Source organism: Scandinavium sp., from assembly GCF_036271055.1.
Lineage (GTDB): Bacteria > Pseudomonadota > Gammaproteobacteria > Enterobacterales > Enterobacteriaceae > Scandinavium.
On record NZ_DATBBJ010000006.1, the window covers coordinates 1 to 112,882 of the forward strand.

Genomic DNA, 112,882 nt, shown 5'->3' on the forward strand with positions numbered 1-112,882 from the left:
CCGGATTCCATCACCATGGTTGAACTGTGGGAAACCGTTGCCCATCTCGAAGCCCATTTGCAAACCGCGCATATGAAAGCGTGGAGCGAAGCCGTCAAAGGCGACGTGCTGGAAAGCCATATCCGTATTCTGGAACCGGCGCTGTAATTTTTCTGCTTTAAGTTTGAATCAAGCCCGGTTGCGTGATGGATCGGGCTTTTTTGTTGCGGGAGATCATGGAGGCGCTGGTTTGTGGCATTAGTAATTATTCAAGGTTCATTGATTTTGTCTACTGCGCAGATAAAACAGGCCACTTTGATATATCTCAAAGAGATACAATTATTTTTTCAATGGATAACTTAGTTATGGCAAAATAAAAAACCCTGATATTTATCAAATTTAATTTCTAGGTAACCTGTCAATGAAAACATCCAAATCCCTTGGCGTCATTGTCTTCATTAGCGCATTTTTTGTCTCAATCAACCCCGCTCGTGCCAACATATTTAGTAAACCTATAGATCTGTCCAAGCCGTTTATCTGCAAAGATATATCCCCAACGCCCATGCACATCACAGATAAAGGTTTGATTGTAAGCGGGGTACTTTATCCTTTGTACAATTCTAACTCGTCCTCGACGCCAGTGCTCACTAATACCATATTTCGCAGCCTGGATAACTTGGAGGAAATAGATATTATCCAAAACTCCGATAACGGTAAAGTGAATGTCAGTTACATGAAATTCCGCATCAACCCTGACCAACTTATAAACGATGAATCAATTGAGAATAATAAAGTTTTTGAAAAAGGAAGTTTTGACGCTGTAAATCCTGGACCAACTTATTACTCAAAAAATCAAGGATGCGAACAGTAAGGTATTGTTCAAAAGGCATATATTATGTTCTATAGAGCAATGAACGGTCAGCCCTACTTCTGGTTTAATTACAGATAATGTTACTAGCAAATAAATACCAGCAACCCATTGATCTAACTGATGTAACACCCACTCCAAATTTACATTCCAAAATGAGAACCTGCTTCCGGGAATAGCCCTTGTCGGGGTCGGGTTATCACCGTATTCTTCTTTCGCACCTGCAAAATCAGGTGTCGGGATTGACCTCCTGAAACCACACACTGGCGGCACACGGGCGCATTCGCCCCTTTTTGTGTCGTTCACACGGCTACGCTACAATGGTGGGCCGGGTGGGGGCATCGTAAGATGCGCCGATGTCAGTGTGGTCGGTAAGGTCAACCCCACCCGGTTCCGCCACCCGTGAGATTGACCTCTCCGCTGGCGGTATTTAAATACCACACACTGGAGGCCGCCAACATGGCAATAACCCTCAATACCGACTGCAATTTACTGACTGTCCCCTTTAGCGCCGCAACCGATTTTACCGATCTGGCCGATTGCTGCGATCGCTTTGCTGAAACCCTGATTGACTGTGATGATCCGGTCTGTAAGTTGGCACTATTGGGCCGGATCGGGGCCTGTCTGGCGCTGCTCCGCCCGACGCTTGATGATCCTATTCCGCCGCACCTGATCGAACGTTTCACCGTTGAGACGCTCCCCGATCCGCAACAATTTTTCGAACCGGATGCCGAAGCGCTGTGCGACTACTGCCAGACTCTGACGCAGGTGCTTTGCCAGCAATCGTTGCTGCCTGAAACTGAAAAATCGTTGAAGGGATTGCTGTGCGAGCTGGTGTGGATGTTTGCTGCGGATTTGAAAGCTCCGCGTTGGGTGAAAACAACGCATTAAAAACGCTAAATACAGCGGCGCTCCTGGACTGCACAATAAGTTTGCTGGGCAGGAAAAGAGGGCGCCGTTCAAAGTAGCGGGACACTCAAAACGCCAACGGGTGTCTACAGTTAATCTATCGCCCCCTGGCTAAGACACTCACATTATGACTTTTTCTTTCAGAACCTATTTTCACGGCCGTCTGCGTTTGCTGATTTCTATACTGGCCGGAGTCATCTGCTTTTTAGCCCTCCCCGCCGGGCTGGGCTATCTGCAACGGTTGCTGATAGGCTGGAATGTGCTGGCGTGGCTGTATTTGTTCTTTATGTGGTTTCGTATGCTGCGTACAGATGTGCAGGATATTCCGCGCATTGCCAGAATGCAGGATGAGAGCGCGGGGCTGGTGCTGGGCATAGTGATCATCGGCTGCCTGGTCAGTATCCTGGCGATCCTGATTGAGCTGACTTCGCTTAAGCACCTCACCGGAGCACCACGCGCGTTGCATCTGCTGCTGACCGGTAGCACGCTGGTGGTTTCCTGGGCCTTACTACCCACTTCCTTTGCCATGCACTACGCTCATCACCATTATTTGCACCGCAGTAAAGACGTTACGCCGATGATTTTCCCGGATAAGCCGAAGGAGCCGGGTTACTGGGATTTCCTGTATTTTTCTTTCACCATCGCCGTCGCGTCGCAAACCGCCGATGTGGAAACGGGAACCACCGACATCCGGCAAATTACGCTGCTCCAGTCGGTTATTTCTTTTGTTTTCAATCTGGCAATTTTGGGGCTGTCGGTGAATGTCGGAGCCGGGCTACTGAACTGACTCCGTTCTTTTTGCAGAATAGCATTATTGATGTCGTTTCACCTCGTATTGCAGACACACTACGCCCGACGGGAAAACGTGACTCTTTACCAGCATGAGAGAAGTTTTGTCTTTGATGTTTTTGAACAAGGGAATACCTTGCCCCAGCAGTACCGGATTGACGAATAGCCAATACTCATCGATAAGGTTTTCCGTCATTAGTGCGTGAGTTGCTGAGGGGCTGCCAAACAGTAAGATTTCGCTGCCCGCGCTATGTTTGAGCTTGCTGATTTCGTCGTTCACATTGCCACTGATAATGTGCGTATCAGGGTGATTTTTTTTCAACAGGGTTTTCGACAACACCACTTTGCGGGCAGATTTATACCAACGCGAATGCGCATGGTCATGCGGGCTGGCGTCGGACTTGTCGGCAGCCGTGGGCCAGTACGATTCCATCATCTGCCAGGTGGTGCGCCCATATAAGGCGGTGTCGGTCTGCTGGATCCGCTGCTCTACATATTCAAACAAGTCGGGGCTGAGGCTTATCCAGGCCAGACTCGCCGGCCCCTCAGCGGTAGAAGCGACAAAACCATCCAGCGACACATGGACAAACGAGACTATTTTTCTCATGATTTTCTCTATGATTCAGTTTTGATTACCTGACCTGCGAGGCGCGCCTGGGTCAGGTTCCCGTCTTTAATCGCACTCATTTTCTCCAATGACATCCCTGGAACGTCTGGCATTAAGTATAAAAGCAATACGGTTCCTGAACAGCGCCCATTGCCGGACTTTGACGCAGGTGCTTTGCCAGTCGTCGTTGCTGCCTGAAACTGAAAAATCGTTAACTGAAAAATCGTTGAAGGGATGGCTGAGCGAGAGGGGACAGGAAGTTGAGGAATATCTTGCGAAGCAGTAGGTCGGGCGACAATGTCGGTTATGGTGAGGGCTTTATTCTCCAGTGAAAAAGGGGAGCCGAAGCTCCCCATAACGTTACCCTTCCGATTTCACCACTTTGATTTCCACCATTCCAATCCCCAACTGACGCGGGGAGTGGCCGAGAATATTGCCCTCGTTGGTGGTTTGCGGATCCGGCGGCGCAATCGTCAGCAGATTGCTGTTCGTCGGGTTATCGAAATGCAGCGTGGTGGTGGTGACGTCTTTGCTGAGTGTCAGCATTTGCTCACTGTTACCCACGCGCACCGGAATCGGTTTGTCGGCGTTCGGCCCAAAGGCTTTGGCGGTGATCACCAGATCGAATTTCTGTGGCAGCGGCGTTTTGTACTCAATCTTCACTTCATGACCGAGTTGCGCGTTTGACCAGCGGCCCCAACTCTCCGGACGGGAAATACCGCTGAACTGTTTCACTTCTTCTGGTGCTCCGGCGACGTTGAAGATAAAGCTGTCCGCTTTATAACGGATGTCGTTATCCACGATTTTCAGGGTGTCGACGTTGCCTTTGTAGCGCACCATGTCGATAACCGTGTCTTTGAACGCGGCTTTCCCTTTCCACTGTGCTTTATCAACATGTTGCACGGTTTGCTCGCCGCCAAGCTGGCCCTGAGAAACACACCAGTCAGTTGAAAGCGACAGTTCTGGTGCCCACAGTTGAGCCATTTTGTAGCAGCGGTCAATCCACATGAAGTTATCGCGTGGCGCAAAATCGGCAAGCTGATAGCGCAGCGGCGCGGAGTATTCACTTTCCGGCAGCGGTTCGACTCGGTTGTCGGAGACTCGCAGCAGCAGCGGCAGACGGAAATGCGAACCAGAGAAAGCCATCATGCCTTTCTGTTGATCGACAGTGAAATCTTTGATTGATTTCGGGAAGTTCCACAGGCGGATAATGTCCGGTTTCCACGCCAGCACTTTCTCTTTCATGTTGAGGAACACTTCGGACAGCGACTGGCTGGAAAGGCTGCTGCGTCCGAGGCCGATAAAGTTGTCGCCACCGAGAATATCCAGCACTGTGGCACCGTTATCCATGGTGCTGCGCTTTACGCCCATCACTTCTTGCTGCGGCTTGTCGCCGCGGATGACAAAGAACAGATCGCTGCGATCCTGTTTATTGAGGTATTCCCAGGCGGTGTTTTTCATCGCCAGATGATCGGAAGAAACCACGATCACTGTGTTCTTAAAGTACGGCGAGGCTTTGATCTTCTCGATCAGCGCTGCAACGTGTTCCTGGCTACAGGTGACCGCGCTGAATGACTGGTTCACCTTCCCGTCGATTTCATATTTTTTACGGTTACAGCTGCGGGAGATAAAGCCATCCGGATGATGGGTATCGACAGTCAACGTGAACAGCGAGAAACGCTGGCCGGATTTCGACAGCTCTTCGTATTTTTTCCATACTTCGTCGAGCACGGTGTCATCGTAGAAGCCCCAGTCGTTGCGATAGTTGGGGTCGGCAACGGTGGTTTTCAGTTCTTCCGCACCGTAGAGGTGCTCGAAACCATGGGATTGCAGGAAGACGTCTTTACCGGCAAAGCGCAAGTTTGCGCCCTGCATAAAGTAGTTTTGGTAGCCGGAGTTTTTCAAAATATCGCCAAGGCAGATATTTTGCGGGAAGAAGCTGGATACGGAAGCCGAGGCGTTGCCTTCGAACGGCGCAAAAAGCGGGATGCCGCATTGCGACGCGACCATTCCGGCAATGGTGTAATCCGTGCCTGGCAGTTGCGCGGTGTGGCTGAAATCGATGCTTTCATCTTTCAGTTTACCGAGTTCAGGCGTCAGGTTCGGGAACGCGTCATTATCAAAATAGGTGCGTTCAAGGCTTTCACCGTAGATATAAACCAGGTTGAGTTTTGGGTTCGGAATCGATTTAGACGGCTCTTTGTAATAGGCCGCAAAATCCGGATCGCCATCGCGGGACTGGGATTTCACCAGTTCCGTTATCTGATGAAATGCAGGACTTGCGTCCACGGAGGCAAGGGCAAGCCCTAACGCCAGCACGCTGTAACCAAAATGATGAGGAAGGTGACGACGACGGCGCAGCAGCCAGCCGAGTCCACCAAAGACTAAAATCAGCGCTAGCACGAGGCCCACGCCGGGAAGAATATATTTACTGACGCCTGCACCGGTCAGACTGTTGGTGAGGGTATACAGCACGGCATCGTTGATGCCGTCGCCGGTGAAGTAATCACTGGCGTAAAGCGTCAGGTTCAGGACCACAAAAAGGCCAAGCACCGTCAGGGTGGAAGCAAACCACCAGGTATTACGCCCCGCCTTCCATGCATAAATCACGACGGAAGCGAGAAACAGAGCAATAGAGACAAGCTCGGACACAGCACATCCTCAGTTACATTGGTCATCCACTGACCAGACACTATTTTGGGCCCTACACTTTAATTGCAGTGCAATATTGCTGCAATTGTAGCGTCATCAAAATGTGCATTTATTCAGAATTGGTTGAGATGTGCGTATTTTTTATCCCGCTCACACGCTTTATGAGCGGGATGTTGAGGGGATCAGGAGAGGAAATTCGTGCCTTGTTTAAGCACCAAGTCGCAAGCTTTGGTTTTAACTTGTTTTCCAAGCTCGGAATCACCGAGAGAACTCAGGTTCAGCTGTTGGCCATTCTGAGCGTTAAGCAGACCCTGAATACCGTCCATATAATTGGTATCGGCTTTTTGCTCAGGCGCGGTGTCCAGGCCGAGTTTGCCCAACACCTGATCCTTCACATTGTCGGCATTGGTCACGGAAGTCAGCTTCTGCTGCGCGCAATACCCGAGAATGCCCGCCGCGTTATTCATGTTGTCAGCGCTGAGCGCTTTGCCGCTGCCTGTGAGCAGGCTGGTCAGGGACGAAATGGACGTGCCGCCCTGGGAAGACGTTGAACTTTGGCCACTCAGTTCACTGGCTGCGCTGGAAAGCGTGTCGCTGAGTGAAAGGGCAAAAGCGCTGCTGGAAAGCAGAGCGCTGGTGAGCGCGATAGTGCAAACAAGGCGTTTAGTATTATTCATTTTATTTTACTCAGTTGACTGAAACCTGGTCAGTATAACGCTGCTCAGGATCAGAAATATCTCAATACTCTTTGCCTGTCACACGGCTGCGGTAGCTCTCCCAGTTAAAGATTACCCACAAGCTATTGCCTAAACGCATGCGATCCATGACGCGTTCACCGAGCAATTTGTTCATTTCATCCATGTTGCTGTTGGTGAGCATCCCGGTTGGGCGTTTTGACGATGAACGGCGGTCGACGATCTGATTAATGATCACTTTCTCGTAGCGGGATTCCGTCTGCACGCCGATCTCATCGATCACCAGCAGATCGACATTACTCAGATCGTTCAGCAGTTTCTCTTCGGTGACCTCGCGATTGCTGAACGTGTCTTTCATCGCAGACATGATGTCGGCGACGGTGATGATCAGTACCGATTTCCCGCGCAGCAGCAGTTCGTTGCATATAGCCGCGGCCAGATGGTTTTTTCCGGTGCCAGGCTTGCCCGAAAAGATGAAGCTCGCAATGTTACCGTCGAACTCTTCAACATATTGGCGCGCTTTGGACAGGGCATTCATCTGCCCGTCAGACTCTACGCGGTAGTTATCAAATGAGCAGTTCTGGTGCAGTGGGCGAATGCCGGAGCGGTTGAACGTGCGCTGCATTTTCATGGCACGATTTTCACGTTCCAGCGCTTCTGAACGCTGTTGCCCTTGTTCTTTTTGCCATGCCAGCAGTTCTTCACCCGTTTTGAACGCCGGTTCGATGTGCTTTGGCATCATTTTTTGCAGGCGTTGCATCAGGTCACCAACATTTTTCATTATTAACCTCGAAAACCTGGGGGAATGTGATTATCTGGCTCAGAGAGCGTGTTGAGATCGCGCTTTGGTTGCCCGCCGTTGCTGGCGCGGCCGATTTGCAGACTTCGTGCCAGTTTCTGCTGCCATTGCACGTGATGGAAGACTTTGCCTTCCGCCTGCCAGTAGGCCGTGAACGAAGCCAATTCTTCCGGTGTAGCGGGCTGCGTCAGGGCAATACCCCACAGTGCTGCCATGCGCTGGAAATCCGCATCGGGCTGCCAATCGGCATACATCGCGAATTTGCCCATCGGTACGGCAATGGGGGCGGCTGTCGGCTCATCGAAAAACTGACCGTCCAGCGTGACGTCGCTGCCCGGGCGAGCAAGTTTGGCTTCCAGTTCCAGCAACTGTTCCAGGCGTGCGGGCGCAATGGCATAAAACGCGGGCGCATTATTGGCAAATACCGCAATGGCGCCGTTATCGGCATTGTTCAACACGCCATCAGGATCGCGCAAAAACGCTTCAACCCCGATAACGCTGGACGTCAGAATTCTGGAAGACATAGCAGTTACTCAAACAAAGAAACAACAGGTATAACATGGGCAGATAGTAGCACAGACCCGCGCACGGGAGGAGATTCCAGGACGTGCGCAAATCCGTGTTTCAGACGCGAGGGCGTTTGCGGTACAGCCATAGGCCCGGAATGGATAGTCCAATCGACAGCGCACCCACGATGGAGGTGGCTTTGAGGAAATTTTCCAGCAGCATTACCATCAATGTGTCGCTGTAGCCTAAATGACTGATTTTTACGGCTGAGATCATCGCGGTATACGCTGATATGCCCGGAAACATGGGAATGACCGCCGCGACAGTGAAAATTTTGGGATGCGCCAGATACCAGCGCGACCACTGAATACCAATGCTACCGACTAATATGGAGGCGATGAAGGTCGCCCATTCGATATTCATTCCGGCCAGCATCATAACCATACGCGAACCGTGGCCCACCGCCCCGAGCAGTGCACACCAGCGGAGCGCCCGTTGTGGGACGTTAAAAACCATCGCAAAACCCACGGCAGGGATCGCCGACAGCACCATGTCTTCTGCCAACGCCAGTAAGAAATCGATTATGCCCATCCGCGCAGTCCCCATAACGTCATTGCCATGACTACGCCGACACAGGTTGCTAGCGTCAAAAGACTGGCTATCGTCCAGCGCGCAAGGCCGGTATTGATGTGCCCTTTGAACATATCCGCGACGGCATTAATCAGCGGAAACCCCGGAACCAGCAGCAGGACGCTGGCGGCCATCGCGACCGTAGAGGTTTGCTGAAAAGCAGGTAAGCGCAACATCAGGCCAGACACGGTGGTGGCGACAAACGCCGTGATGCAGAAGTTTATTTGCGGGTGCATTGAATGGTGGGTCAGTACCTGGCGGATATACATGGCAAGCGTACTGGCACACAGTGTGACAAAGGCGCCATCCCAGCCGCCGTTATTGAGCTTGCAGAAGCACGCGCAGGAGAGCCCAACCATAGTGACCACTAACCAACGTGGATAACGCAGCGGTTTAATCTGCGCGAAACGTTTTTCGACATCTTGTGCATCGAGCAATTTATGCTCAACCATGATGACGATGTGCTGCACTTCCGTCACCACATGCATGTTGATACCACGGTCGTTATTTTTACGAGTCGATGTCAGACATTCCCCGTTATGTAGCGTGGTCAGTACGATGGCATTAGAGGAAATGGCACTTTCCACGCTGTCCATGCCCAGCGCTATTCCCAGGCGGGTAGAGAGCTCCTCCACCAAAGCACTTTCCGCGCCGTGCTGTAGCAATAGCAGGGCACATTGAATACATAGCCGCGTGACTTTTCTCTGCTCTGCTCGATCTGTTTCCATACCCACCTGAATTTTGCTCGCCCGTCTTAACACCGATAAACCTGTTTTTACCTGAAACCCCATGGCACATGGCCCCACGAGATCAAACAAAACGAACATGTTTGAAGCAGGGCGTGTGTTTTTTGAACTGAACCACACTTTTGCAAGATCGTTGAAAAGTGCACGTTTTACACGATTTATGCCCTTCTTTTTCTGCGTCTGCTTATCAAAAATGCAACAAGACACTTTATCGATACAAAAAACCAACAAATAATTAACCATGCTGAGGCAGAGCTCATGAAAACGCAGGTCGTTATTATCGGTGCGGGCCCATCAGGGTTGTTGCTTGGACAACTGTTGCACAATGCCGGGATTGCCACGGTTATCCTTGAGCGGCAGACGCCAGAGTATGTATTGGGGCGGATTCGGGCGGGCATTCTGGAGAGCGGCACGGTCGATTTGTTGCGACAGGCAGGCGTGTCGCAGCGAATGGATGCCGAGGGCCTTGTGCATCATGGCGTGGAATTTCTGTTTGATGGCGAGCGAATCCCGGTCCCGCTTAGCGAGTTGACCGAAGGCAAAAGCGTGATGGTTTACGGGCAAACCGAAATGACGCGTGACCTGATGGAGGCCCGGGCCAGTAGCGGAGCGCCAATCATCTATGGCGTCAGCAATGTTGAATTGCACGAGATGAAAACGGACAGACCGTTTGTGACGTTTGAGAAAGAAGGCGAAATCTGTCGAATCGAATGTGACTTTATGGCGGGCTGCGATGGATTCCACGGCGTTTCACGCCAGAGCATTCCGAAATCCCTTCTTCGCGAGTATGAAAGTGTCTGGCCCTTCGGCTGGTTGGGGTTGTTATCCGACACGCCGCCGATTAATCCGGAACTGATTTATGCGCATCATGAACGCGGATTCGTTTTGTGTAGTCAGCGCTCACTAACTAGAAGTCGCTACTATTTGCAGGTACCGCTCAGCGAGAGCGTAGAAGCGTGGAGTGACGAACGCTTCTGGCAGGAGCTGAAATGCCGCTTGCCGTCGGAGCTGGCGAATAAGTTAGTGACTGGTCACTCACTTGAGAAAAGTATCGCCCCGCTGCGCAGTTATGTCGTCGAGCCCATGCAGTTTGGCCGACTTTTTTTGGTCGGCGATGCCGCTCATATCGTTCCGCCAACGGGGGCAAAAGGACTCAATCTGGCGGCCTCGGACGTGAACTATTTATGGCGCGTTCTCTGTCAGTTTTATCATCATGGGCGCGAGGATTTGCTGGCGAGTTATTCATCCTTTGCGCTGAATCGGGTGTGGAAGGGGGAGCGATTCAGTTGGTTTATGACCCATTTATTACATGATTTTAAAGATAAAAGTCCGTTCGATCTGAAAATGCAGGAGGCCGATCGTCGTTACTATTTAGGATCAAGAGCCGGGCTCACGACGATTGCAGAAAACTACGTTGGTTTGCCTTACGAAAGGGTTCGTTAAGTTCAGGCGATGACAGGAGAGTTTATGGCGCATCACAGCACCATCCCGGTATTTAAGCTGTACGGCGAACAGTTTGGCTGGCCCACGCCTGAACTTCTGCATTGTGAGTCTATCCATCAGCGCAGCAGCCTCTATGAATGGCATATCCGCGTGCATCAGCATGCGGAACTGGTGCAGCTATTGTATTTGCACAAAGGGCAGGCTGAGATTGAAATTGAAGGTGAGAGAAGGGTGATAAAAGAGGCCTGTATCCAGGTGGTGCCGTCCTTGTGCGTACACGGGTTCCGATTTTCACCTGGCACCCAAGGCTATGTTCTTTCTTTGGCTTTACCGTTATTGAGCCGTTTTGAAAACCAGTTTGACCGCCAGATAGCCGTGTTGAATCAACCCCGTTGCATTAGCGTTAAACACTCCCGCTCACACATCCGTACACTTTTTTCCACATTGCTTGATGAGTATCAGCGGGAGAATGATGCGCGTGAGTTAATGCTTCACGCCATGCTCAGTGCATTACTGGTGTGGATTAATCGTCAGTGCCAGGGCGTGGTAGCTGTAGAAGACAGGACAGAGCGTCGGCGTAGCGTCATGCAAAAATTTGTGAGGCGCATTGAAAGTCATTATCGCGAACATCTAAAAATGTCCGAATACGCACAGTCTGTCGGGGTGTCAGTGACCCATCTCAATTATTTGTGCAAAGAATTTCATAATTGCAGTGCATTGAATATGTTACATCAACGACTCATGCTGGAGGCAAAGCGTAGCCTGCAGTACACCCGCATGTCGATTGTACAACTCTCTGATTACTTAGGGTTTAGTGATGCAACCTATTTTTCCCGATTCTTCCGACGTTATACCGGAATGCCCCCAAAAGTATTCAGGGAAAAAATGAAAGAGGATTAACATATAGAATAAATTCATTTCGTTATATTTGCTAACAGTTTAACGCTAGGTGTGTTTCATTATAATGTTTATTTTTATTAAGTTTACGTAAGAATATTATTGAGTCCGTTATCAATCATTTGTATATTTTAGACGTGACGCACTGATTTTTTAAAATGAAAGGGATAACATTCAGAGTGATTCATATAGCGAATGTCTAAAGTGCGTTCATTATTTAACTGAATGATTCTGTCGCATGAAATGGAGAAGTTATGCTCGCGGCATGTTTAAACTATGGCGTTATAATCAGTGATGTACCCATCATCCTGAAAGGCCTGTCGACCCTGATAAAAGATAATTTCCCAGAATATGAGGTAAGCTATCATCAGGATATTGACGAACTTACAATAATGCAGTTATGCAGAACGAATTTGATTGTTGTCGATCTTTCCGGTGAGGGATTGCAGGCAAAAGAGTTGTGTGAAAAATATTATTCATTGATGGCTAATTATAAAGATTCTCGTTGGATATTTATGTTGAGCCACAATAACTATCCACTGGCCGTTGAATATTTATTACGTCCGGAAAGTACTCTGCTTTCATATGCAGAACCTGTTTCACATATCATCACTGCTATTCGTGAGCAGAGTAGTCAGACGAACCGAATCAGCGCCTCCCTGACGACCTTTGATGCCCATCAGGCTCATACACTTGCGCCCATAAAATCAGGATTATCCCTCTCAGAACGCCAGGTATTACGCCTTTTTGCCAAAGGTTGGGGTGTGAACCAGATAGCCATGTTGCTGAGGAAAAGCAATAAAACGATAAGTGCGCAGAAAAACAGCGCTATGCGCCGCCTGACGTTACGTGGCAACGCAGAGTTGTATGCCTGGCTCAATAGCGATGTTGGCATGAAGGAGTTAAATCTCCTTCCCGTAGAGGGAGAGCCGAAACAATGGAAAAATACGTCGCAAGTGGACACGTCGCTGTCGTTGAAAACTGTGTAATGACAACCGTCGGGCTATGCGAGATTCTGTCTTGCTGTGCCGGTGCGTCGTATCGCTTACAGACATTTAAAGACAGCTGCGAATGGTTTTCTCAGCGCGAACATCGTCGTTATGACATTGTGATTTATTCCGTTTCCGGCGCCCGTTGTTCACGCCAGCAGAGCATTCATTTTCTTTCCCATCTGAATTGTATGCAGCCAGATGCCGCTCGGATCCTGCTTGCTGAAAATGAAGGGCAGGCGAAATTAATTCATTACTTGTTACCTGTTCCGGTACATGCGGTTTTGTGTAAAACGTCTTCTGTTGAAAAACTCGCACTTCAACTTAGAACCGTAATGAAACAAAGGGAATTTCTGGATAAGCCTTATCAGACGCTCAACTGCAGTTCTGGATACGTGAGTTTGAGCCTGACAGAACGCACGATCCTTCATTATATAAGGAATGGTTTTTCGATATCGGAGATAGCAGTACAGATGGCGCGGAACCCCAAAACCATTCGCACGCATAAATTTAATACCATGAGCAAGCTGGGCGTCAGGAGCGATTGTGGATTGCTTTGTGCGGCAGATATCCTGTGTAATCTGCCGTTGCAATCGGGGAATGCGTGCTGGTGATGCTCGTGGGCTCAAAGACAGACATCAATCCAGGTGGCGTCGGTGAGCTCAGCCAAACGTTCAGGGGAAATACGGACCGCGCTGTGAGTCGCACCAGCGGCGGGTAAGACTTCCTGAAAGGCTTTCAATGACACATCGCAGTAGACGGTCAGTGGGTTTTCAAGCCCAAAGGGACATACCCCACCAACGGGATGTCCGGTCCATGTGACCACTTCATCACAGCTCAGCATTCGGGCTTTCGCGCCAAATGCAGATTTCAGTTTTTTGTTATCAAGACGCGCATCGCCTTTCGCCACTACCAGAATTACTTGATCTTTTACTTTCAGTGACAGCGTTTTGGCTATCTGACCCGGCTCAACATTGTGTGCCGCAGCGGCGAGAGCCACAGTCGCAGTACTCTGATTTAGTTCTATAATTTCAATATCGGGGGCGCGGTCAGCGAAAAATTGCCGCACGGTTTGCAAACTCATAGTTTTCTCCTGATATAAACGAAATCAATCTGTCACAAGCAAATCATGCTGTAAATAAAAGTATGAGTCATCCCGTCATTTCATGGATTTCTCGATCCCCTTCACATTCGCTGCAACCGGTTACAGTAACCGGTTGCAGAAGTGCGTGCGGGCGATTAATACTGAATGCGTAACTTCCTCTGTATCGCAAAAAAATAAGAGCCGTGTATGAAATGTAACTTTATCTGCTGTACATCGGGCCAACCCCCCGGCGTGGTAGTGAACTCACAGTTCGAGATTGCACATCGCGGCACACTAACCGTTGCTGTGCTTACGTCTATAGCCCGTCAGGAGAGCTGCTATGTCTGCTAACCATGCTGCGTTCAATTTGATATTTCGATTTGTAGAAAACTATATTAGTCCTGTCGCCGGGCGTATCTCGTCCCAGCGTCACGTGATGGCGATCCGTGATGGCTTCATCTCTGCGATGCCATTCATGATTGTCGGCTCGTTCCTGTTGGTGTTCGCTTACCCACCATTCTCACCCGATACCACCTGGGGCTTTGCTCGCGCGTGGCTGGATATGGCGAAGCATTTTGAAGGCCGCATCCTGACGCCTTTTGATATGACCATGGGCGTCATGTCCATTTATATCTGTGCGGCCATTGCCTACAACCTCGGTAGGCATTATGAGAAAAGTGCACAGCTTGACCCGTTTATGGGCTCGATGCTCTCTATCATGGCGTTCTTACTGGTTGCCGCACCTAAAACTGACGGCACGTTACCGGTGCACAGTTTAGGCGGCACCGGGATCTTCACGGCTATTCTGGTCGCTGTGTATTGCGTCGAAATGATGCGTTTCCTGAAGGTGCGCAACATCGGTATTCGCTTACCCGATCAAGTCCCGCCGATGATCAAAAACTCCTTTGATCTGCTGATCCCGGTTCTGGTTGTGGTACTCACGCTTTATCCGCTGAGTCTGTTCATTCAGAGCCAGTTCGACATGCTGATCCCGCAGGCGATCATGTCGGTCTTTAAACCCCTGGTTTCAGCAGCGGATTCCCTGCCTGCCATTCTGCTGGCGGTTCTGATTGGCCATCTGCTGTGGTTCGCAGGTATTCACGGCGCGGCGATTGTCTCCGGCATGCTGCAAATGTTCTGGCTCACGAACCTGGGTCTGAACCAGACTGCACTGGCGCAGAGTGCTCCACTGCCACACATCTTCATGGAAGCTTTCTGGACCTTCTTCATCGTTATCGGGGGGTCGGGTGCAACCATGGGGCTGGTGTTCTGTTATCTGCGCAGCCGCTCCGCACACTTGCGCTCGATTGGTCGTCTGGGCGTGGTGCCGAGTATCTTTAACATCAACGAACCGGTGATTTTTGGTACGCCAATCGTGATGAACCCGGTGTTCTTCATTCCGTTCCTGCTGGCACCGATGGTTAATGCCACGATTGCCTGGGGTGCCATGAAACTCGATTTGATTGGCCGTGTGATTTCCGTAGTGCCATGGACCGCTCCTGCACCGATCGGTGCTGCCTGGGCGTTAGGTTGGGATTTCCGTGCTGTGATTCTGGTGGTGTTGCTGGCCTGTGTTTCCGCCATCATTTACTACCCGTTCTTCAAAGTGTACGAGAAGCAACTGCTGGCACAGGAAGCCGAAGAAGCGCAGCGTGCAGCGGAAGAAGCTGAACAAGCGGCGTAAATCGTCTTGGTTCTAAAGCGAAAAAGACCCGTTAGCATCACGCTACCGGGTCTTTTTATATTCAGGGGAGAAGGTTATTTAAGCGTACAGTCACCGCACTGCTGTACATCCGGCAGGCGATAGCGCTGGCAGCAGGTGCGACGTACTAATAAACCGTCGCGCATGACAACGGTACGCCACAGCGGGTTATCCCGCCCGTCAGAGAATTGTTTGGCAAAAAACAGATGCTGGCGAAGTTCATTTACCTGCTCATCGCCCAGTAGCGTCTTCATCTCGCCCAGATACCAATTAATGAGATACCCGGTGTTGCTCCAGATGAGCTTGCCGTTGATCTCGCCGGTCGTTTCAAGTGCGCTCACTACTGGCATCAGCGTTTCCGTGACCAGATGTTCCATTCTTAATCGCGAGGATTTCCGTGTCAGGTCAGGGTCTTCTTGTACATCGACCCAGAAATTGGCCGCACGACCGGTCTCGTGGAACTCAACGTGAAAATGACGAGGAGAAAGGCTCAGCGCCCGCTCTTCTGTCAGCAATGCCAGCATGAGCGATGGCACTTGCAGGCCGATATACCATTGTGCCCAAAGGGACAACAGCGGTTTGTTTTCGCGAGTCTGAGCTGGATTATTGCGATAGATATGATCGGCATAGCGTGCCAGCAGGGTTGTGAAGTCGCTGCTGCGGCTCCACTCTGCGAGCGTCATGGCATGGTGTGGATGCGGTTCGTTAAGACGAATGAAATCCAGCAGATGCGGACGGTGCTCTGTAATTTTATCCCGCAACGTATCCGCAAGCCCCGATTTATGCTCAAAGAGCGGGGTTCGCCAGATAAGACCTTCGATAATCGGTGCAGCGCGATAAGCCATGAAGTTGCCGGGATACAAATCTAAATGATAATGATTGCCAATCCTAGCTATAGAGAAAAGCAATCGCAACTCTTTTTACGCTTTTAGCCCTTTCATTGCGAATTTCATACGCTGGCGAGCGCTTCACTGGTGAGAATATTGTTCCGTCCTAAATGTTTGGCTTCATACAGCGCCTTGTCGGCCTGAGCCAACGCGCCTTCAACATCTTCCCCGATTAATGGCGCAAGCCCGATGCTAACCGTGACATTGGTGGCAACACTCTGATTAAACATATGCGGAATTTTCAAGTCGTACACTTTTTGCCGAATACGCTCTGCCGTCTGTAATGCCGTTTCTGGCGTGGTGGAGGTCAGCAAGACCATAAACTCTTCGCCACCGTAACGGGTCACAATGTCTCTCGAACGCACGGCGTTGCGGATAGCCGCTGAGACCTGAATCAATGCCTGGTCGCCCATCATATGGCCATAGTGATCGTTGTAGGCTTTGAAATAATCGATATCCAGCAGCAAGACAAAGTGTCCGCTGGCATCCAGTGACAGCAGTGTTTCAAGGCGGTTTTGCAGGCCACGGCGATTGTAGAGTCCGGTGAGCGGGTCAAGCATGCTCAGGTCAGTCAGCGTCTGGCGCTCTTCCAGCAGCTTGTACATTAGCCCTTGAGCAAAGTTGTCATTGCGCCGCTGAATCACACTCTGAATGGAAATTCCCGCCACGGGGAGAGCAAAGCAATACACCATCCGCACCCACTGGTCGCCCTCGCTCAGCACCAAACAAGTGATCAGCACTGGCAAAGAATGAAAGGTAAAAGCAATGATATTATTAGAAAAAGCAATTGCCCCGACAAACAGCACGCTTAATAAGGCAATCACCAGATAGTTAAAATTAGCCTGATGCATTAATGGCAATTTTATGGCGATATGCCAGGCCCACAGGCAACCAAACACAATGGAGATGGCTGGAATATTGATTTTCTTCTCAGCCCAGGCCCAGTGACCCGCTAACAAAACTGCACTGCTAAAGGTGATAAGCAGCAGCGGGAGGGTGATCGCCGAAACGTGATACACCGGGCTCAGCATCGAAAATAGCGATGAGGTTAAATTAAGGAACAAAAAAAGGCGTAACGAAAATTGATATTTTTTTATGCGTAATGAACGCCAGGATTGTGATGTCATGTCAGGAAATCATTATTTATTGTGTGATTGCAGAAGGGCTAGCCATCAGGAATGACAAATTCGCGCGGGAACGAATCGCGAGAATATATCAGGAACACTAATCTATTGATTTAATCCGCACAATTTATCACCTTCCTGCAACACTGTCACTCGCGTGAAAGTAAAGAGCGCAACGGCCTCTGGCATTATCTTGCAAATGATAAAAATTATCATATGATATTGGTTATCATTATCGATTTGAGAGTGAAAATCATGTTGCAACGGGCGTTGGGCAGTGGGTGGGGAGTGCTGATTTCTGGAGTACTGTTGGGCGTGTTGGGTTTTGTGGGTTTATCAGCGGAGACCTGGCGAGGTTTGATCGTTCTGGGGTTGCTGCTTTCCTGCATCATGATTTGGCACCGTCAGCTACGTCATTTCGTGCTGCTGCCATCGGCATTTGCCTTGATAGGTGGAATGATACTGGTGATGATGAATGTAAAGCTGATGGGATAAAGCTGAAAACAAGGAGAGAAGAACAGAGAGAGATAAGAAAGCTGGTGCGAGGGGGGGGACTCGAACCCCCACATCCTAAGGACACTAACACCTGAAGCTAGCGCGTCTACCAATTCCGCCACCTTCGCACAGAAATCTTATCTTGATATTGCCCTCTTTGGTGCGAGGGGGGGGACTTGAACCCCCACGTCCGTTAAGACACTAACACCTGAAGCTAGCGCGTCTACCAATTCCGCCACCGTCGCCCAGTGTGAGCAATATCTACGTAGTATATGGTGCGAGGGGGGGGACTTGAACCCCCACGTCCGTTAGGACACTAACACCTGAAGCTAGCGCGTCTACCAATTCCGCCACCGTCGCATACCATCGACTCTTAAAAAGAATCGTTACTACGGAGGCGCATTCTAGTGGTTTTCCGATTTTCGTCAACAGTTAATTGCACCGGACTTTTCCGATCGCTGTAAAAGTGCGCGCTTTATCGACAGGTTGGAGAAGAGGCAGGAAGGACGCCCGCAGATCAGAGCCTGCGGGCGAAGCAAAGCGACTATTTTTTTGCCTGACGCGTCATGACGGTACGGTAAACTTTAAAGCGTCCCGTCTGGGCAAGTACTTCGTGGAAGCCGAAGATTTCGTCCAGCACTTTCGGATACGGCAGGAAGGCGTTTGCCACAATGCGCAGTTCACCGCCAGTACCCAGATGACGAACAGCGCCACGGATCAGCTGCTGTGCTGCCTCGAGGCTGGTTTGCAGTCCGTCATGGAATGGCGGGTTGGAAATGATCATATCAAAGCGTCCTGTCACGTCTGAGAAGACGTTACTGGCGAAGACTTCACCTTCCAGACCATTAGCCGCAAGCGTTGCGCGGCTGGCTTCGATTGCCGGAGCGCTGACATCGCAAAGCGTCAGGCGTACTTTCGGCGAATGGCTCGCCAGTACGGCGGCCAACACGCCAGCGCCACAGCCGACGTCCAAAACTTTGCCTTTGGTGTGCGGCGTCAGGGTGTTAACCAGCAACTGACTGCCGACATCCAGACCATCGCGGCTGAACACGCCCGGCAGCGTTTTGATTGTCAGGTCATTCAGTTTATATTCGCCCCAAGCGCTTTCGGCGTTGAACGCTGGCTGTGTTTCAAGACGACCATGATACAGACCACAGCGACGCGCGCTGTCCACTTTGTTCAGTGGGGCGAATTCTGCCAGCATCTGCTCGGCGCTACGCACGCCGCTACGGTTTTCACCAACCACAAAAATATCAATGCCAACCGGCATCAGCGACAAAATGTTGGTCAACTGATACAGCGCTTCCGGTTTGTTTTTCGGCCAGTAGTAAATCAGCGTGTCGCAATCCGCAACGTCAGCGGCTTCTGCCGTCAGGCTAAAGCGCACGTTTTCGCCCATCTGGCGGCTCAGCACCTGCCAGTGGTGATATTGTTGGGTATGAGCGCGGCTAAACGCGGTCTCCAGACGTGCGGGCAGGTCATCCTGCAGATCACCGGCAAACAGAATGCGGCTTTGTTCGAAATCATCACTGTGGCGCAGCAAGACTTCACTTGCCGGAGATAAAGCAGACATAAAGAGTATTCCTCAATTAACGACCGCAGGATTATACACATTTATAGCCGTCATACTTCAAGTTACATCTGCGTTGGCTGCGCCTTGCCGCAACTCGAATTATTTAGGCTATACCACGAGACTGCCTCCTCGCTTTATTGGCGCAAGTTCGTCGAATTTGCTATATTTCCGCGCCTGACAGACAGGAGAAACCCGCGATGACATCCCGACGAGACTGGCAACTACAGCAACTGGGCATAACCCAGTGGTCTTTGCGTCGCCCCTCGGTTTTGCAGGGCGAAATCGCTATCTCGCTGCCTCAACATATTCGTCTGGTGATGGTGGCCGAAACGCTGCCGCCGCTGACCGACCCGCTGATGAACGATATTCTGCGCGCGCTAGCCGTCACGCCGGACCAGGTGTTGCAGCTCACGCCAGATCGTGTGGCAATGCTGCCGGAAGGGGGGCGCTGCAACAGCTGGCGTCTTGGCGACGGTGAGTCGGTGACGCTGGAAGGTGCTCAGGTCGCCAGCCCGACATTCGAACAATTGCAGTCCAGTGCGGTGGCCCGCGCTGAACTCTGGCGACAAATTTGCGCTCATGAACACGATTTCTTCCCTAAGCCAGACTGATTTACCGCGCGCGTTACAGATTGAACAGCGCGCGCATGCTTTCCCGTGGAGCGAGCAGACGCTTGCCAGCAATCAAGGCGAACGCTACCTCAACCTGCAACTGGCGGTTGACGGTGAAATGGCTGCTTTTGCCATCACCCAAATAGTGCTCGATGAAGCCACGCTGTTTAATATTGCCGTCGATCCGGCGTACCAGCGCAAAGGGCTCGGGCGCGAATTGCTCGAACAGGTTATCGACGAAGTTGAAAAACGCGGCGTAGTCACGTTATGGCTGGAAGTGCGAGCCTCGAACGCTGCCGCCATTGCCCTGTATGAAAGCATGGGCTTCAACGAGGCGACGATTCGCCGCAATTACTATCCGACTGCCGATGGGCGTGAAGACGCTCTCATTATGGCACTGCCAATCAGTATGTAAGACAAGGGTTTACGATGAAGATGTGGGACTGGATTTTCTTTGATGCCGATGAAACGTTATTTACTTTCGATTCATTCAGCGGCTTACAGCGGATGTTTCTTGATTATAGCGTGACCTTCACCGCTGAAGATTTCCAGGACTATCAGGCCGTTAACAAGCCGCTGTGGGTCGATTATCAAAACGGCGCTATCAGCTCGCTTCAATTGCAGCATCAGCGGTTTGAGGGCTGGGCTTCACGTCTTAACGTGAATGCGGGCGACCTCAATGATGCGTTTATGAATGCGATGGCGGAGATTTGCGCGCCGTTGCCGGGGGCGGTGTCACTGCTTAATTCCCTGAAAGGGAAGGTAAAAATGGGCATCATCACCAACGGATTTACCTCGTTGCAACAAATCCGTCTTGAGCGCACAGGCCTGCGTGAACACTTTGATTTATTGATTATTTCCGAAGAAGTGGGTGTGGCAAAACCGGATGCGAGAATTTTTGATTATGCGCTGGAACTGGCGGGCAATCCCGACCGTTCACGGGTGCTGATGGTGGGCGATACCGCCGAGTCAGATATTCGCGGCGGTGTGAACGCCGGACTCTCAACCTGCTGGTTGAACGCACATCAGCAAACGCTGCCTGCGGATCTCAAACCGACCTGGACTGTGACATCACTTGCTGAGCTGGAGCAACTCCTGTGTAAACATTGATTGTCAGTACCCGCCTTACGGGTAAAATAGCCGCATTTTTCGAATTCAACATGCGTGGCGAATGGCCGCGTTTACTTAAGAAGAATTGACTATGACGTTGTCTCCTTATCTGCAAGAGGTGGCGAAACGCCGCACTTTTGCCATCATCTCTCACCCGGATGCCGGTAAAACCACTATCACTGAAAAAGTGTTGTTGTTCGGACAGGCCATCCAGACCGCCGGGACCGTAAAAGGCCGTGGCTCCAGCCAGCATGCGAAATCTGACTGGATGGAGATGGAAAAACAGCGTGGGATTTCGATCACCACTTCTGTCATGCAATTCCCGTATCACGATTGTCTGGTGAACCTGCTGGACACCCCGGGTCACGAAGACTTCTCGGAAGATACCTATCGCACACTGACTGCGGTTGACTGCTGTCTGATGGTTATCGATGCCGCGAAAGGTGTCGAGGACCGGACGCGCAAACTGATGGAAGTAACCCGTCTGCGTGATACGCCGATCCTGACGTTCATGAACAAACTTGACCGTGACATCCGCGATCCAATGGAAGTGCTGGATGAAGTGGAGCGTGAGCTGAAAATTGCTTGTGCGCCAATCACCTGGCCCATCGGTTGCGGCAAGCTGTTCAAAGGGGTTTACCATCTTTATAAAGATGAAACCTATCTGTACCAGACGGGTAAAGGCCACACCATTCAGGACGTGCGTATCGTGAAAGGGTTGAACAACCCGGAACTCGATACAGCGGTTGGCGAAGAGCTGGCAGCACAATTACGTGACGAACTGGAACTGGTGCAGGGCGCTTCGCACGAATTTGATCAGGAACTTTTCCTTGCCGGTGAAATCACCCCGGTGTTCTTCGGGACCGCACTCGGCAACTTCGGCGTAGACCATATGCTCGACGGTCTGGTGGAATGGGCGCCTGCGCCGATGCCACGTAAATCCGATACCCGTGAAGTGGAAGCGAAAGAAGAGAAGTTCTCCGGCTTCGTCTTTAAAATTCAGGCCAACATGGACCCGAAACACCGTGACCGCGTGGCATTCATGCGTGTGGTATCCGGTAAATATGAAAAAGGCATGAAGCTGCGCCAGGTGCGTACCGGTAAAGATGTGGTGATTTCTGACGCGCTGACCTTCATGGCAGGCGACCGTTCCCACGTTGAAGAAGCTTATCCGGGCGACATCATCGGTCTGCATAACCACGGCACGATTCAGATTGGTGATACCTTCACCCAGGGTGAAATGATGAAGTTCACCGGCATTCCGAACTTTGCCCCTGAGCTGTTCCGTCGTATTCGTCTGCGCGATCCGTTGAAGCAGAAACAGCTGCTGAAAGGGCTGGTTCAGCTTTCCGAAGAGGGCGCGGTGCAGGTGTTCCGTCCGATTGCCAACAACGACCTGATCGTGGGCGCGGTCGGTGTGCTGCAGTTCGACGTGGTCGTTGCGCGTCTGAAGAGTGAGTACAACGTTGAAGCGATTTACGAATCGGTGAACGTCGCCACAGCCCGTTGGGTCGAAAGCACTGACGTGAAGAAGTTCGAAGATTTCAAGCGTAAGAACGAAGTGCAACTGGCGCTGGATGGCGGTGACAACCTCACCTACATCGCTCCGACGATGGTTAACCTCAACCTGACGCAGGAACGTTATCCTGACGTTCAGTTCCGCAAAACCCGCGAGCACTAATCCCCTCCAGAGCACGGCCCACGCCGTGCTCTGTCATTTTCCCTCCCTGTTGATTCCCTTGCAGAAAGTTCTTAATTGAGCCCATTCGCACGTCGAAAGGCTACTTTTTAGCCGTTTGGCCGCGCGAGTTGAAAATTGTTGGCTATATTTAACAAAGCGATGACAAACGTGCTGGATTAATCGGCTGTGAAATACATCTTCACAGGCTTGTTAACCTGCTCTGATTGTCCATCCCGATATTAATAACTGTTAATTGTGGTGATGTTCACCTCTACAGCAATGCGATCATGAAGATCGCCTGAGCTCAAATTCTGAGCAAACTACAGGAATCGCAATGATGACAAGCCAAAAGATGTCCAAAACGCTGCTGGCAGTGATGCTGGGTACCGCAGTAATGAGCGGTTCTGCATTGGCAGAAACCACCATGGATAAAACACAATCCGCGGCTGACAGCGCCGGACAGAAAGTCGACAGCTCCATGAACAAAGTCGGCAACTTTATGGATGACAGCAGCATCACGGCAAAAGTGAAAGCGGCGCTGGTCGATCATGATTCAATCAAGAGCACCGATATCTCGGTAAAAACCGATGACAAAGTGGTCACTCTGAGCGGCTTCGTTGAAAGCCAGTCTCAGGCTGAGCAAGCGGTCAGCGTCGCCAAAGGCGTCGAAGGCGTGTCTTCGGTCAGCGATAAGCTCCATGTGCGTGACGGCAAGTCAGACGGCGTGCAGGGTTATGCGGGCGACACCGCGACCACCAGTGAAATAAAAGCCAAACTGCTGGCGGACGACATTGTTCCGTCGCGCAAAGTGAAAGTGGAAACCACCGATGGCGTGGTGCAGCTTTCCGGCACGGTTGATTCATCAGCGCAGAGTGACCGCGCTGAAAGCATCGCCAAAGCAGTTGATGGCGTAAAAAGTGTGAAAAACGACCTCAAAGTTAAATAAATCTGTTCTAAGACATTCTTCCCCGGCGATGGCCGGGGAGACGAGTCTGTCGTTTTGAGTGCCTGAGCGTTCATCAAAGCGGACGACATTCACTATGGTAAGGAGAATCGTATGTTTCGTTGGGGCATAATCTTTCTGGTAATCGCGTTAATTGCCGCCGCTCTTGGTTTTGGTGGTTTGGCCGGTACGGCAGCGGGCGCAGCAAAAATTGTCTTTATCGTCGGTATTATTCTGTTCCTGGTCAGTCTGTTCATGGGACGCCGACGTCCTTAGCGGTCTTAGTGACGTTAAATTTTCGTAACAAAAGCCAGTCTTCGGACTGGCTTTATCAGTTTAAGAGAATCCTTATCTGCGTTATGGTGATGTCATAAAATAATCAAAAAACGGGAAAGCAGTGTGGGACAGCGAATTCCGGTAACGCTTGGCAATATTGCGCCGCTTTCGGTAAAACCCTTTCGACCAGGCCAGCTCGCGCTGGTGTGTGAAGGCGGTGGACAGCGCGGCATCTTCACGGCCGGAGTTCTGGACGAATTTATGCGCGCGCGCTTCAATCCGTTTGATCTCTTCTTAGGCACCTCAGCCGGGGCGCAAAACCTTTCCGCGTATGTGTGCAATCAGCCAGGCTACGCGCGAAAAGTCATCACGCGCTACACCACTTCTCGCGAATTTTTTGATCCGATGCGCTTCGTGCGCGGCGGAAATCTTATCGATCTCGATTGGCTGGTCGAAGCGACGGCGAGCAAAATGCCGCTGGCGATGGATGTGGCTGCGCGCCAGTTCGACGGGGGCAAAGCGTTCTATATGTGCGCTTCCAGAGCAGATGATTACTCTCCCGGTTATTTCTCTCCGACGCGTGAAACCTGGATGGACCAAATCCGTGCGTCCAGCGCTATCCCGGGTTTTTATCGCCCCGGTGTGACGCTGGACGGTATCAACTGGTTGGATGGTGGTGTCAGTGATGCGATCCCGGTTCAGGAAGCGGTGAAGCGCGGCGGTAAAACGATCGTCGTGATCCGCACTGTTCCGTCGCAGATGTACTACACCCCGCAATGGTTCAAGCGCATGGAGCGCTGGCTTGGCGAAAGCAGCCTGCAACCGTTTGTGAATCTGGTTCAGCATCATGAGAAGACTTACCACGCGATTCAGCAATTCATCGATAAACCGCCGGGCAACGTGCGGATCCTTGAAATTTTCCCGCCTAAGCCGCTGAAAAGTATGGCGCTCGGTAGCCGCCTTCCTGCGTTGATGGAAGACTACAATATGGGCCGTCAATGCGGGCGCTACTTCCTTGCGACCATGGGTAAAATGCTGGCCGATCAGCCGCCGCTGCACCGCTTTCGCCCACGAGTGGCAACGCCTGCGCCGCTCGTGGTGCCGCCTGCCGCCGTTGCTAACGATCCTAATAACGCAACGCTCGTCGATGTGCCGCAGGCTAACGACGTGAATTTCGATAACGAGGGCCTGGCGTGAGTTTTCGTTTTACCGACACCCATTGTCATTTCGATTTTCCACCGTTCGTGGATGACGTTGAACATAGCCTGACGCTTGCCGCTCAGGCGGGCGTCACGCAAATCATCATCCCGGCCATTGATGCATCCCGATTTGCAGACGTGTTAACGCTCGCGGCGAACCATGCCCCGTTGTATGCCGCGCTGGGACTGCATCCGATTGTGATTGAAAAGCATACCGATGAAAGCCTGGCACAGCTTGCCGCTCTGCTGGCGCGTAAGCCGGAGAAGCTGGTGGCGGTGGGGGAAATTGGCCTCGATCTTTATCGCGACGATCCGCAATTCGACCGACAGCAGGCGCTGCTGGATGAACAGCTCATTCTCGCAAAACGCTACGACCTGCCGGTGATCCTCCATTCACGTCGAACCCACGACAAACTGGCGATGCATCTCAAACGGCATAATTTGCCGCGAACCGGCGTGGTTCATGGTTTCTCCGGGAGTCTGCAACAGGCGGAGAGATTCATCCAGTTGGGTTATAAGATTGGCGTCGGTGGGACGATCACTTACCCGCGTGCAAGCAAAACACGTGACGTGATGGCGCGCTTGCCTCTTAATTCGCTACTTTTGGAAACTGATGCGCCAGATATGCCGCTGAATGGTTATCAGGGGCAGCCCAATCGCCCTGAACAGGCTGCGCGCGTTTTTGAATCCCTCTGCGAACTACGTTCCGAATCTCCTGCTGAAATTGCCAATACGCTGGCTGATAACACTAAAAAACTATTCGCTACATTATAATTAGCCATCATTTAAGTGATGTAGATCTCATTATTAATCTTTCTTCTCATATTCTTGCCAAAAATGTGTGACTGCGGGCAAGCAGGATAATCACGGATCGTTATAATCGGCCCCCTCGATTGAGATTTTTATCTTTTAAACCTTTTACGTTCAATACACAGGGACTCTGTATGCAAATCCTCATGGGACTGATTGGCATGGTGGTGCTGCTCGCCATTGCCGTACTGCTCTCCAGCAACCGTCGTGCTATCAACCTGCGTACCGTACTTGGCGCGTGGATGATTCAGGTCGGCATCGGTGCGTTGATCCTTTATGTCCCTGTCGGACGTAAAGTGCTGTTGGCGATGTCCGAAGGCGTGGCTAACGTTATCGCTTACGGTAACGAAGGTATCGGCTTCCTGTTTGGTGGTCTGGTCTCCGACAAAATGTTCGAAGTCTTTGGCGGCGGCGGTTTTGTCTTTGCGCTGCGCGTGCTGCCGGTCATTGTCTTCTTCTCCTCGCTGATTGCCGTGCTTTATTACCTCGGCATTATGCAGTTTGTAATTCGCATTCTCGGCGGCGGCATGCGTGCGCTGCTGAAAACGTCCCGTACGGAATCGCTGTCGGCGACGGCTAATATTTTCGTTGGGCAAACCGAAGCGCCATTGGTCGTGCGTCCGTATATCGCGACCATGACCCGCTCTGAGCTGTTCGCGGTGATGTGTGGCGGCCTGGCGTCGGTGGCGGGTTCTGTTCTGGCAGGTTACGCGCAAATGGGCGTGCCGCTGGAATACCTGATTGCCGCCTCCTTCATGGCGGCACCTGGCGGCCTGCTGTTTGCCAAAATCATGCTGCCGGAAACCGAAACGCCAAACGATTCGCCGGATCTGGAAGCGCAAATGCCGGATGTTGATCGTCCGTCAAATGTGCTGGATGCTGCGGCATCAGGTGCGGCTTCCGGGATGCAACTGGCGTTGAACGTCGGCGCAATGCTGCTGGCTTTCGTGGCATTAATCGCGTTGCTGAACGGTATTCTCTCCGGGATTGGCGGCTGGTTTGATTATCCGCAGCTGTCGATGCAGCTGATCCTCGGCTGGGTGTTTGCGCCGCTGGCATGGGTAATCGGTGTGCCGTGGGGCGAAGCGACCGTGGCCGGTTCGTTTATCGGACAAAAGATTATCGTCAATGAATTCGTGGCCTACATTAACTTCGGCGAATACCTGAAGGACGATGCGGTTGTCGCGGCGGCGGGTCTGCAGGTGATTTCTGACCACACCAAAGCGATTATCTCCTTCGCGCTGTGTGGCTTTGCCAACCTGTCGTCGATCGCCATTCTGATTGGTGGTCTCGGCAGCATGGCGCCGAATCGTCGCCATGATATCGCTCAGCTTGGCCTGAAAGCCGTCGCGGCGGGTACACTCTCGAATCTGATGAGCGCCACCATCGCCGGGGTATTCCTCTCGTTATAAGTAGAGCGCCGGGAGAATAATGTTTGTTATTCCCCGGTCATTCAGCGCCTGTGCCAGCGGCTCAACGTCCTGCGCACAGGCGCTGCGCCATTGCCGTGCTTCGCCATACACGCCGTGAGCATGGAAGGCGTTCAGCCTCAGCGGGATTTCTCCCAACGAATGAATAAATTCGCTCAACGCTCCAATGTGGTCTGAATAATCCGTTTGTTCCGGGATAACCAGCAGGCGTAGCTCTGCCAGCATCTTATTTTCTGCAAGCCACTGAATACTCTTTTTAATGCGTTCATTACCGCGTCCGGTTAGCGCCAGATGCACAGTCGTATCCCACGCCTTTAAATCCACCATCACGCCGTCGCAGACAGGCTGTAATTTTTCCCAACCGTTGATCCCCAATTCACCGTTGCTGTCGACCAGACAAGTGAGATGGGCGAGCGCGGGAGTGGCTTTTAGTTGCGAAAACAGCTCGCAAATAAACGGCAGTTGAGTCGTTGCTTCACCCCCGCTGACCGTTATCCCTTCGATAAAGGGCGCTGAACGGGTTATCTGTTTCATTACGTCATCTACTGACAACTTACGTGCCATCGGTGTGGCCTGTTGAGGGCAATTTTTCAGGCAGGTATCGCATTGCTCACAGTTCGCTTCCTGCCAGACGACGCGCCCATTCAGAACGGACAGCGCGCCATGGGGGCAGGGTGCGACGCACTCTCCGCAGTCGTTGCAGCGGCCCATCGTCCACGGGTTATGGCAGTTTTTACAGCGCAAATTACAGCCCTGTAAAAACAGCGTCAGACGGCTGCCGGGGCCGTCGACGCAGGAGAACGGGATAATGTTACTGACTAAAGCGCATCTGCTGTTCATGGCTGACGACTCTTGGCTGACGTTCCAGAATGCGGGTGTTGCGAGCGGCTTCTTCGCCAAGCCAGGTGGTGTTAGTGCGTGAACCTTCCTCGCGGAATTTCTCCAGGTCGGACAATCGCACCATGTAGCCGGTGACGCGAACCAGATCGTTGCCGCTGACGTTAGCCGAAAACTCACGCATTCCGGCGTTAAACGCGCCAAGACAGAGCTGCATCACCGCCTGCGGGTTGCGCTTGATGGTTTCGTCGAGCGTAAGAATGTCGCTGATCCCGGCGTGATAGTACGCGTGATGCGGGGCGACGGTCAGCAGATGGCTCACAGGGTCTGGCTCGCTGCCATAAGGAATGCGCGCGCCAGGAGTGGTGCCGCTGTCGGAGCTGATGCCTGATTGCGCATGCAGCAACGCACGCTGGTTCCAGCCGTATTTAACCGGCGTGTTTTCGACGAATTCCGCCAGCTGTTCACTGATACGCCAGCCGAGCTTGTTCGCTTCCTCATCCTGACCATAACGCGCCGCGCTGCCCGCTTTTTCACACAGTACATTTACCGCTTCTGCGAGGGCGTAAATCCCGAACATCGGGGCAAAGCGCTGCGGGTCAATCAACCCTTCGGCCACCAGGAAGCTATTCTCAAAGAAGTGGGATTGCTGATAGAGGAAAGCGCTGCGGGCATCAATGATGTCGATTTGTTGTTCGCAATAATGCGGCAACACACGGCTGAGGAAATCATCTGGCGATTCACTGCGCAGCGCAATTTCTTTCAGATTCAGGCGTACCAGTGTGCTGCCACCGCCCGCCAGCGGCAGCGAGTTGTAACAACTCACCACGCCATATTTGCCTTTTGTGAAAATTTTATCATTCACCGGGCCGTTGGCGATGTGCGGTTTGCTGCACTCACAGATATTTTTGCTGACTTCCAGCAACAACGAATCTGGGGTGATCTGCGGATCGTAGATAAACGTCAGATTCGGTGCGACCTGCTTTAATTCAGCATCAGCACGTAAAATAGCGCGGGTGATTGGCGTGTCTTCCGGGCCAATGTTCACATGCGTAAAGGCGTCAGGCAGGGTTCTATCGAGATAGCGCCAGAAACGTTTTAGTCGAATATCGATTTCGTCTTGTGTTAGAATTCTAACATAAGGCGATAGGATTTTATCCAGATGCCCCAGGTAAACCGGCATTGAGGTCACGGAAGGCACGTGGTGATAGAGAATGGTCAGCAGCGAAAGTGCGTCATCCAGATCTGTCGCGCCTTCCAGCTCCAGCCATTGTGAGCCGTTCGCCAAAAAGCGCGCGTAATCGGGCAAAACGTAACGCGGTTTGAAGGGCGCATGGCCTTCAAACATGTCGCAAATTACGCCGTCTTCCAGTGCCGCTTGGGCATCCGTTGACAGTGCCGGATAGGGCAACGCGTTTTCCGCTTCGAGCGCCAGGAAGTGGCGTTTTTGCTCAGGGCTTAACGTTTTGCTTGTCACAATATTCTGGCAACGTTGCTCGAAAGATTCAGACATAGAAGTTCCTCAGACGCGTGGGCGATGAGGGCATTGTAGAGAAATGCAACGGCGGGGCTTTTGATCCACATTCCCCCGTTAGCGCTTAAAAGAGTGATTAACCTCTCATTGCAGTGATGCAAATTTGCATATGTGTTTCATTAACTGTGATGAGGATCGAAGTGAAACGCTGGGTCGGTGTTAAAATAGTCACAGACCCGCAAGGTAAAATTAAACACCGGAGATAACATGACCGATTTAACAGCAAGCAGCCTGCGCGCGTTAAAACTGATGGACCTGACCACCCTGAACGATGATGACACCGACGCGAAAGTGATCGCCCTGTGCCATCAGGCGAAAACCCCGGTGGGCAATACCGCGGCTATCTGCATTTATCCGCGCTTTATCCCGATTGCGCGTAAAACTTTGAATGCGCAGGGTACGCCGGACGTGCGTATCGCCACCGTCACTAACTTCCCGCACGGTAACGACGATATCGACATCGCGCTGGCAGAAACTCGTGCGGCTATCGCTTACGGCGCAGATGAAGTTGACGTTGTATTCCCGTATCGCGCGCTGATCGCCGGTAACGAGCAGATTGGTTTCGATCTGGTGAAAGCCTGTAAAGACGCGTGTGCTGCGGCAAACGTACTGCTGAAAGTGATCATCGAAACCGGCGAGCTGAAAGAAGAAGCGCTGATTCGTAAAGCCTCTGAAATTTCTATCAAAGCAGGCGCGGACTTCATCAAAACCTCAACCGGTAAAGTGCCAGTAAACGCCACGCCAGAAAGCGCGCGCATCATGATGGAAGTCATCCGTGATATGGGCGTGGAAAAAACCGTTGGTTTCAAACCGGCTGGTGGCGTGCGTACTGCTGAAGATGCACAGGCCTTCCTGGCGATTGCTGACGGTCTGTTCGGTGCTGATTGGGCCGATGCTCGCCACTATCGCTTTGGTGCTTCCAGCCTGCTCGCCAGCCTGTTGAAAGCGCTGGGTCATGGTGATGGCAAGAGCGGAAGTAGTTATTAATTTGTCTTTTGCCTGATGGCACTAGACGTAGGCCGGGTTAGCGTAGCGCCACCCGGCAAATTGTTAACATGCCGGATGACGGCTACGCCTTATCCGGCCTACTGATGGACTTCTCCATTTTTCCCCTGGGGGGTTACCGTGTTTCTCGCACAAGAAATTATTCGTAAAAAACGCGATGGTCACGCATTGAGTGACGAAGAGATCCGTTTCTTCATCAATGGCATTCGTGATAACACCGTGTCGGAAGGGCAGATTGCCGCTCTGGCAATGACCATTTTCTTCCACGACATGTCGATGCCGGAGCGTGTTTCGCTGACCATGGCGATGCGGGATTCCGGAACCGTGCTTGACTGGAAGAGCCTGAATTTAAACGGCCCGATTGTGGACAAGCATTCCACTGGCGGCGTGGGCGACGTAACGTCACTGATGCTCGGTCCGATGGTCGCGGCGTGTGGCGGCTACATTCCAATGATCTCCGGGCGTGGCCTGGGTCATACGGGCGGTACGCTCGACAAACTGGAAGCGATCCCGGGCTTTGATATCTTCCCGGACGACAACCGCTTCCGCGAAATTATTAAAGATGTTGGCGTGGCGATCATAGGGCAGACCAGCTCCCTGGCGCCTGCGGACAAACGTTTTTACGCGACCCGCGACATTACCGCGACGGTCGATTCTATTCCGTTAATCACCGCCTCCATTCTGGCGAAAAAACTGGCCGAAGGGCTGGATGCTCTGGTGATGGACGTGAAAGTAGGCAGCGGCGCATTCATGCCGACCTATGAGCTTTCTGCTGCGTTAGCCGAAGCGATCGTTGGCGTCTCCAACGGTGCTGGCGTGCGCACCACCGCACTGCTGACCGACATGAACCAGGTGCTGGCATCCAGCGCCGGTAATGCGGTTGAAGTTCGCGAAGCCGTGCAGTTCCTGACGGGTGAATACCGTAATCCGCGTCTGCTCGATGTGACCATGGCGCTGTGCGTGGAAATGCTGATTTCCGGGCGTCTGGCGAAAGACGAAAGTGAAGCGCGTGCGAAATTGCAGGCGGTACTGGATAACGGTAAAGCGGCGGAAATCTTTGGTCGCATGGTGGCAGCACAGAAAGGCCCGACCGATTTCGTCGAAAATTACGCGAAATACCTGCCGACCGCGATGCTGAGCAAAGCGGTGTACGCCGATACCGAGGGCTTTGTTTCCGCGATGGACACCCGTGCGCTGGGCATGGCGGTTGTCGCCATGGGCGGCGGTCGTCGCCAGGCTTCCGACGCGCTGGATTACAGCGTCGGCTTTACCGATATGACTCGTCTGGGTGACAGCGTTGACGGTCAGCGTCCGCTGGCGGTGATCCACGCCAAAGACGAAGCCAGCTGGCAGGAAGCCGCTAAAGCGGTGAAAGCGGCAATTAAACTGGACGATAACGCACCGAAAGAAACACCAACGGTCTATCGTCGCATCACACAATAGCGGTATACTGATCTGATCGCTTTTTTGCAGCGCAAAACGTACGGAGAAAATATGAAACGTGCATTTATTATGGTGCTGGACTCCTTTGGTATCGGCGCCACTGAAGACGCAGAGCGTTTCGGCGATGTCGGTGCCGATACCATGGGCCATATCGCAGAGGCCTGCGCAAAGGGTGAAGCAGACAAAGGCCGTAAAGGCCCGCTGACTTTACCGAACCTGACCCGTCTGGGTCTGGTGAAAGCTCACGAAGGTTCGACCGGCAAAGTCGCCGCAGGTATGGACGGCAATGCAGAAGTCACGGGCGCTTACGCCTGGGCTCACGAACTTTCTTCCGGCAAAGATACCCCGTCAGGCCACTGGGAAATCGCTGGTGTGCCTGTCCTGTTCGCCTGGGGCTACTTCCCGGAACACAACAACAGTTTCCCACAAGAGCTGCTCGACAAGCTGGTGAAGCGCGCCAATTTGCCGGGTTATCTCGGTAACTGCCACTCATCCGGTACTGTGATTCTGGATGAACTGGGCGAAGAGCACATGAAAACCGGCAAGCCGATTTTCTACACCTCTGCTGATTCCGTGTTCCAGATTGCCTGCCACGAAGAAACCTATGGCCTCGATAAGCTGTATGAGCTGTGCGAAATCGCACGCGAAGAGCTGACCGAAGGCGGCTACAACATTGGTCGCGTGATTGCGCGTCCATTCGTGGGTGATAAAGCCGGTAACTTCGAACGCACCGGCAACCGTCACGATCTGGCCGTTGAACCGCCAGCGCCAACCGTGTTGCAGAAACTGGTTGAAGAGAAAAATGGTCACGTGGTTTCCGTCGGTAAAATCGCAGACATCTACGCCAACTGCGGCATCACGAAAAAAGTGAAAGCCACCGGTCTGGATGCGCTGTTCGACGCGACCGTCAAAGAGATGAAAGAAGCGGGTGACAACACCATTGTCTTCACCAACTTTGTTGATTTCGACTCCTCCTGGGGTCACCGTCGCGATGTCGCCGGTTATGCTGCCGGACTGGAACTGTTCGACCGTCGTCTGCCGGAACTGCTGGCGCTGCTGGGCGAAGATGACATCATCATTCTCACCGCTGACCACGGTTGCGACCCAACCTGGACCGGAACAGACCATACCCGTGAACACATTCCGGTACTGGTGTACGGCCCGAAAGTGAAAGCAGGATCGCTTGGCCATCGCGAAACCTTCGCGGATATCGGCCAGACGCTGGCATCGTACTTCGGTACGTCGGCGATGGACTACGGCAAAAACATGTTGTGATGGGATTGCCCGGCGGCGTGAAGCTTGCCGGGCCTACGGTTAAGTAGACTGGGTTCATGACCCGAAGCATAAACATAAAAAGGATATCTTGATGGCTACTCCACACATTAACGCAGAAATGGGTGATTTCGCTGACGTCGTACTGATGCCAGGCGATCCGCTGCGTGCAAAGCATATTGCAGAGACTTTCCTCGAAGACGTTCGCGAAGTGAACAACGTGCGCGGCATGTTGGGTTTTACCGGTATTTATAAAGGCCGTAAAATTTCTGTGATGGGCCACGGCATGGGTATCCCGTCCAGCTCCATCTACACCAAAGAGCTGATCACCGATTTTGGCGTGAAGAAAATCATCCGTGTGGGTTCCTGCGGCGCAGTGCGCATGGACGTAAAACTGCGCGATGTGGTTATCGGCATGGGTGCTTGCACCGATTCCAAAGTGAACCGTATGCGTTTCAAAGATCACGATTTCGCAGCGATTGCTGACTTCGGCATGGTGCGTAACGCGGTTGATGCAGCAAAAGCGCTGGGTGTTGATGCGCGCGTCGGTAACATCTTCTCTGCTGACCTGTTCTACTCTCCGGACGGCGGCGAAATGTTCGACGTCATGGAAAAGTACGGCATCCTGGGCGTGGAAATGGAAGCGGCGGGTATCTACGGTGTTGCCGCTGAGTTTGGTGCGAAAGCGCTGACCATCTGCACCGTGTCTGACCATATCCGTACTCACGAGCAGACTTCTGCCGCTGAACGTCAGACCACCTTCAACGACATGATCAAAATCGCGCTGGAATCCGTTCTGCTGGGCGACAAAGAGTAAGTGTTGTTAACGTCAGGCGACGCTGGTCGCCTGACCACCTTCAAAGTATCTATTCATCTATCCCGCCAAAACGTTATTCTTCTCTTTAATATCCAACAAAATAGCGCTATAAAAGTATTCAAGTATCTATTCACGAATCTATTCATTGATGAGCGCATTAACCGATCTTCTGCTGAAAGGGCCACGTCCGGCACCTGAACTTCGACAGCACCTGAACATCAGTCAGGCGACGTTTTCACGTCTGGTGAAGACTGAGGCGCAAATTGTTCAGTTTGGCAAAGCGCGCGCGACGCGTTATGCGCTGCTACGTCCTGTGCGCGGCATCAGTGAGTTCCCGTTGTGGCAAGTTGATGACGATGGAAAAGCGTGGAAATTTGGCGTGTTGTATCCCTGTTGGCCACGCGGTAGCTGTTTGGTTGCGCTCAATAATGGCGAATGGCAGTGGTTTGACGGCCTGCCCTGGTATCTGAACGATCTGCGGCCTCAGGGGTTTCTGGGTCGAGCATGGGGAAGACGATTAGCGGCTCAGTTGGCGCTTCCCGACGATATTCGTTTGTGGCAGGAAGACGTTATTATTTATGCCCTTTCCCTGTTCAGCGGCGAGAATCAGGGCGGGTGGATAATAGGGGCGTCGGGCTATCAGCAGTGGCTGCAAAATGCCGCGCCCGAACCGATTACAGAAGCCGATAAACTCAAAGCGTACGCCGGGTTAGCGCGAAATGCGCTGGCGGGCGAGATTGTTGGGTCGTCCGCTGGTGGTGAGCAGCCCAAATTTACTTGTCTGGCCGAAACCGCCGGAAAGGCGGAACACCTGCTGGTGAAGTTCACGGCGCCACAGCCCGGTGTTGTGACTCAGCGGTGGGGCGATTTACTGATAGCGGAATCCGTTGCGCTGGCGGTTTTAAGACGGGCCGGAATTGCCTCCAGTCAGGCGCAGGTGCTACAAGCAGAAAGCGGGCAGGTTTTCCTGGAGTCAAAGCGCTTCGACTGTCGCGGCATCGCTGGGAGAAAGGCGTTAGTTTCCCTGGAAGTGGTGCAGAGTGAGTTTGGCGCAGCCGGCTCATGGCCGCAGGCGCTTACCGTACTTGAGAAGCAAAAGCAGGTGACTCACGAAACGGTGCAGAAAGTAGAAAAAGTGTGGGCGTTTGGCCGTCTTATTGCCAACAGCGATATGCATGCAGGCAATTTATCTTTCTATCTGTCGGACGCACCGCTGGCGTTGACGCCTGTCTACGACATGCTGCCGATGGCCTTTTCGCCGACGAGTGCGGGGGCGATGCGTGAAGAAAGTGTTGCGCTGAAAGTTGAGCCACTGGTTAGCCGTGAAGCCTGGCTATTTGCTTATGAGCAAGCCCATCAATTCTGGCAACTGATAGCTTCAGACATGCGCATCAGCGCGGCGTTTCGCGCAATAGCCCGCGAAATGCAGGCGCAACTCGTCACGATAGAGCCGGTGATTGCCCGGCTCGCCTGATCAACGCACCGCCTGCGCAATCCACGCTGATAGCTCTCGCAGTTCCGTTTCCTGCTGCGGGAAGTCTACTATCAACGCTTCACATGCCTGCTGCAGTACGTCTGCGCGATACACACAGCCCTGTAAACGCGCCGCCAGCGCTTCGAGCGGGGCAGGGTTCAGGCTATCGGTGAACACTTGCGTGCGCGTGATATGACCTTTCTCGACGTCGAAATGCAACTCGACGCCGCCCCAGGTAAAGCGCTCATCAAGCAAATGTGAGAAAGCCGGGGCTTGTCCGAAGTTCCATTCCCAACTGCTCTGGCGAGCAAAGGTTTCCGCGAAATTCGGCAGGTCTGGCGTTTTGTCCGGGGAAATCACTTCCGCTTCAACGCGTTCGCCGTAATGGGTGAAAAAGGCTTCGGTGACGGCTTCGCAGATTTTTTCGTGGGTGATGTCAGGCAGCAATTCTGTCAGATTCGCGACACGACCGCGCACCGAAGTAATACCTTTTGCCTGCAGCTTTTTCTTGTCCGGATTCAGATAATTTGCCAGGCGGCTCAGATCGGCATTCAGCAGCAGCGTGCCGTGATGAAAGCCGCGATCCATCGTTTCACGATAAGCGGATCCTGACACTTTGCGATCGCCTTCTGGCGTTTTCACCACCAGATCGTTACGTCCGGACGCTTCTGCCGTCACGCCGAGTGAGTTCAGCGCGGTGAGTACAATGTCAGTAGAGATGGTTTTATCGTATTCGGGCTTGCCTGCCATAAAGGTAAAACAGGTGTTGCCGAGGTCATGGAAAACCGCACCGCCGCCGCTGCTACGGCGGGCGAGGCGCACATTGTCTTCTTCCATGCGCCGCGTGTTGCACTCTTTCCACGGGTTCTGCGCCCGTCCTATGACCACCGTATCGGCATTGCGCCACAAAAACAGCACCCGTTGAGTGGCAGGCATCTGGCGGAAAATGCACTCTTCCACCGCCAGATTGAACCAGGGGTCGTATGAATCAGAGATAAGCAGACGCAGCGTCGACATAGCAGATTTCCTTTCTTTAATGATTCATCTAATTTATCACTTATCTTTCGTTTCGCCTTCATCCTCTTCCGGCACGGATTTGCTGGCGGTCAGCAAGAACGGCGATTGCTGCCAACGCGTGCGTTTCCCCTGCAACAGGGTACGGGTTAATACCATCCCGATAGCCAATGAAAGCAGTAACATAAGACGCAGAATGTTGGTGGTGTTATCCACTTGCTTAGCTTCTGTCGCCAGCGTATGGGTGTCGAGTGTCAGGCGCAGATATCCCAGCGGTTCATTTCGCCCCTGAATGGGTTCAACGATCTGCTTATTAAAATATCCCCCGGCTTTTTTGCCATCCAGCGCCAGCCGGTCACGTACATCAACGCTTTCACCGGCAGCGGTAATAAGATCGCCTTGCTCGTCGTAAACACTTGCGTCCAGCAGTCGACTGTTGGTGGTCAGTTGTGTCAGCAACTGTTTGATTTTCTTTTCATCAGGCGTTTCTGAACGCATAAATGGGGCAAGGTTCAGCGTGACCTGATGAGCGAGTATGCGGGCCAGTTCTTCCATCTGCGGATTACGCTGCCGCTGGTGGCTTTGACTGAACCACGAAGCCCCTTGCATCAAGGCAACCAGCAGGGCGAGACAGATAAGAACGATCACGGCACGATGCAGCCGAAATTTCAGTTTTGCGCGAACCATATTCCACCTTTGAAAATTTGCAGCTTAATGTTGCCAGAAGCGCTGGATACAGGGTAGCCTCATGCGTTATTTTCCTGCCCAAATCTCGATTACTGGAGCTGTAATGCCGAACAGTCTGACCTGGTGCGACCTGCCCGACGATGTCTCCTTATGGCCTGGGCTGCCGCTTTCCCTAAGCGGCGATGAGGTCATGCCGCTGGATTACCACGCCGGACGCAGCGGCTGGCTGCTGTATGGCCGTCGCCTCGATAAGCAACGCCTGACCGATTATCAGCACAAGCTGGGTGCAGCGATGGTAATTGTTGCCGCGTGGTGTGTGGAAGATTATCAGGTTATTCGCCTCGCGGGGTCACTGACGCCACGTGCGACGCGTCTGGCGCACGACGATGGGCTGGATGTCGCGCCGCTGGGCAAAATTCCGCACCTGCGCACGCCAGGGCTGCTGGTGATGGACATGGACTCGACGGCGATTCAAATCGAATGCATCGATGAAATTGCCAAACTCGCCGGAACGGGTGAGATGGTTTCTGAGGTGACCGAGCGCGCGATGCGCGGTGAGCTTGACTTCACCGCCAGCCTGCGTCAACGCGTCGCCACGCTTAAAGGCGCTGATGCGAATATTCTGCGTCAGGTGCGTGACACGCTGCCGTTGATGCCGGGTCTGACTCAACTGGTGTTGAAACTGGAAACCTTAGGCTGGAAAGTGGCGATTGCCTCCGGCGGGTTTACGTTCTTTGCCGATTATCTGCGTGACAAACTGCATCTTACGGCGGCTGTAGCTAACGAACTTGAAATCCGCGACGGTGTGCTGACAGGGGAAGTTATCGGCGATATCGTCGATGCTAAATTTAAAGCCAACACCCTGAAACGTCTGGCGGAAACCTATGAAATTCCTGCGGCGCAGACCGTTGCGATTGGCGACGGTGCGAACGATCTGCCGATGATCAAAGCGGCGGGGCTGGGCATTGCGTATCATGCCAAACCGAAAGTTAACGAGCAGACGGAAATTACCATCCGTCACGCTGACCTGATGGGCGTGTTCTGCATTCTCTCCGGCAGCCTGAATCAAAAGTAAGAGGTTATTGTGGCGAAAGCACCCAAACGCGCGTTTGTCTGTAACGAGTGTGGCGCGGATTACCCGCGATGGCAGGGACAGTGCAGCGCCTGTCATGCCTGGAACACCATTACCGAAATGCGCATTGCCGCTTCGCCAACCGTGGCGCGCAATGAACGTCTGACCGGTTATGCTGGCGGCGCTGGCGGCTCAAAAGTTCAGAAACTTTCTGAGATTAGCCTGGAAGAATTGCCGCGCTTTTCCTCCGGTTTTAAAGAATTTGACCGCGTACTTGGCGGCGGTGTGGTGCCGGGGAGCGCCATCCTGATTGGTGGTAACCCGGGTGCAGGGAAATCCACGCTGTTGCTGCAAGTGTTGTGCAAACTCAGCGAGCAGATGAAAACCCTGTACGTCACTGGCGAAGAGTCTTTACAGCAAGTGGCAATGCGCGCACATCGTCTCGGCCTGCCCGCAAACAATCTGAATATGCTCTCTGAAACCAGCATCGAGCAGATTTGCCAGATTGCGGAAGAAGAGCAGCCGAAGCTGATGGTTATCGACTCTATCCAGGTGATGCACATGGCGGATGTCCAGTCGTCGCCCGGTAGCGTGGCGCAGGTGCGCGAGAGCGCGGCCTATCTGACGCGCTTTGCTAAAACGCGCGGCGTCGCAATCATCATGGTCGGTCACGTCACCAAAGACGGATCGCTGGCTGGCCCAAAAGTGCTGGAGCACTGTATCGACTGTTCCGTACTGTTGGATGGCGATGCGGATTCCCGCTTCCGCACGCTGCGCAGCCATAAAAACCGTTTTGGCGCGGTGAACGAACTCGGCGTGTTCGCCATGACCGAGCAGGGTTTGCGCGAAGTCAGCAACCCGTCAGCCATTTTCCTGAGTCGTGGCGATGAAGTGACGTCCGGTAGTTCGGTGATGGTGGTCTGGGAAGGCACGCGTCCGTTGCTGGTGGAAATCCAGGCGCTGGTCGATCAGTCGATGATGGGCAATCCGCGGCGCGTGGCGGTTGGGCTTGAGCAAAACCGTCTGTCGATTCTGCTGGCGGTTTTGCATCGTCACGGCGGCTTGCAAATGTTCGATCAGGACGTGTTTGTTAACGTGGTCGGCGGCGTGAAGGTCACCGAAACCAGCGCCGACCTGGCGCTGCTGCTGGCTATGGTCTCCAGCCTGCGCGACAGACCGTTACCGCAGGATATGGTGGTGTTTGGCGAAGTGGGGCTTTCCGGTGAGATTCGCCCGGTGCCGAGCGGCCAGGAACGTATCTCTGAAGCCGCCAAGCACGGTTTTAAACGGGCTATCGTCCCTGCCGCCAACGTGCCAAAAAAACTTCCCGAAGGAATGAAGGTGTTTGGCGTGAAGAAGCTTTCGGATGCGCTAAATGTCTTTGACGAATTATAATCAAATCCCCGTCGTCTTTCTGGCGGCAGGTGCGTTGGCGGCACTCTCTCACCCGAATCACTTAGTGAACTAAGCTCATCGGGATTCGTTCACTTGCCGCCTTCCTGCCACCAGAAATCCATAGGGGATTTCGTCTATTGGCCCGGCTATTCCGGGAATATTTTTTTGCAGGAGGCTCCTTTGTCATCATTCGATTACATTAAAACCGCGATTCGTCAGAAGGGCTGCACGTTGCAGCAGGTGGCGGACGCCAGCGGGATGACCAAGGGCTACCTCAGCCAGTTATTGAACGCCAAAATCAAAAGCCCAAGCGCGCAGAAGCTCGAAGCGCTGCACCGTTTTCTGGGGCTGGAGTTTCCACGTCGCCAGAAAAATGTGGGTGTGGTGTTCGGTAAATTCTACCCGCTGCACACCGGGCATATTTATCTGATCCAGCGCGCAGGCAGCCAGGTGGACGAGCTGCACATCATTATGGGCTACGATGACACGCGCGATCGGGCGCTATTTGAAGACAGTGCCATGTCACAACAGCCAACCGTTTCGGACCGCCTGCGCTGGCTGTTGCAAACCTTCAAATACCAAAAAAACATTCGCATTCATGCCTTTAACGAAGAGGGCATGGAGCCGTATCCGCACGGCTGGGATGTCTGGAGCAACGGCATCAAGGCGTTCATGGAAGAGAAGGGCATTGAGCCGAACACCATTTACACGTCCGAAGAGGCCGATGCGCCGCAGTTCCGCGAGCATCTTGGCACCGAAACCGTGCTTATCGATCCGCAGCGTACGTTTATGAACATCAGCGGCGGGCAAATTCGTGAGAACCCGTCGCGCTACTGGGAATACATCCCCACGGAAGTAAAACCGTTCTTCGTGCGCACGGTAGCTATCCTCGGCGGTGAATCCAGCGGCAAATCGACGATGGTGAACAAACTCGCCAACATCTTCAACACTACCAGTGCCTGGGAATATGGGCGGGATTACGTCTTCTCCCATCTCGGCGGCGACGAAATGGCGTTGCAGTATTCCGACTATGACAAAATCGCATTGGGTCACGCGCAGTACATTGATTTTGCGGTAAAATATGCCAATAAAGTGGCGTTTATCGATACGGATTTTGTCACCACTCAGGCGTTCTGTAAGAAGTATGAAGGCCGCGAACACCCGTTTGTACAGGCGTTGATCGACGAATACCGTTTTGATTTGGTCATCGTGCTGGAAAATAACACCCCATGGGTGGCAGATGGTTTGCGCAGTCTTGGCAGTTCTGTCGACCGAAAAGAGTTCCAGACCATGCTGGTGGATATGCTCAAAGAGAACAACATTGAGTATGTTCACGTCGAAGAATCGGATTACGACGCCCGTTTCCTGCGCTGCGTTGAGCTGGTGAAGCAGATGATGGGTGAACAGGGTTAAATAAAAAACCGGGCGAACCCGGCTTTAACGCTTTCAGGCCCGGCACACTGCCGGGCTTTTTGTTACTTGGTGATGCGTTTGTACTTGATACGCTTCGGCTCCAGCGCGTCGGCGCCGAGGGTGCGTTTCTTGTATTCTTCGTACTCGGTAAAGTTACCTTCGAAGAATTCCACTTTGCCTTCATCCTGGTAATCCAGAATGTGAGTGGCGATACGGTCAAGGAACCAACGGTCGTGCGAGATAACCATCGCGCAGCCTGGGAACTCCAGCAGGGCGTTTTCCAGCGCGCGCAGGGTTTCGATATCCAGGTCGTTCGTCGGTTCATCGAGCAGCAGCATGTTGCCGCCAACCTGTAGCAGTTTCGCCAGATGCAGACGACCACGTTCACCACCGGACAGTTCGCCTACGCGTTTGCCCTGGTCAGTGCCTTTGAAGTTGAAGCGGCCCACGTAAGCACGGCTAGGCATTTCGGTGTTGCCGACCTTCATGATATCCAGCCCGCCGGAAACTTCTTCCCACACGGTTTTGCTGTTATCCATGGCATCACGGAACTGATCCACAGAGGCCAGTTTCACTGTTTCGCCGAGTTCAATGGTGCCGCCGTTTGGCTGCTCCTGACCGGACATCATGCGGAACAGCGTGGATTTACCTGCGCCGTTCGGACCGATAATCCCGACAATTGCGCCCTTCGGTACTGCGAAGGAGAGGTTGTCGATAAGCACACGGTCGCCGTAAGCTTTGCTCAGATTGCTGACTTCAACGACTTTATCGCCCAGACGTGGTCCAGGTGGAATAAACAGTTCGTTGGTTTCGTTACGCTTCTGGTAGTCGGTGCTGTTAAGTTCTTCAAAGCGTGCCAGACGGGCTTTGCCCTTAGACTGACGGCCTTTCGCGCCCTGACGTACCCACTCCAGCTCTTTCTCAATCGATTTACGACGAGCGGCTTCCTGAGAAGCTTCCTGCGCCAGACGCTGATCTTTTTGCTCAAGCCAGGAGGAATAGTTACCTTCCCACGGAATACCTTCGCCGCGGTCCAGTTCGAGGATCCAACCTGCGACGTTATCGAGGAAGTAACGGTCGTGGGTAATCGCCACAACGGTCCCTTCGAAGTCGTGCAGGAAGCGTTCCAGCCAGGCTACGGATTCCGCATCCAGGTGGTTCGTTGGTTCGTCGAGCAACAGCATGTCTGGTTTTTCTAACAGCAGACGGCAGAGTGCTACGCGGCGGCGTTCACCCCCGGACAGGGTTGCGATTTTCGCATCCCACTCCGGCAGACGCAGTGCATCGGCAGCGCGTTCCAGTTGCACGTTCAGGTTGTGACCATCGTGCGCCTGGATAATCTCTTCGTATTTACCCTGCTGGGCCGCCAGTTTGTCGAAGTCGGCATCCGGTTCGGCATACAGCGCATACACTTCGTCGAGGCCTTTCAGCGCGTTAACCACTTCGGCAACGGCTTCTTCGACGGATTCACGGACGGTGTGTTCCGGATTCAGCTGCGGCTCCTGCGGCAGGTAACCAATTTTGGTGCCTGGCTGCGGGCGTGCTTCCCCTTCGATGTCGGTATCAATACCGGCCATGATGCGCAATAGGGTGGATTTACCTGAGCCATTCAGGCCGAGAACACCGATTTTTGCGCCAGGGAAGAAGCTCAGAGAGATGTTTTTCAGAATATGACGCTTCGGCGGAACCACTTTCCCGACGCGATGCATGGTATAAACGAATTGAGCCACGTTGGACTTCGCCTCTTTTATTTTGATGAAAAGGAGTCAAAGGCGAAGTGTAGCCTTTTTCACTCGCTAATCACAGCCAGGCGATCGTGATAGCAATAAAGGTAAAAAAGTGTCCGCAACGTGGCGTAATTCCGGTTGTCTGGTTAGCATGAAGAGAGGCTGTGGCCGCTAACCATCGGGATAGAAAGATATTTACCGGACACGGCTTTTTTACGCGGCATGATGCTGCATTGGCACAATTTTTTAAGGAGCGCATGTGGAAAATGCTAAACCCATGACGTGGCGCCTTTTGGCTGCTGGCGTTTGCCTGCTGACGGTCAGCAGTGCGGTGCACGCCGATTCACTGGATGAACAACGCAGTCGCTATGCCCAGATTAAACAGGCGTGGGATAACCGTCAGATGGATGTTGTTGACCAACTGATGCCGACGCTGAAAGACTACCCACTCTATCCCTACCTCGAATATCGTCAGCTCACCGATGACCTGATGAATGAACCCGCGATCAGCGTTACACAATTCGTGCAGGCCAATCCGACGCTGCCCCCCGCGCGTACGCTGAAAAACCGCTTTGTGAACGAACTGGCTCGCCGCGAAGACTGGCGTGGCCTGCTGGCATTCAGCCCGGATAAACCGGCTACCGTCGAAGCGCAATGTAATTATTACTATGCGAAATACAGCGTGGGTCAGACTCAGGACGCGTGGGCTGGTGCGAAGGATCTCTGGCTGACAGGTAAAAATCGCCCGAATGCCTGTGACAAATTGTTCAGCGCATGGCGTGCGTCCGGCACTCAGGATCCGCTGGCGTATCTCGAACGTATTCGCCTGGCAATGCAGGCCGGGAATACTCGCCTGGTGACGGCGCTTGCGAGCCAGATGCCGTCAGATTATGAAACCATTTCTGCAGCGGTGGTAAGCCTTGCGAACAATCCGAACAGCGTGCTGAGCTTCGCACAAACGACCGGCGCGACGGATTTCACTCGCCAGATGGCGGCCGTTGCGTTCAGCAGTGTGGCGCGTCAGGACGTAGAAAATGCCCGTTTACTGATCCCGCAGCTGGTGCAGGCGCAAAAACTCAATGAAGAGCAAACGCAGGAGCTTCGCGATACCGTTGCCTGGCGTCTGATGGGCTCTGATGTGACGGATGAACAGGCGAGCTGGCGTGATGATGCGATCATGCGTTCGAACTCAACCTCGCTGGTGGAACGCCGTGTACGTATGGCGATTGGCAATGGCGATCGCCATGGGTTGAATACCTGGCTTGCGCGATTGCCGATGGACGCGAAAGACAAAGATGAGTGGCGCTATTGGCAGGCCGATCTGCTGATGGAGCGTGGGCGTGACCAGGAAGCGAAAGATATCCTGCATTCACTGATGCAAGAACGCGGTTTTTACCCAATGGTTGCCGCACAGCGCCTGGGTGAAGATTATTCTATTCGCGTTGAGAAGCCGGAGGGCACCGTTGCGCCTTTACTGGTTAACGGCCCGGAAATGGCCCGCGTTCGTGAACTGATGTACTGGAATTTTGATAATAGCGCGCGTAACGAGTGGGCCAATCTGGTCAGTAGTCGTACCCGCAACGAGCAAGCCCAACTGGCGAAATATGCGTTCGATCAGGACTGGTGGGATCTCAGCGTGCAGGCCACGATTTCCGGTAAACTCTGGAATAATCTCGAAGAGCGTTTCCCGCTGGCCTATAAAGATCTGTTCGTGCGCTACACCAGCGACAAAGGTATCAGCAAAAGTTACGCCATGGCGATTGCTCGTCAGGAAAGTGCCTGGAATCCGAAGGTGCGCTCACCCGTTGGGGCCACAGGGCTGATGCAAATCATGCCGGGCACCGCGACGCACACGGTGAAGATGTTCTCTATTCCAGGCTATAACAGCGCCAGTCAGCTGCTTGATCCGGAAACGAACATCAACATCGGCACCAGTTACTTGCAATATGTCTATCAGCAGTTCGGTAATAACCGCATTTATGCTTCGGCTGCGTATAACGCCGGTCCGGGTCGGGTAAAAACCTGGCAGGGCAATAGCGCAGGGAAAATCGATGCCGCGGCGTTTGTTGAAAGCATACCGTTTTCTGAAACGCGCGGTTATGTGAAGAACGTGCTGGCATACGACGCCTATTACCGCTATTTCATGGGCGATAAGACGCAGATCCTCACCGACGAAGAATGGAAGCAGCGTTACTGATCCGCTGAGAGTATGTTATGCTTGTACTCGCTAAAGAGTACATTCGGCGGATGGCCTTGTGCCGTCCGCCCATAACACGGTGACGTAATATGACTCAACAATCCCCTTACTCAGCCGCAAATGCGGAACAGCGTCACCAGGAGTGGCTACGCTTTGTCGAGCTAATGCGTCAGGCTTTTGCCTCTGATTTGCATCTGCCGCTTTTGAATCTGATGATGACCCCGGACGAGCGCGAAGCGCTTGGCACACGAGTGCGGATTATCGAAGAGTTGTTGCGGGGCGAAATGAGCCAGCGCGAGCTGAAAAGCGAGCTGGGTGCGGGCATTGCGACGATCACCCGTGGGTCAAACAGTCTGAAATCAGCGCCTGCTGAACTGCGCCAGTGGCTGGAGCAGACGCTGCCAGAAACTCACCGATAAATCGCGTTGTGGAAAGGACTTAGGGCTAAGATCACGGCCTGATGATAAACACTGCTGCGGGTGAGTTTTCCCGCAGTGAACACGCCGATTGCGCCTTCTTTACGCCCAATTTCATCAATGCCTGTGTAGTGCGACATCACCGGGCCGAGCGCATCACCTGCGCGTACGCGTTCGAGGATCACTGCCGGAAGCGGCAGCGTTGCCGAGCGAGCTTCACCGCGCTGTTCACGCGTTTCAATCACCACCCAACTGAATGTGCTGCCCTCATCAATTCCGGCTTCAATGGCCACCCAAAAGTCGGCATCTGGTCTGACAAGACGGACATTCTGGACCCGATTCCGTGCGCCAGCGCGCGTTTCCTCATTTCCAAAGGGCTGTTCCGGTACGCCACTCTCGACGGAAACGGCGTCAATATGGCAGGATCCTTCGCCGAAGATCTCTTCAAAAGCCTGCAGAATCGCCTTAATTTTGGCGGGATTGGTGGTAGCTGAGACAACCTTGTGCATAATCAGTACACTTACGAAAAAAATTATCATCGCAGTATAACGGAAAAAAAGCATGTTACAGGTATACCTTGTTCGCCACGGTGAAACGCAGTGGAACGCCGAGCGACGTATTCAGGGTCAGTCCGACAGTCCGCTTACCGAAAAAGGTGAGCAGCAGGCCTGGCAAGTGGGGGCGCGTGTTAAAGCGCTCGGCATCACGCATATTATTGCCAGTGACCTGGGGCGCACGCGCCGCACGGCTGACATCATCGCCCAAGCCTGCGGTTGCAGCGTGACGTATGATCCGCGATTGCGTGAGCTCGATATGGGCGTGCTTGAACGCCGTCTGATCGATTCGCTGACTGAAGAGGAAGAAGGCTGGCGGCGTACGCTGGTGAACGGGACAGAAGACGGACGCATTCCGGAAGGCGAGTCGATGCAAGAATTGGGTGACCGTATGAACGCGGCGCTGAAGGATTGTCTGGAATTGCCGGAGGGCAGCCGCCCGCTGCTGGTCAGTCACGGCATGGCGTTAGGGTGTCTGGTGAGCACAATTCTTGGATTGCCCGCTTATGCCGAACGGCGTCTGCGTTTACGTAACTGCTCAATTTCGCGAGTGGATTACCAACAAAGCCCGTGGCTGGCGCCTGGCTGGATTGTTGAAACCGCAGGCGACGTCACACATCTGGACGCCCCTGCGTTAGATGAACTGCAGCGCTAGCGACGAATAGGAATCAGGTACTCGCAGCGCAACTGAATTGGCGGTTCCTGATTTATCGCATCTTTCTGCGGGAAGAAACGTTCGATGTCCTGGCCCTTACGACGGGTCAGGCTCAGCATAGGCATGCAGGTGCCGTATACGGTCAGCACAAACTCTTGCAGCCCGCTTCCCAGCCCTTCATAGCTGAACATCACGTATTCGCCGCCTTCGAGTTTCACCGGGTGCGCATCCTGCAGATGACCGTTAGCCATTTCTGGCGTCAGGGCCGTGGTGTACAGCACTTCCTGCTCATCGTCGCGTTCGAGGCTTGGACGTGGTTCATGCAGGCCATAAAGCATCGGTGGAATCGACGGCGAATTGCCGAGGAAGTCACGCCAGAATTGACCACGCATCTGCTGACGGAACTCAGAAATTTCTTCCAGTTTACAGGTGTAGCTCTGCGTGACACCGACCAGTTGTGTCTCTGGCATGGTGATGAATTCGTATTTTGGCATCGTGAATTCACCCAGACGCAGCGGTGGGCGCATACCGAATGAACTCCAATCCGGCGAGCGACGATAAAGCGCGGGCGTCAGGTTAAACTGCTTTTTGAATGCACGGGTAAAGGTTTGCTGAGAATCAAAACGGTATTGCAGGGCAATATCCAGAATTGGGCGCGCAGTCAGGCGCAGTGCTACAGCAGACTTAGACAGGCGACGAGCACGAATATAGGCACCAATAGCGTGACCGGTGACGTCCTTGAACATCCTTTGCAAATGCCACTTGGAATAACCCGCTTTTGCCGCCACGTTATCCAGTGATAAAGGTTGATCAAGATGCCCTTCAAGCCAGCTAAGAAGATCGCGAATTATCCCAGCCTGATCCATATAATGTCCTCATCCTTTCGCAGGTGCCTGTAACTAGGGTAGCGGATAATAGCACTTTTTGATGTTTTAGCATTCAGTGTTTTTTTTGCTCTAAAGTGCGATAAAACATTCAAAACAGGTATGATTTTTGTAAAGCTGTGATCTATAAACAGTTTCTCCTTTGTTATTGAATAATCGCTTAACGTCATTTTCAAGAATGGTAACAATATGAAATACAACAAGTTAATTGCAGCGCTTTTGCTGACCCTGGCAGGCAGCGCAGCGCATGCAGAACAAATCGGTTCTGTTGACACCGTTTTCAAAATGATTGGCCCGGACCATAAGATTGTCGTGGAAGCCTTTGATGATCCCGATGTGAAGAACGTGACGTGTTACATCAGTCGTGCGAAAACCGGCGGAATTAAAGGCGGGCTGGGGCTGGCGGAAGATACCTCCGATGCGGCGATTTCATGCCAGCAAGTTGGGCCGATCGAGATTAGCGATAAGATCAAAAAAGGCAAAACGGAAGGGGAAGTCGTGTTCCAGAAACGGACTTCTCTGGTGTTCAAGAAATTGCAGGTGGTGCGTTTCTACGATGACAAACGTAACGCGCTGGTGTACCTGACCTATTCTGACAAAGTGGTCGATGGCTCGCCGAAGAATGCGATTAGCGCCGTGCCTATCATGCCGTGGAAGAACTGATAACGGACAGGCGAAAAAAAACGGCGCGGATGCGCCGTTTTTCATGACTGCAATGGAACGATTAGTCCTGCAGTTCGCCGCAGAAACGGTAACCTTCGCCGTGGATAGTGGCGATGATTTCCGGCGTGTCCGGCGTAGATTCAAAGTGTTTACGGATGCGACGGATAGTCACGTCAACCGTACGGTCGTGTGGTTTGAGCTCACGGCCCGTCATTTTCTTCAGCAGTTCTGCACGGGATTGGATCTTGCCCGGGTTTTCGCAGAAGTGCAGCATCGCGCGGAATTCACTGCGCGGCAGCTTGTACTGTTCGCCGTTAGGGCTAACCAGTGAACGGCTGTTGATGTCCAGCTCCCAACCGTTGAACTTGTAGCTTTCCACGCTACGACGTTCGTCGCTTACTGTACCCAGATTCATGGTACGGGAAAGCAAGTTACGCGCACGGATAGTCAGTTCACGTGGGTTGAATGGCTTAGTGATATAATCGTCGGCGCCGATTTCCAGGCCAAGAATTTTATCCACTTCGTTATCACGGCCGGTCAGGAACATCAGGGCGACGTTAGCTTGCTCACGCAGCTCACGGGCCAGCAGCAGGCCATTTTTGCCCGGCAGGTTGATATCCATGATGACCAGATTGACATCATTTTCAGACAGGATCTGATGCATTTCCGCGCCATCGGTGGCTTCGAACACATCGTAACCTTCAGCTTCGAAAATACTTTTTAACGTGTTGCGTGTTACCAACTCGTCTTCAACGATAAGAATGTGCGGGGTCTGCATGTTTGCTACCTAAATTGCCAACTAAAATCGAAACAGGAAGTACAAAAGTCCCTGACCCGCCTGCTGCATGTCGAAAATTAACATGACAGGCATAACATGACTAAAGTACGTAATTGCGTTCTTGATGCACTTTCCATCAACGTCAACAACATCATTAGCTTGGTCGTGGGTACTTTCCCTCTGGACCCGACAGTGTCAAAAACGGCTGTCATCCTAACCATTTTAACAGCAACATAACAGGCTCAGAGACGGCTGACACCCAATAAAACTACGCTTCGTTGACATATATCAAGTTCAATTGTAGCACGTTAACAGTCTTGTGAAATCCCTGCATCTAAATGCTAGCGTTTGTCACAATCTTTAAACATCTCAAGTGATTGCCTGAATGAACTGATAAGCAGAATGAATCCAAAAGATGAAGGCCAGGTTTATTTAGAATATCTTACTATAACAGTGAGATATGTCGATTCTGTTAACATATGCTCCAGGATGATTCTTGGGTGATAGTTTAGTCTTATTGATGTGTTATGAAACGGCATTTCAGCGTTTTTTGTTGCAATTAAGTAAATTCGCGACGCGCAATATGATGATGAACGTCACATTGCGGCGGTTGCAGAGTAAAAAAGAGAAGGAAACATGCGCTTATCAATCGTGCTGGTTTCACCAGCCAGAGCTGAAAATATCGGTGCTGCGGCCCGGGCAATGAAGACCATGGGGTTCACAGAAATGCGAATTGTCGACAGCCAGGCGCATCGGGAATCCGCGGCGCAGTGGGTCGCACATGGCTCCGGTGACATACTTGAAAATATCAAAACATTCCCGACACTTGCTGACGCATTGCACGATGTTGATTTTACCGTTGCGACCACTGCCCGCAGTCGTGCTCGCTTCCATTACTATGCGACGCCCCAGGAACTGGTGCCAATCCTCCAGGAAAAATCGCAGTGGATGGGCCATGCCGCGCTGGTGTTTGGTCGTGAAGACTCCGGACTGACCAATGATGAGCTGGCACTTGCTGACATTCTCACGGGTGTTCCTATGGTGGCGGACTATCCATCGCTGAATCTCGGCCAGGCCGTGATGGTGTTTTGTTATCAGCTCTCGGCCCTGATGCAAACGCCTGCGGTTTTGAACCCTGAAAATAACGAAAATCAGCTTCAGGCATTACGCGCCAGGATAATGGCGTTACTTGCCAGGTTACAGGTGGCGGATGACGTGAAATTGGCTGACTGGTTGCAACAACGAATCGGGGTTCTTGGCCAGCGTGACACTGCAATGTTGCACCGATTACTGCATGATATCGAAAAAAATATTGCCGACTAACCTGCTGCTATTGATTTTGGTTGTGGGTGAATACTCTGTAATAAGTGTTATCACCAGGTAATGCGCGGTGGCGATCTCCCGGAAAACGGGGGAGCCTAATGGTGTGACAATTAGCGGTAAAAGTAAAAATTCGTTGACTTAACAAGGCGAATACTTTAACCAATAGAGACAGACGACAGACAATTAAAATGACAGAGCACACAACATCCATGATTCGCATCAGCCGCATGACAACAATTATTACCACCACCATTACCACAGGTATCGGTGCGGGCTGACGCGTACAGGAAAAAAGAAAAAAGCCCGCACCTGAACAGTGCGGGCTTTTTTTTCGACCAAAGGTAACGAGGTAACAACCATGCGAGTCTTGAAGTTCGGCGGTACATCAGTGGCAAATGCAGAACGTTTTCTGCGGGTTGCCGATATTCTGGAAAGCAATGCCAGGCAGGGGCAGGTAGCCACTGTGCTCTCTGCCCCGGCTAAAATCACCAACCATCTGGTCGCGATGATTGAGAAAACCATCGGCGGTCAGGATGCACTCCCGAATATCGCCGATGCCGAACGTATTTTCACAGAGCTGCTTCAGGGACTGGCCGAGCTTCAGCCTGGTTTTCCTCACACCCAACTTAAAGCCTTTGTTGAACAAGAATTTGCGCAGATTAAGCATGTTCTGCATGGTGTCAGCCTGCTCGGACAATGTCCGGACGGGGTTAACGCGAGCCTGATTTGTCGCGGCGAGAAGTTGTCGATTGCGATCATGGCTGGCTTGCTTGAAGCTCGGAGCCATAAAGTCAGCGTTATCGATCCCGTTGAGAAGCTGCTGGCCGTCGGCCATTACCTCGAATCTACCGTTGATATTGCGGAGTCCACCCGTCGGATTGCCGCGAGCCAGATTCCATCAGACCACATGGTGTTGATGGCGGGCTTTACGGCCGGTAACGACAGAGGCGAGCTTGTGGTGCTGGGGCGTAACGGTTCCGACTATTCCGCCGCCGTGCTGGCTGCGTGTCTGCGTGCTGACTGCTGTGAAATCTGGACCGACGTCGATGGGGTTTATACCTGTGATCCGCGCCAGGTGCCGGATGCGCGCCTGTTAAAATCGATGTCCTATCAGGAAGCGATGGAGCTTTCCTATTTCGGCGCGAAAGTGCTGCACCCGCGCACCATCGCACCTATCGCGCAGTTCCAGATCCCATGCCTGATCAAAAACACCGGTAATCCGCAAGCACCGGGCACCTTAATTGGCGCCAGCCACAACGAAGACGGTCTGGCGGTGAAGGGCATCTCCAATCTGAACAATATGGCGATGTTTAACGTCTCCGGACCGGGGATGAAAGGCATGGTCGGCATGGCGGCGCGTGTGTTCGCCACCATGTCTCGCGCCGGAATTTCGGTGGTGCTAATTACCCAATCTTCTTCCGAATACAGCATCAGTTTCTGCGTGCCGCAAAGCGACAGTGCGCGTGCGAAAAGGGCGATGGAAGATGAGTTTTACCTCGAATTGAAAGAAGGGTTGCTGGAACCGCTGTCGATCATGGAGCGCCTGGCGATCATCTCCGTCGTCGGCGATGGTATGCGCACGCTGCGTGGCATCTCGGCGAAATTCTTTGCAGCACTTGCCCGCGCCAACATCAACATCGTGGCGATTGCTCAGGGCTCATCTGAACGTTCTATTTCTGTTGTGGTGAGCAATGATGACGCCACCACTGGCGTACGCGTCACCCATCAGATGTTGTTCAATACCGACCAGGTGATTGAGGTCTTTGTGATTGGCGTCGGCGGTGTCGGCGGGGCGCTACTGGAACAGCTTAAGCGTCAGCAAACCTGGCTCAAGAATAAGCATATCGACCTGCGTGTGTGCGGCGTGGCGAACTCACGCGCCTTGCTGACCAACGTCCATGGACTCAGCCTGGAAGACTGGAAAAGCGAACTGGCAGAAGCTAAAGAGCCGTTCAACCTGGGCCGCTTGATCCGTCTGGCGAAAGAGTATCACCTGCTGAACCCGGTGATCGTCGACTGTACCTCCAATCAGGCGGTAGCAGATCAGTACGCCGATTTCCTGCGTGAAGGCTTCCATGTGGTGACGCCGAATAAAAAAGCGAACACTTCGTCGATGAACTACTATCACGAGCTACGTCAGGCGGCAGCAGGTTCGCGTCGTAAATTCCTGTACGACACCAACGTCGGTGCGGGTTTACCGGTCATCGAGAACCTGCAAAACCTGTTGAACGCAGGTGATGAGTTGCAGAAATTCTCCGGCATTCTTTCGGGATCCCTATCGTTTATTTTCGGCAAGCTGGACGAGGGCATGAGTCTGTCGCAGGCGACCGGCATGGCGCGTGAAATGGGGTATACCGAGCCAGATCCGCGTGACGATCTTTCTGGTATGGACGTAGCGCGTAAGCTCTTGATCCTCGCCCGTGAAACGGGTCGTCATCTGGAACTGAGCGATATCGTGGTGGAATCCGTTCTGCCGAATCACTTTGACGACAGCGGCGATATCGAAAGTTTCATGGCGCGCCTGCCGCAGCTCGACGACGAGTTTGCCGCGCGTGTTGCCAAAGCCCGTGACGAAGGCAAAGTGCTGCGTTACGTCGGTAATATTGAAGATGACGGTGTGTGTCGCGTGAAAATTGCCGAAGTTGATGGCAACGATCCGTTGTTCAAAGTGAAAAACGGCGAGAACGCGCTGGCTTTCTACAGCCACTATTATCAGCCGCTACCGCTGGTCCTTCGCGGTTACGGCGCGGGCAACGATGTGACCGCTGCAGGCGTGTTTGCCGACCTGCTGCGCACCCTGTCCTGGAAGTTAGGAGTTTAAGATGGTTAAGGTCTATGCCCCGGCGTCCAGCGCCAATATGAGCGTTGGGTTTGATGTGCTCGGCGCGGCCGTTGCGCCGGTAGACGGCACGCTGCTGGGCGATAACGTGGAAGTGGTCGCGGCTGACGTGTTCAGCCTGAAAAACGTCGGCCATTTCGCCAGCAAGCTGCCGACTGAGCCGCGCGAAAACATTGTTTACCAGTGCTGGGAACGCTTCTGCCAGGAAATTGGCAAAACGGTGCCCGTCGCGATGACCCTCGAAAAGAACATGCCCATTGGTTCCGGGCTTGGCTCAAGCGCCTGCTCGGTGGTTGCCGCTTTAGTGGCGATGAATGAATACTGTGGCAAACCGTTGAATGACAGCAAAATGCTGTCATTGATGGGCGAACTGGAAGGGCGCATCTCGGGAAGCGTGCATTACGATAACGTCGCGCCGTGTTTCCTCGGCGGCATCCAGTTGATGCTGGAAGAAAACGGCATTATCAGTCAGCAAATTCCGGCCTTTGATGAGTGGCTGTGGGTGCTGGCGTATCCGGGCATTAAAGTGTCGACCGCTGAAGCGCGCGCTATCTTACCGGCGCAGTATCGCCGTCAGGATTGCATTGCGCACGGTCGCCATTTGGCCGGTTTTATTCATGCCTGCTATAGCCGCCAGCCCGAGCTTGCGGCAAAGCTGATGAAAGATGTGATTGCGGAACCGTATCGCACCAAGCTGCTGCCAGGGTTTGGCGAAGCGCGTCAGGCTGTCGCCGAAATCGGTGCGCTGGCGAGTGGCATTTCGGGTTCTGGCCCGACCATGTTCGCTCTGTGCGATAACCCGGAAACTGCACAACGAGTCGCAGACTGGCTCAGTAAACACTATCTGCAAAATCAGGAAGGCTTCGTTCATATTTGCCGGCTGGATACGGCGGGCGCTCGCGTAGTGGGATAACCGATGAAACTGTATAACTTAAAAGATCATAATGAACAGGTCAGCTTCGCGCAGGCCATCACGCAAGGTTTGGGTAAAAATCAGGGGCTGTTCTTTCCGCACGACCTGCCGGAATTCAGCCTGACCGAAATCGACGAACTGCTGAAAATGGATTTCGTGACCCGTAGCGCCAAAATTTTGTCGGCGTTTATCGGCGATGAAATTGCCCCGCAGGAACTGGAATCACGCGTTCGTGCAGCGTTTGCTTTCCCGGCTCCCGTTAAACCTGTGCTGGATGACGTGGGTTGCCTGGAGTTGTTCCACGGCCCAACGCTGGCGTTTAAAGATTTCGGCGGCCGTTTCATGGCGCAAATGCTGACGCTTATCAGCGGTGAAAAGCCCGTCACCATTTTGACCGCGACTTCTGGTGATACCGGTGCGGCGGTTGCGCACGCGTTTTACGGTTTGAAGAATGTGCGTGTGGTGATCCTTTATCCGAATGGCAAAATCAGCCCGTTGCAGGAAAAACTGTTCTGTACCCTCGGCGGCAACATTGAAACCGTGGCTATCGACGGTGACTTTGATGCTTGTCAGGCGCTGGTGAAACAGGCGTTTGATGACGAAGAGCTGAAAATGGCGTTAGGGCTGAACTCCGCGAACTCTATCAACATCAGCCGCCTTCTGGCGCAGATTTGCTACTACTTCGAAGCGGTGGCGCAACTGCCACAGGACGCGCGTAATCAGCTGGTGATTTCTGTGCCAAGCGGCAATTTTGGTGATTTAACGGCGGGCCTGCTGGCGAAATCGCTCGGCCTGCCGGTGAAGCGTTTTATCGCCGCGACCAATGCCAACGACACCGTACCGCGCTTCTTGCAGGAAGGCAGCTGGAAACCGAAATCGACGCAGGCCACGCTTTCTAACGCTATGGACGTCAGTCAGCCGAATAACTGGCCGCGCGTGGAAGAACTGTTCCGCCGCAAAGTATGGCGTCTTAACGAACTGGGTTACGCGGCGGTGGATGATGACACCACCAAAGCGACTATGCGTGAGTTGCAGGAAATCGGCTATACCTCTGAACCTCATGCGGCAGTAGCTTATCGCGCGTTGCGCGACCAGCTGAATCCGGGCGAGTACGGCCTGTTCCTCGGCACCGCGCACCCGGCAAAATTCAAGGAAAGCGTAGAGGCGATTCTTGAGACCCAGCTGTCTCTGCCAAAAGAGCTGGCTGATCGTGCAGATCTGCCGCTGCTGTCGGCACATCTACCAGCCGATTTTGCCGAGTTACGTAAGCTGATGATGGCAAAGGCATAACTTAACTTTCTCTTCTACAAAGAGCCGGATGGGCATTGCTCATATCCGGCTTTTTTTATGTCTGAAATATGGAGAGAAAAAGGAGAGAATCAGCAGGAATTAAGGACGAATTCCCAATAAATGCGGGCACTTAGAGATTAGGATTGCGGAGAATAACAACTCGGCTTCCGGGGGCGTACTCTCATTCCATCGACCCATAACGGGCAATGATGAGATTGGAGTAACTATGTCTAAAATGAAATCTGTTTTCCTGGCGCTTTCTATGATGCTGGTGGCTCCTGCGGCGGTACACGCCTCTGAAATCACGCTGGTTCCGGCGGTTAAACTGCAGATTGGTGATCAGGATAATCGTGGCAACTATTGGGATGGTGGCAACTGGCGTGACCATGACTGGTGGGGTCATCACTATGAGCGCTACAACAATCACTGGCGTGCACGCTACGAGCCACACTATGACCATCGCGACGATCATCATGATCACCACGATGATCATCACAACAACCATGACGATCATGGTCATCATCACTGATTCGTTTCCCCCCACGCAGGCAAGGTGAGGGGGAAATGTTATTTCTGCTCGTGACGCTTAAAGACTAATTCGCCGTTAACCGACGCCGCTTCATCAAAGAAATACCCTTCGCTATCAAACTCTTTCAACTGCTCTGGAGTCGTCAGGCGGTTCGCGATGATGTACCGACTCATCAGCCCCCGCGCTTTTTTGGCGTAGAAACTAATGACTTTAAACTTGCCGTTTTTCTCATCCAGGAACACTGGCTTGATGATCGTCCCGTTCAGCGCTTTTGGCTTCACCGAGCGGAAATATTCGTCCGAGGCCAGGTTGATAACAATGTCGTCGCCCTGGGCTTTCAACGCGTCATTGAGCTTATGGGTGATAACGTCACCCCAGAAATGGTAGAGATCTTTGCCTTTGGCGTTTTCGAGGCGAATGCCCATTTCCAGACGATACGGCTGCATTAAATCCAGCGGGCGCAATACACCGTAAAGACCGGAGAGCATGCGCAAATGCTGCTGGGCGAAATCAAAATCTGCTTCGCTGAACTCTTCTGCCTGTAAGCCCGTGTAGACGTCGCCTTTAAACGCGAGGATCGCCGGACGCGCGTTTTGCGGTGTGAAATCCGGGTGCCAGTCGTGAAAACGAGTGGCGTTGAGATCGGCCAGTTTGTCGCTGATGCTCATCAGCTTGCCAATCTGCGGCGCGGAAAGCTTACGTGCGACGGTAATCAACTGCTGGGAGTAATCCAGCAGCTCAGGATGGGTATAGCGCGTGGTTGGCAGCTCGCTTTGGTAATCGAGCGTTTTAGCAGGTGAAATCAGAATCAGCATAATCAGTCCTTGCGGGCATTTTTCCGTGACTTTAGCAAAAAACGACCGCGAAGGGATCGATAGCTGCTATTGGCGCGGCACATCATCCCAACTTCCCTCGGATAATTGCTGCTCGATGTCGGGATAGCGCGCCAGATCGAACACCGGTTTAATACCGAGTTTCCTTTGGCGTAAATAATCGCTGGCGATAATCCGCACCACTGGGGAAAGCAGCAGAATAGCCGTCAGGTTAGTGATCGCCATCAGTGCCATAATAATATCGGCCAACTGCCAGACTACGGGCAGGCTCAAGAGAGTACCGCACATCACCATCAGCAACGTTATCACGCGCAGCAGCCAGACGTTTCGCGGCGTGTTCTTCTTCAGGTAAATCAGGTTATTTTCCGCGTAGATGTAGTTAGCGACAATCGAACTGAAGGAAAACAGCAGGACGATACCTGCAACAAACCCCGCGCCCCAACTCCCGGCGAGCGATGACATCGCTTTTTGTACCAGTTGAACTCCATTGAACGACGTTAGCGTAGTGTCATGCCCGGCGAGCAGTAGCACGATTGCCGTAGCGGTACAGATAACCAGGGTATCCACCAATACGCCAATCATCTGGACAATCCCCTGCGCGGCAGGATGTGGCGGCCATGAGGCGGCGGCCGCTGCGGCATTGGGTGTAGAACCCATACCGGCTTCGTTGGAAAACATACCTCGCTGAATACCACTGGTGAGGGCCTGACTGATGGTGTAACCCACCGCACCCGCGGCAGCTTCTTGCCAACCAAATGCGCTACGGATAATGGTTTCGAATATGTGTGGGATTTGATTGAGATGCCACAGGCTGATGAAAATACTGGTCGCCACCCACAGCAGTGCCATAATCGGCACCAGCCACTGCATCATTTTCGCGACACCGCGCAGGCCGCGCATGATCGCTATTAGTGTGAAAACCATCAATACCAGGCCGGTCACGAACTCTGGCAGATGAAACGCGTAGTGCATGGCGTTAGCGACGGAATTGGCCTGTACCGTGTTGAAAATCAGGCCATACGCCAACAACAGGAAAACCGAAAACATCACGCCCATCCAGCGCATGCCCAAGCCGCGAGACATATACCATGCCGGGCCGCCGCGGAACTGTCCTTCGGCATCTCGTTCTTTGTAGAGCTGCGCCAGAGAGCATTCGGCGAAACTGCTCGCCATGCCAATTATCGCGGACACCCACATCCAGAACACCGCGCCGGGACCGCCTGCGGTAATCGCAATCGCCACACCAGCGAGGTTCCCGCTGCCCACTCGCGCCGCCAGACTGGTGCAGAGCGCCTGAAAAGACGTTAACCCATCAGGCTGTGAGCTAAGGCTACTTTTAAGACTTTTACCGAAATGGCGAAGATAGCGAAACTGGATATATCCCGTTCGCCAGGTGAACCACACTCCGGTGCCGAGCAGCAGGTAAATCATTACCGAGCCCCAGAGTATTTCATTAATAAATGATAAAAATTCAGGCATTTGACGTCCTTATATCGATGCCGGAGACCACGTTAAGCACTGCCATTTTGCAGACAATCCATTATCAGGCAGGTGAGGAATAGGATGAGTTTATCATACTCTGCGCTCTTGAGCCGTCTGCGGTTGCGCTGACAACCGGGCGTGATATTATCGAAAGCAGACTGGTTACATCCCCCTAACAGCTGTTTAAAGAGAAACATATCATGACGGATAAATTGACCTCCCTGCGTCAGTACACAACCGTAGTGGCTGACACCGGAGACATCGCGGCAATGAAGCTGTATCAGCCTCAGGATGCGACAACCAACCCTTCTCTGATCCTGGGCGCTGCTCAGATCCCGGAATACCGCAAGCTGATTGACGAAGCGATTGCCTGGGCGAAAAGCCAGAGCAGCAACCGCGAGCAGCAGATTGTTGATGCGACCGACAAACTGGCGGTAAACATCGGTCTGGAGATCCTGAAACTGATCCCGGGTCGTATCTCCACCGAAGTTGATGCGCGTCTGTCCTACGACACCGAAGCCTCTATCGCTAAAGCGAAACACCTGATCAAGCTGTACAACGATGCAGGCATCAGCAATGACCGTATCCTGATCAAACTGGCGTCTACCTGGCAGGGTATTCGTGCCGCTGAGCAGCTTGAAAAAGAAGGCATCAACTGTAACCTGACGCTGCTGTTCTCCTTCGCGCAGGCGCGTGCTTGTGCAGAAGCGGGCGTGTTCCTGATTTCGCCGTTTGTTGGCCGTATCCTCGACTGGTACAAATCCAACACCGACAAGAAAGAGTATGCACCGGCAGAAGATCCAGGCGTTGTGTCTGTGTCTGAAATCTACAGCTACTACAAACAACACGGCTACGAAACAGTCGTGATGGGTGCAAGCTTCCGTAACGTGGGCGAAATTCTGGAACTGGCTGGCTGTGACCGCCTGACCATCGCTCCACCTCTGCTGAAAGAACTGGCAGAAGCTGACGGCGCTGTCGAACGCAAACTGGTTTACACGGGTGATGTGAAAGCGCGTCCAGAGCGTATCTCTGAATCCCAGTTCCTGTGGCAGCACAACCAGGATCCAATGGCAGTAGATAAACTGGCGGATGGTATCCGTAAGTTTGCTATCGACCAGGAAAAACTGGAAAAAATGATCGGCGACCTGCTGTAATCATTCAGGCTGTGACCGGGCTTCCGGTCACAGCTTCCTCGCGTTATTTGTCTCTGTTTCCCTCCTGCGTGTATCATTCCATTTAACCGCATTTTTTAACGGAATAGATATGAACACTCTTCGCATTGGCCTTGTTTCCATCTCCGATCGTGCCTCCAGTGGCGTCTACCAGGACGAAGGCATTCCCGCGCTTGAAGCGTGGCTGGCCCAGGCTTTAACCACTCCCTTTGAATTGCAAACCCGTCTGATCCCTGATGAGCAAGTCATTATCGAGCAGACGCTGTGCGAGCTGGTGGATGAAATGAGCTGCCATTTGGTGCTGACCACAGGCGGTACGGGTCCCGCGCGTCGGGATGTGACGCCAGACGCAACACTGGCGATTGCCGATCGTGAAATGCCGGGCTTTGGCGAGCAGATGCGTCAGATAAGCCTGCACTTTGTACCGACTGCGATCCTTTCGCGCCAGGTGGGCGTTATTCGCAAACAGGCGTTAATTCTCAATCTGCCGGGGCAACCAAAATCTATTCAGGAAACCCTGGAAGGGGTGAAAGATGAGGCCGGGAAGGTGTTAGTGCATGGGATCTTTGCAAGTGTACCTTATTGTGTACAGTTGCTTGAGGGGCCGTATGTGGAAACCAATCCGCAGGTAGTAGCAGCATTTCGCCCGAAAAGCGCGCGACGTGAAACAATCTCCTGAAGATAACGCTTTTGTAAGATAAGCTTTGCGGGCCATCGATTGATTCCAGGTTTACGGTATAGTAATTTTTTCTTTACGTTATCTGTAAATCTATCAAAACAAATGGCCCGCTATGTCATCACACGCAAGTCCTCTGAACCGACAGGATTATAAAACACTGACACTGGCAGCCCTCGGCGGCGCGCTGGAGTTTTACGATTTCATCATCTTTGTCTTCTTTGCCGCAGTCGTCGGTGAACTCTTTTTTCCGGCCAACATTCCTGAATGGCTGCGTCAGGTACAGACCTTCGGTATTTTTGCCGCAGGTTATTTGGCGCGCCCATTGGGCGGCATCATCATGGCGCATTTCGGCGATCTGGTGGGGCGTAAGAAAATGTTCACGCTGAGCATTTTGTTGATGGCGGTGCCAACGCTGCTTATTGGGTTGCTGCCGACGTATGCCTCGGTGGGAATCGCCGCGCCACTGTTGTTGCTTTTGATGCGCGTGCTTCAGGGCGCAGCGATTGGCGGTGAGGTGCCGGGGGCCTGGGTATTCGTTGCAGAACATGTCCCGGCGCAGCGCATTGGGATTGCCTGCGGCACGCTAACGGCGGGCCTGACGGTGGGGATTTTGCTCGGGTCGGTGGTGGCTACGCTCATCAATACCAGTATGACGCCGCTGGCCATTCACGACGGCGGCTGGCGCATTCCGTTCCTGCTGGGCGGTGCGTTTGGCCTGGTGGCAATGTATTTGCGCCGTTGGTTGCAGGAGACACCGATATTCCTTGAAATGCAGCAGCGTAAGCAGTTGGCACAGGAACTTCCGGTTAAATCTGTGGTGATGAAGCATCAGAAAGCGGTGGTGATGTCGATGCTGCTGACCTGGCTCTTATCGGCGGGAATTGTGGTCGTGATTTTGATGTCGCCTGTATGGCTGCAAAAGCATTACGGTTTCGCCCCAGCGCTGACGCTCCAGGCCAACAGTATTGCCACTATTATGCTGTGCGTGGGCTGTCTCTTGGCGGGGCTGGCGGCGGATAAGTTCGGGGCCAGCCGTACTTTCATTATCGGCAGTTTGTTGCTGGCGGCTTCTAGCTGGGCGTTCTATCACCTCGCGGGCGCGTCTTCTCTGCATCTTTTCTTACTTTATGGGCTGGTAGGATTGTGTGTGGGCGTGGTGGGTGCTGTGCCGTACGTAATGGTCAGATCGTTTCCGGCAGAAGTGCGTTTCACCGGGATCTCGTTTTCCTACAATGTTTCTTACGCCATCTTTGGCGGGTTGACGCCAATTGCAGTGACATTACTCATGAATATCTCGCCGATGGCCCCTGCATGGTACGTACTGGCGCTTTCGCTGGTGGGATTGGGATTAGGTTTTTGGCTACGGCAGAATGACATCGGGCCAGAAAAAGCGTCGTTGACGGCAAGCTAATCGCCCTACGGAGAGGCCTTTCTGGAGGCCTCTGTTTATGTTTTCCGGCAGATAATACTAGCGAGGAACGCGTATACCGCCTTCAACCCCACGTGTGAACACGACTTGCCAAAGCTGAATGTTACGAGCGCGAAAAGCCCCAGCGCAGGCATTCAGATAGTAAGTAAACATTCTTTTAAAACGTTCCGAATAATGATCGCCGAGCTTCGGCCAGGCATGCTGGAAGCGCTCGTCCCACGCCATTAATGTTTTATCGTAGTCGGTGCCAAAATTATGCCAGTCCTCTACTACAAAATAAGGTTCACTGGCGGCAGCGATTTGCATGACGGAAGGCAGACAACCGTTCGGGAATATATATTTGTTAATCCAGGGATCTACATTGTCATCCGTTTTGTTCGAACCGATACTGTGTAGCAGAAATAGTCCCTTTTGTTTAAGGTTTTGGTTCACGACGCTAAAATAGGTGGGATAGTTTTTGGGCCCAACATGCTCAAACATTCCTACCGAGACGATTCGATCAAACTGTTGATTCAGATCCCGATAATCCTGAAGCAGTATCTCTACATCCAGGCCAGAGCAGCGCGCCTGAGCCAATTTCTGCTGCTCAGCTGAAATGGTCACGCCGGTCACCTTCACACCATAATGTTCTGCTGCATATGCGGCTAAACCACCCCAGCCGCAGCCGATATCCAGCAGCGTCATGCCTCTTTTCAACTGGAGTTTCTCACATATCAGCTGCAGTTTATTTTGCTGAGCGGTCTGGAGATCGGTCGCGTCTTTCCAGTAGCCGCAGGAATATTGCATCCAGGGATCCAGCATGGCCGCAAACAGGTCATTGCCCAGATCGTAATGTTCTTTACCGACGATCCATGCCCGCTTTCTCGACTGCGGATTGATCATTCTGGCACTGGCGACGCGCAATAAATCTTTTACGCTCCCTTTTAGACAAGACTCTACATCTGCGCTGACGATCATGGCGATAAACTCATCGAGACGCTTACAGGTCCACCAACCGTCCATATAGCTTTCGCCCAAACCCAGAGAGCCTTGTTGCAGAACCCGCTTATAGAATTGATCGTTTTTGACCTGAATATCGTACGGGGCAGGACCATTAATTCTTATTCCGGCTTCTCGCAGGAGTTCTTCACAAATTCGATGCCAGTGGGTCTTTTTTTCTGAGATAACTGCTGTTTTTTCCATTGTGATTACAGCCTTTTATTTGCTTTAGACCAATAAAAAATCTGTGCTTACAGCGGCAGACAAATGCGCTGGCGCGCTGTGTCAGTGATTGAATAGATAGCGTTATGCCGAACGGTTAATGTGCGGATAGCCCACACATTAACCGTCAGCGGCGTTAGATTTTCGGCCCGTAGGTGTGAATATCCATCGTGCGGTTGTAGTTGATCGCTTCAGATTTGGTGAGCTCTCCAGAAAGGACGCGCATCAATGCGCTCATGGTTTCTTCCGCTACCTGCTCAATCGATTTATTGCCGAGGATAATTTGCCCGGCGTCGATATCCATATCGTGGGAAAGGTTCTGGTAAGTGCGCGGGTTACCGCAAATTTTCAACACCGGCACAATCGGGAATCCCTGAGGTGCACCACGCCCGGTCGAAAAGACAATTCCCTGGGCACCTGCGGCAGCAATACCGGTCAGAATTTCAGGCTCAAAGCCGGGAGAGTCTTTGATCCACAGCCCTTTGCCCGGCACTTTATCGGTATAGTCCAGCACGCCCTCAATGGTGCGCGATCCGGATTTGTTAATCGCCCCGAGAGACTTCTCCTCGATGGTGGATAAGCCGCCAGCGATGTTACCCGGCGTTGGCTGCCCGTTACGCATGTCCACGCCAACCGCCATCGCGCGTTTCTCCATGGCATCGACAATCTCATAAATGCGCTGACCGACTGCTGGAGTCCGACCGCGACGGGCGAGCAGGTGTTCGCCCCCCATGAATTCGGTGGTTTCGCCAAACAGCACGGTACCGCAGGCATCGACGATAGCGTCTGACATCTGGCCGATGACCATATTGGAAGAGAGCCCAGAAGTCGTATCAGAGGATCCACATTTGATGCCCATGATCAGGTCTTCGAGCCCCGCTTCACTTCGTTGCTGCGCAGAAATCGCAATGGCCATTTTCTGCACTAAATCGATGCCGTGTTGAATCGCACGGCTGGTACCGCCCAGTTCCTGCATCACAATTTTTTCCACCGGGCGACCGGTGGCGGCGATTTGCGCCACGATTTCATCGGCGTTAGATCCTTCGCAGCCGAGGCTAATCACCAACGCCGCGCCGACATTGGGATGCGATCCGAGGCGGCCCAACGTTTCCGTCACCAGGCTTAAATCCGGCATCAGCTGGCAGCAGCCGCAATGATGCAATAACGCTTTCGACATCTGGGTGTTGTAGACAATCGCCTGAGCAATTTCGGTGACACAAACGGTCGCAGGAATAATCGCGACAATATTACGTGAGCCAACCTGACCGTTTTCGCGGCGATAGCCAAACCATTGATAGTCATTGTTCATTTTGCTGTCTCCTGATAACGGGAAGTGCGGGCGTGTGTCACTTTAGTATCGTGATTGAGATCGCCGCGACCATACTGACTGGCGAGATTATGCGTGTGGACGTAGTCGCCAATCGCGATAGTTTGGGTGGCAATACCCAGACTTTCGCCGTACTTCAGCACCTCTGCGTCGACCGCTAATGTCGCGACGGCAATCTTGTGACCAAAGGGAATATCGGCAAGCGCAGTGACGGTTTCCGTATTGCCTGATTTATCTTTCACGGTAATGACGTCGCCGTGATGGACGTCTTCCAGCACCGTTGCGACGCTATCGCAGGGCATGATTTTTAATGCCAGAATCTTTATCTGTGACATTTTGAACCTCGATTAAAGCAATGATTAATAGAAAGAATTATTGTTAAGCGGTTCGCTTCGCCAGTATGGAAACCAGCAGTGGGCAAAGAATGGCGGTGACGATAACCGCAGAAGAAATTTGAGCCGCCGCAACGGCTGCCTGAGGGGCGAAATTCGGGGCAATTTCCGCGATGACAGCAGGGAATGCGACGGACAGACCCGCGGTCGTGCCGACCGCAATACCGACTGCCGGCTTGGTCTCTTTGAAGAAGATTTTGTAGCCGAGATAACCCAGACCACCGGTGACAATCAGCGTAAACAGACCGAGCCCGATGCCCTGTAATCCGGCGAACACGAGTTCGTGCAGGTTGAGGTGCATCCCCAAAGACCACGCGAAGAAGGGAACCAGAAAATGTTGGCCTTTGGTCAGCATTTCCTTCCAGTCATCATCCAGATTACCGAGAACAAATCCGACGATCATGGGGAAGATCACGGCTAACAGGGCCATGTAAGGGACGCTAATTATTCCGGATGCCCCAAGCGCAATCAGCGTGAAGAACGGGCTACAGCCCAATAGCACGGGAGCCAATGCACCGATATCCGTTACATCGCCAAACTCCCCGGCAAGCCCGCCATATAAGCCGCCGTTGATCGCCGTCATTGCCGGGATGATCGCCAGTGGCGATATGCCCAGCAGACCTTTAATGCCATAGAAGTGCGCCACTAAAAACCCGATAACAATGCCGGAAAGCACTTTTGCAACGAACAGGACGAGCCCTTTTTCCAGAGGACGCCCCACTTTGCGGACATTGATACCCGCTGCGGCGCACAGCAGATAGAGTGCGATCAGCGGTGACGATCCCGATACAAATAACTGTTCTGTGAAGCCCCCGATGTGCAGTGCATGTGGGAAGACCGTGTTGAGCACTGCGGCCAACAATAAAGGGATCACCATCATGCCGCCGGGGAACCGCTGCATGGTTTTCATTATTTTCATACTGACCTCGTTTGCTCTGACCATGGATGCCGACGTTGCACAGGATCGGAAAACGTCATGCATCAACCTTTGGTATATTATGGTATACCACGTTATAACAAAAAAATGATCCACATCATAGATCCTTTCAACAAGGTGACGTGTAATTAACTGGCGGTGTCAGTGATGTATTACGCAAGCGTGAATTGATGCGGCAGAACGCGAACACATTTTGTTTTTAACGTAACAAGAAATAATGGAAATAAGGACTGTTCTATATTGATTGCAACCGGTAATGGGTCGGCAAAACGCTTTCTATAATCTCGACGAAATAAATCAGGTAAAGACACTTATGTCACCACAAGAAATGAATGCATCGATGCCACTTTTTACAGATGAAAAGGGTCGGCCGGGTTATGCAAATAAAGAGGAGATAGATCTTCTGCTGTTAGTGGATACGCTATTAAAAGCAAAAAAATGCCTATTTTATTTTGCCATCATTTTTGCGATGTTGGGGGCGATTGCTTCATTCCTGTTTCCGCAAAAATGGACCAGTCATGCGATTATCAGTTTAGCCGAGCCGACTCAGCTTCACCCTCTTCAGCAAGCGCTTTTGCCACTGGAAGTGCTGGGGATAGAGACCCCGATCAACAGCGCGCAACTGTTCAATTTATACATTGAAAAGTTCCTGTCCGGTGACGTGCAAAACGCGTTTATTCACGTTTCGCCCGTTGCCCTGGTGGAATTGCCGCAAAACACGCCAGAGGCATCTCGCCGTGCAATAAAGGCTCTGACGGAGGGGATTAAGGCGGTTAATCTCCAGACGGATAAAAAGTCTGGCGCGGTGCCTTTTACCGATTGGGAGCTGAGCTTTACCGGGCGCACCGCCGAGCAGGCACAGCGATTTCTGGCAAGCTACACCCAGTACATTATGCAAAACGTTGCCCGACAGGCGGTGGGAAATATTCGTAATGCGCTGGCGCTTGAAATTCAGCGTCAGACTGCGGTTATTGCACTCAAACGCCAGAGTCTTATCGCTCTGCGTCAGACCAAAATACGCAGGCTAGAATATGCCCTTCAGATAGCAACTGCCGCCGGGATCTCTCATCCGGTGTACAGCACTGGGCAACTCATTAAGGATGATCCTGACTTTCCTGTGATGTTAGGGGCGAAAGGATTGAGCCAAAAACTTCAGATAGAGAAAGCGCTTGGGGACATTGAAGAGTTGAATGCTGACTTGCGTAATCAGGAATACAGGTTGTCGATGTTGAAACAGATTACGCTACAGCAACGCACTTTTCCGGTCGTTAATTTTCAACAGATAGCAACGCTGCCGCTGAAAAAAGATGGGCCAGGGCCATTAGTTATTATTTTACTATTTTCTCTGATCGGCGTTTTTTTCGGGGCACTGTGGGTGTTATTCCAGCACGCGAGACTCACCCGTCTTTCATCATGAAGAACGGGTATTTTTAATGAAATATCTAACGCTTATTCTTCTTTTAACGCTGACTGTTTTCAATATTGGCATTCTTTATTTATTGCTGACCACGTACACCTTCTTTTATTAATATGTCATTCGCCAGAGCACCTAAAATGTTTAACCGTAAAATACTGCAACAAAAAACGATCGATTTCGTTCAGCGCCCACGCTTTACCCAAAACCATGTAATGATGATATCAATCATGCTGTTTGGTCTGGCGGGTGCGATAATTCTGTACCCACTGTTCCAGTTTCTTGCCAGTTGTCCCTGAGGCGGCAGTATTTCAGTCATCTGATTTTTGCTTCCTGCCTCCCCGGACAGAGGTGTTATCATCACCCGATCGACGAAACCGGTAACATCGCGAGTAGGGCGGCAGCAAAGCCCGTTCAGGTCGTTAATGAAGCCAACACAGGAACAGATCTATGTCAGGCCCGATATTTCTTCCCATCCAGCGTAATAACCGGCAGCGAAGCACTACTCTCGCGATGTTGGTGTATGACGCTATCAAGGATGCCATCGTCAATGGCCGAATAAAGCCGGGGGATTGGTTGCCTGTGCAACGCGATCTGGAGGATCTGCTGCAGGTTTCGCGTCCACCGATCCGTGAAGCGCTGTCTAAACTGCAGGCGGAAGGGTTGCTGACCGCGGATTCAGGCGGCAGTTTGCGGGTTGCTGATGTTTTTGATGAACCTATTTTATCGCCATTGATCAATTTGATGGCATCTAACCCGCAGGTGCGTTTTGACATCCTGGAATTTCGCCGTCTCATTGAGGGCGCTGCTGCATTCTACGCCGCTAAGCGCAGCACGCCTCAAGAGCACGAGCGACTGCGTGCGCTCTATCAGACGCTAAACTATGCCTATACAGAGGGGACGTTACAGGAAGCTGCTGAGGCTGATGCAGCGTTTCATCTGGGTATTATTGAAGCGGCGCATAACATGGCGATCCTGAGTGTCATGAACGGCTTTTATACTGTGCTGCAAGATTCGGTGCTGGATGCAGCGGACACCATTCGACGGAATAAACAGAATTGGGATGAGACTGACAGGCATCATCAGGAATTGCTGGACGCGATAATCTCCGGGGATGCCGAGAAGGCTCAAGCCGTCGCGTGCGAGCACCTGAGTTTCTTGCACTCCAGATTGTCGGTAGTGCAGCCGGTTTTACTCTGACGTCGGATCGCGGGCGAGCAAATAAGAAAGCCGGGCAATGCCCGGCTTCATTGTATTACAGCGATGAACTTAGTGTTTTTCGCCAATTGGCAGCACGGTGCGGCCTAATTTTTCGTTCAGCACTTCACCCATAGCCAGGTAAATTGCGCTCGCGCCACACACCAGGCCAACCCAGCCCGCAATGTGTACGATGCCTTCGTTGTCCGCCAAATGGCCGATAGCCAGCAGGGCAAACAGAACGGTCAGGCTCAGGAACACGAACTGCTGCATGCGTGGGCCGTTCAGCGTACCGAAGAACATGAACAGCGTGAACACGCCCCACAGACCCAAGTACATACCCAGGAAGTGCGGATTAGACGGTTCAGCAAGACCCATTTTCGGCATGATCAGAATGGCGACCAGTGTCAGCCAGAAAGAGCCGTAAGAGGTGAATGCGACCAGACCGAAGGTATTGCCTTTCTTAAACTCCAGCAAACCTGCAAAGATCTGTGCCAGACCACCGTAAAAAATACCCATCGCCAAAATGGCGGTATCAAACGGGAACAGACCGCTGTTCGTCAGGTTCAGCAGAATCGTGGTCATGCCGAAGCCCATCAAGCCCAGTGGTGCTGGATTAGCCAACTTAGTGTTGCCCATATTTCCTCGAAAATTCATTTATAAAGGGGAAAAAAGTAAAAGCCCCACGCCAATCCTCTGACGGCAGGGCGCGGCATAATATCAGAGCTGACTCCTCAGTCTATGATCTGAGCAGGGTGAAATTAAAAATTTTTTTATGTCTCCCCCTTGATGCCCGATGTTACGACCCCATCTTGTAAGCAACCGCAGTGATGAGCCTGGAAAAAAAACATTAAGGCGCTTGAAACGGCACGTTTCGCCCTTATTACAGGTTCATAAGCACATGTTGATCGATTTTTTAGTGGAGACGTTTAGATGGGTAAAATTATTGGTATCGACTTGGGTACTACCAACTCTTGTGTAGCGATTATGGATGGCAATACCCCGCGTGTACTGGAAAACGCCGAGGGCGACCGTACCACGCCTTCTATTATTGCTTATACCCAGGACGGTGAAACTCTGGTTGGTCAGCCGGCTAAACGTCAGGCAGTGACAAACCCGCAAAACACCTTGTTTGCGATCAAACGCCTGATCGGCCGTCGCTTCCAGGACGAAGAAGTGCAGCGTGATGAAGCCATCATGCCGTACAAAATCGTTGCTGCTGATAACGGCGATGCCTGGCTTGACGTAAAAGGCACCAAAACGGCACCACCGCAGATTTCTGCTGAAGTGCTGAAGAAAATGAAGAAAACGGCTGAAGATTATCTGGGCGAACCAGTGACTGAAGCGGTTATCACCGTACCGGCTTACTTCAACGATGCGCAGCGTCAGGCAACGAAAGATGCTGGCCGTATTGCAGGTCTGGAAGTCAAACGTATCATCAACGAACCAACTGCTGCTGCACTGGCTTACGGTCTTGATAAAGAAGTCGGCAACCGCACTATCGCGGTTTATGACCTCGGCGGCGGTACTTTCGATATCTCTATTATCGAAATCGACGAAGTTGATGGCGAAAAAACCTTCGAAGTTCTGGCAACCAACGGTGACACTCACCTCGGTGGTGAAGACTTCGACAGCCGACTGATCAACTACCTCGTTGAAGAGTTTAAGAAAGATCAGGGCATTGACCTGCGTAATGACCCGCTGGCAATGCAGCGTCTGAAAGAAGCCGCTGAAAAAGCAAAAATTGAGCTGTCTTCTGCACAGCAGACCGACGTTAACCTGCCGTACATCACTGCAGACGCGACCGGTCCAAAACACATGAACATCAAAGTGACTCGCGCGAAACTGGAAAGCCTGGTGGAAGACCTGGTGAACCGTTCTATCGAACCACTGAAAGTTGCTTTGCAGGATGCAGGCCTGTCTGTTTCCGATATCCAGGACGTTCTGCTGGTTGGCGGTCAGACTCGTATGCCAATGGTTCAGAAGAAAGTGGCTGAGTTCTTCGGTAAAGAGCCGCGTAAAGACGTTAACCCGGATGAAGCTGTTGCTGTAGGCGCAGCGGTTCAGGGCGGCGTCCTGACCGGTGAAGTGAAAGACGTTCTGCTACTGGACGTAACCCCGCTGTCGCTCGGTATCGAAACCATGGGCGGTGTGATGACGGCGCTCATCAACAAAAACACCACCATCCCGACCAAGCACAGCCAGGTGTTCTCTACTGCAGAGGACAACCAATCTGCGGTGACTATCCATGTCATCCAGGGTGAACGTAAGCGTGCGTCTGATAACAAATCTCTGGGTCAGTTCAACCTGGATGGTATCAGCCCGGCACAGCGCGGCATACCGCAGATCGAAGTGACCTTCGATATCGATGCGGATGGTATCCTGCACGTTTCCGCGAAAGACAAAAACAGCGGTAAAGAGCAGAAAATCACCATCAAGGCGTCTTCTGGTCTGAACGAAGAAGAAATCCAGAAAATGGTGCGCGAAGCCGAAGCTAACGCCGAATCTGACCGTAAGTTCGAAGAACTGGTTCAGACCCGTAACCAGGGCGATCACCTGCTGCATAGCACCCGTAAGCAGGTTGAAGAAGCCGGCGAGCAGCTGCCAGCGGATGATAAAACCGCTATCGAAGCTGCACTGACCGCGCTGGAATCTTCTCTGAAAGGCGAAGACAAAGCGGATATCGAAGCGAAAATGCAGGCGCTGGCTCAGGCTTCTGAGAAGCTGATGGAAATTGCTCAGCAGCAGCATGCACAGCAGCAGGCCGGTTCTGCTGATGCTTCCGAGAACAACGCGAAAGATGACGACGTTGTCGACGCTGAGTTCGAAGAAGTTAAAGATAAAAAATAATCGCCCTGATGTAGGGTAATTAACTGGCACGGGCGTCGGAGTTTACTCCACGCCCGTGCTCGCATGTTAAGGGCAGATAAACAGAAATGGCGAAGAGAGACTATTACGAGGTTTTAGGCGTTTCCAAAACAGCGGAAGAGCGTGAAATCAAAAAGGCTTACAAACGCCTGGCAATGAAATTCCACCCGGACCGTAATCAGGGTGATAAAGAAGCCGAAGCCAAATTTAAAGAGATCAAAGAAGCCTACGAGATCCTGACCGATGCGCAGAAGCGCGCGGCATATGATCAGTACGGTCACGCAGCGTTTGAACAAGGCGGTGGCGGTGGATACGGCGGCGGCGGCTTTGGTGGCGGCGGCGCTGATTTCGGCGATATCTTTGGCGACGTGTTCGGTGACATCTTCGGCGGCGGTCGTGGTCGTCAGCGTGCATCTCGCGGCGCGGATCTGCGTTACAACATGGATCTGACGCTGGAAGAAGCCGTTCGTGGCGTGACCAAAGAGATCCGCATCCCTACACTTGAAGAGTGTGAGGTTTGCCATGGTAGCGGCGCGAAATCTGGCTCAAAACCACAGACCTGTCCGACCTGTCATGGTCAAGGCCAGGTGCAGATGCGTCAGGGCTTCTTTGCTGTGCAGCAGACCTGTCCACACTGCCAGGGTCGCGGCACGCTGATTAAAGATCCGTGCAACACCTGTCACGGTCATGGTCGCGTTGAGAAAAACAAAACCCTGTCGGTCAAAATCCCGGCGGGCGTTGATACCGGTGACCGCATTCGCCTGACAGGCGAAGGTGAAGCGGGTGAGCATGGCGCACCGGCAGGCGATCTGTACGTTCAGGTGCAGGTGAAACAGCACCCGATCTTCGAACGCGAAGGCAACAACCTTTACTGCGAGGTGCCGATCAACTTTGCGATGGCCGCTCTTGGTGGTGAAATCGAAGTCCCTACGCTTGATGGTCGTGTGAACCTGAAAGTGCCTGGTGAAACCCAGACAGGTAAGCTATTCCGCATGCGCGGTAAAGGCGTTAAATCCGTTCGCGGTGGTGCGCAGGGTGACCTGTTATGTCGCGTAGTCGTGGAAACGCCGGTTAGCCTGAACGATAAGCAGAAACAGCTACTGAAAGATCTGCAGGAAAGTTTTGGCGGCCCGGCGGGTGAGAAAAACAGCCCACGCTCCAAAAACTTTTTCGACGGCGTGAAGAAATTCTTCGATGATTTGACTCGCTAAGTAGTAACAATGAAATAACAAGCCGAAATGTTTATTCATTTCGGCTTTTTTTTGACTATTTGTTTATAAATTATATCTTATTGTGGCTAATCACTATTCGATGATGATTCTTCGAAAGGGAATGAGGGTTAATGTTAATTAATGATTCCTCAGTGATTAATTTAGTGGGGCTAAATAATATGTTTTTATTTCTGAAATGATTCATTGAAGGTATAGTTTGGGCCAAATGAACCCGTTCCGGAGAGGCCCGCACGCATGGAAACATCGCCCGCAACCAGGGGGTTTGATTTAAATTTAATCAGAGTACTGGATGCGGTGATAAGTGCAGGGAATGCGACGAAAGCATCAAAGCGTCTCAATGTTACTCCCGCCGCTGTATCATTAGCACTACAGCGCTTGCAACACACTTATAACGAAGCCCTTTTTGTTCGTACCAAGGATGGGTTGGCGCCTACTGCACGGGCACGAGAAATTCACCACACTTTTGTTCAGGTGCTCAATCTGGTGGATACAACATTCCATACGGTGGAATGGGAAAAAATGCATAAGGAAATCGTGATCTGTGGTAACGATATTACGGAGCAATATTTTTTATCTCAGATTATTGATTTTGAGATTTTTGAGCACTATCTGGTTCATCACCGTACCAATTGGAGCCGGGAGGCTATTGCCAGCCGTGAGATGTTAGTTACGGGTGCTGCGGATTTAATTTTGACCTTTGAGCCTCCGCGCGATCGTGATTTTAATATGATGGTGATTGAGCGCTTTAAGAATTTTTGTGTGGTATGCGGTCAACGCAATCCATTATCATCATTATCTAAAATAACCTTGCATAGTTTTTATTCATTCCATCATGCAGTGATTCGCAACGATGTCTTTAACTCGGTGATCTTTGATGAAAAACAAATAATTATGTCGACGGGGCCTTATTCGGGGCGTCGGCTCATCGGTTATCGTAGCGAGACCTTGACCGGGTTATTGAGTATGGTTGAGCATTCATCGATGATAGCAGTCATTCCATTACCGTTAGCCAATTATTTCAAGTCACACCGTAAATATGCCATTTCCGTGATGTCTCTACCCGATGAAATTAACATCAGGCCGCTAGCACTGCACGCAGTATGGTCGAGGAAAAATAAGCTAGAAAAGGACCTTTCGTTATTGGTTTCAATGCTACAAACTGTTGCATCATTTCGCAAGTGATAACCTTTTGTGCGTCTCATGAAGATAATGTGTTCGAGGAGTGATGCCTCACTGAAAACGTCACTTTTCATTATTAGCGAGCGCCACCTGCTTCAGTTAATGTTTATCTATCGCAAGACAGCTTGCATTGTTAATTATTAAATGAGGTGGTTATCGTGACTTTAGTAAATGTTTCTTCTTCCCGTGTCGTTCTTCTTGAACTGGAAATTCTTATTACTGTCCTGGCTATTGGTGGTTGGGGTGGATTTGTCAGCTTCTTGATGAAAAAAGGCACAAAAAATACCGAGGTTCATCGCAATGTTATGGAATGTCTTGCGCAAATAGTGATCTCTTGCTTTTCCGGTTTTATTCTTAGCATTATGGCGATTGAAAAAGAGCTGAGCTTTAACTTGGTTATGTTGGCGGCGGGAGTAGGTGGGGTCTTTGCGACACCGATAATTCGATTGATTGGTGATAAAGTTAAAAACGTACTTTCCAGCATAAAAATAGACGGCAAATGAAAAAAAGCCTCTCAATTTGAGAGGCTTTTTTTTTAATCTATGATCACTCTGTTTTTTATCCAGCCATAAATGAATTCTTCATTTTTTTCACGGCTTTCGGTGATCTCCAGATAGTATTCACCCTGGGAACAGTTGAGCGCTCTCATCAAAACCTGTTCGCCTTCTTTACCTCTCCATGCCAAGAAACTGCGCAGTGCAATAAGGGTTTTACCGCCAATCTTTCCGTCAATCCTGAGATCTTCATATTTCCCGCCGTGAAGATTAAAGGCATTTAACCAGCGTTGCAGCCAGCGAGAAGGCCAGCCCGGGCCAACATTGACCCCGGCATCGCACAGCTCGAAAGCGATAGGCAAGGAGAGCTGGGCTATTTGATCAAATCCCGGCGCTGTCCAGTAACTTTCTTCGAGGATTGCGTAAGCCTCATCGCGGGTCAGGTTTCGCATCTCACCCTGATAACCATGTGTTCGAGCGGTTGCTTCCGTGATACCCCAGTTTGTTGGGCCGCCTTTATCTGCGGGATTATCCGTATACCCGCCTTCTTTCTCAAGAATACCATCCAGTACTGGGTTCATTATTACATCCTCAGTGAACGTTAATTATTGGGGGAAAACTCAATCACATCCAAAACGGCATACAGTGAAATGAGAGAAAGAATAAAACCTATCACTACAACCGTTTTCCAAATTTTAAATCGCCGCTGTATTTTTTCTTCCGGCAGCGTTTCAATGGGTATACTGCTGTTGATTCGAATACCCACTCGGGGGATCGTCATAAAAAAATCATTAATGCCTAACGTTCTCAGATCCTTTCTGATGAGATATAAAAGTTGGGTAAGATTGGCATCGCTAATGAATTGTCCGCGATCTCCCCATAATCCTTGAGTCAGCGTTTGTTTATCAATAATTCCACCGGTTGAATTCTCAATAATAAAACTTAAACAACGAGCTCGCATGGCGGTCATTTTTATAATTATAGCGCTGTCCGTATTTCTGATTTCATGTCTTTCCTCGTTAAAGATACAGTTGTGATTAAGAAGATAGCGCTTCATTTGGCACCTGTCAGTTGGGGTGAGGTTAAATTGTTTGAATGATGTTAGGAACCCATCTGGTTATTTTCAATGTGAGCGATGATGAAAGAGTAAACATGATAGTGAAATTTCATTCTTTCTCGCAAAATAGGGTGTGAATTAAATATGGCTAATGATCCACTTAAGTGTGATTTACATTGATATGTCATGATGGGGTGATTTCTCGAGTGATTTTTTTTTGTCTGTCAATAAAGAGAACGTGATATTTCGTGTTTTGAGTATTTGCAGAATTGCGTATGAAATAAATGACGTAGCACACCGCTACGTATTTCATACATTCTAAGGAATTCACAATGGCAACCAGTAAATTAATTAAGGGCGATAGCCTTACCGAAACCAGTAATGCGGCCGATGGCTTTAAACCAGCCAGCGAAGTGCAGAACTACAGTTATACATCTGCCCGTGTTGCGAAACCGGTTTATAACAAATACAAAGCAGCCACGACCAAACCTAAAGTCTTCGGTTACTACACCGACTGGTCACAGTACGACGGGCGTCTTCAGGGTACGGATACCCAGGCCGATCGTGGGCGTGGCTATGATTTAGCAAACGTTGATCCTACCGCATACGATAAGATCATTTTCGGCTTCATCGGCATTGTCGGTGATAAAGGTGAGAAGCAAAACACCATTGAAAATGCAGCCAATCTGACCGGTAAAAAAACCAATGAGCCGACCTTCCTTGATCCTTGGGGCGATTTTCAATCCTATGTGAACTGCAACCAAAGCACGAGTGGCTGGGATGTCGACCCAATGACCGTTACACAGCAGAACACCCACGGTATGCTGGGGGGTTTACGTGACCTGCAGGCGAAAGCAAAACAGCAAGGCCATACGCTGGCGCTGTCCATGAGTATCGGCGGCTGGACGATGAGTAATGCTTTCCACGAAATGGCCAAAACAGACTCCGCTCGTAAAACCTTTGCGGGCGGCGTGGTGAAGTTGTTCAAACAATTCCCGATGTTCAGCGAAGTGGATATTGACTGGGAATACCCGAACGGCGAAGGCAACGGCAATCCACATGGTCCGGAAGACGGCGCTAACTATGCCTTGTTAATCAAGGAGCTGAAAAGTCAGTTGACGGCTGCTGGACGCAGCGACGTGAAGATCTCTATCGCCAGCTCTGCGGTAGTGGAAACGCTGGGCTATTCCAACGTAAAAGCTCTGTTAGATGCCGGTTTGTATGGCATTAACGTAATGACCTACGACTTCTTTGGTACACCGTGGGCTGAAACCCTTACTCACCATACCAATCTGTCTCCGTTGACCGCAGGTGGCTGGAGCATTGAAGCTGTTGTCGATTATTTGCTCGCCGAAGGTTTCCCATCTGATCGCATTAATATCGGTTATGCAGGTTACACCCGTAATGCGCGTAATGCCGTTATCAGTAGCTTCTCTCCGCTGAAAGGGTCTTATGATGCGGGACAAGGCACCACGACGGGTTCCTTCGAGTCGGGCTGCACCGAATGGTACGACACCATTTACAACTATCTGGATCTGGAAAACCAGAAAGGCCGCAACGGTTTCAATGTCTATACCGATAAGATTGCCAATGCTGATTATCTTTTCAATCCACAAAGTCAGTTGTTTATGTCGCTGGATACGCCGCGTTCGGTCAAAGCGAAAGGAGAATATGCAGCGAAGCACAATCTCGGTGGGCTCTTTACCTGGACTATCGATCAGGATAACGGCGTGCTGGTGAATGCGGCGCGAGAAGGGTTGGGCTATGAACTGCAAACGCAGAAAGTAGAGATGAAACCTTTCTACTTCGAAGGCATTAACGTGAGCGATGCAGAAAAAGATGACGGCAGCGACGTTCCTGTTCAGCCAGTCGTTAACCATGCGCCAAAAGCTGCGGTTGAGCTACTGGTGGTGGGAGGCTCTCGCGTGCAGTTGTCGGGTGAAGGCTCTTCTGATGAAGATGGCGATAAGCTGAGCTTCAGTTGGGGTGTACCGGCCGCGATTTCAGTGGCGGATAAAAGTGTGGCCGTGATTGAATTCTCTGTGCCAACGGTGACGCAAAAAACCGAACTTCAGTTCACGCTGTTTGTCCGGGATACCCACAACGAACCTTCCTCACAGCAGCGTTTTGTGGTGAACGTGGTGCCTGCACTGACCACGCCAACTGATGATCCGATCCCAACGCCAGATCCAGAACCAACACCAACGCCGGATCCGGTTCCTGATGTCCCTGCGGGCAAAACACCTTATCCATTATGGAGTGCTTCGGCCATTTATGGTGCCGCCTGGGGCAATTTCGAAACGGTAAGCTGGAATGGACATAACTATAAAGTGAACTGGTACTCAACGGGCGAACAGCCAGATAAGAACTGCGGTCCATATGCCGTATGGACCGATTTGGGTGCATATTAATGCCTAAAAAGTGACTCGTTCATAGTCAGTTTGATGTCATGTAACATTTCCCCGGCAAGATCCCTGCCGGGGTTTTTTATTGCTCGTTATTTTCGATTTATAAATCATAAATAATCTGCTTTTATCGAGTTGTTGTGTTGTCTAATATGGTTTTATCGAAGTATTCCCCGAATAGAGAGAGTAAAAGTGAAACATCTAAAGCGTTTTTTCACCAATGATGCTTCTGGAGGTATCATTTTGATCGTCGCCGCTGCGCTGGCGATGCTATTGGCGAACATGGGATCAACCAGCGGCCTGTACCACTCTTTCCTTGAGACGCCTGTGCAGCTCCGCGTGGGTGCGCTGGAAATTAACAAGAACATGCTGCTGTGGATCAACGATGCGTTGATGGCGGTGTTCTTCCTGTTGATTGGCCTTGAAGTGAAGCGTGAGCTGATAGTCGGTTCCCTCGCCAGCCGTCAGCAGGCAATCTTCCCGATCATTGCCGCATTGGGTGGCATGGTGGTTCCGGCGCTGGTCTATCTGGCGTTTAACTTCCAGGATCCGATTACCCGTGAAGGTTGGGCGATCCCTGCGGCAACGGACATTGCGTTTGCACTCGGTGTGCTTGCCTTGCTCGGTAGCCGTATCCCGGCTTCGCTGAAAATCTTCCTGATGGCGCTGGCGATTATCGATGACCTGGGCGCTATCGTGATTATCGCGCTGTTCTACACCAGCGATTTGTCATTGTTATCTTTGGGCGTTGCGGCGGCGGCGATCGCCACGCTTGCTATTCTGAATCTGACAGGCGTGCGCCGAACCGGTATTTACATTCTGGTTGGGGTTATTCTGTGGACCGCGGTGTTGAAGTCGGGTGTGCATGCAACGCTTGCGGGTGTGATTGTCGGCTTCTTCATTCCGTTGAAAGAGGAAAAGGGCAAATCACCGGCAGGACAACTTGAGCACGTGCTGCATCCGTGGGTCGCGTATCTTATTCTGCCGCTGTTCGCGTTTGCTAATGCCGGTGTTTCCTTACAAGGCGTCACGCTGGAAGGGCTGACTTCATTGCTGCCGCTGGGCATCATGGCGGGCTTGTTCATCGGCAAACCATTGGGCATTAGCCTGTTCTGCTGGGTGGCTATGAAAATGAAGTGGGCCACGCTGCCAGCCGGAACCAGTTTCCGGCAGATTATGGCGGTCGGCGTGCTGTGCGGTATCGGCTTTACCATGTCGATATTCATCGCTTCACTGGCCTTTGGTGACGTCGACCCGGCGTTGATCAACTGGGCGAAGTTGGGGATCTTGATTGGTTCGGTGCTGTCGGCCGTCGTCGGCTATACCTTACTGAAAATGCGCACGTCGGTGGCGTCAGTTTAATACGACAAAGAGAGCCCTGGCGGCTCTCTTTTGACATTCATCAGGGAGCGAAAAACATGTCGCACATTAACTACAACCATTTGTACTACTTCTGGCACGTTTATAAAGAAGGGTCAGTCGTGGGCGCGGCGGAAGCACTGTATCTCACGCCGCAGACGATTACCGGACAGATCAAAGCGCTGGAAGAGCGGTTGCAGGGCAAACTCTTCAAACGTAAGGGCAGGGGGCTGGAGCCGAGCGAACTGGGCGAACTGGTTTTTCGTTACGCGGATAAAATGTTTACCCTAAGTCAGGAGATGCTCGACATCATCAACTACCGCAAAGAGTCGAACCTGCTGTTTGATGTGGGTGTAGCGGATGCACTGTCTAAACGCCTGGTCAGTGGCGTGCTGGATGCGGCTGTCGTCGAGGATGAACAAATCCATCTTCGCTGTTTTGAATCGACGCATGAAATGCTGCTGGAGCAGCTCAGCCAGCACAAGCTCGACATGATCATTTCCGACTGCCCGATTGACTCGACTCAGCAGGAAGGGCTGTTCTCGGTGAAAATTGGTGAATGCAGCGTCAGCTTCTGGAGCATGAATCCGTTGCCGGAGAAGCCGTTCCCGGCTTGTCTTGAGGAGCGTCGTCTGCTGATCCCCGGCCGTCGTTCGATGCTGGGGCGCAAGCTGCTGAACTGGATTAACACCCAAGGGCTGAAAGTGGAAGTGCTGGGTGAATTTGATGATGCGGCGCTGATGAAAGCCTTCGGGGCTGCGCATAACGCGATTTTTGTCGCACCGACGCTGTATGCTCACGATTTGTATGCTGATGACAATATTGTGGAAATCGGGCGGGTGGAAAATGTGATGGAGGAGTATCACGCCATCTTTGCCGAGCGCATGATCCAGCATCCGGCAGTGCAGCGTATCTGTAATCGCGATTATTCCTCGCTCTTTACCTTACCGCGCTAAAACGCAGATATAAAAAAACCCGCCGAGGCGGGTTTTTCTTAACAAAGAACAGCGAAGTGGCGATTAAGCCAGTTTGCTGATCTGCGCAGCCAGGTTGGCTTTATGACGCGCAGCTTTGTTTTTGTGGATCAGACCTTTAGCAGCCTGACGGTCCACGATTGGTTGCATTTCATTAAATGCTTTCTGTGCAGCAGCTTTGTCGCCTGCTTCTACAGCTGCGTATACTTTCTTGATGAAAGTACGCATCATAGAACGACGGCTAGCGTTGTGCTTGCGGGCCTTTTCAGACTGAACGGCACGCTTCTTAGCTGATTTGATATTAGCCAAGGTCCAACTCCCAAATATGATCTATATAGACAATTCAAAGGCCGAGGAATATGCCCTCTTAGCCTTCTTTTGTCAATGGATTTGTGCAAATAAGCGCCGTAGTGTGACAACGCTTGGTTACGTAGTGATGGCGCAGGATTCTACCAGCTTGTGCCCACCGAATACAGCCTTTCTGCGATAAAAATCGCCAGTGCGGCGAGATTTGGTCAGTGTTTCCGTCGAGGTGGATGAAATCGTTGCATCTTTCGGTTACCAGGTGCAATCGGCGGTTAACGTTGCCTGCTCTACAAGGTATACTTTCACGATTTTCACTGTTTTGAGCCAGACATGAAGCTGATACGCGGCATACATAATGCAGGTCAGGCACCACACGGGTGCGTGTTGACCATTGGCAATTTCGACGGTGTGCACCGTGGGCATCAGGCATTGTTACAGCGTTTGCGTGCGGAAGGACGCGAGCGTGGCCTGCCCGTTGTGGTCATGATTTTCGAACCACAACCGCTGGAACTTTTCGCGACGGACAAAGCGCCAGCACGTCTGACACGTTTGCGCGATAAGGTGCGTTATCTGGCCGAAAGCGGCGTGGACTACGTGCTGTGTGTCCGTTTCGACCGCCGTTTCGCCGCTCTGACGGCGCAGGAGTTCATCAGCAATCTGCTGGTGAAACGCCTTGGCGTACAATATCTGGCGGTCGGTGATGATTTCCGCTTCGGCGCTGGTCGCGAAGGGGATTTCTTGTTATTACAGAAGGCCGGTGCCGAATTTGGTTTTGACGTCACCAGCACGCAAACGTTTTGTGAAGGCGGTTTGCGCATCAGCAGCACGGCGGTGCGCCAGGCGCTGGCGGAAGATGACCTTGAGCTGGCAAACACGCTGCTGGGGCATCCTTTCAGTATTTCGGGGCGCGTGGTTCACGGTGATGAACTCGGGCGCACCATTGGCTTCCCAACGGCAAATCTGCCGCTGCGTCGTCAGGTTTCCCCGGTGAAAGGGGTGTATGCGGTAGAAGTGGCGGGGCTTGGCGACAAACTGTTGCCAGGTGTCGCCAATATCGGCACCCGTCCAACGGTGGCTGGCGTGCGTCAGCAACTGGAAGTCCATCTGTTAGACGTTGTAATGGACCTATATGGTCGCCATATCGATGTCATACTGCGTAAAAAAATACGCAACGAACAGCGATTCGCTTCGCTGGACGAATTAAAAGCGCAAATCGCGCGTGATGAATTAACGGCTCGCGAGTTGTTCGGGCTATCAAACCCGGCGTAATGCCAACGTAAAAATACGGAAACGAGAATCTGATGAGTGACTATAAATCAACCCTGAATTTGCCGGAAACAGGGTTCCCGATGCGTGGCGACCTCGCCAAACGCGAACCGGGAATGCTGGCCCGTTGGACCGATGATGACCTTTACGGCGTCATCCGTGCAGCGAAAAAAGGCAAGAAGACGTTCATTCTGCATGATGGCCCTCCTTATGCGAATGGCAGCATTCATATCGGTCACTCTGTTAACAAGATTCTGAAAGACATTATCGTGAAGTCCAAAGGTCTCACGGGCTTTGACTCGCCGTATGTACCGGGTTGGGACTGCCACGGTCTGCCGATTGAGCTGAAAGTTGAGCAGGAATTTGGCAAGCCGGGTGAGAAATTCACCGCGGCGGAATTCCGCGCGAAATGTCGCGAATACGCCGCCACGCAGGTGAACGGGCAGCGCGAAGACTTTATCCGTCTGGGCGTGCTCGGCGACTGGTCTCGTCCGTACCTGACCATGGATTTCAACACCGAAGCGAACATCATTCGTGCGCTGGGTAAAATCATCGGTAACGGCCACCTGCATAAAGGCGCGAAGCCTGTGCACTGGTGCGTTGACTGCCGTTCTGCGCTGGCAGAAGCGGAAGTGGAATATTACGACAAGACTTCCCCGTCCATCGATGTGGCATTCCATGCTGTCGATCAGGATGCGGTGAAAGCCAAATTTGGCGTATCTACTGTAAATGGCCCGGTGTCGCTGGTTATCTGGACCACCACGCCGTGGACGCTGCCAGCCAACCGTGCGATCTCCCTTTCTGCTGAGTTCGAATATGCACTGGTGCAGGTAGAAGGCCAGGCGCTGATCCTCGCAAAAGATCTGATCGAAAGCGTACTGAAACGCGCCAACATCATCGATTACACCGTGCTCGGCACAGTGAAAGGTGACGAGCTGGAACTGATGCGCTTCAAGCACCCGTTCCTCGATTTCGACGTGCCGGCGATTCTTGGCGAACACGTTACGCTGGACGCGGGTACGGGTGCAGTGCATACCGCAGGTGGTCACGGCCCGGACGACTACACCATCAGCCAGAAATACGGCCTGGAAATCGCTAATCCGGTGGGTCCGGACGGCGCATATGTACCGGGCACTTATCCGACGCTTGACGGTGTGAACGTCTTCAAAGCCAACGACGTTATCGTCAACATGCTGCGCGAAAGCGGCGCATTGCTGCACGTTGAGAAACTGGTTCACAGCTATCCGTGCTGCTGGCGTCACAAAACGCCAATCATCTTCCGCGCAACGCCACAGTGGTTCATCAGCATGGATCAGAAAGGCCTGCGTGAGCAGTCGCTGAAAGAGATCAAAGGCGTGCAGTGGATCCCGGATTGGGGTCAGGCGCGTATTGAATCCATGGTCGCGAACCGTCCTGACTGGTGTATCTCCCGTCAGCGTACGTGGGGCGTGCCGATGTCACTGTTCGTACACAAAGACACGCAGGAGCTGCATCCACGCACGCTTGAGCTGATGGAAGAAGTCGCCAAACGCGTTGAGCAAGACGGTATCCAGGCGTGGTGGGATCTTGACCCGCGCGACATCATGGGCGATGACGCTGACACCTACGAGAAAGTGCCTGACACCCTCGATGTCTGGTTCGATTCCGGTTCAACGCACTCTTCTGTTGTAGATGTGCGTCCGGAATTCACCGGTCACGCAGCAGATATGTATCTGGAAGGTTCTGACCAGCATCGCGGCTGGTTCATGTCTTCCCTGATGATCTCCACGGCGATGAAAGGCAAAGCGCCTTATCGCCAGGTACTGACTCACGGCTTCACTGTCGATGGTCAGGGCCGCAAAATGTCCAAATCGATCGGCAACACCGTATCGCCGCAGGACGTGATGAACAAGCTGGGCGCAGATATCCTGCGTCTGTGGGTGGCTTCCACCGATTACACTGGCGAAATGGCGGTCTCCGACGAGATCCTCAAACGCGCCGCCGACAGCTATCGTCGTATCCGTAACACCGCGCGCTTCCTGCTGGCGAACCTTAACGGTTTCGATCCGGTGAAAGACATGGTGAAACCGGAAGAGATGGTCGTTCTGGATCGCTGGGCCGTTGGCTGTGCGCAGGCTGCACAGGAAGACATTCTGAAAGCGTATGAGTCTTACGATTTCCACGAAGTGGTGCAGCGCCTGATGCGTTTCTGCTCCATCGAAATGGGCTCGTTCTATCTCGATATCATCAAAGACCGTCAGTACACCGCGAAAGCCGACAGCGTTGCCCGTCGTAGCTGCCAGACCGCGCTGTATCACATCGCAGAAGCACTGGTTCGCTGGATGGCACCAATCATGTCCTTCACTGCCGACGAAATCTGGGGTTACCTGCCAGGGGATCGCGAGAAATACGTCTTCACTGGTGAGTGGTACACCGGCCTGTTTGGCCTGGCAGAAACCGAAGCGATGAACGATGGCTTCTGGGAAGCACTGCTGAAAGTGCGCGGCGAAGTGAACAAAGTCATTGAGCAGGCGCGTGCGGATAAGAAAGTCGGTGGCTCTCTGGAAGCGGCGGTCACGCTGTACGCAGAACCTGAGCTTGCGGCAAAACTGACGGCACTGGGCGATGAATTGCGATTTGTCCTGTTGACCTCAGGGGCGTCCGTTGAGGATTATGCAGCGGCAACCGCAGAGGCCCAACAGAGCGAACTGCTCAAAGGCCTGAAAGTCGCGTTGCAGAAAGCCGAAGGTGATAAGTGCCCGCGTTGCTGGCATTACACCAAAGATGTCGGTCAGGTGGCGGAACACGCAGATATCTGCGGCCGCTGTGTCAGCAACATCGCCGGTGCTGGCGAAAAACGTAAGTTTGCCTGATGAGCCAATCAATTTGTAAAAGCGGCCTGCGTTGGCTGTGGCTGGTTGTGGTGGTGCTGATTATCGATCTCGGCAGCAAATACCTGATCCTCCAGCATTTCGCGCTGGGGGATACTGTGTCGCTGTTCCCATCGCTGAACCTGCACTATGCGCGCAACTACGGCGCGGCATTTAGCTTCCTCGCCGACAGCGGTGGTTGGCAACGCTGGTTCTTTGCCGGTATCGCCATCGGTATCAGTGTGATTTTGGCGGTGCTGATGTACCGCTCAAAAGCCACGCAGAAGCTGAACAACATCGCCTATGCGCTGATTATTGGCGGCGCGCTGGGCAACCTGTTTGACCGGTTGTGGCACGGTTTCGTTGTCGACATGATCGATTTCTATGTCGGCAACTGGCACTTTGCGACCTTCAATCTCGCGGATTCCGCGATTTGTATTGGCGCGGCGGTTATCGTACTGGAAGGCTTCCTGCCTTCCTCTGCAGCGAAAAAACAGGCGTAAACCCATTAGTAGGCCCGGTAAGCGCTAGCGTCACCGGGCAATATTACAGGCAAATCTGCATGTCAAAATCTGTACAGAGCAATAGCGCGGTGCTGGTGCACTTTACGCTGAAACTCGACGACGGCTCCACCGCTGAATCGACTCGCAACAATGGCAAACCTGCGCTGTTCCGTCTGGGCGACGCGTCGCTGTCTGAAGGGCTGGAGCAACATCTGCTAGGCTTGAAGGAAGGTGATAAAACCGTATTCTCGCTGGAGCCGGATGCGGCGTTTGGTGTGCCAACGCCCGATCTTATCCAGTATTTTTCGCGTCGTGAGTTTATGGATGCAGGCGAGCCAGAAATTGGCGCGATCATGCTCTTTACTGCAATGGATGGCAGCGAAATGCCAGGGGTTATTCGTGAGATCAACGGCGATTCGATTACCGTCGATTTCAACCACCCGCTGGCGGGGCGTACCGTTCATTTTGATATTGAAGTGCTGGAGATAGACCCGGCACTGGAGGCATAACATGCAGATCCTGTTGGCTAACCCGCGTGGTTTTTGCGCAGGTGTAGACCGCGCTATCAGCATTGTTGAAAACGCACTGGAAATTTTCGGTGCGCCGATTTACGTTCGCCATGAAGTGGTGCATAACCGCTACGTGGTCGACAGCCTGCGCCAGCGCGGTGCGATTTTCATCGAGCAAATCAGCGAAGTGCCTGATGGCACGATCCTGATTTTCTCCGCGCACGGTGTGTCTCAGGCCGTACGCAACGAAGCCAAAAGCCGTGACCTGACGGTATTCGACGCGACCTGTCCGCTGGTGACCAAAGTGCATATGGAAGTGGCGCGCGCCAGCCGTCGTGGTGAAGAGTCGATTTTGATTGGTCATGCCGGTCATCCGGAAGTCGAAGGCACCATGGGCCAGTACAGCAATCCGGAAGGGGGCATGTATTTGGTCGAATCGCCGGAGGATGTCTGGAAACTCAACGTCAAAAACGAAACGCGTTTGTCGTTTATGACCCAGACCACGCTCTCGGTGGATGATACCTCAGACGTTATCGATGCATTACGTCAACGCTTCCCGAAAATCGTCGGTCCGCGCAAAGACGACATCTGCTATGCCACCACCAACCGCCAGGAAGCGGTGCGTGATTTGGCTCAGCGTGCAGATGTGGTGCTGGTTGTCGGATCGAAAAACTCCTCCAACTCCAACCGTCTGGCGGAGCTGGCTCAGCGCATGGGCAAAGCGGCATTCCTGATTGACGATTCAACGGATATCCAGGAAGAGTGGGTGACAACCGCAAGCTGCGTTGGCGTAACCGCGGGCGCATCCGCACCAGACATTCTGGTGCAGAACGTGATTTCCCGCTTGCAGGAACTCGGCGGGGGCGATGCCATCTCGCTCGAAGGCCGTGAAGAGAACATTGTTTTCGAAGTGCCCAAAGAGTTACGACTCGACATTCGCGAAGTGGAATAAGTTTTTCACCCGCTCAATATGAAAAAATGCCAGGCTCCATGTCTGGCATTTTTTATAGAGAAATCATGTGACTGCCTGTCTTTCTTGAGCCCGATCTTAGACGCTATTTTCGGCGATAAATACGCTCTGGTCGGCCCACTTTCCCATAGCTGATTTCTGCTTCCAGTTGGTCGTTTTTCACGCATTGTTCGAGATAGCGCCGTGCCGTTGTCTTGCTACTCCCGAGGATCCGCGCCAGCGAGTCGGCGGTATGAATGATCTGCACATCGGCAAATATCTGGAGTACGCGGCTGAGGGTGTTCTCATCAATTCCGCGCAGCCCATGAGTGGGTTCATTGAGATGCTCTTTCGCCTGAATATTAAATAACGCATCAACGTGCGTCTGGTTTGCTTGTTCGCTGGAGCGCAGCGAACTACGATAGCGGGCGAAGCGATCCAGCGTATGCTGCAGCCGCTGGTAATGAACCGGTTTAATGAGGTAATCAAACACGCCCATGCGTAGCGCTTCGCTGATGGTGTCCATGTGATTATCGGCGGTAATAAAAATAATCCGCCCGTTATATTGCATATTGACTGTATGGCGAATCAAATCAATACCTTTACCATCGGGCAGAAAATTATCCAGTAAAATAAGTTCAGGTTGATAAAGACGGATCTGTTTTTTTGCGCTTTCTACTTTGTCAGCAATTCCGATGACATGAAATTGATGTGTTTGCTTAAACGTATCCACCAGAATTTCCGCCAGCATGGGTTCATCTTCAATAATGAGGGTCGAAATGCTATCCATTATTTTTTTCTCTGGTAAAAGGGATGTAGAGGGTAAAAATTGTTCCACGGGGGATATTGCTATCAATAATAATGTTGCCATTGGCTTGCTCGATGTAACTACGCACCAGCCATAAACCAATACCGTGATCGCCGCTGTCCTGACTCGTCACACCGCGCTCAAAAATATGCTGACGGATCTTTTTATCAATGCCGCATCCTTGATCGGCGATCTCGATAATAACTTCTTCGCCTTCACTGTTAATCAGGCACTCAATCTGCCGCGAACAGGGCGGACTGAGCAGCGCTGCACTATAAGCGTTATCGAGTAAGTTACCGACAATAGAGATCCATTCATTGTGGGAGAGTGAGGAGGGCAGATGTTCAACATAACAACCCGGATCAAATATCAGCTCAAGGCCTAATTCTTTCGCCCTATAATATTTGCCAATCAGTAGCCCGGCCATATGATGATCTTTAAAGTTGTGCGCAATAAAATCCAGCACCTTCTGATGGCTTTCTGACTGCTGCTGAATCAGCGCCAGCGCGTTGTCGTAACGCTTTAAAAATAAGAGCCCCGCAATGGTTGATATCAGGTTGCGATGCTCATGCTGGACGGCGCGCAGGTTATCGGCATATTGCTGCACCTGGCTTAGCTGTAGGCTCAGGGTATTAATATCGTCTTTGCTACGGAAACTTATCACCCATCCCTGCGGCTGATTATTCAGGATCACCGCCATACGGCTGGCGATCACCTTCGTTTCATTGAATGTAACGATTTCATCTTTTTTATTTTTCTGCGTCATATCATAGAAAAATGCCTCCGGCGAGACGACATAGGCAATGGCATTACCAATCAGTTCCGCCTCCGGCTGGCTAAGATTCAGCATTCGGCGTGCCGTTTGGTTTATGGCGGTGATGCGGTATTGGGAGTCAATGGCGATAAGACCCTCAAAAACCGACTCGAACAATACGCTTTGTTGGATCAGCAGTTGCGAGAGTTGCTGTGGCTCCAGATTGAGCATCTGCTTTTTGATGTGCAACGAAAAACGCCGCGCGCAGAAGAGAAGCACCAGCAACAAAATCGTCATCGGCAGCATGAGCGAGCTAATTTGCAGGTTAAGCCAGTTTTCCAGTTGCTGAATGGTGTAACCGACGGACACGATGCCGATGACTTTACCGGTACTGTCCTGAATGGGCGACTTTCCGCGCAGCGATGAACCGAGCGAACCTTTGCGTACGGAAACATAACTTTCGGCTTTCAGCAGCGCCTCATCGCTATCGCCGCCTTCCATATACTTGCCAATCTCTTTGGGATTAACGTGATACAAGCGCCGCCCATTTTCATCACCAACGGTAATGTAGGTGGCATCAGAGAAGGAACGCATGGGGTCGATCAAGGCTTTAACCCGGGCGATATCGTTATCCTCGACGGCCTTTACCAGCTCCGGCATCGCCGAGATTTGCATTGCCTGGATCAGTGCCCGTTGACCGACTTGATAGTGTAACCGCTCTTTGGTGATATCAGTGATATACCAGGACATCGCGAGCATGACGATTGCTGATGTAAAAAGAATCAACAAAAAAATGCGATTCTGAAAGGACCGCTGGGAAAACCACTGTGCTATTTTTCGGATACACATATCGACATGAGATATTTAAAGGGCGGATTTTCAGGTATCCAGTGAATCCGGGTCCTGAGCCAGTTCTTCATTATTCGTTTTTCAGAAAAAATTCAGACAAAATGGGATACGCCTCACGTATCCCATTGGTTATTACATTGTCAGCACGTACTTCAGCATGACGCCTGCGGCGATCGCCGAGCCAATCACTCCAGCCACATTCGGCCCCATGGCATGCATCAGCAGGAAGTTCTGGGTGTCTGATTCCAGCCCGACTTTGTTGGAGACGCGAGCCGCCATTGGCACCGCCGACACTCCGGCTGACCCAATCAGCGGGTTTATCGGGTTACGGCTGAATTTGTTCATCAGTTTCGCCATCAGCACGCCGGCAGCAGTGCCGATACCAAAGGCAATCACGCCCAGCAGCAGAATACCCAGCGTTTGTGGCTGTAAAAACTTATCAGCCACCAGTTTGGCCCCTACCGATAGCCCGAGGAATATCGTCACAATATTGATAAGCCCGTTCTGTACCGTGTCGCTCAAACGCTCCACTACGCCGCTCTCCCGCATCAGGTTGCCAAAGCAGAACATCCCCAGCAGCGGCGCTGCGTCTGGTAACAAGAGCGCGACCAGCAAGAGCAGCACTACCGGGAAGAGGATTTTTTCCCGTTTGCTGACTGTTCGCAGCTGCACCATACGAATTTTGCGTTCTTTCTCGGTGGTCAACGCCTTCATAATCGGCGGCTGGATCAGCGGCACCAGCGCCATGTAGGAGTACGCTGCCACCGCTATAGCCCCCAGCAGTTCCGGTGCCAGTTTGCTGGAGAGGTAAATCGCCGTAGGGCCATCTGCGCCGCCGATAATGCCTATCGCCGCAGCCTGTGGCAGGGTGAAGTGAATGAAGCCGAAGTAGTTCAGCGTCAGCGCCCCCAGCACAGTGGCGAAGATGCCAAACTGCGCCGCCGCGCCGAGCAGCAGGGTGCGCGGGTTGGCCAGCAACGGGCCAAAGTCAGTCATTGCACCGACGCCCATAAAGATGACCAGCGGCGCGACGCCGGAACCAATCGCTACCTTATAAAACAACGCCAGTACGCCCGGCGTGTAGCCCATGTCTACCGCCAGCGTTTCCATTTGGTTCTGGACCGACGGTAACGCCAGCGCCAGCGCTTCTTTAATCGCGTGGACATCCGGCGTGCAGTTCAACTTTGCTGCAATGATACTCAGTTGCCCGACATCGTGATGGGCGAGCAAACTCTCCAGCGCGCTGAGCGCCATCCCTGCTTCCGGGATGTTGGATAGCAGGCCGCCGAAACCAATCGGCAGCAGCAGTAACGGCTCGAACTTCTTTGCGATTGCCAGCCACAGCAGCAGCAAGCTGACCACAAGCATGATGGCCTGTCCCACGCTGAGGTGCATCAGCCCCATGCCCTGGAGCAGGGCGTTCAGACTTTCCATATCTTCTGTTCCTTACGCCAGCGTCATCAGGGAATCACCGACCGCCACCGCATCCCCGGCTTTCACCGCGATGCCGTTTACGATTCCGGCCTGGGCGGCGCGGATTTCGGTTTCCATCTTCATGGCTTCCAGAATCAGCAGCACATCGCCTTCGGCAACGCGCTGGCCTTCTGCGACAATGACTTTCCAGATATTGCCCGCCAGTGGCGCAGCCACTGGAGTACCTGAGCCTGCCGGAGCAGAGGTGGCAACTGGCGCGGCTGAGGCCGATGAAACCTGGCTGATATCGCCACCGTCGCTGACCTTCACCACAAATGCCTTGCCTTCCACTTCCACGGTGTAGACACCGGAGGTGGCGGCTTTCGTTGGGGCCGCCGCTTTCACCTCTTCTACCTGTGGAGCTGGCTCAAAGGCCGCCGGATTGTGGCGATTTTCCAGGAACTTCAGGCCGATTTGCGGGAACAGCGCCACGGTCAGCACATCGTCAATGGCATTGTCGGCAAGCGTGATGCCTTTTTCCTGCGCTTGCTGGCGAATTTCTGCTTCCAGTTGCGCCAGCTCCGGTTTGAGTAAGTCCGCAGGACGACAGGTTACCGGGGCCGCGCCTTCCAGCACGCGTGCTTGCAGCGCCGCGTTGACGGGAGCGGGTGAATGTCCGTATTCGCCTTTCAGAATGCCCGCCGTCTCTTTCGCGATGGTTTTATACCGCTCGCCAGTCAGGACGTTGAGCACCGCCTGGGTGCCGACAATCTGTGAGGTCGGGGTGACCAGTGGAATAAAGCCCAGGTCTTCGCGCACACGAGGGATTTCCGTCAGCACCAGGTCGAGCTTATCTGCCGCGTTTTGCTGTTTCAGCTGGCTTTCGAGATTGGTCAGCATCCCACCCGGGACTTGGGCCACCAAAATGCGGCTGTCATAGCCTTTCAGCTGTCCTTCAAAGGCGTGGTATTTTTTGCGTATGTCGCGGAAGTAGGCAGCGATATTCTCCAGCTTGTTGATATCCAGCCCTGTGTCATGCGCCGTTCCGGCAAGGGTCGCCACCAGCGCTTCGGTGGCGGGGTGGCCATAGGTGGCGCTCATGGAGGAAATTGCGGTATCCACGCCGTCTATGCCCGCTTCGATGGCTTTCAGCAGCGACATTTCCGCCATCCCGGTGGTGGCATGAGCGTGCAGGTGCAGGCGGACGTCGTAGCGTTTTTTGATTTCGCTGACCAGTTCATAAGCTGCCAGCGGTGTCAAAATGCCCGACATATCCTTGATGGCAATCGAGTCGACGCCGATCTCCAGCAACTGCTCGGTTAAATCCAGCCAGGTCTGCAGGTTGTGTACCGGACTGGTCGTGTAGGAGAGCGTGCCCTGCGCGTGGGCGCCATGACTGCGTACCGCCTGTAGCGCCGCTTTCATATTGCGCGGGTCGTTCATGGCATCAAAGACGCGGAACACGTCCATGCCGTTTTTCACCGCCCGTTCGACGAAACGTTCCACCACGTCATCGGCATAATGACGATAGCCCAGCAGGTTTTGACCGCGCAGTAGCATCTGCAGCGGAGTTTTTGGCATCGCTTTTTTTAGCTCACGCAGGCGCAGCCACGGATCTTCACCGAGAAAACGGATACAGGCGTCAAAGGTCGCACCACCCCAGCACTCCAGCGACCAGTAGCCAGCGTCATCCAGAGCAGCGGCAATCGGCAGCATATCGTCAAGACGCAGGCGTGTGGCGAACAGAGACTGGTGGGCGTCACGCAGGACGACGTCGGTAATAGCAATAGTCATGGATCCCTCCGGGAATCAGGCGTTAAGACGGTGATGGTGAATCGCAGCCGCAATCACCGGTTTTAAGCGGGTAAAATCGTCCACCGCAATCACGGTGTGCGGAGCGTCAGGGAGTGGCTCGGGAAAGAAGCGGGTAATGGCGGCAGACATGCCGCGAATGGCAAAAATCAGCAGGAACAGGAAGATCAGTACAAACCCCATCCCTAAAAACATCAGGGTAAGACCTTCACCCAATAACACAGCATCAGTCATGAATCATTTTCCATAATGAGAGGCACGGCGATGACTTGACGACAAGCTTCCCGGTGAATCCGGCTAAGGAGTAGAGTGGAATTCCCTCGGCCGCTGCCGGCTCTGGTCTCTGCTTTTCACCCTGTCGTTTGCGGCAACGTCACCGCCGTGCGTTTTTTTACACCATCATGCTGAACACGATGCTGGCGATAACCAGCACAATACCGCCGCCCAGACGAGAGGAGATTTGTGCATACGAAATGAGGCTCATACGGTTACAGGCGGACAGGACTTCCAGATCGCCGGAACCGCCACGGTTGGCCATACACAGACCGGCGGTAATCGATGATTCAATAGGGTAGAAGCCAATCAGCCAGCCCCCGATGGCTGCGCCTACTACGGCACCGACCACGATGACGGCGGCGATAAGGACGTTAGCAAAAGTCAGGGCATCAATGATTTCTTGCAGGTCGGTGTAGCAAACGCCCACCCCGACCATCAGCACCCACAGAAGCTGTTTAGAGAAGAAATCAGAAAGACGTTTCGCCCCGGCTTTAATTTCTGGCGAGCAAAGGCCCGAAGCATTCAGCGCAGCGACAATCAGTACCATCCAGGCAAAATAGTGAATGGAGACACCGCCGATGCTTGGCAGAATTTTCTTGGCGACAACATAGGCCAGCAGGAAACACGTGGTGGACAGCACCAGGCCAACCGCGGTTTCACGATGGGTAATCTGGCCTGCTTTTTCATCATCTTCGGTTTTGAAGGATGCTTTACGGACCAGCTCCCCTTCACCGCTCAGCGCCGTGTATTTTTTGCCGAGTATATCGAGGAGAGCGGCGAAAATAATGGCGAAGATATTCGCGATGGTCAGAATAGCAATAGCCGTTGAGTAGTACTCTTCGCGAGAACGCCCGGTCACCGAGTGATAGATTTCAGAAAGAGGTACGGCACCCGCGCCGTTACCGCCGCCCATAATCGGCAGCACGTACAGCATCATGATGCGATCAACCGGGATACCGAAGCAAAAACCAATGGCGATCCCGAAAAGGGAAGCGCCGACAATCCCCGCGAGGATCGTTGGAATATAGCCCAGCAGTGATTTCAACAGTAATTTACGGTTGACCGACAGGATTGCCCCTGTAATCAGTACTGCGATAAACAGGTTAAGAAAGTTACTCTTATCCATCACGTTACTGATGGCATCAATTTCTTTCTGCGTAAATATGCCGGCATAGACAAAATAAGCCGCAGCAAGAAATATCATCACCGGGGCTCCGCCAATATATTTATTGAAGATTGGCAGGTGTTTACCAATTTCACCAAAGATGGCGCCGATAATAAACATGATGGCAAAGCCGCCGACCATGTCATCAGGTAAGGCATTATAATAATGGGAAAGTAGTAAAGTAATTAACGCGAAAGCGTAAAGCGGAAGCGACATCCCAAAGATTTTGAATCTGAGTAAATCGCTAGCCCCCTTTTTATCCGTGGCCGAAGCCTGGGTCATGTTGGTCATAAACATCTTCCTGTATATTGATGGGTGACAAGACCCGCGCATAGTAATGAATTCAATTAACCGCAAGATGTGACTATCTTCACTGAATAGCCGTGTTTTTAATTAATTTAATTATTTTTATTAACTCGGGGTAATTAAAAACATAAAAACCATAAAGGACATAAACGCAGAAGGGAAAGTGTGATTTCTATTCCAGATGAGTGAGCTAAATGCTGGCGAAATATGTGGCGTTATTTGCTTACGGATACAGAATAAAGTGAATCTGATATTTAAGCGTATTTATCTGCAGAAGAACCGATTGCATCACGAGCGGATAGCCACTTTCCTGGAGAACGCCGGGCTTTCTCTGGAAGTTGACTGTGAAATCGCGGTCTGCGCGCAATGGCAAGGTGAAATCGTCGGCTGCGGCGCACTGGCGGGCAACGTTCTGAAATGCATCGCCGTCTCTCCGGCATTACAGGGAGAGGGGCTTAGCCTGAAACTGCTGACCGAACTGCTGACGCTGGCCTACGAATTAAACCGCAGCGAACTCTTCCTGTTTACCAAACCGGAAAATCGACAGCTTTTTTCTGGTGCGGGGTTCTGGCCCATTGCGCAGGCCGGCGAAATGGCGGTGCTCATGGAAAACAGTAGTGAACGGTTGGCGCGTTTTTGTCGCCAGTTGGCGCTTTACCGTCAGCCGGGAAAAACGATTGGCGCGATTGTCATGAACGCCAATCCGTTTACGCTTGGGCATCGCTATCTGGTGGAGCAAGCGGCGGCGTCCTGCGACTGGTTACATCTGTTCGTGGTGAAAGAAGATGCCTCATTTTTCTCCTATCCCGACCGTTGGACGCTGATTGAAAAAGGGATTGCCGATATCAGGAATGTCACGCTGCATTCTGGCTCCGCTTATATGATCTCGCGAGCGACCTTTCCGGGCTACTTCCTCAAAGAAAAAGGCGTGGTTGACGACTGCCATTGCCAGATTGATCTGCAACTTTTCCGTGAACACCTGGCTCCCGCACTGGGCATCACCCATCGTTTTGTCGGAAGTGAACCGTACTGTTCTTTGACCTGCGCCTATAACCAGCGGATGCACGAGATTCTGCACGATCCGAGTCGCAGCGGCCCCGCGGTTGAGGTCGTTGAACTGGCGCGTATGGAAAAGAACGGCATGGCCATTTCTGCCTCTCGCGTCAGAAAACTGTATGCCGAACGTAACTGGGCGGCGATAAGCGCGCTGGTGCCGAAAGGCACGCTGGTGTTTCTTCAGCAACATGCCGCAGAACACACTGAAACCGCATAACGTATTACCGTTAACAAGGAATATAACTTATGGAAATCATTAAAGATTCCCTGGCAGGGACGCTGGAGTCCAGTGATGTGATGGTCAGGATTGGACCATCCAGTGAACCGGGGATCCGACTGGAGCTGGAGAGTCTGGTGAAACAGCAGTTTGGCGCGGCGATTGAGCAAGTGGTGCGCGAAACGTTGGCCCGGTTGGGCGTTGAACGTGCGCAGGTCAGCGTCGATGACAAAGGGGCGTTGGAGTGTATTTTGCGCGCCAGGGTGCAGGCGGCAGCGCTGCGTGCCGCAGAACAAACGGAAATGGAATGGAGCGCGTTATGAGGCCACGTCGCAGTATGCTGTTTATCCCTGGCGCAAATGCGGCCATGTTGAGCACCTCTTTTGTCTACGGTGCGGATGCGGTGATGTTCGACTTAGAAGATGCCGTAGCGTTACGCGAAAAAGACACCGCCCGCCTTTTGGTGCATCACGCACTGCAACATCCTTTTTATCAGGATGTGGAAAAAGTGGTGCGCATTAATCCCCTGAACACCCCATTTGGCCTGGCCGATCTTGAGGCGGTAGTGCGCGGCGGCGTGGATATCGTGCGCCTGCCGAAAACCGATAGCAAAGAGGATGTACTGGCGCTGGAAGAACAGGTCGAACGTATCGAAAGTGAATGCGGGCGCGAAGTGGGAAGCACAAAGCTGATGGCGGCGATTGAATCGGCGAAAGGCGTGGTTAATGCCGTCGATATCGCCTCCTCCAGCCCGCGCATGGTGGCGATTGCGCTGGCGGCATTTGATTATGTCATGGATATGGGCACCTGCCGGGGTGACGGCACCGAACTCTTTTACGCTCGCTGTGCGGTACTGCATGCAGCGCGTGTCGCGGGTATTGCCGCTTATGACGTTGTCTGGTCCGACATTAATAATGAAGAAGGCTTCCTCAAAGAAGTGCAGTTGGCGAAAGGACTGGGCTTCAACGGCAAATCTTTAGTGAATCCTCGTCAGATTGAACTATTGCATCAGGCCTATTCGCCAACGCGTAAAGAGGTTGAACATGCGTACGAAGTGATTGCCGCCGCAGAAGAGGCGGAGTCTCGCGGTCTGGGCGTCGTATCACTCAACGGCAAAATGATTGACGGCCCGATTATCGACCACGCACGCAAAGTGGTGGCGCTGTCGGCTTCCGGTATTCGTGATTAAGGAAGAAACCATGAAAGAGACTATAACCATGCTCAACCAGCACTATGTCGTACCGGAAGGATTACAGCCCTACAAAGGGGTAACGGTAAATAGCCCGTGGCTTGCCTGCGAAACGGAAAAACGTCAGCGCAAAATTTGTGACTCGCTTGAAGAGGCCATTCGTCGCTCCGGGCTGAAAAATGGCATGACGATATCTTTTCACCATGCGTTTCGTGGCGGTGACAAAGTGGTCAATATGGTGATGGCCAAGCTGGCTGAAATGGGATTTCGCGATCTGACGCTCGCCTCCAGCTCCTTAATTGACGCTCACTGGCCGCTTATAGAACACATTAAAAACGGTGTGGTACGGCAGATTTATACCTCCGGTCTGCGAGGCAAACTCGGGGAAGAGATCTCCGCAGGGTTAATGGAAAACCCTGTACAGATCCACTCTCACGGTGGCCGCGTAAAACTGATCCAGAGCGGTGAGCTGAATATCGACGTCGCTTTCCTCGGCGTGCCGTGCTGCGATGAATTTGGTAATGCCAACGGTTTTAGCGGCAAGTCACGCTGTGGATCTTTGGGTTATGCGCAGGTGGATGCGCAGCACGCCAAATGCGTGGTGTTACTGACCGAAGAGTGGGTGGGATTCCCGAATTATCCTGCCAGCATCGCGCAGGATCAGGTGGATTTTATCGTTCAGGTTGATGAAGTGGGCGATCCGGAAAAGATCACCGCCGGGGCGATCCGCCTGTCCAGTAATCCACGCGAACTGCTGATCGCCCGACAGGCGGCTAATGTGATTGAACATTCTGGTTATTTTGTTGAGGGCTTCTCACTGCAAACCGGAACGGGCGGAGCCTCTTTAGCGGTCACGCGCTTTCTGGAAGACAAAATGCGCCGCCAGAATATCACCGCCAGCTTTGGTCTGGGGGGGATCACCGGCACCATGGTGGATCTTCATGAAAAGGGACTCATCAAAGCGCTGCTGGATACGCAATCTTTTGATGGCGATGCCGCGCGCTCGCTGGCGGAGAATCCACATCACATCGAAATATCGACCAATCAATACGCCAATCCTGGTTCTAAAGGTGCGGCATGTGAACGCCTGAATGTGGTGATGCTCAGCGCGCTGGAAATTGACCTCAATTTCAACGTCAACGTGATGACGGGCTCGAACGGCGTGCTGCGTGGTGCATCGGGTGGCCATAGCGATACGGCGGCAGGGGCAGACTTGACCATTATCACCGCACCGCTGGTACGCGGACGCATCCCTTGTGTGGTGGAAAAAGTCCTGACTACCGTCACGCCGGGGGCGAGCGTGGATGTGCTGGTTACCGATCACGGTATCGCGGTGAATCCGGCGCGTCAGGATCTGATTGATAACTTGCGTGCGGCAGGTGTGGCGCTTATGACCATCGAACAACTGCAACAGCGTGCCGAGCAGCTCACGGGCAAACCTCAGCCGATTGCGTTTACTGATCGTGTTGTGGCGGTTGTGCGTTATCGCGACGGTTCGGTGATTGATGTTATCCGCCAGGTCAAAGGCTGATGAAGGGCACAGACCTGCTGTCCCAGGGCCAGAGCGTGACGCTGGAGGAGATGCTACAGGCGCGCGATAAACGTGCAGCCAGGCAGCGTCAGGCGTTGAACTGCTACTCGCTGCCGTTAATTTCCTTCACGCTGGTGGCTCCGGGGACGGTTAAAAACTCGAAAGTCTGGCGACGCGTTGCCGATTACGCCATTGCTGACATTCTTGCCCTTTGCGAACAGCGGGAATGGACCATCGTCTGGGAGAAGCATGTGGACGAACGCAGCGGCCCGGAATGGATGGCAGTCGTCTGCGCCCCGGCAATCGCCCTGAAACAAGAGATGTCGAAACTGGAGATGAACCACCCGCTAGGGCGGCTTTGGGATATCGACATCATTGATAGCGACGGCAAGTCGCTATCACGCCGCGAACTGGGGTTTCCTGCCCGGCTCTGTCTGATATGCCAGCAGGATGCCCATTTCTGTGCTCGGGGTAAACACCATACCCTCGACCTGTTATTGGATGAAATTGCACGAAGGATTGAATGCTATGAGCGTGAGCGTTGTGACTGAACGGCGTACGCCAGCGTACTCATCGCTGGCGGCTGATGATCTTACAGGGCTGGTGGCGAGAGCGCTGCTGACGGAAGTGCGGCTAACGCCTAAACCCGGTCTGGTTGATATTCGTAATTCGGGGGCGCACCGGGATATGGATCTGGCGGCATTTGAACGCAGCACCGCCGCCATTGCCCCGTGGATGGAAAAATTCTTCATCATGGGGAATAACACGGCGGCGATGGCTCCAGAAAATGTGCTGGTGATGCTGCGCCCGCTGGGTATGGCCTGCGAGAACGATATGCTGCAGGCGAGCAACGGAGTGAATACCCATCGCGGGGCGATTTTTGCTTTTGGTTTGCTCAGTACTGCGATTGGACGACTTCTTGCCCGGGGCGAACCCCTGGAGCAAAACCGCATCTGCGACCAGGTTGCGCGCCTGAGTCGGCATATTGTGGCGCGCGAGCTTTCCACGAAGAACGCGGGGAAACTGACAAAGAGTGAAATCCACTTTCAGTGCTTTGGCTTGTCGGGAGCGCGGGGTGAAGCGGAAAGCGGTTTTCGTACTGTAAGAACGCAGGCTTTACCGGTGTTTAACCGGGTTGTACAGGAGCAGAACGATACCCATCTTGCCTTACTGCAAACGTTGCTGCATCTGATGGCCTGGAATGACGATACCAACCTGGTGTCACGTGGCGGCCTGGAGGGGCTTTATTATGTTCAGCAGCAGGCGCAAAAAATATTATGGGAAGGGGGCGTGTTGGTTGAGGGCGGTATCGAAGCGATGCAGGCCCTTGATGATGAATTGATCCTGCGTAATTTAAGCCCCGGCGGCAGCGCGGACCTACTGGCAGTGACCTGGTTTTTGAGTCATTTCTCTGCGGGTTCCTTCTATTCTGAATAAGTTCTGCTTCTTTCTCACCGACAATGATTCAACCTGCGGGATGAATCATTGCGTTTCACTCGCCAGAAACAGGCATCACTCGCCCACGTCTTCAGGACGACCAAGCGCCCGGCAAGATGTCGGGTGACAGATTCTGAAATACTGGCCTGCACGACTTTCATTACATTTCCCGGCTAAATTCGTTCACAGTGATGCGCTACATAGTAAGCTAATCAACAGCAAAATGGCTAATAAGCGTAGAGAGGAGAATCACTTATGGAAACCGTTCATTTCATTCTCGACACCGATCCCGGCATTGATGATGCGGCCGCCATCGCGGCAGCGCTGTTCGCCCCTGAACTCAATCTTCAACTGATCACCACTGTTGCCGGGAATGTCTCGGTTGAGAAAACGACCCGTAACGCATTGCAGTTACTGCATTTCTGGCAGGCCGATGTGCCTGTCGCACAAGGTGCTGCTATGCCGCTCCTGCGTCCATTACGCGATGCCGCCTACGTTCATGGTGAATCGGGTATGGAAGGCTATGATTTTGTCGATCATCAGCGCCAGCCGCTGGCGAAACCAGCGTTTATCGCGATTCGTGATGCGTTGATGAGTGCGCCTGAACCGATGACGCTGGTGGCGATTGGTCCGCTCACCAATATCGCGCTGTTGTTGACGCAGTATCCTGAATGCAAATTCAACATCCGTCGACTGGTGATCATGGGCGGTTCTGCCGGACGCGGTAACTTCACACCGAATGCAGAATTCAATATTGCTATCGACCCAGAAGCCGCCGAGCGTGTATTCCAGAGCGGCATTGAAATTGTGATGTGCGGCCTCGACGTTACCAATCAGGCGCTGCTGACCCCCGAATATCTGGAGAAACTGCCCGGTATCAATAAAACCGGGAAAATGCTGCACTCGTTGTTCAGCCATTACCGCAGCGGCAGTATGAGCCGCGGCTTGCGGATGCATGATCTTTGCGCCATCGCCTGGCTGGTGCGTCCCGAGTTGTTTACCCTCAAGCCCTGTTTTGTGGCGGTAGAAACGCAAGGAGAATGGACGGCGGGCACAACGGTTGTCGATATCGAAAATCGTTTTGAACGTCCTGCCAATGTTCAGGTCGCGTTAGATCTGGATGTCGACGGTTTTCGTCGCTGGGTGGCGGAAGTGATTGCATTAGCGCCTTAGTGGTTGAGAAGGTCTGATGTTCTGTAAAGGCGCGGCATGTCACAAAGGTTAATCGATTAAACTGCTACACTCTTTATGTTGTTCTCCTCGGGCCGGAGAGAAACATGAAACCAACCTTTCACCCCCCACTTAACGTGGACTGGGCGAGTGGCGTGCTTTGTGGTGCGCCACTTATCTGTAAAACAACATCTCTTGGCGATCTTGCAGGCGTTTTTGCTGATCAAGAGAGCTGGCGTCAGCACGATCCTTCGCAGACTGTGTATTCCGTCGAAATGTTCGATTCACCTTCTGGTGAGGGCGAGCTATACGTCGGTGTTACCCATCTTAATCCTGGTCGTGTAGGCGATGAATACTTCATGACGCGTGGTCATTTTCATGCCCGCCGCGAGCAGGGTGAAGTCTATTTTGGCCTGCGTGGTGAAGGGTTGCTACTGTTGCAGGATGAGCAGGGGCAAACTCGTCTCGAACGCGTCCTACCGGGATCAATCCATATTATTCCCGGTTTCACGGCGCATCGGTTGATCAATACGGGAGATGCCGTGCTTTCGGCGTTGGCGGTGTGGCCCAGCCAGGCCGGACATGACTATGCTGCGTTAGCGAACGGTTTTGCCCTGAAAGTCACACCGGAGACAGTAAAACTGATGGCGAAAGAGGTGCAAAATGGCTGACACCGTTTTGCCATACGGACTGCAAATGACTGCGCACCGTCAGCCGCTGGGTTTTACCTACGGCGAAGACGTGATTGGCCCGATGCCGGAAATACGGCGGCTCGATCAGATCCGCGCCTCACTTCGCGATCCGAACTGCGAGGGGCCGGAAGAGGTCTACGCGATAGCGATGGACGTGGCGCGTTTGCAGGACAGAGATGGATTGAAAAAGCGCATGCTACTGTTTGGCGTCGTAACCTACGCGGCAGGCAGCCTGGGCGATGAGCCCATCCGCAGTCAGGGACATATTCACCGCATTAGCCAGCACAGCGGCTGGTCGCCGCCGGAACTGTATGAGATCTGGCAGGGTAAGGCGATCATTTATATGCAGGAGTTTGTTGCTGACGATCCGGGTCGTTGCTTTGCGGTTATTGCGGGACCGGGTGAGAAAGTGTTGGTGCCGCCAGGCTGGGGGCATGCAACGATTTCAGCCGATCCGGATCAGGCGCTGACGTTCGGGGCGTGGTGTGACAGGGAGTATGGGTTTGAATATGACGCTGTGCGGGCGCATAAGGGATTGGCATGGTATCCAATTTTGCAGGATAACCAGGTTATCTGGCAGCATAATGCTTGCTATTCGCCGGGGCGATTACAGGCGGTGACACCACGTCAGTATCGGGAGTTTGGTATTACCGAAGCGCCAATTTATCAGCAGTTTATTGACGATCCAGCACGCTTTCAGTTTATCTCTCGACCGGATAAAACAAGCGCGTTGTGGCGAAATTTCCATCCATGATTATTGCCGGGTGGCGCTGCGCTTAGCGGGCCTACAAAATACGCGTTGTAGGCCTGTGCAAACGCAGTGCCGCCGGGCAAAAGTCTTAAGCAAACAGCCCAGTCGCTACACCTGCCGCCGCCAGTACCAGCAGCAAAATCATTGCTTTTACGGGCGACACGCCGCGTTTGGCCATCAAATACCAGGTACCGAGCACCACGATCAGCGGCAGCAGCTGCGGGAAAATACCGTCGAGCATCTGTTGCACGTGGATGTTGACGCCATCTTTGGTGATGAATTCCAGCCCGGTGCCCAGTTTGACATAGCTCGCCGCGACGCCGCCCATCACGAATACGCCGAGCAACGACAAGGCTTCACGCAGGCGCGTGGATTTGCTGCTGACCAGCATTTCCACCGAGCCAGATCCCATCTGGTAGCCTTTCAGAAACAGGAACCAAGAGCCGGGTAAAATGATCGCCAGCCATGCCACGGTGTAAAACAACGGGCCCAGAATATTACCGCCCGCTGCCAGCGCCATGCCGATGCTAAGCAGAATCGGGATCAGCATTCCGGGGATCATTGAATCACCGATGCCGGCGATCGGCCCCATTAAGCCCACTTTGAGGGTGTTGATCGTTTCCCCGTCAATCGGTTCGCCGTTGGCTTTTTTCTCTTCCAGACCAAGCGCCATCCCGTTAACAATCGCGCCGATTTGCGGTTCGGTATTGTAGAACGAAGCGTGTCGACGCAGCATTTCGGTACGCTGAGCCGCGTCCGGATAAAGCTTTCGCGCTACTGGCAGCATACTCAGACAGAAGCCGAAGGATTCCAGACGTTCGAAGCTCATCGACGATAAATTGTGCATCATCCACGCGCGCCAGCAGCGGCGCAGGTCGGCCCGGGTTAGCTTACGTTCTTCCATCAGAATTCATCCTCATCGTCTGTAGCCGCTTTTGCCGCTGCAGGCTGCGGCGCTTCCGGCTTGTAGTTGTAATGAATCAGCGCCAACAGCGCCCCGACGATCACCAGCGCCACCATGTTCAGCTTCAGGAAAACGATACAGATAAAGCCGACCAGGAAGTAAATCAGCATGGTGTAGTTTTTAATGATTTGTTTCAGCAGGATAGCGATACCGACCGCGGGTAAAATGCCGCCCAGCACGCCCATGGTGGCAATCACTATTTTTGGCAGGCTGTCCATAAAACCGCTGATGTATTGCGCGCCGAAGTACACGGCAATAAAGGTCGGCACAAAACGCAGTACAAAGTTGGTTGCTTGCGGCCAGATGGCGCTGTTGAGGTAGATCCCACGTTCATCGCCACGTTCCAGTGCGATGTCGGCTCGGTGGTTCCAGAACGAGTTCAATACCATCATGGTGTTGAACAAGATTGTGCCTGCGATGCCGATGGTAGCCGCCAGCGCAACCGCCACTTCAGGGCCTTTTCCCGAAAGGATCCCCAGTGCAATGGCTGGATAGGCAACAAAGTTTAAATCAGCGGGCATCGAACCGCCCGGCGTCACCATCGCGATGTATACCGCCTGAACCGCGACGCCGATCATAATCCCGGTTTTCACATCGCCCAGGATCAGGCCAACTAACATACCTGAGACCAGCGGGCGAGTGATCAGGTACCAGCCGCCCGTCAGCCCGAACAACCAGGGGCTGCTGAGCGCGCCGAGGTAGCAGAGCAAACCAATCAGTGTGGCTTCGAAAATCATTTTCGGCTCCTTATTTCAGCTTTTGCCGGGCGTCCTGCCAGCTGTAGCAGCTGGCATCTGGTACCAGGCGGAATTCAACCAGATGACCCAAGGCAGTGAGCCACTCAAAGGCGGCAATCTCATCGGCATTTACCGATTGATTGGGGCCGATGGTGGTGGTGTTGGCGCGGGCGCTCATCGGACCGACGTTGATTTTGCCGTTACTGTTTTTCAGGCTGACTCCCGCCTGCTCAATGCGTTGCAAGGTGACGGGCGATTTACCAATCACGAAATAACGCTTTTCGCTGGCGATAACTTTCGGCAATTTTTCAATGGCGGTGGCCGTATCAAACAGCCAGACTTTGGTGTCGGATACCGCTCCTTTCATCACAGAGGAGAGCAGCGGGTCGGCCGCGACGGCATCATCAATGGCAATGATACCGTCACAGGGCAGCTCTTTGGCCCAGCGCGTGATGAGCTGCCCATGAATGACGCGGTCGTCGATACGAACAAAGGAAAGACTCATTGCGGACTCCTTCAAAAATCATCAGGTTGCGTTAGCGATGCCGGGGCTGCGATAACCAGCGTCGAGTGTGTCAGTTCCAGCAGTTGTACTGCGGCGACGTGAACGTCTTGCAGGGCGTGGATATCGTCGGTTTGCAGCAGCATCGGGAAATTCATTCCCGCCAGGACTGCCACAGAGGGCACGGTGTTTGGTGAAAAAGCATGCTCACAGGCGACGTTCCACGGTGTGCCGCTTTGCATGTCGCACAGCACCAGTACGCCGTCGGCACCTTCACCTGCCTGCGCTAACGTGCGGTTAAAATCATCTCTGAATCCTTCTATTCCGGAATCGTTATCGAGAGTGACGCAATAAACATGCGGCAACTCGCCGTATACCATGCGGGCACTTTCCAGTAAGGCGCTTGCCAGTGGCCCGTGTGAAGCGATAATCACGTTGATCATTTTTATCCCCTGACCCAGGCTTTGACGGTCGCCAACTGTTGCCCGAGTCCTTCTCCCCAGGGCGAAATTCGGTACTCACCCACAGCTGCCGGGACGATAAAGGTTTCGGCGTAGTGCACGATAAAGGGCTCAAAGGCACCGGTCGGACTTTCAACCAGGGCTTCTGCGCCTTCGACAAGGTTCAGCACGTTAACGCTGCCGTTGGTGTAGTGCGTTACTGGGGCAGTGAACCAGTGCCGGCGCGTTTCGATAAACTCTCTTTCATGCAACCCGGTACGCTCTTCGCGCCAGCCATCACCTTCTTCCACAGGCTCGACGCGATTGACCAGATGGTCATGCACCCACTGCGTGTCGCGTTGCCAGTCAATGACTTGTTCGCCGTGCGCCAGATGCACCGGACGGGGTAGCCCATCCATTCCGAGACGGCCCCAGTCCCAAAGTTTGAAGGTGAAAATGTACGGTGTGGCGCTGATCTCCAGTACCATCGTGCCTGAACCAGAGCAATGAACCGTGCCCGCCGGGATCAAGAAGTGATCGTGTTTACGGGCGGGGATCTGATTGACGAAGCGGGCATCATCGAACGCTTTCTCGCCTCTGGCGGCCTGATGCAGATCGTCGATCATCGCTGCCGGGTCAATCCCTGTTTTGGTGCCGAGATACACCATCGCATTTGGCTCCGCCTCCAGAATGTAATAACTCTCATCCTGGGTGTAGTGCATGCCGAACTGCTGCTGGATATATTCGGTCAACGGGTGTACCTGGAAACTGAGGTTTTGCCCGCCGATGGTATCGAGGAAATCAAAGCGAATAGGGAATTCAGCCCCAAAGCGTGCGTGCACTTTTTCTCCGAGCAGTTCTCGGGGATGAAGCAGCACCGCATCCAGAGAAGGGATCTCGATCCGCACGTCGCCAAACCGTAGCAACAGGCTGTTTTCCTCGGGCACGCAGTCAAAACACCAGGCGTAGTTAGGTTTCGAGGGATCGAGATCGAACTGGTTTTTCATCCATTGGCCGCCCCACACGCCGGGATCGAAAAACGGCACCACGCGGAAAGGACGCTGCACGGTTTGTTCCAGACCTGCGCGCAGCGCATTGCCGCTGACCATGACTGGAGAATTCGCCACGGTGGTATCGAGCAAAAAATCAGCACGTTTGAGCAACGGTGTTTTGTGTCTGTCGAACACGCGCCACTCGATGAAAAAGGCGCGTTTGTAGCGCCGCAGAATATCTTCATCCTGGTTTTCGACGCCCCAGTTACCCAGCTCACCGCTGCGCATGCGTTGCTGGATCTCCCAGCGCGGCAGATCAGCGTAAACCAGCACATCGCCCTGATGAACCAGTGACGCACCGGGGCCATACACGATGACCAGACCGCTTTGCACTTTTGCTATCTGCTGGCGTAATGCTTCCAGTCGCAATGGGTCAAAAAACTCCGGCAACTGATGGCAAGACATGACGCCGAACACCCGATCATCGGTTAAGTTACGGGCTAAAAGTGTATGGAGCGCCTGTTCATCCTGACGAGCCGTTTCAGCGTTAAGGCTTATCACGGCATTAAGCTGAATGAACTGTTTCTCCAGTTCTGACAGTCTTACCCCCGGATAGCAATCCACCACTAAAACGGTCTTGTGTTCATGGTCTGGTCGGGCGTGAAGTGCTGTCAGAATGGCTTGCCAGCCTTGCCAGGCCTCGTGATCAAATCCATTGATGGGGACTTCCGGGCATTTATCGTAGGTTGTTGGTTTCATCATTTTCTCCCTGAATGCGTCCTTAAAGATTAATCGATTAACCGAAAGTGAAAAGAGTGGTTAATGCGATTAATCCCCCAAAATCCACAATGAGATGAATTTGAACCTGCAGGCTGTGAGGCACCTCACAAGGGATAATGCAAAATTTGGGTTATTCGATTAATCTGGTGGGGACGAAGGAGGGATCATGACCACAATCACGCTGGCACAGGTCGCTGAGAAAGCAGGCGTATCGACTGCAACGGTATCAATGGTGCTGTGTAATAAAGGCCGTATCTCGCAGGCCACGCGGGAGCGAGTGCTTAAAGCGCTGGATGAATCAGGCTACGTGTACAACCAAACCGCCGCCAATTTACGCAACGGCAGCAGCAATCAGGTTGGATTACTGCTGCATGACATCACTAACCCGTTTTATGGCGAAATGACGGCAGGTCTGAGCCATGAAATGGAGCGACATGAGATGCTGCTGTTTCTTGCCAACAGCGAAGAGTCGGAAGCGCGCCAGCAGAAGTTTGTTGATTCTCTGATGCGTAACAGCGCGTGTGGCATGGTGTTGTGTGCTGCTCGTGGCACTCCGCAGGCCTTTTTTGATGGCCTGAAACGCCGCAATATTCCGGCGATTATGGTTGTTCGCCCGCTTGACGATCCGGATTTCGATTTTGTCGGTACCGACAATTTCCTCGGCACGCAAATGGCGACGGCGCATCTACTGAAACTGGGGCACCGCAATATTGCGTTTATTGGTGGGAGCCAGAACTCCGGCACCCGTTCACAGCGTATGGGAGGATTTACCAGTAAACTTCTGGAAAACGGTGTCACGCCGCGGCCGGAATGGATTGTCACTTCTCAGGCGAGTCAAAGTGATGGCGCTCGGGTCGCGGAGGCACTCTTGGGCCGTTATCCAGAAATCACTGCGGCGGTTTGTTACCAGGATATCGTGGCGTTGGGTGTGATGCAGGCGCTACGGAAAGCAGGCCGAGAGCCGGGCCGGGATTTTGCGCTGGTGGGTTTCGATGATATTACCGAAGCCGCTCTGGTCCAGCCTGCGCTAACAACGGTATCGGTGGCAGCGAAAGAAATAGGGCGCAAGGCGGGAGAATTGTTATTCAGCCGCATTCAGGGCAATGTCGAGCCGCCAAAGCGGGTGATTCTGCCGCCTGCCCTGGTGGTTCGCGAATCCTGCGGCTTTCACTAACCGCTATGCTTTTTACTGATATTGGCTGCGGTTTCACGTTAAATTCTAATTATCGACGTTTTTGAGTGGCAGTGTGTTCAGCCGCTGGTTACTCTGAAAACGATTTACATTGTATTAACGAAGAGAATAGATATGCATGATGGACACATCCGCGTCGCCATTGCTGGCGCGGGCGGCCGTATGGGACGGCAACTGATTCAGGCGGCGACGCAGTTAGCGGGCGTCAAGTTGGGCGCAGCACTGGAGCGTGAAGGTTCTTCTTTGCTCGGGGCTGATGCGGGTGAACTCGCAGGCGTTGGTGTGACTGGCGTGACGGTGAAAAGTAGCCTCGATGCCATCAAGGATGATTTCGATGTCTTTATCGATTTCACCCGTCCGGAAGGGACCCTGCATCATCTGGCTTTTTGCCGCGAGCACGGCAAAGGGATGGTTATCGGCACTACCGGTTTTGATGAGGCAGGCAAACAAGCCATTCGTGAAGCGGCTGAAAGTATCGGTATCGTCTTTGCGGCTAACTTTAGTGTCGGCGTAAACGTGATGCTCAAGCTGCTGGAAAAGGCGGCGAAAGTCATGGGCGACTATACCGATATTGAAATTATCGAAGCGCATCATCGCCATAAAGTCGATGCGCCATCAGGCACCGCGCTGGCAATGGGCGAAGCGATTGCGCATGCCATGGACAAAGATTTGAAAGAGTGTGCGGTCTATAGTCGTGAAGGTTATACCGGTGAACGCGTGCCGGGGACTATCGGTTTTGCGACTGTACGTGCTGGCGATATCGTCGGCGAACACACAGCGATGTTCGCCGATATAGGTGAACGCGTAGAGATTACGCATAAAGCCTCAAGCCGCATGACCTTCGCCAATGGGGCTGTTCGTTCGGCGTTGTGGCTAAATGGTAAGCCTAACGGTCTTTTTGATATGCGTGATGTGCTTGATCTCAACAAATTATGACAGGTTTACCCCATCGTGATGTGGTTGTGGCAATCTCAATATATTGATTGCAAAGGGCAATATTTTATTGCCCTTAAATTTTATCGCTTTCATCACTATTTTATGTAATAACGCTTTAAATTAAATGTGATCTCCTGTTTTTACGTTGAGTAAATGTAAATTTTGACCATTTGGTCCACTTTTGCACGAGCGCCCATACTGTTTAACACTTATCCTGGTGCGCAAGCGTTCTCTTAGGGGTCATTAGCTGATCTTTTTGCCTGCTTTACAGCGTACTATGTTCCAGTGGCGCTAAATTACATAAAAAATACCCTCCTTTGCGTTGACTTTCCCTGCGATAATCTCCAGAATGCCGCCGTTTGCACGAATTTCGCGAGCAGCAGATTTGCATTGATTCGTCATGTTGAGTGAATTAATATGCAAATAAACTGAGTGAATATTCCCTGGAGGATGTTTTGATTAAGTCAGCGCTTTTGGTTCTGGAAGACGGAACCCAGTTTTACGGTCGGGCCATAGGGGCAACGGGCACGGCGGTTGGGGAAGTCGTTTTCAATACTTCAATGACCGGTTATCAAGAAATCCTCACTGATCCTTCCTATTCTCGCCAAATCGTCACTCTCACTTATCCCCATATCGGTAATGTCGGCACCAATGCCGCTGATGAAGAATCTTCCCAGGTACACGCTCAAGGCCTCATCATTCGCGACCTGCCACTGATTGCCAGCAACTACCGCAACACCGAAGACCTCTCTTCTTACCTGAAACGTCACAACATCGTGGCGATTGCCGATATCGATACCCGCAAACTGACCCGCCTGCTGCGCGAAAAAGGCGCTCAAAACGGCTGCATCATTACCGGTGATAACCTGGATGCGACGCTGGCGCTGGAAAAAGCACAAGCCTTCCCGGGCCTGAACGGCATGGATCTGGCGAAAGAAGTGACCACCGCAGAAAGCTATAGCTGGACTCAGGGAAGCTGGACACTGGCGGGTGAGCTGCCGGAAGCGAAGAAAGAAGAAGAATTACCGTTCCACGTCGTGGCATACGACTACGGCGCGAAGCGCAACATCCTGCGCATGCTGGTGGATCGCGGTTGCCGCCTGACAGTGGTGCCAGCGCAGACATCGGCAGAAGAGGTGCTGAAAATGAATCCGGACGGCATTTTCCTCTCCAACGGCCCGGGCGACCCGGCTCCGTGTGATTACGCCATTACCGCGATTGAGAAATTCCTCGAAACCGAGATTCCTGTGTTCGGTATCTGCCTCGGTCATCAGCTGCTGGCGTTGGCGAGCGGAGCCAAAACCATCAAGATGAAGTTCGGCCACCACGGCGGCAACCATCCGGTAAAAGATATCGACAACGATAAGGTGATGATCACCGCGCAGAACCACGGTTTTGCAGTAGATGAAGCCACAATGCCTGCCACGCTGCGCGTGACCCACAAGTCGCTGTTCGATGGCACCTTGCAGGGCATTCATCGCACCGACAAGCCCGCGTTCAGCTTCCAGGGCCACCCTGAAGCGAGCCCAGGCCCGCACGATGCCGCGCCGCTGTTCGATCATTTCATCGAACTTATCGAGCAATACCGTAAGACCGCTAAATAATCAGGAGCTGAGAAAACCATGCCAAAACGTACAGACATAAAAAGCATCCTGATCCTTGGCGCTGGCCCGATTGTTATCGGTCAGGCCTGTGAGTTCGACTACTCCGGTGCCCAGGCGTGTAAAGCGCTGCGTGAAGAGGGCTACCGCGTCATTCTGGTGAACTCCAACCCGGCAACGATTATGACCGACCCGGAAATGGCCGATGCGACTTACATCGAGCCGATTCACTGGGAAGTGGTACGCAAAATTATCGAAAAAGAGCGCCCGGACGCAGTACTGCCAACCATGGGCGGCCAGACCGCGCTGAACTGTGCGCTGGAACTGGAACGTCAGGGTGTGCTGGCAGAGTTCGGCGTGACCATGATTGGCGCGACAGCCGATGCGATTGATAAAGCCGAAGACCGCCGCCGTTTCGACGTGGCGATGAAGAAAATCGGCCTCGACACTGCGCGCTCCGGCATTGCCCACACGATGGAAGAAGCGCTGGCAGTTGCCGCTGACGTCGGTTATCCGTGCATCATTCGTCCATCGTTCACCATGGGTGGCACTGGCGGCGGTATCGCATACAACCGTGAAGAGTTCGAAGAGATTTGCGAACGCGGTCTGGATCTTTCTCCGACCAAAGAGCTGCTGATTGACGAGTCGCTGATTGGCTGGAAAGAGTACGAGATGGAAGTTGTGCGTGATAAAAACGACAACTGCATCATCGTCTGCTCTATCGAAAACTTCGACGCAATGGGCATTCATACCGGTGACTCCATCACCGTAGCGCCTGCGCAGACGCTGACTGATAAAGAATACCAAATCATGCGTAACGCCTCGATGGCGGTACTGCGTGAAATCGGCGTGGAAACCGGTGGCTCGAACGTCCAGTTCTCGGTGAACCCGAAAAACGGTCGTCTGATTGTTATCGAAATGAACCCGCGCGTGTCCCGTTCTTCCGCGCTGGCGTCAAAAGCGACCGGCTTCCCGATTGCAAAAGTGGCGGCGAAACTGGCGGTGGGTTATACCCTCGACGAACTGATGAACGACATTACTGGAGGCCGCACTCCTGCTTCCTTTGAGCCGTCAATCGACTACGTTGTCACCAAAATCCCACGCTTTAACTTCGAAAAATTTGTTGGCGCGAATGACCGTTTAACCACGCAGATGAAATCCGTCGGCGAAGTGATGGCGATTGGTCGCACACAGCAGGAATCTTTGCAAAAAGCGTTGCGTGGCCTGGAAGTGGGCGCGACGGGCTTCGACCCGAAAGTGAGTCTTGATGACCCGGAAGCACTGACCAAAATCCGCCGTGAATTGAAAGATGCAGGCGCTGAGCGTATCTGGTACATCGCCGACGCATTCCGCGCCGGGCTGTCTGTAGACGGCGTATTCAATCTGACCAATATCGACCGCTGGTTCCTGGTGCAGATTGAAGAGCTGGTCCGTCTGGAAGAGCAAGTGGCTGATATCGGCATCACCGGTCTCGACGCTGACTTCCTGCGTATGCTCAAGCGTAAAGGCTTCGCCGATACGCGTCTGGCTAAACTAGCAGGCGTGCGCGAGTCTGAAATCCGTAAATTGCGTGAGCAGTACAACCTGCATCCGGTCTACAAGCGTGTGGACACCTGCGCCGCAGAGTTCTCCACCGACACCGCGTACATGTACTCCACCTATGAAGACGAATGCGAAGCGAACCCGTCTTCCGACCGCGATAAAATCATGGTCCTCGGCGGCGGCCCGAACCGTATCGGTCAGGGTATCGAATTCGACTACTGCTGCGTTCACGCCTCACTGGCGCTGCGTGAAGACGGTTACGAGACCATCATGGTTAACTGTAACCCGGAAACCGTATCAACTGATTACGACACCTCCGACCGCCTGTACTTTGAGCCGGTGACGTTCGAAGACGTGCTGGAAATCGTGCGCATCGAGAAACCGAAGGGTGTTATCGTGCAATACGGTGGTCAGACGCCGCTGAAACTGGCGCGTGCGCTGGAAGCCGCTGGCGTTCCGGTTATCGGCACCAGCCCGGACGCTATCGACCGTGCGGAAGACCGTGAGCGTTTCCAGCAGGCGGTTGACCGTCTGAAGCTGAAACAGCCTGCGAACGCCACCGTCACCGCGATTGAAATGGCGGTAGAAAAAGCGAAAGAGATTGGCTACCCACTGGTGGTGCGTCCGTCTTATGTTCTCGGTGGCCGTGCGATGGAAATCGTTTACGACGAAGCCGACCTACGTCGCTACTTCCAGACCGCTGTCAGCGTCTCTAACGACGCGCCAGTGCTGCTGGACCGTTTCCTCGATGATGCGGTAGAAGTGGACGTAGACGCCATCTGCGACGGCGAAAGCGTGCTGATTGGCGGTATCATGGAACACATCGAGCAGGCAGGCGTTCACTCCGGCGACTCCGCATGTTCTCTGCCAGCCTACACGCTGAGCCAGGAAATTCAGGATGTGATGCGCCAACAGGTGCAGAAACTGGCCTTTGAGTTGCAGGTGCGCGGTCTGATGAACGTCCAGTTCGCGGTGAAAGACAACGAAGTGTACCTGATTGAAGTCAACCCGCGTGCGGCGCGTACTGTGCCGTTCGTCTCGAAAGCCACCGGCCTGCCATTGGCGAAAGTGGCGGCGCGCGTGATGGTCGGTCAGACCCTGGCGCAGCAAGGTCACACCAAAGAAATCATCCCGCCGTACTACTCGGTGAAAGAGGTGGTGCTGCCGTTCAACAAATTCCCGGGCGTTGACCCGCTGTTAGGGCCAGAAATGCGCTCCACCGGTGAAGTTATGGGTGTGGGTCGTACCTTCGCAGAAGCCTTCGCTAAAGCGCAGCTGGGCAGCAGCTCAACCATGAGAAAGCAGGGTCGCGCGCTGCTCTCCGTGCGTGAAGGGGATAAAGAACGTGTAGTAGACCTGGCAGCGAAACTGCTGAAACAGGGCTTTGAACTGGATGCCACCCACGGTACGGCTATCGTACTGGGTGAAGCCGGTATCAACCCGCGTCTGGTCAACAAGGTGCATGAAGGTCGTCCGCACATTCAGGACCGTATCAAGAATGGCGAGTACACCTACATCATCAACACCACCGCAGGTCGTCAGGCGATTGAAGACTCCAAGCTGATTCGCCGCAGCGCGCTGCAGTACAAAGT

108 protein-coding genes, 3 tRNA genes, 1 pseudogene and 1 other annotated feature are annotated in these 112,882 nt (G+C 52.6%); of the genes and pseudogenes, 68 read left to right on the top strand and 44 right to left on the bottom strand.

Annotation, left to right across the window (positions count from 1 at the left end; genetic code table 11):
- The 4 genes from VH187_RS00355 to VH187_RS00370 form a co-directional block, all read left to right on the top strand.
- On the top strand, positions 1–147 hold a 147-nt coding region (locus tag VH187_RS00355), incomplete at its 5' end, for a putative quinol monooxygenase (protein ID WP_329699618.1).
- A gap of 253 nt (positions 148–400) precedes the next feature.
- Positions 401–850, top strand: a complete 450-nt coding sequence (locus tag VH187_RS00360) for a hypothetical protein (protein WP_329699517.1) — start codon at positions 401–403, stop codon at positions 848–850.
- Between the two features lie 456 nt (positions 851–1,306).
- Positions 1,307–1,738 carry a hypothetical protein gene (locus tag VH187_RS00365; RefSeq protein WP_329699518.1) on the top strand — a complete coding sequence of 144 codons (432 nt, stop codon included), beginning with the start codon at positions 1,307–1,309 and terminating at the stop codon, positions 1,736–1,738.
- Positions 1,739–1,883: 145 nt separating this feature from the next.
- A complete protein-coding gene (locus VH187_RS00370) occupies positions 1,884–2,543 on the top strand; it encodes a DUF1345 domain-containing protein (protein WP_329699519.1) in 660 nt (219 codons plus the stop codon).
- 24 nt (positions 2,544–2,567) lie between these two features.
- Here VH187_RS00370 and VH187_RS00375 read toward each other — a convergent pair whose 3' ends face one another.
- The 8 genes from VH187_RS00375 to VH187_RS00410 all read right to left on the bottom strand — a co-directional run bounded on the left by VH187_RS00375 (position 2,568) and on the right by VH187_RS00410 (position 9,163).
- A complete protein-coding gene (locus tag VH187_RS00375; protein WP_329699520.1) occupies positions 2,568–3,152 on the bottom strand; it encodes a dihydrofolate reductase family protein in 585 nt (194 codons plus the stop codon).
- Between the two features lie 8 nt (positions 3,153–3,160).
- Positions 3,161–3,508 carry a hypothetical protein gene (locus VH187_RS00380; protein WP_329699521.1) on the bottom strand — a complete coding sequence of 116 codons (348 nt, stop codon included), beginning with the start codon at positions 3,506–3,508 and terminating at the stop codon, positions 3,161–3,163.
- A gap of 4 nt (positions 3,509–3,512) precedes the next feature.
- Positions 3,513–5,804: a phosphatidylglycerol--membrane-oligosaccharide glycerophosphotransferase gene (gene opgB, locus VH187_RS00385; protein WP_329699522.1), complete on the bottom strand. Its 2,292-nt coding sequence runs from the start codon at positions 5,802–5,804 to the stop codon at positions 3,513–3,515.
- Positions 5,805–5,986: 182 nt separating this feature from the next.
- Positions 5,987–6,481, bottom strand: a complete 495-nt coding sequence (locus tag VH187_RS00390; RefSeq protein ID WP_329699523.1) for a YjjA family protein — start codon at positions 6,479–6,481, stop codon at positions 5,987–5,989.
- Between the two features lie 61 nt (positions 6,482–6,542).
- Positions 6,543–7,280, bottom strand: coding sequence for a replicative helicase loader DnaC (gene dnaC / locus VH187_RS00395; RefSeq protein WP_329699524.1), 738 nt, complete (start codon positions 7,278–7,280; stop codon positions 6,543–6,545).
- A 2-nt stretch (positions 7,281–7,282) separates the two neighbouring features.
- A complete protein-coding gene (gene dnaT / locus VH187_RS00400) occupies positions 7,283–7,822 on the bottom strand; it encodes a primosomal protein DnaT (protein ID WP_329699525.1) in 540 nt (179 codons plus the stop codon).
- Positions 7,823–7,922: 100 nt separating this feature from the next.
- The gene (locus VH187_RS00405) at positions 7,923–8,396 is read right to left on the bottom strand and encodes a threonine/serine exporter (RefSeq protein ID WP_329699526.1); all 474 of its coding nucleotides are present in this window, start codon (positions 8,394–8,396) and stop codon (positions 7,923–7,925) included.
- The gene (locus tag VH187_RS00410) at positions 8,387–9,163 is read right to left on the bottom strand and encodes a threonine/serine exporter family protein (RefSeq protein WP_329699527.1); all 777 of its coding nucleotides are present in this window, start codon (positions 9,161–9,163) and stop codon (positions 8,387–8,389) included. The genes VH187_RS00405 and VH187_RS00410 overlap by 10 nt, the downstream gene beginning before the upstream one ends.
- A 276-nt stretch (positions 9,164–9,439) precedes the next feature.
- Between VH187_RS00410 and pobA the strand changes: the two genes are divergently transcribed.
- The 4 genes from pobA to VH187_RS00430 all read left to right on the top strand — a co-directional run bounded on the left by pobA (position 9,440) and on the right by VH187_RS00430 (position 13,124).
- Positions 9,440–10,624, top strand: a complete 1,185-nt coding sequence (pobA, locus tag VH187_RS00415; protein WP_329699528.1) for a 4-hydroxybenzoate 3-monooxygenase — start codon at positions 9,440–9,442, stop codon at positions 10,622–10,624.
- 24 nt (positions 10,625–10,648) lie between these two features.
- Positions 10,649–11,524: a helix-turn-helix domain-containing protein gene (locus tag VH187_RS00420; protein WP_329699529.1), complete on the top strand. Its 876-nt coding sequence runs from the start codon at positions 10,649–10,651 to the stop codon at positions 11,522–11,524.
- Between the two features lie 251 nt (positions 11,525–11,775).
- Complete coding sequence (locus tag VH187_RS00425; protein WP_329699530.1) at positions 11,776–12,510, top strand: response regulator transcription factor; 735 nt, start codon at positions 11,776–11,778, stop codon at positions 12,508–12,510.
- Positions 12,459–13,124 carry a LuxR C-terminal-related transcriptional regulator gene (locus VH187_RS00430; RefSeq protein WP_329699531.1) on the top strand — a complete coding sequence of 222 codons (666 nt, stop codon included), beginning with the start codon at positions 12,459–12,461 and terminating at the stop codon, positions 13,122–13,124. Before VH187_RS00425 ends, VH187_RS00430 begins: the two co-directional genes overlap by 52 nt.
- 11 nt (positions 13,125–13,135) lie before the next feature.
- Here the strand turns inward: VH187_RS00430 and VH187_RS00435 are convergent, their stop codons facing one another.
- Positions 13,136–13,594 (bottom strand): YbaK/EbsC family protein, encoded by a 459-nt coding sequence (locus VH187_RS00435; protein ID WP_329699532.1) that lies wholly within the window; start codon positions 13,592–13,594, stop codon positions 13,136–13,138.
- Between the two features lie 340 nt (positions 13,595–13,934).
- Between VH187_RS00435 and VH187_RS00440 the strand changes: the two genes are divergently transcribed.
- On the top strand, positions 13,935–15,278 hold the full coding sequence (locus tag VH187_RS00440; protein WP_329699533.1) for a PTS sugar transporter subunit IIC: 1,344 nt from the start codon (positions 13,935–13,937) through the stop codon (positions 15,276–15,278).
- 74 nt (positions 15,279–15,352) lie between these two features.
- Here VH187_RS00440 and fhuF read toward each other — a convergent pair whose 3' ends face one another.
- Positions 15,353–16,141, bottom strand: coding sequence for a siderophore-iron reductase FhuF (gene fhuF, locus VH187_RS00445; protein ID WP_329699534.1), 789 nt, complete (start codon positions 16,139–16,141; stop codon positions 15,353–15,355).
- Between the two features lie 104 nt (positions 16,142–16,245).
- Positions 16,246–17,310, bottom strand: a complete 1,065-nt coding sequence (locus tag VH187_RS00450; RefSeq protein ID WP_329699535.1) for a GGDEF domain-containing protein — start codon at positions 17,308–17,310, stop codon at positions 16,246–16,248.
- Positions 17,311–17,562: 252 nt separating this feature from the next.
- Here VH187_RS00450 and VH187_RS00455 point away from each other — a divergent pair, with 252 nt between their 5' ends.
- Positions 17,563–17,802, top strand: a complete 240-nt coding sequence (locus VH187_RS00455; RefSeq protein WP_329699619.1) for a DUF1435 domain-containing protein — start codon at positions 17,563–17,565, stop codon at positions 17,800–17,802.
- 42 nt (positions 17,803–17,844) lie between these two features.
- On the opposite strand, the gene VH187_RS00460 is transcribed toward VH187_RS00455, so the two are convergent.
- The 4 genes from VH187_RS00460 to rsmC all read right to left on the bottom strand — a co-directional run bounded on the left by VH187_RS00460 (position 17,845) and on the right by rsmC (position 19,375).
- Positions 17,845–17,930: transfer RNA gene (locus tag VH187_RS00460), tRNA-Leu, on the bottom strand.
- A gap of 30 nt (positions 17,931–17,960) precedes the next feature.
- A tRNA-Leu gene (locus tag VH187_RS00465) sits at positions 17,961–18,047 on the bottom strand.
- A 28-nt stretch (positions 18,048–18,075) separates the two neighbouring features.
- Positions 18,076–18,162, bottom strand: a tRNA-Leu gene (locus VH187_RS00470).
- A gap of 184 nt (positions 18,163–18,346) precedes the next feature.
- Entirely contained in the window at positions 18,347–19,375 is a 1,029-nt protein-coding gene (gene rsmC, locus VH187_RS00475) for a 16S rRNA (guanine(1207)-N(2))-methyltransferase RsmC (RefSeq protein WP_329699536.1), read from the bottom strand.
- 197 nt (positions 19,376–19,572) lie between these two features.
- Between rsmC and VH187_RS00480 the strand changes: the two genes are divergently transcribed.
- The 9 genes from VH187_RS00480 to VH187_RS00520 all read left to right on the top strand — a co-directional run bounded on the left by VH187_RS00480 (position 19,573) and on the right by VH187_RS00520 (position 27,417).
- Complete coding sequence (locus VH187_RS00480) at positions 19,573–19,986, top strand: DNA polymerase III subunit psi (protein WP_329699537.1); 414 nt, start codon at positions 19,573–19,575, stop codon at positions 19,984–19,986.
- Positions 19,955–20,401, top strand: a complete 447-nt coding sequence (gene rimI, locus VH187_RS00485) for a ribosomal protein S18-alanine N-acetyltransferase (RefSeq protein WP_329699538.1) — start codon at positions 19,955–19,957, stop codon at positions 20,399–20,401. The genes VH187_RS00480 and rimI overlap by 32 nt, the downstream gene beginning before the upstream one ends.
- A gap of 14 nt (positions 20,402–20,415) precedes the next feature.
- A complete protein-coding gene (gene yjjG / locus VH187_RS00490; RefSeq protein ID WP_329699539.1) occupies positions 20,416–21,096 on the top strand; it encodes a pyrimidine 5'-nucleotidase in 681 nt (226 codons plus the stop codon).
- A 91-nt stretch (positions 21,097–21,187) separates the two neighbouring features.
- Positions 21,188–22,777 (top strand): peptide chain release factor 3, encoded by a 1,590-nt coding sequence (gene prfC, locus VH187_RS00495; RefSeq protein ID WP_329699540.1) that lies wholly within the window; start codon positions 21,188–21,190, stop codon positions 22,775–22,777.
- A gap of 334 nt (positions 22,778–23,111) precedes the next feature.
- Positions 23,112–23,723 carry a molecular chaperone OsmY gene (gene osmY, locus VH187_RS00500; RefSeq protein ID WP_329699541.1) on the top strand — a complete coding sequence of 204 codons (612 nt, stop codon included), beginning with the start codon at positions 23,112–23,114 and terminating at the stop codon, positions 23,721–23,723.
- 111 nt (positions 23,724–23,834) lie between these two features.
- Entirely contained in the window at positions 23,835–23,996 is a 162-nt protein-coding gene (locus tag VH187_RS00505; RefSeq protein ID WP_007373037.1) for a DUF1328 domain-containing protein, read from the top strand.
- Between the two features lie 123 nt (positions 23,997–24,119).
- Complete coding sequence (locus tag VH187_RS00510) at positions 24,120–25,193, top strand: patatin-like phospholipase family protein (protein ID WP_329699542.1); 1,074 nt, start codon at positions 24,120–24,122, stop codon at positions 25,191–25,193.
- Positions 25,190–25,969, top strand: coding sequence for a TatD family hydrolase (locus tag VH187_RS00515; protein WP_329699543.1), 780 nt, complete (start codon positions 25,190–25,192; stop codon positions 25,967–25,969). The genes VH187_RS00510 and VH187_RS00515 overlap by 4 nt, the downstream gene beginning before the upstream one ends.
- Positions 25,970–26,139: 170 nt before the next feature.
- Positions 26,140–27,417 carry a NupC/NupG family nucleoside CNT transporter gene (locus VH187_RS00520; protein WP_329699544.1) on the top strand — a complete coding sequence of 426 codons (1,278 nt, stop codon included), beginning with the start codon at positions 26,140–26,142 and terminating at the stop codon, positions 27,415–27,417.
- Here the strand turns inward: VH187_RS00520 and VH187_RS00525 are convergent.
- Together VH187_RS00525 and VH187_RS00530 are read right to left on the bottom strand one after the other, a co-directional pair.
- Positions 27,412–28,275 carry a YjjW family glycine radical enzyme activase gene (locus tag VH187_RS00525; protein ID WP_329699545.1) on the bottom strand — a complete coding sequence of 288 codons (864 nt, stop codon included), beginning with the start codon at positions 28,273–28,275 and terminating at the stop codon, positions 27,412–27,414. The two genes, VH187_RS00520 and VH187_RS00525, sit on opposite strands and share 6 nt — an antisense overlap.
- A complete protein-coding gene (locus tag VH187_RS00530) occupies positions 28,247–29,785 on the bottom strand; it encodes a YjjI family glycine radical enzyme (protein ID WP_329699546.1) in 1,539 nt (512 codons plus the stop codon). Before VH187_RS00530 ends, VH187_RS00525 begins: the two co-directional genes overlap by 29 nt.
- Positions 29,786–30,013: 228 nt before the next feature.
- Here VH187_RS00530 and deoC point away from each other — a divergent pair, with 228 nt between their 5' ends.
- From deoC to yjjJ, 5 genes are all read left to right on the top strand, one after another.
- Positions 30,014–30,793, top strand: a complete 780-nt coding sequence (deoC, locus tag VH187_RS00535; RefSeq protein ID WP_329699547.1) for a deoxyribose-phosphate aldolase — start codon at positions 30,014–30,016, stop codon at positions 30,791–30,793.
- Positions 30,794–30,931: 138 nt separating this feature from the next.
- Complete coding sequence (gene deoA, locus VH187_RS00540) at positions 30,932–32,254, top strand: thymidine phosphorylase (RefSeq protein WP_329699548.1); 1,323 nt, start codon at positions 30,932–30,934, stop codon at positions 32,252–32,254.
- Between the two features lie 51 nt (positions 32,255–32,305).
- Positions 32,306–33,529, top strand: a complete 1,224-nt coding sequence (deoB, locus tag VH187_RS00545; protein WP_329699549.1) for a phosphopentomutase — start codon at positions 32,306–32,308, stop codon at positions 33,527–33,529.
- A gap of 91 nt (positions 33,530–33,620) precedes the next feature.
- Positions 33,621–34,343 carry a purine-nucleoside phosphorylase gene (gene deoD, locus VH187_RS00550; RefSeq protein WP_329699550.1) on the top strand — a complete coding sequence of 241 codons (723 nt, stop codon included), beginning with the start codon at positions 33,621–33,623 and terminating at the stop codon, positions 34,341–34,343.
- A gap of 148 nt (positions 34,344–34,491) precedes the next feature.
- A complete protein-coding gene (gene yjjJ, locus VH187_RS00555) occupies positions 34,492–35,817 on the top strand; it encodes a type II toxin-antitoxin system HipA family toxin YjjJ (protein ID WP_329699551.1) in 1,326 nt (441 codons plus the stop codon).
- Here yjjJ and lplA read toward each other — a convergent pair whose 3' ends face one another.
- Both lplA and VH187_RS00565 read right to left on the bottom strand, forming a co-directional pair.
- Entirely contained in the window at positions 35,818–36,834 is a 1,017-nt protein-coding gene (gene lplA, locus VH187_RS00560; RefSeq protein ID WP_329699552.1) for a lipoate--protein ligase, read from the bottom strand.
- A gap of 36 nt (positions 36,835–36,870) precedes the next feature.
- Entirely contained in the window at positions 36,871–37,518 is a 648-nt protein-coding gene (locus tag VH187_RS00565) for a YtjB family periplasmic protein (protein ID WP_329699553.1), read from the bottom strand.
- 103 nt (positions 37,519–37,621) lie between these two features.
- Between VH187_RS00565 and serB the strand changes: the two genes are divergently transcribed.
- The 3 genes from serB (at position 37,622) to nadR (ending at position 41,398) form a co-directional block, all read left to right on the top strand.
- Complete coding sequence (gene serB / locus VH187_RS00570; RefSeq protein WP_329699554.1) at positions 37,622–38,593, top strand: phosphoserine phosphatase; 972 nt, start codon at positions 37,622–37,624, stop codon at positions 38,591–38,593.
- A gap of 9 nt (positions 38,594–38,602) precedes the next feature.
- On the top strand, positions 38,603–39,985 hold the full coding sequence (gene radA, locus VH187_RS00575) for a DNA repair protein RadA (RefSeq protein ID WP_329699555.1): 1,383 nt from the start codon (positions 38,603–38,605) through the stop codon (positions 39,983–39,985).
- A 180-nt stretch (positions 39,986–40,165) separates the two neighbouring features.
- Complete coding sequence (gene nadR / locus VH187_RS00580) at positions 40,166–41,398, top strand: multifunctional transcriptional regulator/nicotinamide-nucleotide adenylyltransferase/ribosylnicotinamide kinase NadR (RefSeq protein WP_329699556.1); 1,233 nt, start codon at positions 40,166–40,168, stop codon at positions 41,396–41,398.
- Positions 41,399–41,460: 62 nt separating this feature from the next.
- On the opposite strand, the gene ettA is transcribed toward nadR, so the two are convergent.
- Complete coding sequence (gene ettA, locus VH187_RS00585) at positions 41,461–43,128, bottom strand: energy-dependent translational throttle protein EttA (RefSeq protein WP_329699557.1); 1,668 nt, start codon at positions 43,126–43,128, stop codon at positions 41,461–41,463.
- Positions 43,129–43,384: 256 nt separating this feature from the next.
- Between ettA and sltY the strand changes: the two genes are divergently transcribed.
- Complete coding sequence (sltY, locus tag VH187_RS00590; RefSeq protein ID WP_329699558.1) at positions 43,385–45,322, top strand: murein transglycosylase; 1,938 nt, start codon at positions 43,385–43,387, stop codon at positions 45,320–45,322.
- 89 nt (positions 45,323–45,411) lie between these two features.
- Positions 45,412–45,741, top strand: coding sequence for a trp operon repressor (gene trpR, locus VH187_RS00595; RefSeq protein ID WP_329699559.1), 330 nt, complete (start codon positions 45,412–45,414; stop codon positions 45,739–45,741).
- On the opposite strand, the gene yjjX is transcribed toward trpR, so the two are convergent.
- Complete coding sequence (yjjX, locus tag VH187_RS00600) at positions 45,732–46,247, bottom strand: inosine/xanthosine triphosphatase (protein ID WP_329699560.1); 516 nt, start codon at positions 46,245–46,247, stop codon at positions 45,732–45,734. The genes trpR and yjjX overlap by 10 nt on opposite strands.
- A gap of 52 nt (positions 46,248–46,299) precedes the next feature.
- On the opposite strand from yjjX, the gene gpmB reads away from it, so the two are divergent.
- Complete coding sequence (gene gpmB, locus VH187_RS00605) at positions 46,300–46,947, top strand: 2,3-diphosphoglycerate-dependent phosphoglycerate mutase GpmB (RefSeq protein ID WP_329699561.1); 648 nt, start codon at positions 46,300–46,302, stop codon at positions 46,945–46,947.
- On the opposite strand, the gene robA is transcribed toward gpmB, so the two are convergent.
- Positions 46,944–47,813, bottom strand: coding sequence for an MDR efflux pump AcrAB transcriptional activator RobA (robA, locus tag VH187_RS00610; RefSeq protein WP_329699562.1), 870 nt, complete (start codon positions 47,811–47,813; stop codon positions 46,944–46,946). The two genes, gpmB and robA, sit on opposite strands and share 4 nt — an antisense overlap.
- A gap of 207 nt (positions 47,814–48,020) precedes the next feature.
- Here robA and creA point away from each other — a divergent pair, with 207 nt between their 5' ends.
- Entirely contained in the window at positions 48,021–48,494 is a 474-nt protein-coding gene (gene creA / locus VH187_RS00615; RefSeq protein ID WP_329699563.1) for a protein CreA, read from the top strand.
- Positions 48,495–48,555: 61 nt separating this feature from the next.
- Here the strand turns inward: creA and arcA are convergent, their stop codons facing one another.
- The gene (gene arcA / locus VH187_RS00620) at positions 48,556–49,272 is read right to left on the bottom strand and encodes a two-component system response regulator ArcA (protein ID WP_329699564.1); all 717 of its coding nucleotides are present in this window, start codon (positions 49,270–49,272) and stop codon (positions 48,556–48,558) included.
- Between the two features lie 96 nt (positions 49,273–49,368).
- Between arcA and yjjY the strand changes: the two genes are divergently transcribed.
- From yjjY to VH187_RS00650, 6 genes are all read left to right on the top strand, one after another.
- On the top strand, positions 49,369–49,509 hold the full coding sequence (gene yjjY, locus VH187_RS00625) for a YjjY family protein (RefSeq protein WP_001541509.1): 141 nt from the start codon (positions 49,369–49,371) through the stop codon (positions 49,507–49,509).
- A gap of 399 nt (positions 49,510–49,908) precedes the next feature.
- Positions 49,909–50,595 (top strand): tRNA/rRNA methyltransferase, encoded by a 687-nt coding sequence (locus VH187_RS00630; RefSeq protein WP_329699565.1) that lies wholly within the window; start codon positions 49,909–49,911, stop codon positions 50,593–50,595.
- Between the two features lie 216 nt (positions 50,596–50,811).
- Positions 50,812–50,928, top strand: a sequence feature (Thr leader region).
- 25 nt (positions 50,929–50,953) lie between these two features.
- Positions 50,954–53,416 (top strand): bifunctional aspartate kinase/homoserine dehydrogenase I, encoded by a 2,463-nt coding sequence (thrA, locus tag VH187_RS00635; protein WP_329699566.1) that lies wholly within the window; start codon positions 50,954–50,956, stop codon positions 53,414–53,416.
- 1 nt (position 53,417) lies between these two features.
- Complete coding sequence (gene thrB, locus VH187_RS00640) at positions 53,418–54,347, top strand: homoserine kinase (RefSeq protein WP_329699567.1); 930 nt, start codon at positions 53,418–53,420, stop codon at positions 54,345–54,347.
- Positions 54,348–54,350: 3 nt separating this feature from the next.
- Complete coding sequence (gene thrC, locus VH187_RS00645) at positions 54,351–55,637, top strand: threonine synthase (RefSeq protein WP_329699568.1); 1,287 nt, start codon at positions 54,351–54,353, stop codon at positions 55,635–55,637.
- Positions 55,638–55,863: 226 nt separating this feature from the next.
- Entirely contained in the window at positions 55,864–56,166 is a 303-nt protein-coding gene (locus tag VH187_RS00650) for a DUF2502 domain-containing protein (protein WP_329699569.1), read from the top strand.
- A gap of 38 nt (positions 56,167–56,204) precedes the next feature.
- Here VH187_RS00650 and yaaA read toward each other — a convergent pair whose 3' ends face one another.
- Positions 56,205–56,981, bottom strand: a complete 777-nt coding sequence (yaaA, locus tag VH187_RS00655; protein WP_329699570.1) for a peroxide stress protein YaaA — start codon at positions 56,979–56,981, stop codon at positions 56,205–56,207.
- Between the two features lie 66 nt (positions 56,982–57,047).
- The gene (locus VH187_RS00660) at positions 57,048–58,478 is read right to left on the bottom strand and encodes an alanine/glycine:cation symporter family protein (protein WP_329699571.1); all 1,431 of its coding nucleotides are present in this window, start codon (positions 58,476–58,478) and stop codon (positions 57,048–57,050) included.
- 203 nt (positions 58,479–58,681) lie between these two features.
- Here VH187_RS00660 and tal point away from each other — a divergent pair, with 203 nt between their 5' ends.
- From tal to VH187_RS00675, 3 genes are all read left to right on the top strand, one after another.
- Positions 58,682–59,635, top strand: coding sequence for a transaldolase (gene tal / locus VH187_RS00665; protein WP_329699572.1), 954 nt, complete (start codon positions 58,682–58,684; stop codon positions 59,633–59,635).
- Positions 59,636–59,744: 109 nt separating this feature from the next.
- The gene (mog, locus tag VH187_RS00670; RefSeq protein ID WP_329699573.1) at positions 59,745–60,332 is read left to right on the top strand and encodes a molybdopterin adenylyltransferase; all 588 of its coding nucleotides are present in this window, start codon (positions 59,745–59,747) and stop codon (positions 60,330–60,332) included.
- A 112-nt stretch (positions 60,333–60,444) separates the two neighbouring features.
- Positions 60,445–61,743: an MFS transporter gene (locus tag VH187_RS00675; protein ID WP_329699574.1), complete on the top strand. Its 1,299-nt coding sequence runs from the start codon at positions 60,445–60,447 to the stop codon at positions 61,741–61,743.
- Between the two features lie 57 nt (positions 61,744–61,800).
- Here VH187_RS00675 and cfa read toward each other — a convergent pair whose 3' ends face one another.
- The 4 genes from cfa to VH187_RS00695 all read right to left on the bottom strand — a co-directional run bounded on the left by cfa (position 61,801) and on the right by VH187_RS00695 (position 65,599).
- Entirely contained in the window at positions 61,801–62,943 is a 1,143-nt protein-coding gene (cfa, locus tag VH187_RS00680; protein WP_329699575.1) for a cyclopropane fatty acyl phospholipid synthase, read from the bottom strand.
- A 154-nt stretch (positions 62,944–63,097) separates the two neighbouring features.
- Positions 63,098–64,270: a UxaA family hydrolase gene (locus VH187_RS00685; RefSeq protein WP_329699576.1), complete on the bottom strand. Its 1,173-nt coding sequence runs from the start codon at positions 64,268–64,270 to the stop codon at positions 63,098–63,100.
- Positions 64,267–64,623 carry a UxaA family hydrolase gene (locus VH187_RS00690; protein ID WP_329699577.1) on the bottom strand — a complete coding sequence of 119 codons (357 nt, stop codon included), beginning with the start codon at positions 64,621–64,623 and terminating at the stop codon, positions 64,267–64,269. The genes VH187_RS00685 and VH187_RS00690 overlap by 4 nt, the downstream gene beginning before the upstream one ends.
- A 43-nt stretch (positions 64,624–64,666) precedes the next feature.
- Positions 64,667–65,599: a 2-keto-3-deoxygluconate permease gene (locus tag VH187_RS00695; RefSeq protein ID WP_329699578.1), complete on the bottom strand. Its 933-nt coding sequence runs from the start codon at positions 65,597–65,599 to the stop codon at positions 64,667–64,669.
- Between the two features lie 331 nt (positions 65,600–65,930).
- Here VH187_RS00695 and wzz(fepE) point away from each other — a divergent pair, with 331 nt between their 5' ends.
- Together wzz(fepE) and VH187_RS00705 are read left to right on the top strand one after the other, a co-directional pair.
- Entirely contained in the window at positions 65,931–67,034 is a 1,104-nt protein-coding gene (gene wzz(fepE), locus VH187_RS00700) for an LPS O-antigen length regulator Wzz(fepE) (protein WP_329699579.1), read from the top strand.
- 447 nt (positions 67,035–67,481) lie between these two features.
- Positions 67,482–68,231, top strand: coding sequence for a FadR/GntR family transcriptional regulator (locus VH187_RS00705; RefSeq protein WP_329699580.1), 750 nt, complete (start codon positions 67,482–67,484; stop codon positions 68,229–68,231).
- A 69-nt stretch (positions 68,232–68,300) separates the two neighbouring features.
- Here the strand turns inward: VH187_RS00705 and satP are convergent, their stop codons facing one another.
- Positions 68,301–68,867 (bottom strand): acetate uptake transporter, encoded by a 567-nt coding sequence (satP, locus tag VH187_RS00710; protein WP_329699581.1) that lies wholly within the window; start codon positions 68,865–68,867, stop codon positions 68,301–68,303.
- Between the two features lie 294 nt (positions 68,868–69,161).
- Between satP and dnaK the strand changes: the two genes are divergently transcribed.
- The 4 genes from dnaK to VH187_RS00730 all read left to right on the top strand — a co-directional run bounded on the left by dnaK (position 69,162) and on the right by VH187_RS00730 (position 74,010).
- Positions 69,162–71,078 carry a molecular chaperone DnaK gene (dnaK, locus tag VH187_RS00715; RefSeq protein WP_329699582.1) on the top strand — a complete coding sequence of 639 codons (1,917 nt, stop codon included), beginning with the start codon at positions 69,162–69,164 and terminating at the stop codon, positions 71,076–71,078.
- 86 nt (positions 71,079–71,164) lie between these two features.
- Positions 71,165–72,307 carry a molecular chaperone DnaJ gene (dnaJ, locus tag VH187_RS00720; protein ID WP_329699583.1) on the top strand — a complete coding sequence of 381 codons (1,143 nt, stop codon included), beginning with the start codon at positions 71,165–71,167 and terminating at the stop codon, positions 72,305–72,307.
- 255 nt (positions 72,308–72,562) lie between these two features.
- On the top strand, positions 72,563–73,510 hold the full coding sequence (locus VH187_RS00725) for a LysR family transcriptional regulator (RefSeq protein WP_329699584.1): 948 nt from the start codon (positions 72,563–72,565) through the stop codon (positions 73,508–73,510).
- Between the two features lie 152 nt (positions 73,511–73,662).
- The gene (locus VH187_RS00730; protein WP_414713893.1) at positions 73,663–74,010 is read left to right on the top strand and encodes a phage holin family protein; all 348 of its coding nucleotides are present in this window, start codon (positions 73,663–73,665) and stop codon (positions 74,008–74,010) included.
- Positions 74,011–74,042: 32 nt separating this feature from the next.
- Here VH187_RS00730 and VH187_RS00735 read toward each other — a convergent pair whose 3' ends face one another.
- Both VH187_RS00735 and VH187_RS00740 read right to left on the bottom strand, forming a co-directional pair.
- The gene (locus tag VH187_RS00735; RefSeq protein WP_329699586.1) at positions 74,043–74,582 is read right to left on the bottom strand and encodes a glycoside hydrolase family 108 protein; all 540 of its coding nucleotides are present in this window, start codon (positions 74,580–74,582) and stop codon (positions 74,043–74,045) included.
- Between the two features lie 20 nt (positions 74,583–74,602).
- Positions 74,603–75,058 (bottom strand): winged helix-turn-helix domain-containing protein, encoded by a 456-nt coding sequence (locus tag VH187_RS00740; RefSeq protein ID WP_329699587.1) that lies wholly within the window; start codon positions 75,056–75,058, stop codon positions 74,603–74,605.
- Positions 75,059–75,390: 332 nt separating this feature from the next.
- Between VH187_RS00740 and VH187_RS00745 the strand changes: the two genes are divergently transcribed.
- The 3 genes from VH187_RS00745 (at position 75,391) to nhaR (ending at position 79,778) form a co-directional block, all read left to right on the top strand.
- Positions 75,391–77,469 (top strand): glycoside hydrolase family 18 protein, encoded by a 2,079-nt coding sequence (locus tag VH187_RS00745; RefSeq protein WP_329699588.1) that lies wholly within the window; start codon positions 75,391–75,393, stop codon positions 77,467–77,469.
- 186 nt (positions 77,470–77,655) lie between these two features.
- Positions 77,656–78,825, top strand: a complete 1,170-nt coding sequence (gene nhaA / locus VH187_RS00750; RefSeq protein ID WP_329699589.1) for a Na+/H+ antiporter NhaA — start codon at positions 77,656–77,658, stop codon at positions 78,823–78,825.
- A gap of 56 nt (positions 78,826–78,881) precedes the next feature.
- Positions 78,882–79,778, top strand: coding sequence for a transcriptional activator NhaR (gene nhaR / locus VH187_RS00755; protein WP_329699590.1), 897 nt, complete (start codon positions 78,882–78,884; stop codon positions 79,776–79,778).
- Positions 79,779–79,841: 63 nt separating this feature from the next.
- Here the strand turns inward: nhaR and rpsT are convergent, their stop codons facing one another.
- Positions 79,842–80,105, bottom strand: coding sequence for a 30S ribosomal protein S20 (gene rpsT / locus VH187_RS00760; RefSeq protein ID WP_110510708.1), 264 nt, complete (start codon positions 80,103–80,105; stop codon positions 79,842–79,844).
- A 150-nt stretch (positions 80,106–80,255) separates the two neighbouring features.
- Here rpsT and VH187_RS00765 point away from each other — a divergent pair.
- The 6 genes and pseudogenes from VH187_RS00765 to ispH all read left to right on the top strand — a co-directional run bounded on the left by VH187_RS00765 (position 80,256) and on the right by ispH (position 86,181).
- Positions 80,256–80,425: pseudogene (locus VH187_RS00765) on the top strand (DUF2575 domain-containing protein).
- A 7-nt stretch (positions 80,426–80,432) separates the two neighbouring features.
- Positions 80,433–81,371, top strand: coding sequence for a bifunctional riboflavin kinase/FAD synthetase (gene ribF, locus VH187_RS00770; protein WP_329699591.1), 939 nt, complete (start codon positions 80,433–80,435; stop codon positions 81,369–81,371).
- Between the two features lie 32 nt (positions 81,372–81,403).
- Positions 81,404–84,220, top strand: a complete 2,817-nt coding sequence (ileS, locus tag VH187_RS00775) for an isoleucine--tRNA ligase (protein ID WP_329699592.1) — start codon at positions 81,404–81,406, stop codon at positions 84,218–84,220.
- On the top strand, positions 84,220–84,720 hold the full coding sequence (gene lspA, locus VH187_RS00780; protein WP_329699593.1) for a signal peptidase II: 501 nt from the start codon (positions 84,220–84,222) through the stop codon (positions 84,718–84,720). The genes ileS and lspA overlap by 1 nt, the downstream gene beginning before the upstream one ends.
- Before the next feature lie 59 nt (positions 84,721–84,779).
- Positions 84,780–85,229 carry an FKBP-type peptidyl-prolyl cis-trans isomerase gene (fkpB, locus tag VH187_RS00785; protein WP_329699594.1) on the top strand — a complete coding sequence of 150 codons (450 nt, stop codon included), beginning with the start codon at positions 84,780–84,782 and terminating at the stop codon, positions 85,227–85,229.
- A gap of 1 nt (position 85,230) precedes the next feature.
- Positions 85,231–86,181 carry a 4-hydroxy-3-methylbut-2-enyl diphosphate reductase gene (ispH, locus tag VH187_RS00790; protein WP_329699595.1) on the top strand — a complete coding sequence of 317 codons (951 nt, stop codon included), beginning with the start codon at positions 85,231–85,233 and terminating at the stop codon, positions 86,179–86,181.
- 103 nt (positions 86,182–86,284) lie between these two features.
- Here ispH and citB read toward each other — a convergent pair whose 3' ends face one another.
- The 6 genes from citB to citS all read right to left on the bottom strand — a co-directional run bounded on the left by citB (position 86,285) and on the right by citS (position 93,546).
- A complete protein-coding gene (citB, locus tag VH187_RS00795) occupies positions 86,285–86,968 on the bottom strand; it encodes a citrate response regulator transcription factor CitB (protein ID WP_329699596.1) in 684 nt (227 codons plus the stop codon).
- Positions 86,961–88,589 (bottom strand): citrate sensor histidine kinase CitA, encoded by a 1,629-nt coding sequence (gene citA / locus VH187_RS00800; RefSeq protein WP_329699597.1) that lies wholly within the window; start codon positions 88,587–88,589, stop codon positions 86,961–86,963. Before citA ends, citB begins: the two co-directional genes overlap by 8 nt.
- A 132-nt stretch (positions 88,590–88,721) precedes the next feature.
- Positions 88,722–90,023, bottom strand: a complete 1,302-nt coding sequence (locus tag VH187_RS00805; protein ID WP_329699598.1) for an oxaloacetate decarboxylase subunit beta — start codon at positions 90,021–90,023, stop codon at positions 88,722–88,724.
- A gap of 12 nt (positions 90,024–90,035) precedes the next feature.
- On the bottom strand, positions 90,036–91,796 hold the full coding sequence (gene oadA / locus VH187_RS00810; protein WP_329699599.1) for a sodium-extruding oxaloacetate decarboxylase subunit alpha: 1,761 nt from the start codon (positions 91,794–91,796) through the stop codon (positions 90,036–90,038).
- 15 nt (positions 91,797–91,811) lie between these two features.
- On the bottom strand, positions 91,812–92,048 hold the full coding sequence (locus tag VH187_RS00815; protein WP_329699600.1) for an oxaloacetate decarboxylase subunit gamma: 237 nt from the start codon (positions 92,046–92,048) through the stop codon (positions 91,812–91,814).
- Positions 92,049–92,205: 157 nt separating this feature from the next.
- Positions 92,206–93,546 (bottom strand): citrate/sodium symporter CitS, encoded by a 1,341-nt coding sequence (gene citS, locus VH187_RS00820; protein ID WP_329699601.1) that lies wholly within the window; start codon positions 93,544–93,546, stop codon positions 92,206–92,208.
- A gap of 244 nt (positions 93,547–93,790) precedes the next feature.
- Between citS and citC the strand changes: the two genes are divergently transcribed.
- From citC to VH187_RS00865, 9 genes are all read left to right on the top strand, one after another.
- Positions 93,791–94,834 (top strand): [citrate (pro-3S)-lyase] ligase, encoded by a 1,044-nt coding sequence (gene citC / locus VH187_RS00825; RefSeq protein ID WP_329699620.1) that lies wholly within the window; start codon positions 93,791–93,793, stop codon positions 94,832–94,834.
- Between the two features lie 29 nt (positions 94,835–94,863).
- On the top strand, positions 94,864–95,157 hold the full coding sequence (gene citD / locus VH187_RS00830; protein WP_329699602.1) for a citrate lyase acyl carrier protein: 294 nt from the start codon (positions 94,864–94,866) through the stop codon (positions 95,155–95,157).
- Positions 95,154–96,023 carry a citrate (pro-3S)-lyase subunit beta gene (gene citE, locus VH187_RS00835; RefSeq protein WP_329699603.1) on the top strand — a complete coding sequence of 290 codons (870 nt, stop codon included), beginning with the start codon at positions 95,154–95,156 and terminating at the stop codon, positions 96,021–96,023. The genes citD and citE overlap by 4 nt, the downstream gene beginning before the upstream one ends.
- A gap of 10 nt (positions 96,024–96,033) precedes the next feature.
- Positions 96,034–97,554 carry a citrate lyase subunit alpha gene (gene citF, locus VH187_RS00840; protein WP_329699604.1) on the top strand — a complete coding sequence of 507 codons (1,521 nt, stop codon included), beginning with the start codon at positions 96,034–96,036 and terminating at the stop codon, positions 97,552–97,554.
- Complete coding sequence (citX, locus tag VH187_RS00845) at positions 97,554–98,105, top strand: citrate lyase holo-[acyl-carrier protein] synthase (protein WP_329699605.1); 552 nt, start codon at positions 97,554–97,556, stop codon at positions 98,103–98,105. The genes citF and citX overlap by 1 nt, the downstream gene beginning before the upstream one ends.
- The gene (gene citG, locus VH187_RS00850; RefSeq protein WP_329699606.1) at positions 98,083–98,991 is read left to right on the top strand and encodes a triphosphoribosyl-dephospho-CoA synthase CitG; all 909 of its coding nucleotides are present in this window, start codon (positions 98,083–98,085) and stop codon (positions 98,989–98,991) included. Before citX ends, citG begins: the two co-directional genes overlap by 23 nt.
- A 255-nt stretch (positions 98,992–99,246) precedes the next feature.
- Positions 99,247–100,164: a ribonucleoside hydrolase RihC gene (rihC, locus tag VH187_RS00855; RefSeq protein WP_329699607.1), complete on the top strand. Its 918-nt coding sequence runs from the start codon at positions 99,247–99,249 to the stop codon at positions 100,162–100,164.
- Between the two features lie 104 nt (positions 100,165–100,268).
- Complete coding sequence (locus tag VH187_RS00860; protein ID WP_329699608.1) at positions 100,269–100,832, top strand: glucose-6-phosphate isomerase family protein; 564 nt, start codon at positions 100,269–100,271, stop codon at positions 100,830–100,832.
- Positions 100,825–101,607 carry a glucose-6-phosphate isomerase family protein gene (locus VH187_RS00865; protein ID WP_329699609.1) on the top strand — a complete coding sequence of 261 codons (783 nt, stop codon included), beginning with the start codon at positions 100,825–100,827 and terminating at the stop codon, positions 101,605–101,607. The genes VH187_RS00860 and VH187_RS00865 overlap by 8 nt, the downstream gene beginning before the upstream one ends.
- A gap of 85 nt (positions 101,608–101,692) precedes the next feature.
- On the opposite strand, the gene VH187_RS00870 is transcribed toward VH187_RS00865, so the two are convergent.
- From VH187_RS00870 to VH187_RS00890, 5 genes are read right to left on the bottom strand one after another with little or no spacing between them, the layout of a single operon-like run.
- Positions 101,693–102,508 (bottom strand): PTS system mannose/fructose/sorbose family transporter subunit IID, encoded by an 816-nt coding sequence (locus tag VH187_RS00870; protein ID WP_329699610.1) that lies wholly within the window; start codon positions 102,506–102,508, stop codon positions 101,693–101,695.
- Positions 102,508–103,305: a PTS mannose/fructose/sorbose/N-acetylgalactosamine transporter subunit IIC gene (locus tag VH187_RS00875; protein ID WP_329699611.1), complete on the bottom strand. Its 798-nt coding sequence runs from the start codon at positions 103,303–103,305 to the stop codon at positions 102,508–102,510. The genes VH187_RS00870 and VH187_RS00875 overlap by 1 nt, the downstream gene beginning before the upstream one ends.
- Positions 103,306–103,315: 10 nt before the next feature.
- Positions 103,316–103,810: a PTS sugar transporter subunit IIB gene (locus VH187_RS00880; protein WP_329699612.1), complete on the bottom strand. Its 495-nt coding sequence runs from the start codon at positions 103,808–103,810 to the stop codon at positions 103,316–103,318.
- Positions 103,811–103,821: 11 nt separating this feature from the next.
- Positions 103,822–104,250: a PTS sugar transporter subunit IIA gene (locus VH187_RS00885; protein WP_329699613.1), complete on the bottom strand. Its 429-nt coding sequence runs from the start codon at positions 104,248–104,250 to the stop codon at positions 103,822–103,824.
- A gap of 2 nt (positions 104,251–104,252) precedes the next feature.
- A complete protein-coding gene (locus tag VH187_RS00890; protein ID WP_329699621.1) occupies positions 104,253–105,998 on the bottom strand; it encodes a class I mannose-6-phosphate isomerase in 1,746 nt (581 codons plus the stop codon).
- Between the two features lie 187 nt (positions 105,999–106,185).
- Here VH187_RS00890 and VH187_RS00895 point away from each other — a divergent pair, with 187 nt between their 5' ends.
- The 4 genes from VH187_RS00895 to carB all read left to right on the top strand — a co-directional run.
- On the top strand, positions 106,186–107,193 hold the full coding sequence (locus tag VH187_RS00895; protein ID WP_329699614.1) for a LacI family DNA-binding transcriptional regulator: 1,008 nt from the start codon (positions 106,186–106,188) through the stop codon (positions 107,191–107,193).
- A gap of 132 nt (positions 107,194–107,325) precedes the next feature.
- On the top strand, positions 107,326–108,147 hold the full coding sequence (dapB, locus tag VH187_RS00900) for a 4-hydroxy-tetrahydrodipicolinate reductase (RefSeq protein WP_329699615.1): 822 nt from the start codon (positions 107,326–107,328) through the stop codon (positions 108,145–108,147).
- Between the two features lie 455 nt (positions 108,148–108,602).
- Entirely contained in the window at positions 108,603–109,751 is a 1,149-nt protein-coding gene (gene carA / locus VH187_RS00905; protein WP_329699616.1) for a glutamine-hydrolyzing carbamoyl-phosphate synthase small subunit, read from the top strand.
- An 18-nt stretch (positions 109,752–109,769) separates the two neighbouring features.
- Positions 109,770–112,882, top strand: a 3,113-nt coding sequence (carB, locus tag VH187_RS00910) for a carbamoyl-phosphate synthase large subunit (RefSeq protein WP_329699617.1), incomplete at its 3' end; no start/stop codon positions are given.

Excerpts from the sequence above, each read along its gene's own strand:
- VH187_RS00360 (WP_329699517.1), top strand. The coding sequence starts at position 401 with ATGAAAACATCCAAATCCCTTGGCGTCATTGTCTTCATTAGCGCATTT.
- VH187_RS00365 (WP_329699518.1), top strand. The coding sequence starts at position 1,307 with ATGGCAATAACCCTCAATACCGACTGCAATTTACTGACTGTCCCCTTT.
- VH187_RS00370 (WP_329699519.1), top strand. The coding sequence starts at position 1,884 with ATGACTTTTTCTTTCAGAACCTATTTTCACGGCCGTCTGCGTTTGCTG.
- VH187_RS00375 (WP_329699520.1), bottom strand. The coding sequence starts at position 3,152 with ATGAGAAAAATAGTCTCGTTTGTCCATGTGTCGCTGGATGGTTTTGTC.
- VH187_RS00380 (WP_329699521.1), bottom strand. The coding sequence starts at position 3,508 with ATGGGGAGCTTCGGCTCCCCTTTTTCACTGGAGAATAAAGCCCTCACC.
- VH187_RS00390 (WP_329699523.1), bottom strand. The coding sequence starts at position 6,481 with ATGAATAATACTAAACGCCTTGTTTGCACTATCGCGCTCACCAGCGCT.
- dnaC (WP_329699524.1), bottom strand. The coding sequence starts at position 7,280 with ATGAAAAATGTTGGTGACCTGATGCAACGCCTGCAAAAAATGATGCCA.
- dnaT (WP_329699525.1), bottom strand. The coding sequence starts at position 7,822 with ATGTCTTCCAGAATTCTGACGTCCAGCGTTATCGGGGTTGAAGCGTTT.
- VH187_RS00405 (WP_329699526.1), bottom strand. The coding sequence starts at position 8,396 with ATGGGCATAATCGATTTCTTACTGGCGTTGGCAGAAGACATGGTGCTG.
- VH187_RS00410 (WP_329699527.1), bottom strand. The coding sequence starts at position 9,163 with ATGGAAACAGATCGAGCAGAGCAGAGAAAAGTCACGCGGCTATGTATT.
- pobA (WP_329699528.1), top strand. The coding sequence starts at position 9,440 with ATGAAAACGCAGGTCGTTATTATCGGTGCGGGCCCATCAGGGTTGTTG.
- VH187_RS00420 (WP_329699529.1), top strand. The coding sequence starts at position 10,649 with ATGGCGCATCACAGCACCATCCCGGTATTTAAGCTGTACGGCGAACAG.
- VH187_RS00425 (WP_329699530.1), top strand. The coding sequence starts at position 11,776 with ATGCTCGCGGCATGTTTAAACTATGGCGTTATAATCAGTGATGTACCC.
- VH187_RS00430 (WP_329699531.1), top strand. The coding sequence starts at position 12,459 with ATGGAAAAATACGTCGCAAGTGGACACGTCGCTGTCGTTGAAAACTGT.
- VH187_RS00435 (WP_329699532.1), bottom strand. The coding sequence starts at position 13,594 with ATGAGTTTGCAAACCGTGCGGCAATTTTTCGCTGACCGCGCCCCCGAT.
- VH187_RS00440 (WP_329699533.1), top strand. The coding sequence starts at position 13,935 with ATGTCTGCTAACCATGCTGCGTTCAATTTGATATTTCGATTTGTAGAA.
- fhuF (WP_329699534.1), bottom strand. The coding sequence starts at position 16,141 with ATGGCTTATCGCGCTGCACCGATTATCGAAGGTCTTATCTGGCGAACC.
- VH187_RS00450 (WP_329699535.1), bottom strand. The coding sequence starts at position 17,310 with ATGACATCACAATCCTGGCGTTCATTACGCATAAAAAAATATCAATTT.
- VH187_RS00455 (WP_329699619.1), top strand. The coding sequence starts at position 17,563 with ATGTTGCAACGGGCGTTGGGCAGTGGGTGGGGAGTGCTGATTTCTGGA.
- rsmC (WP_329699536.1), bottom strand. The coding sequence starts at position 19,375 with ATGTCTGCTTTATCTCCGGCAAGTGAAGTCTTGCTGCGCCACAGTGAT.
- VH187_RS00480 (WP_329699537.1), top strand. The coding sequence starts at position 19,573 with ATGACATCCCGACGAGACTGGCAACTACAGCAACTGGGCATAACCCAG.
- rimI (WP_329699538.1), top strand. The coding sequence starts at position 19,955 with ATGAACACGATTTCTTCCCTAAGCCAGACTGATTTACCGCGCGCGTTA.
- yjjG (WP_329699539.1), top strand. The coding sequence starts at position 20,416 with ATGAAGATGTGGGACTGGATTTTCTTTGATGCCGATGAAACGTTATTT.
- prfC (WP_329699540.1), top strand. The coding sequence starts at position 21,188 with ATGACGTTGTCTCCTTATCTGCAAGAGGTGGCGAAACGCCGCACTTTT.
- osmY (WP_329699541.1), top strand. The coding sequence starts at position 23,112 with ATGATGACAAGCCAAAAGATGTCCAAAACGCTGCTGGCAGTGATGCTG.
- VH187_RS00505 (WP_007373037.1), top strand. The coding sequence starts at position 23,835 with ATGTTTCGTTGGGGCATAATCTTTCTGGTAATCGCGTTAATTGCCGCC.
- VH187_RS00520 (WP_329699544.1), top strand. The coding sequence starts at position 26,140 with ATGCAAATCCTCATGGGACTGATTGGCATGGTGGTGCTGCTCGCCATT.
- VH187_RS00525 (WP_329699545.1), bottom strand. The coding sequence starts at position 28,275 with ATGAACAGCAGATGCGCTTTAGTCAGTAACATTATCCCGTTCTCCTGC.
- VH187_RS00530 (WP_329699546.1), bottom strand. The coding sequence starts at position 29,785 with ATGTCTGAATCTTTCGAGCAACGTTGCCAGAATATTGTGACAAGCAAA.
- deoC (WP_329699547.1), top strand. The coding sequence starts at position 30,014 with ATGACCGATTTAACAGCAAGCAGCCTGCGCGCGTTAAAACTGATGGAC.
- deoB (WP_329699549.1), top strand. The coding sequence starts at position 32,306 with ATGAAACGTGCATTTATTATGGTGCTGGACTCCTTTGGTATCGGCGCC.
- deoD (WP_329699550.1), top strand. The coding sequence starts at position 33,621 with ATGGCTACTCCACACATTAACGCAGAAATGGGTGATTTCGCTGACGTC.
- yjjJ (WP_329699551.1), top strand. The coding sequence starts at position 34,492 with ATGAGCGCATTAACCGATCTTCTGCTGAAAGGGCCACGTCCGGCACCT.
- lplA (WP_329699552.1), bottom strand. The coding sequence starts at position 36,834 with ATGTCGACGCTGCGTCTGCTTATCTCTGATTCATACGACCCCTGGTTC.
- VH187_RS00565 (WP_329699553.1), bottom strand. The coding sequence starts at position 37,518 with ATGGTTCGCGCAAAACTGAAATTTCGGCTGCATCGTGCCGTGATCGTT.
- serB (WP_329699554.1), top strand. The coding sequence starts at position 37,622 with ATGCCGAACAGTCTGACCTGGTGCGACCTGCCCGACGATGTCTCCTTA.
- trpR (WP_329699559.1), top strand. The coding sequence starts at position 45,412 with ATGACTCAACAATCCCCTTACTCAGCCGCAAATGCGGAACAGCGTCAC.
- yjjX (WP_329699560.1), bottom strand. The coding sequence starts at position 46,247 with ATGCACAAGGTTGTCTCAGCTACCACCAATCCCGCCAAAATTAAGGCG.
- gpmB (WP_329699561.1), top strand. The coding sequence starts at position 46,300 with ATGTTACAGGTATACCTTGTTCGCCACGGTGAAACGCAGTGGAACGCC.
- robA (WP_329699562.1), bottom strand. The coding sequence starts at position 47,813 with ATGGATCAGGCTGGGATAATTCGCGATCTTCTTAGCTGGCTTGAAGGG.
- creA (WP_329699563.1), top strand. The coding sequence starts at position 48,021 with ATGAAATACAACAAGTTAATTGCAGCGCTTTTGCTGACCCTGGCAGGC.
- arcA (WP_329699564.1), bottom strand. The coding sequence starts at position 49,272 with ATGCAGACCCCGCACATTCTTATCGTTGAAGACGAGTTGGTAACACGC.
- yjjY (WP_001541509.1), top strand. The coding sequence starts at position 49,369 with ATGACTAAAGTACGTAATTGCGTTCTTGATGCACTTTCCATCAACGTC.
- VH187_RS00630 (WP_329699565.1), top strand. The coding sequence starts at position 49,909 with ATGCGCTTATCAATCGTGCTGGTTTCACCAGCCAGAGCTGAAAATATC.
- thrA (WP_329699566.1), top strand. The coding sequence starts at position 50,954 with ATGCGAGTCTTGAAGTTCGGCGGTACATCAGTGGCAAATGCAGAACGT.
- thrB (WP_329699567.1), top strand. The coding sequence starts at position 53,418 with ATGGTTAAGGTCTATGCCCCGGCGTCCAGCGCCAATATGAGCGTTGGG.
- thrC (WP_329699568.1), top strand. The coding sequence starts at position 54,351 with ATGAAACTGTATAACTTAAAAGATCATAATGAACAGGTCAGCTTCGCG.
- VH187_RS00650 (WP_329699569.1), top strand. The coding sequence starts at position 55,864 with ATGTCTAAAATGAAATCTGTTTTCCTGGCGCTTTCTATGATGCTGGTG.
- yaaA (WP_329699570.1), bottom strand. The coding sequence starts at position 56,981 with ATGCTGATTCTGATTTCACCTGCTAAAACGCTCGATTACCAAAGCGAG.
- VH187_RS00660 (WP_329699571.1), bottom strand. The coding sequence starts at position 58,478 with ATGCCTGAATTTTTATCATTTATTAATGAAATACTCTGGGGCTCGGTA.
- tal (WP_329699572.1), top strand. The coding sequence starts at position 58,682 with ATGACGGATAAATTGACCTCCCTGCGTCAGTACACAACCGTAGTGGCT.
- mog (WP_329699573.1), top strand. The coding sequence starts at position 59,745 with ATGAACACTCTTCGCATTGGCCTTGTTTCCATCTCCGATCGTGCCTCC.
- VH187_RS00675 (WP_329699574.1), top strand. The coding sequence starts at position 60,445 with ATGTCATCACACGCAAGTCCTCTGAACCGACAGGATTATAAAACACTG.
- cfa (WP_329699575.1), bottom strand. The coding sequence starts at position 62,943 with ATGGAAAAAACAGCAGTTATCTCAGAAAAAAAGACCCACTGGCATCGA.
- VH187_RS00685 (WP_329699576.1), bottom strand. The coding sequence starts at position 64,270 with ATGAACAATGACTATCAATGGTTTGGCTATCGCCGCGAAAACGGTCAG.
- VH187_RS00690 (WP_329699577.1), bottom strand. The coding sequence starts at position 64,623 with ATGTCACAGATAAAGATTCTGGCATTAAAAATCATGCCCTGCGATAGC.
- VH187_RS00695 (WP_329699578.1), bottom strand. The coding sequence starts at position 65,599 with ATGAAAATAATGAAAACCATGCAGCGGTTCCCCGGCGGCATGATGGTG.
- VH187_RS00705 (WP_329699580.1), top strand. The coding sequence starts at position 67,482 with ATGTCAGGCCCGATATTTCTTCCCATCCAGCGTAATAACCGGCAGCGA.
- satP (WP_329699581.1), bottom strand. The coding sequence starts at position 68,867 with ATGGGCAACACTAAGTTGGCTAATCCAGCACCACTGGGCTTGATGGGC.
- dnaK (WP_329699582.1), top strand. The coding sequence starts at position 69,162 with ATGGGTAAAATTATTGGTATCGACTTGGGTACTACCAACTCTTGTGTA.
- dnaJ (WP_329699583.1), top strand. The coding sequence starts at position 71,165 with ATGGCGAAGAGAGACTATTACGAGGTTTTAGGCGTTTCCAAAACAGCG.
- VH187_RS00725 (WP_329699584.1), top strand. The coding sequence starts at position 72,563 with ATGGAAACATCGCCCGCAACCAGGGGGTTTGATTTAAATTTAATCAGA.
- VH187_RS00735 (WP_329699586.1), bottom strand. The coding sequence starts at position 74,582 with ATGAACCCAGTACTGGATGGTATTCTTGAGAAAGAAGGCGGGTATACG.
- VH187_RS00740 (WP_329699587.1), bottom strand. The coding sequence starts at position 75,058 with ATGAAGCGCTATCTTCTTAATCACAACTGTATCTTTAACGAGGAAAGA.
- VH187_RS00745 (WP_329699588.1), top strand. The coding sequence starts at position 75,391 with ATGGCAACCAGTAAATTAATTAAGGGCGATAGCCTTACCGAAACCAGT.
- nhaR (WP_329699590.1), top strand. The coding sequence starts at position 78,882 with ATGTCGCACATTAACTACAACCATTTGTACTACTTCTGGCACGTTTAT.
- ribF (WP_329699591.1), top strand. The coding sequence starts at position 80,433 with ATGAAGCTGATACGCGGCATACATAATGCAGGTCAGGCACCACACGGG.
- ileS (WP_329699592.1), top strand. The coding sequence starts at position 81,404 with ATGAGTGACTATAAATCAACCCTGAATTTGCCGGAAACAGGGTTCCCG.
- lspA (WP_329699593.1), top strand. The coding sequence starts at position 84,220 with ATGAGCCAATCAATTTGTAAAAGCGGCCTGCGTTGGCTGTGGCTGGTT.
- fkpB (WP_329699594.1), top strand. The coding sequence starts at position 84,780 with ATGTCAAAATCTGTACAGAGCAATAGCGCGGTGCTGGTGCACTTTACG.
- ispH (WP_329699595.1), top strand. The coding sequence starts at position 85,231 with ATGCAGATCCTGTTGGCTAACCCGCGTGGTTTTTGCGCAGGTGTAGAC.
- citB (WP_329699596.1), bottom strand. The coding sequence starts at position 86,968 with ATGGATAGCATTTCGACCCTCATTATTGAAGATGAACCCATGCTGGCG.
- citA (WP_329699597.1), bottom strand. The coding sequence starts at position 88,589 with ATGTGTATCCGAAAAATAGCACAGTGGTTTTCCCAGCGGTCCTTTCAG.
- VH187_RS00805 (WP_329699598.1), bottom strand. The coding sequence starts at position 90,023 with ATGGAAAGTCTGAACGCCCTGCTCCAGGGCATGGGGCTGATGCACCTC.
- oadA (WP_329699599.1), bottom strand. The coding sequence starts at position 91,796 with ATGACTATTGCTATTACCGACGTCGTCCTGCGTGACGCCCACCAGTCT.
- VH187_RS00815 (WP_329699600.1), bottom strand. The coding sequence starts at position 92,048 with ATGACTGATGCTGTGTTATTGGGTGAAGGTCTTACCCTGATGTTTTTA.
- citS (WP_329699601.1), bottom strand. The coding sequence starts at position 93,546 with ATGACCAACATGACCCAGGCTTCGGCCACGGATAAAAAGGGGGCTAGC.
- citD (WP_329699602.1), top strand. The coding sequence starts at position 94,864 with ATGGAAATCATTAAAGATTCCCTGGCAGGGACGCTGGAGTCCAGTGAT.
- citE (WP_329699603.1), top strand. The coding sequence starts at position 95,154 with ATGAGGCCACGTCGCAGTATGCTGTTTATCCCTGGCGCAAATGCGGCC.
- citF (WP_329699604.1), top strand. The coding sequence starts at position 96,034 with ATGAAAGAGACTATAACCATGCTCAACCAGCACTATGTCGTACCGGAA.
- citX (WP_329699605.1), top strand. The coding sequence starts at position 97,554 with ATGAAGGGCACAGACCTGCTGTCCCAGGGCCAGAGCGTGACGCTGGAG.
- citG (WP_329699606.1), top strand. The coding sequence starts at position 98,083 with ATGAGCGTGAGCGTTGTGACTGAACGGCGTACGCCAGCGTACTCATCG.
- rihC (WP_329699607.1), top strand. The coding sequence starts at position 99,247 with ATGGAAACCGTTCATTTCATTCTCGACACCGATCCCGGCATTGATGAT.
- VH187_RS00860 (WP_329699608.1), top strand. The coding sequence starts at position 100,269 with ATGAAACCAACCTTTCACCCCCCACTTAACGTGGACTGGGCGAGTGGC.
- VH187_RS00865 (WP_329699609.1), top strand. The coding sequence starts at position 100,825 with ATGGCTGACACCGTTTTGCCATACGGACTGCAAATGACTGCGCACCGT.
- VH187_RS00870 (WP_329699610.1), bottom strand. The coding sequence starts at position 102,508 with ATGGAAGAACGTAAGCTAACCCGGGCCGACCTGCGCCGCTGCTGGCGC.
- VH187_RS00875 (WP_329699611.1), bottom strand. The coding sequence starts at position 103,305 with ATGATTTTCGAAGCCACACTGATTGGTTTGCTCTGCTACCTCGGCGCG.
- VH187_RS00880 (WP_329699612.1), bottom strand. The coding sequence starts at position 103,810 with ATGAGTCTTTCCTTTGTTCGTATCGACGACCGCGTCATTCATGGGCAG.
- VH187_RS00885 (WP_329699613.1), bottom strand. The coding sequence starts at position 104,250 with ATGATCAACGTGATTATCGCTTCACACGGGCCACTGGCAAGCGCCTTA.
- VH187_RS00890 (WP_329699621.1), bottom strand. The coding sequence starts at position 105,998 with ATGAAACCAACAACCTACGATAAATGCCCGGAAGTCCCCATCAATGGA.
- VH187_RS00895 (WP_329699614.1), top strand. The coding sequence starts at position 106,186 with ATGACCACAATCACGCTGGCACAGGTCGCTGAGAAAGCAGGCGTATCG.
- dapB (WP_329699615.1), top strand. The coding sequence starts at position 107,326 with ATGCATGATGGACACATCCGCGTCGCCATTGCTGGCGCGGGCGGCCGT.